The organism is Novosphingobium ginsenosidimutans (genome assembly GCF_007954425.1).
Lineage (GTDB): Bacteria > Pseudomonadota > Alphaproteobacteria > Sphingomonadales > Sphingomonadaceae > Novosphingobium > Novosphingobium ginsenosidimutans.
Genome location: NZ_CP042345.1, coordinates 2,535,351 through 2,648,518, shown reverse-complemented (window position 1 = coordinate 2,648,518; position 113,168 = coordinate 2,535,351). Strand labels below are relative to the sequence as shown.

General features: G+C 63.3%; 110 protein-coding genes and 2 tRNA genes (2 of these 112 cut by a window edge). 40 read left to right on the top strand and 72 right to left on the bottom strand.

Going from position 1 to position 113,168, the window contains the following annotated elements; all coding sequences use genetic code 11:
- On the top strand, positions 1–1,623 hold the 3' portion of the coding sequence (locus FRF71_RS13035) for an alkyl/aryl-sulfatase (protein ID WP_147091059.1). The gene continues 345 nt to the left of window position 1, outside the view; 1,623 of the gene's 1,968 nt are visible here — the last part of the coding sequence; its start codon lies beyond the left edge, outside the window; the stop codon is at positions 1,621–1,623.
- Between the two features lie 21 nt (positions 1,624–1,644).
- Here FRF71_RS13035 and mltG read toward each other — a convergent pair whose 3' ends face one another.
- From mltG to aspS, 4 genes are all read right to left on the bottom strand, one after another.
- On the bottom strand, positions 1,645–2,619 hold the full coding sequence (mltG, locus tag FRF71_RS13030; RefSeq protein WP_147091058.1) for an endolytic transglycosylase MltG: 975 nt from the start codon (positions 2,617–2,619) through the stop codon (positions 1,645–1,647).
- A complete protein-coding gene (fabF, locus tag FRF71_RS13025) occupies positions 2,619–3,881 on the bottom strand; it encodes a beta-ketoacyl-ACP synthase II (protein WP_147091057.1) in 1,263 nt (420 codons plus the stop codon). Before fabF ends, mltG begins: the two co-directional genes overlap by 1 nt.
- A gap of 124 nt (positions 3,882–4,005) precedes the next feature.
- Positions 4,006–4,242 (bottom strand): acyl carrier protein, encoded by a 237-nt coding sequence (locus tag FRF71_RS13020; protein WP_147091056.1) that lies wholly within the window; start codon positions 4,240–4,242, stop codon positions 4,006–4,008.
- 144 nt (positions 4,243–4,386) lie between these two features.
- The gene (gene aspS / locus FRF71_RS13015) at positions 4,387–6,168 is read right to left on the bottom strand and encodes an aspartate--tRNA ligase (protein ID WP_147091055.1); all 1,782 of its coding nucleotides are present in this window, start codon (positions 6,166–6,168) and stop codon (positions 4,387–4,389) included.
- 115 nt (positions 6,169–6,283) lie between these two features.
- Here aspS and rnd point away from each other — a divergent pair, with 115 nt between their 5' ends.
- Positions 6,284–7,489 carry a ribonuclease D gene (gene rnd / locus FRF71_RS13010; RefSeq protein WP_147091054.1) on the top strand — a complete coding sequence of 402 codons (1,206 nt, stop codon included), beginning with the start codon at positions 6,284–6,286 and terminating at the stop codon, positions 7,487–7,489.
- 6 nt (positions 7,490–7,495) lie between these two features.
- A complete protein-coding gene (locus FRF71_RS13005; RefSeq protein ID WP_147091053.1) occupies positions 7,496–8,392 on the top strand; it encodes a hydrogen peroxide-inducible genes activator in 897 nt (298 codons plus the stop codon).
- A 1-nt stretch (position 8,393) separates the two neighbouring features.
- On the opposite strand, the gene pgsA is transcribed toward FRF71_RS13005, so the two are convergent.
- The gene (gene pgsA, locus FRF71_RS13000) at positions 8,394–8,987 is read right to left on the bottom strand and encodes a CDP-diacylglycerol--glycerol-3-phosphate 3-phosphatidyltransferase (RefSeq protein ID WP_147091052.1); all 594 of its coding nucleotides are present in this window, start codon (positions 8,985–8,987) and stop codon (positions 8,394–8,396) included.
- 110 nt (positions 8,988–9,097) lie between these two features.
- Between pgsA and FRF71_RS12995 the strand changes: the two genes are divergently transcribed.
- On the top strand, positions 9,098–10,408 hold the full coding sequence (locus FRF71_RS12995; protein WP_147091051.1) for an MFS transporter: 1,311 nt from the start codon (positions 9,098–9,100) through the stop codon (positions 10,406–10,408).
- Here the strand turns inward: FRF71_RS12995 and FRF71_RS12990 are convergent.
- Positions 10,401–10,592, bottom strand: a complete 192-nt coding sequence (locus FRF71_RS12990; RefSeq protein ID WP_147091050.1) for a hypothetical protein — start codon at positions 10,590–10,592, stop codon at positions 10,401–10,403. The two genes, FRF71_RS12995 and FRF71_RS12990, sit on opposite strands and share 8 nt — an antisense overlap.
- 147 nt (positions 10,593–10,739) lie before the next feature.
- Here FRF71_RS12990 and FRF71_RS12985 point away from each other — a divergent pair, with 147 nt between their 5' ends.
- Positions 10,740–12,410 (top strand): thiamine pyrophosphate-binding protein, encoded by a 1,671-nt coding sequence (locus FRF71_RS12985; protein ID WP_147091049.1) that lies wholly within the window; start codon positions 10,740–10,742, stop codon positions 12,408–12,410.
- A gap of 243 nt (positions 12,411–12,653) precedes the next feature.
- Here the strand turns inward: FRF71_RS12985 and FRF71_RS12980 are convergent, their stop codons facing one another.
- Entirely contained in the window at positions 12,654–13,073 is a 420-nt protein-coding gene (locus tag FRF71_RS12980) for an EVE domain-containing protein (protein WP_147091048.1), read from the bottom strand.
- 65 nt (positions 13,074–13,138) lie between these two features.
- Here FRF71_RS12980 and FRF71_RS12975 point away from each other — a divergent pair, with 65 nt between their 5' ends.
- From FRF71_RS12975 to FRF71_RS12945, 7 genes are all read left to right on the top strand, one after another.
- Positions 13,139–14,077, top strand: coding sequence for an isopenicillin N synthase family dioxygenase (locus tag FRF71_RS12975; RefSeq protein ID WP_147091047.1), 939 nt, complete (start codon positions 13,139–13,141; stop codon positions 14,075–14,077).
- 148 nt (positions 14,078–14,225) lie between these two features.
- The gene (locus FRF71_RS12970) at positions 14,226–15,770 is read left to right on the top strand and encodes a putative bifunctional diguanylate cyclase/phosphodiesterase (RefSeq protein ID WP_238339554.1); all 1,545 of its coding nucleotides are present in this window, start codon (positions 14,226–14,228) and stop codon (positions 15,768–15,770) included.
- A gap of 38 nt (positions 15,771–15,808) precedes the next feature.
- Complete coding sequence (gene dapF / locus FRF71_RS12965) at positions 15,809–16,624, top strand: diaminopimelate epimerase (RefSeq protein WP_147091045.1); 816 nt, start codon at positions 15,809–15,811, stop codon at positions 16,622–16,624.
- Between the two features lies 1 nt (position 16,625).
- Complete coding sequence (locus FRF71_RS12960) at positions 16,626–17,795, top strand: MiaB/RimO family radical SAM methylthiotransferase (RefSeq protein WP_147091044.1); 1,170 nt, start codon at positions 16,626–16,628, stop codon at positions 17,793–17,795.
- Positions 17,792–18,718 carry a signal recognition particle-docking protein FtsY gene (gene ftsY / locus FRF71_RS12955; protein ID WP_147091043.1) on the top strand — a complete coding sequence of 309 codons (927 nt, stop codon included), beginning with the start codon at positions 17,792–17,794 and terminating at the stop codon, positions 18,716–18,718. Before FRF71_RS12960 ends, ftsY begins: the two co-directional genes overlap by 4 nt.
- Positions 18,718–19,359 (top strand): inner membrane-spanning protein YciB, encoded by a 642-nt coding sequence (locus tag FRF71_RS12950; protein ID WP_147091042.1) that lies wholly within the window; start codon positions 18,718–18,720, stop codon positions 19,357–19,359. The genes ftsY and FRF71_RS12950 overlap by 1 nt, the downstream gene beginning before the upstream one ends.
- A gap of 130 nt (positions 19,360–19,489) precedes the next feature.
- Positions 19,490–20,062 (top strand): urate hydroxylase PuuD, encoded by a 573-nt coding sequence (locus FRF71_RS12945; RefSeq protein ID WP_147091041.1) that lies wholly within the window; start codon positions 19,490–19,492, stop codon positions 20,060–20,062.
- Positions 20,063–20,129: 67 nt separating this feature from the next.
- Here FRF71_RS12945 and FRF71_RS12940 read toward each other — a convergent pair whose 3' ends face one another.
- The 23 genes from FRF71_RS12940 to FRF71_RS12830 form a co-directional block, all read right to left on the bottom strand.
- Complete coding sequence (locus FRF71_RS12940; RefSeq protein ID WP_147091040.1) at positions 20,130–20,426, bottom strand: DUF1467 family protein; 297 nt, start codon at positions 20,424–20,426, stop codon at positions 20,130–20,132.
- A 3-nt stretch (positions 20,427–20,429) separates the two neighbouring features.
- Positions 20,430–22,064: a ribonuclease J gene (locus FRF71_RS12935; RefSeq protein WP_147091039.1), complete on the bottom strand. Its 1,635-nt coding sequence runs from the start codon at positions 22,062–22,064 to the stop codon at positions 20,430–20,432.
- Complete coding sequence (locus FRF71_RS12930; protein WP_147091038.1) at positions 22,061–22,834, bottom strand: type III pantothenate kinase; 774 nt, start codon at positions 22,832–22,834, stop codon at positions 22,061–22,063. The genes FRF71_RS12935 and FRF71_RS12930 overlap by 4 nt, the downstream gene beginning before the upstream one ends.
- Positions 22,835–22,838: 4 nt before the next feature.
- Positions 22,839–23,555, bottom strand: coding sequence for a biotin--[acetyl-CoA-carboxylase] ligase (locus FRF71_RS12925; protein WP_147091037.1), 717 nt, complete (start codon positions 23,553–23,555; stop codon positions 22,839–22,841).
- 8 nt (positions 23,556–23,563) lie between these two features.
- Entirely contained in the window at positions 23,564–25,027 is a 1,464-nt protein-coding gene (gene nuoN / locus FRF71_RS12920; protein WP_147091036.1) for an NADH-quinone oxidoreductase subunit NuoN, read from the bottom strand.
- On the bottom strand, positions 25,027–26,565 hold the full coding sequence (locus FRF71_RS12915) for an NADH-quinone oxidoreductase subunit M (RefSeq protein WP_147091035.1): 1,539 nt from the start codon (positions 26,563–26,565) through the stop codon (positions 25,027–25,029). Before FRF71_RS12915 ends, nuoN begins: the two co-directional genes overlap by 1 nt.
- 1 nt (position 26,566) lies before the next feature.
- Positions 26,567–28,588 (bottom strand): NADH-quinone oxidoreductase subunit L, encoded by a 2,022-nt coding sequence (nuoL, locus tag FRF71_RS12910; protein WP_147091034.1) that lies wholly within the window; start codon positions 28,586–28,588, stop codon positions 26,567–26,569.
- Between the two features lie 6 nt (positions 28,589–28,594).
- The gene (nuoK, locus tag FRF71_RS12905) at positions 28,595–28,900 is read right to left on the bottom strand and encodes an NADH-quinone oxidoreductase subunit NuoK (RefSeq protein ID WP_147091033.1); all 306 of its coding nucleotides are present in this window, start codon (positions 28,898–28,900) and stop codon (positions 28,595–28,597) included.
- The gene (locus tag FRF71_RS12900; protein ID WP_147091032.1) at positions 28,897–29,514 is read right to left on the bottom strand and encodes an NADH-quinone oxidoreductase subunit J; all 618 of its coding nucleotides are present in this window, start codon (positions 29,512–29,514) and stop codon (positions 28,897–28,899) included. Before FRF71_RS12900 ends, nuoK begins: the two co-directional genes overlap by 4 nt.
- 12 nt (positions 29,515–29,526) lie before the next feature.
- Positions 29,527–30,012, bottom strand: a complete 486-nt coding sequence (gene nuoI, locus FRF71_RS12895) for an NADH-quinone oxidoreductase subunit NuoI (RefSeq protein ID WP_147091031.1) — start codon at positions 30,010–30,012, stop codon at positions 29,527–29,529.
- Positions 30,009–31,049 (bottom strand): NADH-quinone oxidoreductase subunit NuoH, encoded by a 1,041-nt coding sequence (nuoH, locus tag FRF71_RS12890; RefSeq protein ID WP_147091030.1) that lies wholly within the window; start codon positions 31,047–31,049, stop codon positions 30,009–30,011. Before nuoH ends, nuoI begins: the two co-directional genes overlap by 4 nt.
- Positions 31,046–33,052, bottom strand: coding sequence for an NADH-quinone oxidoreductase subunit NuoG (gene nuoG / locus FRF71_RS12885; protein ID WP_147091029.1), 2,007 nt, complete (start codon positions 33,050–33,052; stop codon positions 31,046–31,048). Before nuoG ends, nuoH begins: the two co-directional genes overlap by 4 nt.
- Positions 33,052–33,780: a hypothetical protein gene (locus tag FRF71_RS12880; protein WP_147091028.1), complete on the bottom strand. Its 729-nt coding sequence runs from the start codon at positions 33,778–33,780 to the stop codon at positions 33,052–33,054. The genes nuoG and FRF71_RS12880 overlap by 1 nt, the downstream gene beginning before the upstream one ends.
- The gene (nuoF, locus tag FRF71_RS12875; RefSeq protein ID WP_147091027.1) at positions 33,777–35,063 is read right to left on the bottom strand and encodes an NADH-quinone oxidoreductase subunit NuoF; all 1,287 of its coding nucleotides are present in this window, start codon (positions 35,061–35,063) and stop codon (positions 33,777–33,779) included. Before nuoF ends, FRF71_RS12880 begins: the two co-directional genes overlap by 4 nt.
- Before the next feature lie 3 nt (positions 35,064–35,066).
- Positions 35,067–35,735, bottom strand: a complete 669-nt coding sequence (locus tag FRF71_RS12870; protein WP_147091026.1) for a complex I 24 kDa subunit family protein — start codon at positions 35,733–35,735, stop codon at positions 35,067–35,069.
- Positions 35,728–35,925, bottom strand: a complete 198-nt coding sequence (locus tag FRF71_RS12865) for a hypothetical protein (protein WP_147091025.1) — start codon at positions 35,923–35,925, stop codon at positions 35,728–35,730. The genes FRF71_RS12870 and FRF71_RS12865 overlap by 8 nt, the downstream gene beginning before the upstream one ends.
- Positions 35,922–36,227, bottom strand: a complete 306-nt coding sequence (locus FRF71_RS12860; protein WP_147091659.1) for a nuclear transport factor 2 family protein — start codon at positions 36,225–36,227, stop codon at positions 35,922–35,924. Before FRF71_RS12860 ends, FRF71_RS12865 begins: the two co-directional genes overlap by 4 nt.
- A gap of 22 nt (positions 36,228–36,249) precedes the next feature.
- Complete coding sequence (locus FRF71_RS12855; RefSeq protein WP_147091024.1) at positions 36,250–36,435, bottom strand: hypothetical protein; 186 nt, start codon at positions 36,433–36,435, stop codon at positions 36,250–36,252.
- Positions 36,432–37,646, bottom strand: coding sequence for an NADH-quinone oxidoreductase subunit D (locus FRF71_RS12850; RefSeq protein WP_147091023.1), 1,215 nt, complete (start codon positions 37,644–37,646; stop codon positions 36,432–36,434). The genes FRF71_RS12855 and FRF71_RS12850 overlap by 4 nt, the downstream gene beginning before the upstream one ends.
- A 2-nt stretch (positions 37,647–37,648) precedes the next feature.
- Complete coding sequence (locus FRF71_RS12845) at positions 37,649–38,509, bottom strand: NADH-quinone oxidoreductase subunit C (RefSeq protein ID WP_147091022.1); 861 nt, start codon at positions 38,507–38,509, stop codon at positions 37,649–37,651.
- The gene (locus FRF71_RS12840) at positions 38,506–39,075 is read right to left on the bottom strand and encodes a NuoB/complex I 20 kDa subunit family protein (RefSeq protein WP_147091021.1); all 570 of its coding nucleotides are present in this window, start codon (positions 39,073–39,075) and stop codon (positions 38,506–38,508) included. The genes FRF71_RS12845 and FRF71_RS12840 overlap by 4 nt, the downstream gene beginning before the upstream one ends.
- Positions 39,072–39,446 carry an NADH-quinone oxidoreductase subunit A gene (ndhC, locus tag FRF71_RS12835; RefSeq protein WP_147091020.1) on the bottom strand — a complete coding sequence of 125 codons (375 nt, stop codon included), beginning with the start codon at positions 39,444–39,446 and terminating at the stop codon, positions 39,072–39,074. Before ndhC ends, FRF71_RS12840 begins: the two co-directional genes overlap by 4 nt.
- 137 nt (positions 39,447–39,583) lie before the next feature.
- Positions 39,584–40,990, bottom strand: coding sequence for a coniferyl aldehyde dehydrogenase (locus FRF71_RS12830; protein WP_238339551.1), 1,407 nt, complete (start codon positions 40,988–40,990; stop codon positions 39,584–39,586).
- Between FRF71_RS12830 and FRF71_RS15530 the strand changes: the two genes are divergently transcribed.
- From FRF71_RS15530 to FRF71_RS12815, 4 genes are all read left to right on the top strand, one after another.
- On the top strand, positions 40,980–41,123 hold the full coding sequence (locus FRF71_RS15530) for a hypothetical protein (RefSeq protein ID WP_192900068.1): 144 nt from the start codon (positions 40,980–40,982) through the stop codon (positions 41,121–41,123). The two genes, FRF71_RS12830 and FRF71_RS15530, sit on opposite strands and share 11 nt — an antisense overlap.
- A 35-nt stretch (positions 41,124–41,158) precedes the next feature.
- Entirely contained in the window at positions 41,159–42,355 is a 1,197-nt protein-coding gene (locus FRF71_RS12825; protein WP_147091018.1) for an acetyl-CoA C-acyltransferase, read from the top strand.
- A gap of 140 nt (positions 42,356–42,495) precedes the next feature.
- Positions 42,496–42,744 carry a hypothetical protein gene (locus FRF71_RS12820; RefSeq protein WP_147091017.1) on the top strand — a complete coding sequence of 83 codons (249 nt, stop codon included), beginning with the start codon at positions 42,496–42,498 and terminating at the stop codon, positions 42,742–42,744.
- 228 nt (positions 42,745–42,972) lie between these two features.
- On the top strand, positions 42,973–43,368 hold the full coding sequence (locus tag FRF71_RS12815; protein ID WP_147091016.1) for a hypothetical protein: 396 nt from the start codon (positions 42,973–42,975) through the stop codon (positions 43,366–43,368).
- A gap of 56 nt (positions 43,369–43,424) precedes the next feature.
- Here the strand turns inward: FRF71_RS12815 and FRF71_RS12810 are convergent, their stop codons facing one another.
- The gene (locus tag FRF71_RS12810; RefSeq protein ID WP_147091015.1) at positions 43,425–43,895 is read right to left on the bottom strand and encodes an SH3 domain-containing protein; all 471 of its coding nucleotides are present in this window, start codon (positions 43,893–43,895) and stop codon (positions 43,425–43,427) included.
- 77 nt (positions 43,896–43,972) lie between these two features.
- On the opposite strand from FRF71_RS12810, the gene FRF71_RS12805 reads away from it, so the two are divergent.
- The 3 genes from FRF71_RS12805 to FRF71_RS12795 all read left to right on the top strand — a co-directional run bounded on the left by FRF71_RS12805 (position 43,973) and on the right by FRF71_RS12795 (position 46,909).
- A complete protein-coding gene (locus FRF71_RS12805) occupies positions 43,973–44,992 on the top strand; it encodes a 2-hydroxyacid dehydrogenase (protein ID WP_147091658.1) in 1,020 nt (339 codons plus the stop codon).
- 107 nt (positions 44,993–45,099) lie between these two features.
- Positions 45,100–46,407 carry an ammonium transporter gene (locus tag FRF71_RS12800; protein ID WP_147091014.1) on the top strand — a complete coding sequence of 436 codons (1,308 nt, stop codon included), beginning with the start codon at positions 45,100–45,102 and terminating at the stop codon, positions 46,405–46,407.
- Positions 46,408–46,417: 10 nt separating this feature from the next.
- Complete coding sequence (locus FRF71_RS12795) at positions 46,418–46,909, top strand: DUF805 domain-containing protein (protein WP_147091013.1); 492 nt, start codon at positions 46,418–46,420, stop codon at positions 46,907–46,909.
- Here the strand turns inward: FRF71_RS12795 and FRF71_RS12790 are convergent.
- From FRF71_RS12790 to FRF71_RS12760, 7 genes are all read right to left on the bottom strand, one after another.
- On the bottom strand, positions 46,901–47,602 hold the full coding sequence (locus FRF71_RS12790; protein ID WP_147091012.1) for an alpha/beta hydrolase: 702 nt from the start codon (positions 47,600–47,602) through the stop codon (positions 46,901–46,903). The genes FRF71_RS12795 and FRF71_RS12790 overlap by 9 nt on opposite strands.
- A 9-nt stretch (positions 47,603–47,611) precedes the next feature.
- Positions 47,612–49,018, bottom strand: a complete 1,407-nt coding sequence (locus tag FRF71_RS12785; protein ID WP_147091011.1) for an NAD(P)H-dependent flavin oxidoreductase — start codon at positions 49,016–49,018, stop codon at positions 47,612–47,614.
- On the bottom strand, positions 49,018–49,743 hold the full coding sequence (locus tag FRF71_RS12780) for a class I SAM-dependent methyltransferase (protein WP_147091010.1): 726 nt from the start codon (positions 49,741–49,743) through the stop codon (positions 49,018–49,020). Before FRF71_RS12780 ends, FRF71_RS12785 begins: the two co-directional genes overlap by 1 nt.
- Entirely contained in the window at positions 49,740–50,867 is a 1,128-nt protein-coding gene (prfB, locus tag FRF71_RS12775) for a peptide chain release factor 2 (protein WP_147091009.1), read from the bottom strand. The genes FRF71_RS12780 and prfB overlap by 4 nt, the downstream gene beginning before the upstream one ends.
- An 84-nt stretch (positions 50,868–50,951) precedes the next feature.
- The gene (locus FRF71_RS12770; protein ID WP_147091008.1) at positions 50,952–51,497 is read right to left on the bottom strand and encodes a peroxiredoxin; all 546 of its coding nucleotides are present in this window, start codon (positions 51,495–51,497) and stop codon (positions 50,952–50,954) included.
- Positions 51,498–51,511: 14 nt separating this feature from the next.
- Positions 51,512–54,046, bottom strand: coding sequence for a penicillin-binding protein 1A (locus FRF71_RS12765; RefSeq protein WP_147091007.1), 2,535 nt, complete (start codon positions 54,044–54,046; stop codon positions 51,512–51,514).
- A 48-nt stretch (positions 54,047–54,094) separates the two neighbouring features.
- A complete protein-coding gene (locus FRF71_RS12760) occupies positions 54,095–54,979 on the bottom strand; it encodes an N-acetylmuramoyl-L-alanine amidase family protein (RefSeq protein ID WP_147091006.1) in 885 nt (294 codons plus the stop codon).
- Between the two features lie 501 nt (positions 54,980–55,480).
- On the opposite strand from FRF71_RS12760, the gene FRF71_RS12755 reads away from it, so the two are divergent.
- Complete coding sequence (locus tag FRF71_RS12755) at positions 55,481–58,126, top strand: Rne/Rng family ribonuclease (protein WP_147091005.1); 2,646 nt, start codon at positions 55,481–55,483, stop codon at positions 58,124–58,126.
- A 25-nt stretch (positions 58,127–58,151) separates the two neighbouring features.
- On the opposite strand, the gene FRF71_RS12750 is transcribed toward FRF71_RS12755, so the two are convergent.
- Positions 58,152–58,784 carry a class I SAM-dependent methyltransferase gene (locus tag FRF71_RS12750; protein ID WP_147091004.1) on the bottom strand — a complete coding sequence of 211 codons (633 nt, stop codon included), beginning with the start codon at positions 58,782–58,784 and terminating at the stop codon, positions 58,152–58,154.
- Positions 58,785–58,853: 69 nt separating this feature from the next.
- Here FRF71_RS12750 and FRF71_RS12745 point away from each other — a divergent pair, with 69 nt between their 5' ends.
- The 6 genes from FRF71_RS12745 to FRF71_RS12720 all read left to right on the top strand — a co-directional run bounded on the left by FRF71_RS12745 (position 58,854) and on the right by FRF71_RS12720 (position 63,602).
- The gene (locus tag FRF71_RS12745) at positions 58,854–59,741 is read left to right on the top strand and encodes a haloalkane dehalogenase (RefSeq protein ID WP_147091003.1); all 888 of its coding nucleotides are present in this window, start codon (positions 58,854–58,856) and stop codon (positions 59,739–59,741) included.
- Between the two features lie 87 nt (positions 59,742–59,828).
- Positions 59,829–60,368: a helix-turn-helix transcriptional regulator gene (locus tag FRF71_RS12740; protein WP_147091002.1), complete on the top strand. Its 540-nt coding sequence runs from the start codon at positions 59,829–59,831 to the stop codon at positions 60,366–60,368.
- A gap of 91 nt (positions 60,369–60,459) precedes the next feature.
- Positions 60,460–61,242 (top strand): succinate dehydrogenase iron-sulfur subunit, encoded by a 783-nt coding sequence (locus FRF71_RS12735; protein WP_147091657.1) that lies wholly within the window; start codon positions 60,460–60,462, stop codon positions 61,240–61,242.
- A gap of 16 nt (positions 61,243–61,258) precedes the next feature.
- Positions 61,259–61,723 carry a PaaI family thioesterase gene (locus FRF71_RS12730; RefSeq protein ID WP_238339233.1) on the top strand — a complete coding sequence of 155 codons (465 nt, stop codon included), beginning with the start codon at positions 61,259–61,261 and terminating at the stop codon, positions 61,721–61,723.
- Positions 61,720–62,835: a cell division protein ZapE gene (gene zapE / locus FRF71_RS12725; RefSeq protein ID WP_147091001.1), complete on the top strand. Its 1,116-nt coding sequence runs from the start codon at positions 61,720–61,722 to the stop codon at positions 62,833–62,835. Before FRF71_RS12730 ends, zapE begins: the two co-directional genes overlap by 4 nt.
- A 68-nt stretch (positions 62,836–62,903) precedes the next feature.
- Positions 62,904–63,602 (top strand): pirin family protein, encoded by a 699-nt coding sequence (locus FRF71_RS12720; protein ID WP_147091000.1) that lies wholly within the window; start codon positions 62,904–62,906, stop codon positions 63,600–63,602.
- Here the strand turns inward: FRF71_RS12720 and FRF71_RS12715 are convergent.
- From FRF71_RS12715 to FRF71_RS12635, 17 genes are all read right to left on the bottom strand, one after another.
- The gene (locus tag FRF71_RS12715; RefSeq protein ID WP_147090999.1) at positions 63,599–64,498 is read right to left on the bottom strand and encodes a crotonase/enoyl-CoA hydratase family protein; all 900 of its coding nucleotides are present in this window, start codon (positions 64,496–64,498) and stop codon (positions 63,599–63,601) included. The genes FRF71_RS12720 and FRF71_RS12715 overlap by 4 nt on opposite strands.
- A 199-nt stretch (positions 64,499–64,697) precedes the next feature.
- Positions 64,698–65,804 carry an ABC transporter permease gene (locus FRF71_RS12710; protein WP_147090998.1) on the bottom strand — a complete coding sequence of 369 codons (1,107 nt, stop codon included), beginning with the start codon at positions 65,802–65,804 and terminating at the stop codon, positions 64,698–64,700.
- Positions 65,801–66,934, bottom strand: coding sequence for an ABC transporter permease (locus tag FRF71_RS12705; protein ID WP_147090997.1), 1,134 nt, complete (start codon positions 66,932–66,934; stop codon positions 65,801–65,803). Before FRF71_RS12705 ends, FRF71_RS12710 begins: the two co-directional genes overlap by 4 nt.
- Positions 66,931–68,655, bottom strand: coding sequence for an ATP-binding cassette domain-containing protein (locus FRF71_RS12700; RefSeq protein WP_147090996.1), 1,725 nt, complete (start codon positions 68,653–68,655; stop codon positions 66,931–66,933). Before FRF71_RS12700 ends, FRF71_RS12705 begins: the two co-directional genes overlap by 4 nt.
- Positions 68,656–68,664: 9 nt before the next feature.
- Positions 68,665–69,690, bottom strand: a complete 1,026-nt coding sequence (locus FRF71_RS12695; protein WP_147090995.1) for an HlyD family secretion protein — start codon at positions 69,688–69,690, stop codon at positions 68,665–68,667.
- 71 nt (positions 69,691–69,761) lie between these two features.
- Positions 69,762–71,660 (bottom strand): XrtA/PEP-CTERM system amidotransferase, encoded by a 1,899-nt coding sequence (locus tag FRF71_RS12690; protein WP_147090994.1) that lies wholly within the window; start codon positions 71,658–71,660, stop codon positions 69,762–69,764.
- A 12-nt stretch (positions 71,661–71,672) separates the two neighbouring features.
- The gene (xrtA, locus tag FRF71_RS12685) at positions 71,673–73,220 is read right to left on the bottom strand and encodes an exosortase A (RefSeq protein WP_147090993.1); all 1,548 of its coding nucleotides are present in this window, start codon (positions 73,218–73,220) and stop codon (positions 71,673–71,675) included.
- A complete protein-coding gene (locus FRF71_RS12680; RefSeq protein ID WP_147090992.1) occupies positions 73,210–74,469 on the bottom strand; it encodes a TIGR03087 family PEP-CTERM/XrtA system glycosyltransferase in 1,260 nt (419 codons plus the stop codon). The genes xrtA and FRF71_RS12680 overlap by 11 nt, the downstream gene beginning before the upstream one ends.
- Complete coding sequence (locus FRF71_RS12675; RefSeq protein WP_147090991.1) at positions 74,445–75,518, bottom strand: FemAB family XrtA/PEP-CTERM system-associated protein; 1,074 nt, start codon at positions 75,516–75,518, stop codon at positions 74,445–74,447. The genes FRF71_RS12680 and FRF71_RS12675 overlap by 25 nt, the downstream gene beginning before the upstream one ends.
- A complete protein-coding gene (locus FRF71_RS12670) occupies positions 75,515–76,393 on the bottom strand; it encodes an XrtA system polysaccharide deacetylase (protein ID WP_147090990.1) in 879 nt (292 codons plus the stop codon). The genes FRF71_RS12675 and FRF71_RS12670 overlap by 4 nt, the downstream gene beginning before the upstream one ends.
- Positions 76,394–76,406: 13 nt before the next feature.
- Complete coding sequence (locus FRF71_RS12665) at positions 76,407–77,573, bottom strand: XrtA/PEP-CTERM system-associated ATPase (RefSeq protein ID WP_147090989.1); 1,167 nt, start codon at positions 77,571–77,573, stop codon at positions 76,407–76,409.
- 19 nt (positions 77,574–77,592) lie between these two features.
- Positions 77,593–79,344 carry a TonB-dependent receptor gene (locus FRF71_RS12660; RefSeq protein WP_147090988.1) on the bottom strand — a complete coding sequence of 584 codons (1,752 nt, stop codon included), beginning with the start codon at positions 79,342–79,344 and terminating at the stop codon, positions 77,593–77,595.
- Between the two features lie 2 nt (positions 79,345–79,346).
- The gene (locus FRF71_RS12655) at positions 79,347–80,420 is read right to left on the bottom strand and encodes an AAA family ATPase (protein WP_147090987.1); all 1,074 of its coding nucleotides are present in this window, start codon (positions 80,418–80,420) and stop codon (positions 79,347–79,349) included.
- A gap of 10 nt (positions 80,421–80,430) precedes the next feature.
- A complete protein-coding gene (locus tag FRF71_RS12650) occupies positions 80,431–81,951 on the bottom strand; it encodes an XrtA system polysaccharide chain length determinant (RefSeq protein ID WP_147090986.1) in 1,521 nt (506 codons plus the stop codon).
- Between the two features lie 25 nt (positions 81,952–81,976).
- A complete protein-coding gene (locus FRF71_RS12645) occupies positions 81,977–82,621 on the bottom strand; it encodes an XrtA/PEP-CTERM system exopolysaccharide export protein (protein ID WP_147090985.1) in 645 nt (214 codons plus the stop codon).
- 189 nt (positions 82,622–82,810) lie between these two features.
- Positions 82,811–84,037 (bottom strand): pyridoxal-dependent decarboxylase, exosortase A system-associated, encoded by a 1,227-nt coding sequence (locus FRF71_RS12640; RefSeq protein ID WP_147090984.1) that lies wholly within the window; start codon positions 84,035–84,037, stop codon positions 82,811–82,813.
- Positions 84,034–85,509 (bottom strand): acyl-CoA ligase (AMP-forming), exosortase A system-associated, encoded by a 1,476-nt coding sequence (locus tag FRF71_RS12635; protein WP_147091655.1) that lies wholly within the window; start codon positions 85,507–85,509, stop codon positions 84,034–84,036. Before FRF71_RS12635 ends, FRF71_RS12640 begins: the two co-directional genes overlap by 4 nt.
- 269 nt (positions 85,510–85,778) lie before the next feature.
- Between FRF71_RS12635 and FRF71_RS12630 the strand changes: the two genes are divergently transcribed.
- The 4 genes from FRF71_RS12630 to FRF71_RS12615 are packed head-to-tail and all read left to right on the top strand — an operon-like array spanning position 85,779 to position 88,393.
- Positions 85,779–86,606: a GNAT family N-acetyltransferase gene (locus tag FRF71_RS12630; RefSeq protein ID WP_238339231.1), complete on the top strand. Its 828-nt coding sequence runs from the start codon at positions 85,779–85,781 to the stop codon at positions 86,604–86,606.
- Between the two features lie 40 nt (positions 86,607–86,646).
- The gene (locus FRF71_RS12625; RefSeq protein ID WP_147090982.1) at positions 86,647–86,910 is read left to right on the top strand and encodes an acyl carrier protein; all 264 of its coding nucleotides are present in this window, start codon (positions 86,647–86,649) and stop codon (positions 86,908–86,910) included.
- Positions 86,907–87,581 (top strand): hypothetical protein, encoded by a 675-nt coding sequence (locus tag FRF71_RS12620; RefSeq protein ID WP_147090981.1) that lies wholly within the window; start codon positions 86,907–86,909, stop codon positions 87,579–87,581. Before FRF71_RS12625 ends, FRF71_RS12620 begins: the two co-directional genes overlap by 4 nt.
- Positions 87,578–88,393: a hydrolase 1, exosortase A system-associated gene (locus tag FRF71_RS12615; RefSeq protein ID WP_147090980.1), complete on the top strand. Its 816-nt coding sequence runs from the start codon at positions 87,578–87,580 to the stop codon at positions 88,391–88,393. Before FRF71_RS12620 ends, FRF71_RS12615 begins: the two co-directional genes overlap by 4 nt.
- On the opposite strand, the gene trxB is transcribed toward FRF71_RS12615, so the two are convergent.
- Positions 88,390–89,337, bottom strand: coding sequence for a thioredoxin-disulfide reductase (trxB, locus tag FRF71_RS12610; protein ID WP_192900012.1), 948 nt, complete (start codon positions 89,335–89,337; stop codon positions 88,390–88,392). The two genes, FRF71_RS12615 and trxB, sit on opposite strands and share 4 nt — an antisense overlap.
- 119 nt (positions 89,338–89,456) lie before the next feature.
- On the opposite strand from trxB, the gene FRF71_RS12605 reads away from it, so the two are divergent.
- Positions 89,457–90,329, top strand: coding sequence for an alpha/beta fold hydrolase (locus FRF71_RS12605; protein ID WP_147090978.1), 873 nt, complete (start codon positions 89,457–89,459; stop codon positions 90,327–90,329).
- On the opposite strand, the gene FRF71_RS12600 is transcribed toward FRF71_RS12605, so the two are convergent.
- The gene (locus FRF71_RS12600) at positions 90,326–91,105 is read right to left on the bottom strand and encodes a tyrosine-protein phosphatase (protein WP_147090977.1); all 780 of its coding nucleotides are present in this window, start codon (positions 91,103–91,105) and stop codon (positions 90,326–90,328) included. The two genes, FRF71_RS12605 and FRF71_RS12600, sit on opposite strands and share 4 nt — an antisense overlap.
- Positions 91,106–91,202: 97 nt before the next feature.
- On the opposite strand from FRF71_RS12600, the gene FRF71_RS12595 reads away from it, so the two are divergent.
- Both FRF71_RS12595 and FRF71_RS12590 read left to right on the top strand, forming a co-directional pair.
- Positions 91,203–92,225 carry an NAD(P)H-dependent glycerol-3-phosphate dehydrogenase gene (locus FRF71_RS12595; RefSeq protein WP_238339229.1) on the top strand — a complete coding sequence of 341 codons (1,023 nt, stop codon included), beginning with the start codon at positions 91,203–91,205 and terminating at the stop codon, positions 92,223–92,225.
- Position 92,226: 1 nt separating this feature from the next.
- On the top strand, positions 92,227–94,530 hold the full coding sequence (locus FRF71_RS12590) for a 1-acyl-sn-glycerol-3-phosphate acyltransferase (RefSeq protein ID WP_147090976.1): 2,304 nt from the start codon (positions 92,227–92,229) through the stop codon (positions 94,528–94,530).
- Here the strand turns inward: FRF71_RS12590 and FRF71_RS12585 are convergent.
- From FRF71_RS12585 to tkt, 6 genes are all read right to left on the bottom strand, one after another.
- Positions 94,527–95,360, bottom strand: coding sequence for an alpha/beta hydrolase (locus FRF71_RS12585; RefSeq protein WP_147090975.1), 834 nt, complete (start codon positions 95,358–95,360; stop codon positions 94,527–94,529). The two genes, FRF71_RS12590 and FRF71_RS12585, sit on opposite strands and share 4 nt — an antisense overlap.
- Positions 95,347–96,789 (bottom strand): HAD-IB family hydrolase, encoded by a 1,443-nt coding sequence (locus FRF71_RS12580; protein WP_161597965.1) that lies wholly within the window; start codon positions 96,787–96,789, stop codon positions 95,347–95,349. Before FRF71_RS12580 ends, FRF71_RS12585 begins: the two co-directional genes overlap by 14 nt.
- A 131-nt stretch (positions 96,790–96,920) precedes the next feature.
- A complete protein-coding gene (locus FRF71_RS12575; protein ID WP_147090973.1) occupies positions 96,921–97,808 on the bottom strand; it encodes a fructose bisphosphate aldolase in 888 nt (295 codons plus the stop codon).
- A gap of 89 nt (positions 97,809–97,897) precedes the next feature.
- Entirely contained in the window at positions 97,898–99,100 is a 1,203-nt protein-coding gene (locus FRF71_RS12570; protein WP_147090972.1) for a phosphoglycerate kinase, read from the bottom strand.
- Between the two features lie 12 nt (positions 99,101–99,112).
- Positions 99,113–100,120 (bottom strand): type I glyceraldehyde-3-phosphate dehydrogenase, encoded by a 1,008-nt coding sequence (gap, locus tag FRF71_RS12565; RefSeq protein ID WP_147090971.1) that lies wholly within the window; start codon positions 100,118–100,120, stop codon positions 99,113–99,115.
- A 14-nt stretch (positions 100,121–100,134) separates the two neighbouring features.
- Positions 100,135–102,108, bottom strand: a complete 1,974-nt coding sequence (gene tkt, locus FRF71_RS12560; RefSeq protein ID WP_147090970.1) for a transketolase — start codon at positions 102,106–102,108, stop codon at positions 100,135–100,137.
- 171 nt (positions 102,109–102,279) lie between these two features.
- Here tkt and FRF71_RS12555 point away from each other — a divergent pair, with 171 nt between their 5' ends.
- The 4 genes from FRF71_RS12555 to FRF71_RS12540 all read left to right on the top strand — a co-directional run bounded on the left by FRF71_RS12555 (position 102,280) and on the right by FRF71_RS12540 (position 103,779).
- Positions 102,280–102,483 carry a DUF2397 family protein gene (locus FRF71_RS12555; protein ID WP_147090969.1) on the top strand — a complete coding sequence of 68 codons (204 nt, stop codon included), beginning with the start codon at positions 102,280–102,282 and terminating at the stop codon, positions 102,481–102,483.
- Complete coding sequence (gene zapA, locus FRF71_RS12550; RefSeq protein ID WP_147090968.1) at positions 102,480–102,785, top strand: cell division protein ZapA; 306 nt, start codon at positions 102,480–102,482, stop codon at positions 102,783–102,785. The genes FRF71_RS12555 and zapA overlap by 4 nt, the downstream gene beginning before the upstream one ends.
- A 134-nt stretch (positions 102,786–102,919) precedes the next feature.
- Positions 102,920–103,564, top strand: a complete 645-nt coding sequence (locus FRF71_RS12545; RefSeq protein ID WP_337678488.1) for a 5-formyltetrahydrofolate cyclo-ligase — start codon at positions 102,920–102,922, stop codon at positions 103,562–103,564.
- Entirely contained in the window at positions 103,564–103,779 is a 216-nt protein-coding gene (locus FRF71_RS12540) for a DUF2842 domain-containing protein (protein ID WP_147090966.1), read from the top strand. The genes FRF71_RS12545 and FRF71_RS12540 overlap by 1 nt, the downstream gene beginning before the upstream one ends.
- Here the strand turns inward: FRF71_RS12540 and FRF71_RS12535 are convergent.
- Positions 103,736–104,224: a nucleotidyltransferase domain-containing protein gene (locus FRF71_RS12535; RefSeq protein ID WP_147090965.1), complete on the bottom strand. Its 489-nt coding sequence runs from the start codon at positions 104,222–104,224 to the stop codon at positions 103,736–103,738. The genes FRF71_RS12540 and FRF71_RS12535 overlap by 44 nt on opposite strands.
- A gap of 68 nt (positions 104,225–104,292) precedes the next feature.
- On the opposite strand from FRF71_RS12535, the gene FRF71_RS12530 reads away from it, so the two are divergent.
- Positions 104,293–105,375, top strand: a complete 1,083-nt coding sequence (locus tag FRF71_RS12530; protein WP_202878084.1) for an MBL fold metallo-hydrolase — start codon at positions 104,293–104,295, stop codon at positions 105,373–105,375.
- Between the two features lie 14 nt (positions 105,376–105,389).
- Here FRF71_RS12530 and FRF71_RS12525 read toward each other — a convergent pair.
- Positions 105,390–105,466, bottom strand: a tRNA-Asp gene (locus FRF71_RS12525).
- Positions 105,467–105,618: 152 nt separating this feature from the next.
- Here FRF71_RS12525 and FRF71_RS12520 point away from each other — a divergent pair.
- Positions 105,619–106,065: a hypothetical protein gene (locus FRF71_RS12520; RefSeq protein ID WP_147090964.1), complete on the top strand. Its 447-nt coding sequence runs from the start codon at positions 105,619–105,621 to the stop codon at positions 106,063–106,065.
- Positions 106,066–106,068: 3 nt separating this feature from the next.
- On the opposite strand, the gene FRF71_RS12515 is transcribed toward FRF71_RS12520, so the two are convergent.
- From FRF71_RS12515 to FRF71_RS12500, 4 genes are all read right to left on the bottom strand, one after another.
- Entirely contained in the window at positions 106,069–107,340 is a 1,272-nt protein-coding gene (locus FRF71_RS12515; RefSeq protein WP_147090963.1) for a dihydrolipoamide acetyltransferase family protein, read from the bottom strand.
- Between the two features lie 5 nt (positions 107,341–107,345).
- Positions 107,346–108,380 carry an alpha-ketoacid dehydrogenase subunit beta gene (locus tag FRF71_RS12510; RefSeq protein ID WP_272949943.1) on the bottom strand — a complete coding sequence of 345 codons (1,035 nt, stop codon included), beginning with the start codon at positions 108,378–108,380 and terminating at the stop codon, positions 107,346–107,348.
- Positions 108,377–109,678, bottom strand: a complete 1,302-nt coding sequence (locus FRF71_RS12505; RefSeq protein ID WP_147090961.1) for a 3-methyl-2-oxobutanoate dehydrogenase (2-methylpropanoyl-transferring) subunit alpha — start codon at positions 109,676–109,678, stop codon at positions 108,377–108,379. Before FRF71_RS12505 ends, FRF71_RS12510 begins: the two co-directional genes overlap by 4 nt.
- Positions 109,679–109,769: 91 nt before the next feature.
- A complete protein-coding gene (locus FRF71_RS12500) occupies positions 109,770–110,726 on the bottom strand; it encodes a thymidylate synthase (RefSeq protein ID WP_147090960.1) in 957 nt (318 codons plus the stop codon).
- 100 nt (positions 110,727–110,826) lie between these two features.
- On the opposite strand from FRF71_RS12500, the gene FRF71_RS12495 reads away from it, so the two are divergent.
- A tRNA-Pro gene (locus tag FRF71_RS12495) sits at positions 110,827–110,903 on the top strand.
- Positions 110,904–110,905: 2 nt separating this feature from the next.
- Here FRF71_RS12495 and FRF71_RS12490 read toward each other — a convergent pair.
- Both FRF71_RS12490 and recG read right to left on the bottom strand, forming a co-directional pair.
- A complete protein-coding gene (locus FRF71_RS12490; RefSeq protein ID WP_147090959.1) occupies positions 110,906–111,349 on the bottom strand; it encodes a DUF3429 domain-containing protein in 444 nt (147 codons plus the stop codon).
- A gap of 78 nt (positions 111,350–111,427) precedes the next feature.
- Positions 111,428–113,168, bottom strand: partial view of an ATP-dependent DNA helicase RecG gene (gene recG, locus FRF71_RS12485; RefSeq protein ID WP_147090958.1) — the 3' portion only. It continues 317 nt past the right edge of the window; 1,741 of the gene's 2,058 nt are visible here — the last part of the coding sequence; the start codon falls outside the window, past its right edge; it ends in the stop codon at positions 111,428–111,430.

Sequence of the window (113,168 nt, the reverse complement as noted above, 5' to 3'; positions counted from 1 at the left end):
CAAGTTGCCGATGGCGTCTGGCAAGTACGCGGCTTCGACATTTCGAACATGACGGTGGTGCGGGGGAACTCCGGCTGGATACTGATCGATCCACTGACGGGGCGCGAAACGGCCAGGGCGGCCCTCGATCTGGTCAATGAGAAGCTCGGCAAGCGGCCGGTCACCGCCGTGATCTATAGCCACAGTCATGGCGATCATTTCGGCGGCGTGCGCGGCGTGGTCGATGAAGCAGACGTCAAGGCTGGCAAGGTGGCAATCATCGCCCCTGCGCACTTCATGGCTGAGACCGTGTCTGAAAACATCATGGCCGGCGCCGCGATGGGTCGCCGGGTCAATTATCAGTTCGGGACGGGTCTTCAGCCAGGGCCGCAAGGGCAGATCAGTAGCGGTATCGGTTCAGCCGTATCCGGTGCGGAAATCACCCTCATCAGCCCCACCGATACGATCAACAAAACCGGAGAGAGCCGCGTGATTGATGGCGTCGCGCTGGAGTTCCAGATCGTTTCTGGAAGCGAGGCGCCATCGGAGCTCAACGTCTACATTGCGCCAAGCCGCACGTTCCTTTCGGCCGAGATGACCACCTGCTCGCTCCACAACATTCTGACGCCGCGCGGCGCGAAGGTGCGTGATGCGCGGATCTGGGCCAATTACATCGACGAGGCGCTGCAGACCTGGGGCAACCGCAGTGACAGCCTGATTTCAAGCCACTGCTGGCCGCGTTTCGGGACGGGAGAAGTGACCAGTGCCCTTGCCTCAAACCGCGACAACTACCGCTATCTCCACGACCAGACGGTGCGCCTAATGAATCAGGGCGAGACAATGCACGAGATCGCCGAGGCGTTGAAGCAGCCGCCGCAGATCGCCAAGGATTGGTTCAACCACGGCTACTACGGGACCTACAACCACAATTCCAAAGCGGTCTATCAGTTCTACCTGGGCTGGTACGATGGCAACCCCGCCAACCTTAACGCCTATCCGCCCGTTGAGCGGGCGAAACGCCTGATTGATGCGATTGGCGGTGCAAAGAAGGCTCTTGCCGCCGCGCGCAAGGCGTTCGCGGCCGGGGACTATCGCTGGTCCTCTGACCTGCTGAGCCAGATCGTCTTTGCCGATCCCGCCAACAAGCCGGCTCGCCTGCTCCTTGCAGACAGCCTGGAGCAGCAGGGTTATCAGGCTGAGAGCGCCATCTGGCGTAATCAGTTCCTGACCGGGGCCAAGGAGCTGCGCCAGGGTGTGCAATCACGGCCGTCTTCCGCCCAAAACGCTGACATGATTGCCGCCGTGCCAACGCAGGAACTGCTCGATTCGGTTTCAACCCGCTTCGACCCGGTAAAGCTTGGCGGCCGTACCATGGGCATCAATCTGGTCATGCCCGAACGGCAGGAATCCGCCGGGATCGAACTCACGCAGACCACCATGATTGGCCGAATGAAGCCGGTCGCGCAGCCGACGGTGACCATCACCGGCCCGCGCCGCGCCCTTCTTGGCCTGTTGTTCATGAAGATGCCGCTGGCACAGCTCGAAATGATGGGCGTGAAGGTTGAAGGTGATCGCGCCGCTGCGGAAGCATGGCTCAATGCGATTGATCCGATCCCAGGTGGGTTCAAGATCGTCGAACCCTGAATTGGCTCGACGGGGAACTGGTCAAAAGTCCCCGCGTGCCTTGCGGATCGCGAACCAGCGCTCGACGTTGGCATTGTGCTCGTCGAGCGTCTTGGCGAACAGGTGCCCGCCGGTCCCATCGGCAACCATGTAAAGCATGTCGGTTTGCGCCGGATTGAGCACGGCTTCGATCGAGGCGCGGCCCGGGTTGGTGATCGGCCCCTTGGGCAGGCCGATCATCGTATAGGTGTTGTAGTCATTGACCGCCTGAATCTCGCTTTGGCGGATGCGGCGTCCCAGCGGCTTGCCCTTGGTAATCGGATAGATGATCGTCGGATCGGCCTGGAGCATGATCCCCTGGCGCAGGCGGTTGGAATAAAGCCCGGCCACCGTGTGGCGCTCACTCGGCTTGCCGGTTTCTTTTTCGACGATTGCTGCCAGCGCCAGGGCAGCCTGAGGCGTTGCGACGGCCGTGTTGGCGCTTCGTTTGGCCCAAAGCTCGGCCAATGTCCGCTGCATCGCCGCTTGCATCCGCAGCAGCACAGCCTGGCGGCTTTCTCCGCGCTCAATTTCGTAGGTGTCCGGCAGAACCGAGCCTTCGGCGGGCACTTCGATCGTCCCGGTCAGCTGGTCGTTCGCCATCAACCGCTCATAGACCATGATCGAGGGCATCCCCTCAGGAATGGTCACAAAGCGCCGCAGCACCTCGTCGCCCTGGATGATCGACAAGATACGCGATGGACTTGCGCCCTTGGGGAACATGAATTCCCCGGCCTTGATCGGCGCGCCCGCCCCAAAGATCCGGGCGCGGATGCGGAAGGCCTCGGCGCTGTCGATGGCGCCTTCCTTCTCAAGCTTGGTGGCAACAATGGACAGGCTGGCCCCATCGGGGACCACAAAGGCCGTTTCCTGCTTAAGGGGCCCAGCGGTGAACCAGCCAGCTACCAGCCAGCCCAGCGCGGCAAGCGCCAACAAGACCGCTGCTAGCAGCGGCCAGCAGCCCCGCCTTCCGAGCATTAATCTTCGAGTGCCTTGACGATCACCGAAGCGTTGGTTCCGCCGAACCCGAAGCTGTTGTTGAGCGCGGCGCGGACTGTGCGCTTGCGGGCCACCTTGGGCACCAGGTCTACGCCTTCCGTACCCTCGTCAGGATTGTCGAGATTGAGCGTCGGTGGGACAATCTGATCTCGGATCGCAAGGATGCAGAAGATTGTCTCAACCGCGCCGGCACCGCCAAGGAGGTGGCCGATAGCCGATTTGGTGCTGCTCATCGATGCGCCAGAAAGGTCGTTGCCAAGCACTCGCTTTACGGCCGCCAGTTCAATGGTATCGGCCATCGTCGATGTGCCGTGGGCATTGACATAGTCGATGTCGCCGGGCTGGAGGCCGGCCTTGCGCATGGCCATCCGCATGGAAAGCTCAGCGCCCTTGCCTTCCGGGTGCGGCGCCGTGACATGGTAAGCATCCCCCGACAGGCCATAGCCTACCACTTCGGCATAGATCTTTGCGCCGCGCGCCTTGGCATGCTCGTACTCTTCCAGCACAACGATGCCGGCGCCCTCGCCCATCACGAAACCGTCGCGCTCCTTGTCATAAGGGCGGCTGGCCTGTTCGGGGCGATCATTGAAGCTGCAGTTGAGCGCGCGCGCCTGGGCAAAGCCCGCGATCCCGAGCGGATTGACGGTGCTTTCCGCCCCACCCGCCAACATGATATCGGCATCGCCGTCCTTGATCATCCGCGCAGCATCGCCAATGGAGTGAGCGCCGGTCGAGCAGGCGGTCACGACCGCATGGTTGGGACCCATCAGGCCATATTTGATCGAGACCTGGCCCGAGATCAGGTTGATGATTCGGCCATGGACAAAGTGCGGGCTCACGCGTGATGGGCCCTTCTCGTGCAGGACAATCGATTCCGATTCGATGCCCGGAAGGCCGCCAATCCCCGCGCCGATCGAACAGCCGGTCCGCATCTTTAAGTCTTCGTCCATTTCGGTCAGGCCGGCATCTTCAAGCGCCTGGCCCGCCGCGTCGAGGCCATAAATGATGAATGGATCGACCTGACGCTGGATCTTGTGATCGACGCGCTTGTTCGGATCGAAGCCCCACGGGTGGTCAGCAGGCTTAACTTCGCAAGCGATCTGGCACTTTTGGTCAGCCGGATCGAACCGCGTGATCGGACCCGCGCCGGACTTGCTGGCAAGCAGGTTCGCCCAAGTCGTTTCGACATCGCCCCCAAGCGGGGTAACCAGGCCCAGTCCCGTAACCACTACGCGGCGCATGCACTTCTCCGGATATGCGACAGGCCCAGACCCTTTGCGGGACTGGGCCTGTCAAATTTCATGTCTCGGCTTCCGCAGTTCAACCCCCAGACAGGCTTGGGGCCGGTGCGGAAAGCGGGCTGGATCAGCCCTTGTTCTCGTCGATGTACTTGATCGCGTCCGAAACGGTGCTGATCTTTTCAGCCGCATCGTCAGGGATTTCGACACCGAATTCTTCTTCGAAAGCCATGACAAGCTCGACGATGTCGAGGCTGTCAGCGCCCAGATCGTCAATGAAGCTCGCGTCCTCAGTCACCTTTTCGGCTTCGACGCCGAGGTGCTCGACGACAATCTTCTTAACCCGGTCGGCGGTGTCGCTCATGGATTTACCCCTTCGTGAACGGCAAATGAAACAGTGTTGATCCCCGCCCTAGAGAACGGCGGCGCGGCTGGCAAGGGGGTGCACCGCATCCACACATTCGCCTATGCGGCGATACGTATGCAGTTTGGCAAACCGTTGCGAAAATCAGCCCTTCGGTTGCTCGACAATCCGCAGGCCAAGCTCGCGCAGCTGCTTGGGTTCCGCCGGTGAAGGCGCGCCCATCAGCAGGTCCTCAGCGCGCTGGTTCATCGGGAACAGCGTGATTTCGCGCAGGTTCTGCACGCCGCACAGCAGCATGACCATGCGATCAACCCCGGCCGCCATCCCGCCATGTGGCGGGGCGCCATACTGGAACGCGCGGTACATCCCGCCAAAGCGCGCTTCGACATCGGCCTGGGTCAGGCCGGTCAGCTCGAACGCCTTGACCATCAGGTCCGGGTGCTGGTTGCGGATCGAGCCAGAAGCAAGCTCGTAGCCGTTGCAGACCATGTCGTACTGATACGCCTTGATGGTCAGCGGATCCTGCGTCTGCAAGGCTTCCAGCCCGCCCTGCGGCATCGAGAACGGGTTGTGCGCGAAGTCGAGCTTCTTCTCGTCCTCGTCCCATTCATAGAACGGGAAATCTATGATCCAGCAGAACCGGAACGAATCCTTGTCGGTCAGTTCCAGCTGTTCGCCGACGCGGGTGCGGGCGGCACCAGCCAGCTTGGCGGCCTGGTCTTCCTTGCCAGCGGCGAAGAAAGCACCATCGTTCGGGCCAAGACCAAGCGAATCCCACAGCGCGGCCATCTTGTCCTCGCCATGGTTCTTGGCGATCGGCCCCCCGAAAACACCATCCTTGCGGGTCGCATAGCCAAGGCCGGCATAGCCTTCGCTGCGGGCCCACTCGTTCATGTCGTCAAAGAACTTGCGGCTAAGACCTGCAGTCTCCGGCGCCGGAATCAGTCGCACGACGCCGCCGGTGCCGACGATCTTTTCGAACAGGCCAAAGCCGGACGACGTGAACTCGCTCGTCACGTCGCGGATGATCAGCGGGTTACGCAGGTCCGGCTTGTCGGTGCCAAAGTCGAGCATCGCCTTGGCATAGGGGATGCGCGGGAACTGTCCGGCCGGGGTTACTGGCTTACCGTTCGCAAAGGTCTCGAAGATGCCGGCCATGACCGGCTCCATCGTTTCCCAGACCTCTTCCTGGGTGACAAAGCTCATCTCAAGGTCGAGCTGGTAGAATTCGCCCGGCAAGCGGTCGGCGCGCGGGTCTTCATCGCGAAAGCAAGGTGCGATCTGGAAATAGCGGTCAAACCCGGCGACCATCAGGAGCTGCTTGTACTGCTGAGGTGCCTGGGGCAGCGCAAAGAACTTGCCGGTGTGAATGCGGCTCGGCACCAGGAAGTCGCGCGCGCCCTCGGGGCTGCTGGCGGTCAGGATCGGGGTCGAAAATTCCGTAAAGCCGATGTCTTCCATTCGCCGCCGGGTTTCGCGGATGATTGCAGTACGCGTCATGATGTTGGCGTGCAGCGTCTCGCGGCGCAGGTCGAGGAAGCGATAGCGCAGGCGAATATCTTCCGGATATTCCTGTTCACCTGCCACCGGAAGCGGCAGCTCTTCGGCGCGGCTCAGCACGGTTGCGGACCGCGCAAAGACTTCAATCTCGCCAGTCGGCAGGTTCGCGTTAACGGTGCCGGTGCTGCGAGCCTTCACCTCGCCATCGATCGTCACGACCGATTCCACGCGCAGGCTTTCAAGAATTGGCAGCGCCGGGCTGTCGGCATCGGCGACGATCTGAGTCATGCCGTAATGGTCGCGCAGGTCGACGAACAGCACGCCGCCGTGGTCACGCTTGCGGTGGACCCAGCCCGACAGGCGGATGGTTTGGCCTACATCGCTGGCGCGCAGCGCGCCGCAGGTGTGCGAACGATAAAGATGCATCGAAACTCTTTCCAATCGGCCTGCAATGATGCAGGGGCGAAGGCGCGGCTAACAGGCGATGGCCGCACATTTGTCAAGCCGGGGGCTCGCACGGGCCCAACTACAGAAAAGAAGCATGAAAATACACCCCCTCATCACTGAAAGCGCGGAACTGGCTGCGCTGTGCGAACGGCTCGCCAAGGCGGAATTTGTGTGCGTGGACACCGAATTCATGCGCGAGAACACCTATTGGCCCGAACTCTGCCTGATCCAGATCGCCGATACCGAGGAAGCTGCAGCGATCGATCCGCTCGCCAAGGGGCTCGATATGTCGCCCCTGCTCGATCTTCTGGTGGACAACGAAGACGTCCTCAAGGTGTTTCACGCCGGCGGTCAGGACGTTGAAATCATCTACAACCTGACCGGCAAGACGCCGCATCCGATCTTTGATACCCAAATCGCAATGATGGCTATCAGCCAGAGCGAGCAGATCGGCTATTCCAACTTGGTCGAAAGCTGGATCGGCCTTCAGATCGACAAGGGCGCGCGCTTTACCGACTGGTCGCGCCGCCCACTGACCGAGCGGCAGATCGAATATGCCATTGGCGACGTCACGCACCTCGCCAAGATTTTCCCCAAGATCCTGGCGCGTTTAATCAAGACCGGCCGCGGAGCCTGGCTCGATATCGAGATGGAAAAGCTGGCCGATCCGGCAAACTATCGCAACGATCCTTCGATCGCCTGGCACAGGATCAAGGCCGCGGGGCGCAATCCCGCGATGCTAGGCCGTCTGAAGGCTTTGGCCGCCTGGCGCGAGTACGAAGCCCAGGACAAGAACATCCCGCGCGGCCGGATCGCCCGCGACGAGACCCTGGCTGATATCGCCAGCCATCCACCCAAGACCCAGGCCGACCTTGCCAAGGTCCGCGGCCTTTCCGCCGGATGGAAGGACAATGAGATCGGCAAGCGAATGATGGCAACGCTCGAAGCGGCCAAACCCCTGACCGAAGACGAGCTTCCGCCACGCACGCCGCGCGGCGCTCCGCTCGGCAAGGAAGGGGCCTTGGTGGCCGACCTGCTCAAGTTGCTGCTCAAGATCCGCAGCCGCGAGATCGACGTTGCTGCCCGCTTGCTGGCGCGCAGCGAAGACCTTGAGCTGCTGGCTGCTGGCGTGCGCGAGTTGCCCCTGCTTGAGGGCTGGCGCTATGAGCAGTTCGGGCGTGATGCGCTGGAGCTTGTGGAAGGCCGCCTGGCTTTTGCAGTGGTCAAGGGCCGCCTCAAGATGGCCCACATCGACAAGATTGGCGACAGCAGCGAGACCAAGATCGCCGCAGCGGAGTAGGATGCCATGACCACCTACCTCCCCACGCTAAAGCAACTTCAATACCTCGTGGCGCTCCACGAACATGGCCACTTCGGCCGCGCTGCCGATGCCTGTTTTGTCTCGCAGTCGACGCTCTCGGCCGGTTTGCGTGACCTCGAAACTTTGCTTGACGTGGTGCTGGTTGAGCGGACCAAGCGCGCCGTGCGCTTTACCCCGCTGGGTAATGCCGTGGTCGCCAAGGCCCACCGCCTGCTCCGCGAGGCCGAGGAGCTTTCCGACATGGTCCAGAGCGCCGGGCAACCGCTGTCAGGCGAAGTGCGGATGAGTGTTATCCCGACTATCGCGCCGTTCCTGCTGCCCCGGATGCTCCCGCGCCTGCGCCGCGAACGGCCGCAATTGAAGCTCTACCTCCGCGAGGAAACGAGCCAGGCAGCAATCGAAAGTCTCCACCACGGCCGCAGCGATTGCGTATTGCTGGCCCTGCCCTTCCCGACTGGCGATGTCGAAAAGGAAACGATCGAGCTCGACGCGCTTTATGTGGCTTTCCCGAAGGACGACCCGCGCGATCCGCCCGAAGAAATCTCGCCCGACCTGATCGACGAGAACCGGCTGCTGCTGCTTGAAGATGGTCACTGCCTAAAGGAGCACGCCCTCGCTGCCTGCAACCGGCCTGAACTGCGGGCCAGCGCGACCATGATCGGCACTTCTCTGCATACGCTGGTGCAAATGGTCGACAACGGCCTTGGCCTCACCATGCTGCCCGAAATGGCGCTCGACGCCGGAATTCTGAATGGTACCCAGGTTGTCGCTCGTCCGCTGATTAGCGAATCCGCCAATCGCGAGATCGCCCTGATCTGGCGCAAGAACAGCCCGCGCGCCGAAGAGTTTCGCCTGCTCGCAGAAGAACTGCGCGCTGGTTAACTCAGTCCATGTGCTTGAGACCGACCCGCAGATAGTCCCAGCCCGTTATCACCGTCAGGGCAGCGGCTGCCCAAAGCGTGGTAAGTCCGACCGTGTGGGGGAAGTTGATCGTCAATCCGGCGAAGTTGACCGTCCACTCCGGCAGGGCCACGCCCAGGATCAGCGCACCAAGGCAGACCAGCTGGAAGGTCGTTTTCCATTTGGCGAGGCGGCTGACCGGGACCGAGACCTGCAAGCCGCCCAGAAACTCTCGCAGGCCCGAAACAGCAATCTCACGCACGAGGATGATCAGGCCGGCAATCACGTGCATATCGCCCACATAGGGCCCGCGAAGAATGCCCTGGGCTGTAAGGGTCAGGATCACGGTGGCGACCATGATCTTATCGGCAATCGGATCGAGGAAGATGCCCAGCTTCGAAACGGCGCCACTCGTCCGGGCGAGATAGCCGTCAAAGTAGTCGGTAATGCCCATCAGGCAGTAGAGCGCAAAGGCCAGGCCATAGCCGTATTGCCAGTTCGGCCACCACAACAGGAATGCCAGCAAGGGCAGGGCGACAATGCGCGAGAGCGTCAGGATGTTCGGCAAGGTCCACATCGCCTTGCTGACCTATCGCGGATCGACTTGGTGCAAAAGGGTCTAAGCAGGCTTGTCCGCAGCGTTTCTGTCGTTAGAGCCGGTGCCAAGGCAACTTCAGCAAGGGCCGCATGACCACCTCGACCCACCTGATCCGCAGCCGCCGCTTCCTGCCGCTGTTCGTCACCCAATTGCTCAATGCGTTCAACGACAACCTCTATCGCAATGCGATGGTCTTCTTCGTCGTCTACACGCTTTACAACTCGGAAGCGGCCGAAGGCCTGTTCAGCGCGGTCGCCTCAGCCTTGTTCATCGCACCGTTCTTCCTGCTTTCAGCCCTGGCTGGCCAATTGGCCGACATGCGCGACAAGGCAAGGATTATCCGGATCGTTAAGGCATCCGAAATCGCAATCATGTTGGTCGGCGGCCTCGGTTTGGTTCTTGCCTGGCAGGGTGTGATCAACCAGACTTTCACCGTTGGTTTGATGTTGCTGGCCCTCCTCGCGATGGGCGTTCATTCCACTTTCTTCGGCCCGATCAAGTACGCGATCCTGCCGCAGCACCTGCACGAGAACGAGGTCCTTGCCGGCACCGGACTGGTTGAAGCAGGTACCTATATCGCAATCCTCTCGGGCACGATCCTGGCGGGCTGGATCCCCGTTGAATGGGCCGCAGTTGGCGTCGTCATCACAGCCATCATCGGTTACGGCACGGCTCAGTTTGTGCCCCCAGCGCCGCCGCAGACTGCGAACGAGCCGCTCGATTTCCACGTCTGGCGTTCGTCCGTAACGCTGATCAGGCACACCATGAAGGACCGTCGTGTATTTCTGGCAATCATGGCGATCAGCTTCTTCTGGACGATCGGGGCGGTGCTCTTCATCCAGTTCCCGCCGCTGGCCAAGAATGTGCTTTCGGCCAGCAAGGAGGTCGCCAGCCTGTTCCTGGTGATTTTCTCGATCGGTGTCGCGATCGGTTCGGTGTCGGTCAACGCACTGCTCAAGGGCACCGTTTCGGCCCGCTATTCGCCGGTTTCAGTGATTGTCATGGCGGTATTTGTGGTCGCGTTTTGGTGGGTCTGCCATACCTGGCACGCACATCCGCAGGACGGCCTGCTCGATACAGCCGGCTTCCTCAACGAACCGTTGGCGATTCCCTTGCTGCTGAGCCTGCTGGGCATTGCAGTGGCTGGCGGTATGTTCGTCGTGCCGCTCTATGCCTTCTTGACCACTTTCGTGGACAAATCGGAGACAGCCCGGACGATCGCCGCCAACAATATCGTCAATTCGGGTGCGATGGTGCTCGGCTCAGTCATCGCTTTGGGGATGAGTGCGGCCGGCGTGCCGATGGTCGATCAGCTCCTGCTGGGAGCCGCCATGTGCCTGGTTTCAGCCTGGCTGGGCCGAAAACTGGTCGCGGCCGAAGAGGTGGCGCTGGTCAGATAAGGAAGGCGCTGACCGCGACGAAGCAGGCGCAGTAGGCCATCAGGAATTCTTTCACGTCCTGCATGGTGAAATGCTTCCGCACCGCCTTGCGGATTGGCCCGATTCCGCGGCGAACATGCGGGGGCAGGCTCGCCAGAAAAGGATGGCGGGCAGTCTCATCGGTGACAACCAGTGCACGTCTCATGGCTCAGGCTTAAGAAAGTGTTCACCATCCTGCCAGCCCGGTAACCTTGTGCTTTTTCGACCATCCCATCGCGGGACACTAACCACGATGGTCATAAAGGCCCCGCCCCTCGTTGCCGCAACGCGCACTGGTCGCTAAGACGCCGAAATGACTGAACAGACCAGCGTTACCGGCGGCCGGCTGCTTGTTGATTGCCTGATCGAGCAAGGCTGCGACCGAATCTTCACCGTCCCCGGCGAGAGCTTCCTTGCCGTCCTCGACGCCTTGCATGACAGCCCCGAGATTGAGACCGTGATCTGCCGCCAGGAAGGCGGGGCAGCCTTCATGGCCTGCGCCGATGGCACGATGACCGGCAAGCCTGGCGTCTGCTTCGTCACGCGCGGCCCGGGCGCGACCAATGCCAGCATCGGTGCCCATGTCGCCTTCCAGGATTCGCAGCCGATGCTGCTGTTCATCGGCGATGTCGATCGCGGGATGAAGGATCGCGAAGGCTTTCAGGAGGTCGATTTCGGTACGATGTTCGCGCCGCTGGCCAAGCTGGTGCTGCGGATTGATGACCCCCGCCGCATTCCCGAATACGTCGCCCGCGCCTGGGCCACGGCGCTGGCTGGCCGTCCTGGCCCGGTGGTGATTGCTCTGCCCGAAGACATGCTGCTTGAGGAGGTGAGCGGCACCGCACCGCGCCCCCCCATCACCCGTCCGGCCCAGGCGGTCTGCCCCGATGCGATGGTCACGCTGATGCGGATGCTAGAGGATGCCTGCGCTCCGGTGGCCATCATTGGCGGCGGCGGCTGGCACGCCAAAGCGCGCGAGCACTTCACCAGCTTTGCGGAACGAGTCGGCCTGCCCGTGGCCGGGGCTTTTCGCCGCCAGGATGCGGTGCCCAATTCCAGCCAGGTCTGGGCCGGCAATCTGGGCTATGGCCCCAACCCCAAGTTGGTCGAGCGGATCAAGCATGCCGACCTGGTGCTGGTGGTTGGCGCGCGGCTGGGTGAAGCAACGACCGACAGCTACACCCTGATCACACCCGAGCACCCTGGCCAGACCCTGGTCCACGTGCACCCTGATCCCGCTGAACTGGGCCGCGTTTACCGCGCCGACCTGGCGATCTGTGCCGATATGGCCGAATTCGCCGAGGCAGCGGATCTTTGGGACGATGACATTGTGCCATTTGACGCCGGTCCTGAAGCACACCAGCAGTGGCTCGAATGGTCAACGCCCCAGCCCAACGGCCACAAGCTCGACATGGGCCAGGTTGTCGCTCGGATGCGCAGCGAGCTGCCGGACGACGCGATCATCTGCAACGGCGCCGGCAACTTCTCCGGCTGGTGGCACCGCTTCTGGCACTACAACGGTTTCCCGACCCAGCTAGCCCCGACCGCCGGGGCAATGGGCTATGGTGTTCCCGCAGCCGTCGCGGCGGCCAAGCGCTTTCCCGATCGCACAGTCATTGCCCTGGCCGGTGACGGCGATTTCCTGATGAACGGGCAGGAACTGGCCACCGCCGTTCAGTATGGCTGCGATCTGCTGGTCGTACTGGTCGACAACGGCGCCTATGGCACGATCCGGATGCACCAGGAGCGCGAGTTTCCCGAGCGGGTATCGGGGACAACGCTCCACAACCCAGACTTCGCCGCCCTCGCCCGCGCCTATGGCGGGTGGGCCGAGCGGGTCGAGAGCAACGCCGAATTCGATGCCGCCCTAGCCGCAGCCAAGAGCCGCAAGGGCTTGCGGCTGCTGCACCTGGTGATCGACATCGAACAGCTCAGCGCCGGAGGCGCCAGCGTTTCAGGGCTCCGCGCCAAGGCCAGCAAATGACAGCAGCGTGACGTTGGAGTTGACACAGTTGACACTGAGTCCGCTTCTCCCAACAGGCGGAGACCGGCGGATTTGCAAGGTTTCTGGCAAAATTCGGCCGGTTTTGGATGTTGGGAAAAGAAAAACTGCCGGAGCGGCGCCGCTCCGCTCGGCGATCGGCACACAGTGGCAAGGTTCAACGATTGGAAAGAGCGGCGGCCAGCATAGCAAGCAGCCGGCGTGTAGGAAAATGGTCGGTCTGGCTTAACCGCCGGCCAACGCCAGCACATGGTTCCATTCCGCTTCGGTCACCTTGCTGACCGAGAGCCGGAACTTGGTCAGCAGTTCCATTTCGGCCAGCGCCGGATCAGCCTTGATTTCCTTCAGCGTCACCGGCCGCTTGAGCTTTCGGACCGGCTTGACCTTGACCGAGGTCCAGCGTCCGGTTTCGTCAGTAGGGTCCTGAAATCCTTCCTGCGAAATTACAGCGATTCCAACTATTTCAACGCCAATATTCGAGTGATAGAAGAATACTTCATCGCCCACCTGCATCGCCCGCAGGTTGAGCCGCGCGGTGTAGTTGCGCACACCATCCCAGGTCCCCTCACCCTCGGCCACCAGGTCATCCCAGCTGTAGACATCGGGTTCCGATTTCATCAGCCAGTAGGAATTGATTTTGGTCATGCCAGAACTCACGAAAGGGGTTATGGCGCGGCCCATTGCCCCAGAATCTCGAAAGCGTCCACTCCGTGTCTCTCACGTCACTCCCCGTCCTGTCGTTGACTATGCCCAAGGCTGAATTTGCCCAGGCAATTGGAGAGAGCTTCCGCACCTTCGGCTTTGCCATGGTCAAGGATTTCGCGATCGACCGCGACCTGATCGACCGCGCCTGGAAACTGTCGGAAGAATTTTTCGCGCTGCCTGAGGACGAAAAGCGCAGCTATCACAACCCCGCGATTGCCGGTGCGCGCGGCTATACGCCCTTTGGTGTCGAGATCGCCAAGGACGCCAAGCATCACGACCTGAAGGAATTCTGGCACGTTGGCCGCGATCTGCCAGAGGGCAGCCCGCTGGCCGATGCCTCGATGCCGCCAAACGTCTGGCCGGCGCGGCCCGCAGGCTTTCAGGATGTCTTCACCGAGCTCTACCGCCAGTTTGACGAGACCGGGGCAACGATCCTTTCCGCGATCGCGCTCTACCTGGGCCTTGACGAACACTGGTTTGACAAAGGCATCGAAGACGGCAACTCGGTTATGCGCCTGCTGCACTATCCGCCAATCCCGAACCTGTCAGGCGAAGCGATCCGCGCCGGAGCCCATGGCGACATCAACCTGATCACCCTGCTGCTGGGCGCCGAGGAAGCCGGGCTGGAACTGCTGTTCCAGGGCAAGGAATGGATCAGCGCCTCGCCGCCCGAGGGGGCAATGGTGATCAACGTTGGCGACATGCTTGAGCGGTTGACCAACCACTACCTGCCTTCAACGATCCACCGGGTCCGCAATCCTAATCCGGAACGCGCCAAGTTCAGCCGCTATTCGATGCCGTTCTTCCTGCATCTGCGCAGCGATTTTCCGATCAAGACCCTGCCGCAGTGCATTTCTGCCGATAATCCGGATCGCTATCCTGAACCCATTTCCGCCGATGAATTCCTGCAGCAGCGGCTGCGCGAGATCGGTCTGAAGAAGTAGCGGACGCACTTTAACGCAAATTTCAGCATGGTCTGTAATAGTTGCGGCTCAATCGGCTGCAAGGCGATCTATGCTGGGTATTGTGCCTAGAACTGGACAGACCAGGCGTGACCTGATCACATACGGCCTAGCTGCCGTAGCCGTGGTGATGTTTGTCGTCACCGGCGGACAGGTTCTGCCCAAGGTGCTTCGGGCGATCATGGGCCAGGGCGAGGGACCCAATCAGGTTTTGGCAACGGCCATGTTGCTGAATATCGCGCTGATCCTGCTTGGCTGGATGCGGTTTCGCGAACTGGCGCGCGAAGTGATCATCACGCGCGAGCAGGCAGCCGAAGCTCGTGGCCTGGCTGAAACCGATCCGCTGACCGGTTGCCTGAACCGCCGCAGCATCAACGATGCGGGTGCAGCCTTGCTGATGAGGGTCCGGCAGGAGCACGGTGCCCTGGCCGTCGCCATGCTCGATCTCGACAACTTCAAACACGTCAACGATCTTCATAGCCACCAGGCCGGCGATGCGATCCTGCGGACCGCGGCTGATCGGTTGCGGGGCATTCTGCCCCAAGGGGCCATCCTGGCCCGGATTGGCGGCGATGAATTTGCCTGCATCCTGCCGTTCGACCCGCGCCGACCGGACCCGATCGAACAGCTCTGCTCTGATATCGTCAACCGCGTGGCCGAATGCGTCGAATGGAACGGGATGGCGATTGAAGCCACGGTCTCGCTTGGACTGTCGCGCAGCGATGAGGATGCTAACGACGATCTGTCGACCCTGCTGCACAAAGCGGACATTGCCATGTTCCATGCCAAGCGCCAGGGCCGCAACCAGATTGCCTGGTTTACCCCGGCGATGGAGAGCGAGTTGCGCTTCCGCGGCGAACTGGAAGCCGGCATCCGCCGCGGTGTTTCGGCTGGCGAATTCGTACCTTACTACGAAAAGCAGATCGACCTCGCGACCGGCGAGCTGGTCGGGTTCGAAATGCTGGCGCGCTGGATGTCGCCAACGCTGGGCAAAGTCGGGCCGGATATCTTCATTCCAGTTGCCGAGGAAATCGGCGCGATTGCCGAGCTATCGGAATCGGTCATTCGCCAGGCACTGCGCGATGCCCGGGCCTGGGATCCGAAGCTGACCCTCGCGGTCAACATTTCGCCTGTGCAACTGCGCGATCCGTGGTTTGCGCAGAAGCTGCTCAAGCTGCTGGTTGAAGCGAACTTCCCGCCGCACCGGCTGGAAATCGAGATCACCGAAAGCAGCCTGCACGAGAATGTCGGCCTGGTCCGCTCAATGATCACCAGCCTCAAGAACCAGGGCATCCGCGTCAGTCTTGACGATTTCGGCACCGGCTACAGCTCGCTCGCCCAGCTGCGCAGCCTGCCATTCGATCGGATCAAGATCGATCGCAGCTTCATTTCCAGCATGCCCGAAAGCGAAGAGAACCGCACGATCGTCAAGTCGATCGTCGCGCTTGGCCAAGGTCTGGGAATGCCGGTAACGGCAGAGGGGGTCGAATCCGAAGAGGTGCTGGCGGCGCTCGGCGGCTATGATGGCCTCAAGGCGCAGGGCTATCTCTATGGCCATCCTCAGCCAGCAGATATCACGCTGGAAGGGCTGCGCCAGCTGCACATGACGCTAGAGCGCAAGGAACGGGCCGCAGCCGAGGCTCCAGCGAAACCGCAGCGCGCGCGCCGCGCCTGACACTGGACGCAGGCTTCCCCAGCGCATAGACGCGCGTCATGCGCGTTCCGTTCATCAAGATGCATGGCCTGGGCAACGACTTTGTCGTGCTCGATGCGCGTGATCGCGATGTGCCGATGATGACCAACCGGCTGGCGGCTGCGCTGGCCGATCGCAAGACCGGAATTGGCTGCGATCAACTGATCCTGCTTGAACCGTCGGACCGGGCCGACGTGCGGATGCGAATCTTCAACGCCGATGGCAGCGAAGTGGAAGCCTGTGGCAATGCCACCCGGGCAATAGGCTTGCTGCTGGGCAAGCCGGCTGCGATCGAGACTTTGGGCGGAATGCTGGCGACCAATCCGGTGGATGCTGGCGTGGCCGTCGACATGGGTGAACCCAGGTTCGACTGGGATTCCATCCCCCTCGCCTATCCGCTCGATACCCTGGCCATGCCGGTCGGCTGGGACGGGTTGGAAAGCCCCGGCGCGGTCAATGTCGGCAATCCGCATGTGGTGTTCTTTGTGCCGGATACCGCTGCGACAGCGCTGGAGCAGCTTGGCCCGTTGATCGAACATGACCCGCTCTTCCCGGCCCGGATCAATGTCAATGTCGCCACCATTGTCTCGCGCGATGAAATCCGCCTGCGGGTATGGGAGCGCGGCGTGGGTGAGACGCGCGCTTGCGGCACCGGGGCCTGTGCAACGGCCGTAGCGGCGATGCGCCGGGGTCTGGTTGATCGCGGCACGGTGACCGTACGCCTGCCGGGCGGCCCGCTGCAGATCGCTTGGGGTGCCGACAACCGCATCACCATGACCGGTCCGGCCACCGAGAGCTTCCGCGGCACCTTCGATCCTGCCGACTACGACGCCTGATATGGCCGAGGTGATTTCGCTGGGCTGTCGGCTCAACCTCTCGGAGAGCGAGGATCTGCGCGCCATGCTGGCGGCTGAGCCGAATCTGGTCGTCATCAACTCCTGCGCCGTCACGGCCGAGGCCGTGCGCCAGACCCGGCAGGCGATCCGCCGGGCGCGCCGCGCCCATCCCGACGCCCGCCTGATCGTAACTGGCTGTGCGGCCGAGGTGGAGCGCGCGGCGCTTTCGGCCTTGCCCGAAGTCGATGGACTGGTCGCCAACCAGGCCAAGCTCGACCCGCGCGCATGGAATGCCGCAACGAAGCAGGCAGCTCCCTACCCGACCCACACACGCGCCTTTATCGCCGTGCAGAACGGTTGCGACCATGCCTGCACCTTCTGCGTGATCCCGCAAGGCCGCGGCCCGAGCCGCTCGCTGCCAGTCAGCGCAGCCCTGCGCGAAGTCGATCGGCACCTTGCCGGTGGCGCACAGGAGGTCGTGCTGACCGGCGTCGACCTGACGTCCTGGGGGCACGACCTGACAGGAGCACCAGGCCTGGGTCACCTTGTCGCAGCCATTCTTGAGGCCTTTCCCGATCTGCCCCGGGTTCGTCTCTCCTCGCTCGACGGAATCGAGATCGACGCGTCGCTGTTCGATCTGCTCGCGCACGAACCTCGCGTGATGCCGCACGTCCACCTCTCGCTACAGCATGGCGACGATCTGATCCTCAAGCGGATGAAGCGCCGTCATCTCCGCGCCGATGCGGTGGATCTGGTCGCGCGGCTGAAGGCGTCCCGCCCCGAGATTGCTGTCGGTGCCGACCTGATCGCCGGTTTCCCGACTGAAGATGACGCCGCCCACGCCGCCAACCGCTCGATCATCCGTGAACTGGGCATCGTTCACGGCCATGTCTTTCCCTACTCGGCGCGCACCGGCACGCCCGCAGCACGGATGCCACCGGTTGCCGCAGCCACGATCAAGGCCCGCGCTGCCGAACTGCGCCGGGTGATCGCTGCCGAACGCGCGGCATGGCTGCATTCGCTGCTCGGCAGGCCGCAACAGGTGCTTGCCGAACGCGACGGGACAGGCCATGCGCCGAACTTCGCGCGGGTGCAGTTGGCGCCCGGAACACAGGCTGGAACTATCGTGACCGTTACCCCGACCCGGATCGTCGAAGGACTGCTGGCATGAGCGAAGGCACAAGCTGGACCGAGCGGGTCTTCGGCGGCCTGCGCAAGACCTCCGAGCGCCTTGGCGAGAACCTTTCCGGCATCGTCAGCAAAACCCGGCTGGACGACGCGCAACTCGACGAGATCGAGGATGCGCTGATCCTTTCCGACCTTGGCCCGCGCGCCGCCGCCCGGATCCGCGAGCGGCTTGCCAATGAGAAGTTCGAACGCGGGGCGGACGAGCAATCAATCAAGGAAGCCGTGGCCGAAGAGATCGCCAAGATCCTCCGCCCGGTCGCCAAGCCGATCGACATTGTCGCCTTCCCGCGCCCGCAGGTGATCCTTGTCATCGGCGTCAACGGCTCGGGCAAGACGACCACCATCGCCAAGCTGGCGCACTATTTCCAGGAACTGGATTACGGCGTGATGCTGGCCGCGGGCGATACGTTCCGTGCGGCCGCGATTGGCCAGCTTAAGGTCTGGGCCGACCGCGTCGGCGTGCCGATCGTGACGGGGCCGGAAGGCGGCGATCCGGCCTCGATCGTGTTCGATGCGGTCAAGACGGCGACCGACCAGGGGATCGATGCACTGATCGTCGATACCGCCGGACGCCTCCAGAACAAGCGCGAGCTGATGGACGAACTGGCCAAGATCCGCCGGGTTCTGGGCCGGCTCAACCCGGAAGCGCCGCATGACGTGGTGCTGGTGCTCGATGCCACCAATGGCCAGAACGCGCTCCAGCAGATCGAAACTTTCAAGGAGGTTGCCGGCGTGACCGGACTGATCATGACCAAGCTGGATGGCACGGCCCGCGGCGGCGTGCTGGTGGCTGCGGCCGAGCAGTATGGCCTGCCAATCCACGCCATCGGCGTGGGTGAGCGGCTGGATGACCTGCGTCCGTTCGATCCCGACCTTGTTGCCCGCGTGATTGCGGGGGTGGCGTGATGGCGGAGGCTGGCAAGCAGAAGTCAGGCTGGCTCAACCTGGCAGTCGATTACGGCCCGGTGATCGTGTTCTTCGCGATCTACAAGTACTACTCCCCGGCTGATCGCGAGAATAGCGTGGCCGAAGTGCTGGCCGTCATCAAGGGCACGGTCAGCTTCATGATCGCCGCAGTGATCGCGCTGCTGGTCTCCAAGTGGAAGCTTGGCAAGGTTTCGCCGATGCTGTGGCTGTCCACCTTGCTGATCGTCGGCTTTGGCGGCCTGACGGTGCTGCTCCACGATCCGATCTGGATCCAGGTCAAGCCAACCGCGATCTACCTGCTGTTCGGCGTAACGCTGCTGGTGGGCGTCTGGCGCGGCAAGGCGCTGCTCAAGATTCTGCTCGAGGCTGCCTTCGAAGGGTTGGACGATGCGGGCTGGATGAAGCTGTCGCGCAACTGGGGCTTGTTCTTTCTGGTCCTTGCGGCGGTCAACGAAGGCTTGCGTCACTCGCTTTCCTTCGGCGACTGGATCGCGGCCAAGCTGTGGGTCTTCCTGCCCGCCACCTTCCTGTTCACCTTTGCCCAGATCCCCATGCTGATGCGCCATGGGCTTGCAGCCGAGGAACAGGCCGAAGTGCTGGAAAATCCGCCGCACGAATGAGCGCACCTGTTCCAAAGGACAGGGGGAACCAGCCAAAAAGCCAGTGACTTTAATGGCTGGAGCGGCGATAACGCCAGTCTGCCCACATAGATCGTGGGCCAACCACAAGCTTCAATTTAGGGGGAAGCAAATGGCTAAGTTTTTTGGAAACCTGCACCTGGTGCTGGTTGTCGGGCTGATCGCGGCGGTGGCCGTGATGCTCCATTGGGCCGGTTCGGCCACGCTTGATGTCAATTCGGTGTTCCGCTGGCTGCACGTGTTCTTCGGCATCCTGTGGATCGGACTGCTCTATTACCTGAACTTCGTGCAGGTCCCGACCATGCCGACCGTCCCGGACGAGCTCAAAAAAGGCGTCACCGGTTATATCGCGCCCAAGGTGTTCTTCTTCTTCCGCTGGTCCGCTCTGCTCACGGTTGTGACTGGCCTCGTGATCGCCTTCGTCAATGGCTACGGCCACCAGGCGATGACCTTCTCGGGCGAAGGCAACGTCAACCTGATCGGCCTTGGCATGTGGCTGGCGCTGATCATGGCCTTCAACGTCTGGTTCATCATCTGGCCGGCGCAGAAGAAGATCCTGGGCATTGTCGAAGCCACGGCTGAGGAAAAGGCCAAGCTCGCCCCGCGCGCGCTGATGGCAAGCCGCACCAACCTGCTGCTTTCGCTGCCGATGCTTTACGCAATGGTCAGCGCGAACCTCGGCTGATCATTCAGTCAAAAGGCAAATCGAAAGGGCGCGGTACCACAGGGTGCCGCGCCCTTTTGCTTTGGGGTCAGTAACTCTTGGGCAGATCGGGCTTGTCGCTAATCACCTGGGTCAGGTCAAAGTCCTGCGGGCCAAGCCAGCCATTGACGTAATTGGCGTAGTACAGGCCAAACATCAGCGCCGAAAGGATCGTCGCCCGCCTGGCAATCTTGCGCGGCTGGAAATTGGCCGGGGCGCTGTTGGCCTGCCCCTTGATCGTAGCCTCGCCAGCCTCCTCGTGGGTGCGGATGCCGAAGGGCATGACCAGGAATGCCGCCAGCACCCAGAACATCGCGTAGATCGCGATAATCGATGTAATCTTCATGACTTATGGCTCCGGGAGGATCACGCGCACCTGGGGCTTCTTACCCGACCAGCGCTGCGCGGCACGGCGCGCCGCCAGACGCGCCGCTTCTGAAATTGCCTCGCGGTCATGCCGCGCCCCACCCTTGAGCTTGGTTAGCGCCACGGCCACGTCCTCGCGCGCCTCGGCGGTGAAATCGTCATAGTCCTCGTCCAGCGGCAGGCCGATGCCTTCGACATGGACCCGGCCCTTGCCATCGAGCACAACGATGACCAGGCCATTGGCGGCGAGCCGCCGGCGCATCACGATGGCTTCGCCATCGGCAGGCGTCAGGATATCGCCATCGAGCACAAGCCGTCCGGCCCGCACTTCCGAGATCTTGCCGGGCTTGCCCGGGGCCAGGCGGATCAGATCGCCATTCTGCTGCACCACAGCCTTGGGAATGCCCTTGGCCCGCCCAACCCGAGCCTGTTCGCGCATATGGCGCAGTTCGCCATGGACCGGCACCAGGATTTCCGGCCGCAGCCAGTCATACATGGCTTCCAGTTCAGGTCGCCCCGGGTGGCCCGACACGTGGATTTCGGCCTGACGGTCAGTCACCATCGTGATGTCGCGACCGGCTAGCCGGTTCTGGATCCGGCCAATCGCGATCTCGTTGCCGGGGATCTGCCGGCTGGAGAACAGCACGACATCGCCCGCCTCCAGCGCGATCTGGTGCGTATCCTCGGCGATGCGCGAGAGGGCGGCGCGTGGTTCACCCTGCCCGCCGGTCGCGAGGATCAGCACTTCGCCGCGCGGCAAGTTCATCGCCGTGTCAAAGTCGACCAGGTCCGGCAGGTTCTTCAAATAGCCGCTGGCCTGGGCGGTACGGATGATCCGGTCGAGCGAACGCCCCGCCACGCAGAGCCGCCGCTTGGTCGCCACGGCCACCTCGCCCAGCGTCTGGAGCCGGGCAACGTTGGACGCGAAGGTGGTGACCAGCACGCGCTTGCCGTGATGCCGGCCAACCTCATCCAGCAAGGCTGCCCGCACCGCACCTTCCGACCCCGATGACTTGGGATTGAACACGTTGGTCGAATCGCAAACCAGCGCAAGCACGCCCTGGTCGCCGATTGCCGTCAACTCTGCGGCGGTCGCAGGTACGCCGACCAGCGGATCGTCATCCAGCTTCCAGTCACCGGTGTGGAACACCCGGCCGTAGGGCGTCTCGATCACCAGCGCGTTACCCTCGGCAATCGAGTGGGCCAGCGGCAGATATCGCATCGAAAACGGACCCAGCTGGAACGGCTCCAGATGGTCGATCACCTTGAGCTGGACCTCCTTGAGCAGGCCCGCTTCCTGCAGCTTGTCAGCCACAAGCCGCGCAGTGAAGGGCGTGGCATAAAGCGGCACGCCCAGTTCCTGCGCGAAATAGGGCACGGCGCCAATATGATCCTCGTGCGCGTGGGTCAGCACCACGCCGACCAGATCCTTCTTGCGCTCTTCGATGAATTCCAGATCGGCAAAAACCAGTTCGGTGCCAGGATATTCGTTGGCGCCAAAGGTCATGCCTAGATCGACCATCAGCCATTTGCCGTCAGCCCCATAGAGGTTGACGTTCATCCCGATCTCGCCCGATCCCCCGAGCGCGCAGAACAGCAGTTCCTTGCCGGGCTTCACTTGGCTTTCTCGGCCAGGATGGCCATGCCTTCGAGAGTCAGATCAGCATCGACCGCATTGAAGATGTCAGTGTGCTGGTCAAACAGGATGGCCAGGCCGCCCGTCGCGATGACCCGTGCGGGGCGTCCGATTTCACTGCGCATCCGGGCAATCAGTCCTTCCATCATGGCGACATAACCCCAGAACACGCCGATCAGCATCTGATCCTCGGTATTCCGGCCTATCACGCTGTTCGTATCCGGGCTGCGGATCGCGATCCGCGGTAACTTGGCCGTGTTGCCGACCAGGGCATCGAGCGACAGGTTGAGGCCCGGCGCGATGATCCCGCCTTTGTAGGCCCCGTTGAAGTCGATCGCGTCAAAGGTCGTGGCCGTGCCAAAATCGACCACGATCAGGTCCCCCTGATACTTGGCGTGCGCGGCGATGGCATTGACCGCGCGGTCCGCCCCGAGCGAGCGCGGCTCATCAACGTCGATCTCCATGCCGTAATCGACCGGCGGTACGCCAGCGACCAGGGCCTTCACACCGAAGTACTTGTCGGCCAGTACTTCCAGGTTGTGGAGCGCGCGCGGCACGACGGTGGAGACGATGATCTTCTTGATGACCGAGCGATCAATCCCCTCGATCGTCAGCAGCTGCATCAGCCAGACGGCATATTCATCGCCGGTCCGGCGCGGATCGGTGGCGATGCGCCAGCGTGTCTTGATCGTGCGGCCTTCGAACAGCGCGAAGACCACGTTGGTGTTGCCGACATCGATCGCGAGCAGCATTGGCCTAGCTCCGGTTGGACAGGTTGATTTCGCCGGCGTGAATGGCACGCAGCGAGCCATCCGCCAAGCGAAGTTGCAGCGCCCCATCAGGTCCGAGGCCGGCAAAGGTGCCTTCGATGGTCTCTGCCCCCTCGCCCGCCCGCAGCGGGGTGCCGACGGGATGAGCCGCCGCGACCCAGCGCCGGATTAGCGGTTCCAGGCCAAAGGTGCGCCAGCGCTCAACTTCCTGGCCGACCGCTAGGGCAAGGTCGTTTGCGAAGGCATCGCGATCTATCCGGGCACCAAGCTTAGCGAGCGCGATCGTCGGGCGGTCGGGCAGTTCCGGCGCCACTGCCAGGTTCACGCCGATGCCGACCACCACCCCGCCGCGCGCGCCTTCCAGCAGGATGCCGGATAGCTTGGCGCCATCGACCAACAGGTCATTGGGCCATTTCAACAGAGCTTCGCGGCCGGTGGGCACATGCTTGAGCACCGCTTCACGCACCGCCAGTCCGACAGCCAGTGCCAGTGTCCCAAGCGGCGGATCGCCGGCGTGGCTGGCCACAAAGGTCGATCCCATGAAATTGCCGTGCCCATCGAACCAGGTCCGCCCTTGCCGGCCGCGCCCGTTGGTCTGGCGGTCGGCAACGATCCAGGTGCCCTCAGCAACCGCCTCGCCGCCAGCAAGACGCTCAAGCAGCGTCCCGCTGGTCGAGGCGAGCTGCGCAAAGACTTCGATCAAGGACTGGCTCAGGGCGCGATCAACGATGTTGCGGCGGAAAGCGACAGGCCAGCAAGACACTTGGTCAGCAGGTATCCGGCCGGCGAAATTGCCAGGGCGCAGATCGCCAGCAGGGCCTGGTGCATCCAGTCGCTCTGCCCGGTGGCCTTCATCGCCGGCTCGTCGAAGTACATCACCTTGACGACCTTGAGGTAGTAGAAGGCGCCGATTACGCTGGCGGCGATCCCGATCGCAGCGAGCGGTACCATCCCGGCCTCGACCGCCGCCTGGAACACCACGAACTTGCCCCAGAACCCGAACAGCGGTGGAATACCGGCCAGGCTGAACATGACCATCGCGAAGCAGGCCGCCAGCACCTTTCGGTGACGCGAGAGGCCAGCGATGTCGCTGAGGTCCTCGACTGGTTCACCGTCAGCATCCTTAAACATCAGCAGAGCGACGAAGCCGCCGATCGTCATGGCCACATAGACCGCGAGGTAGACCAGCATGGCCGCCACGCCCTTGGGCGTCGCGGTGGCAAGGCCAATCAGCAGGAAGCCAACGTTATTGATCGACGAATAGGCCAGCAGCCGCTTGAGATTGGTCTGCCCGATGGCACCCAGTGCACCGACCACGATCGAAGCCAGCGCGGCGAAGATCACGATCGGCTGCCAGGCCGCGACCTGGTTGCCAAAGGCCGTCATCGCGACGATCACCGTCAGCGCCAGCGCCGCCACCTTGGGCGCCGAGGCGAAGAAGGTGGTGACCGGCGTGGGCGCGCCTTCGTAAACGTCCGGCGTCCACATGTGGAATGGCACGGCGCTGATCTTGAAGGCCAGACCCGCGAAGACGAAGACCAGGCCAAAGATCGCGCCGGTCGAGATCTTGCCGTTAAGCGCGGCGGCAATCCCTGCAAAGTCGATCGTGCCGGCAAAGCCGTAGGTCAGGCTGGTGCCGAACAGCAGGATGCCCGAAGCGAGCGAGCCGAGCACGAAGTACTTGAGGCCGGCTTCGGCCGAACGGTCATCATTGCGCAGGAAAGCCGCCAGCACATAGGCTGCCAGCGAATTCAGCTCGAGCCCGATGTACAGCGTCAGCAGGTTGGTGGCCGAGACCATCAGGCACATGCCGAGCACGGCAAACAGCACCAGCACCGGATATTCCGGGCGATAGGCACCCACGCGCTGGAAGAAGGCCGGAGCAACCACCAGCGAAGCACCCGCCGCTGCAAAGATCAGCAACTTGGCAAAGGCGGCAAAGGCCGTCGCGGCGAACAGGCCCGAAAAGGCCAGCGTTTCAGGACCTTTCGCACCGCTCAGCAGCGCAGGCGCTGTCAAGACTGCGGCAACAGAAAGGACGACGACTGCAAGCCAGGTGATAACGCGCGCACCGGCATCGCTGCGCGACCAGGCCGCGCCGAGCAGTAGCACGAGGCCAGAGAGGCTGAAGAGAACCTCAGGCGCGGTCAGGCGGAAAGACTGGACGAAATCCATCAGTGCGCCCCCCCGTGCGCGGCATGTTCATCGGTTGCAGTAGCGGCCTTGGCCTTGGGCGAGGTCAGGTGCGCATCGCCTTCCGGCTTGGCGCGGGCGACGCGGGCATCGAGCGCGGCAATATCGGCGCGCATCGGCGCCAGGAAGCTTTCGGGATAGACCCCCATCCACAGCACCACGGCGGCGATCGGCGCCAGCAGGAACCACTCGCGCTTGTTCAGATCGGCCATGGCGGCCGCATCGGCGTTCTTCTGCTCGCCAAAGGCCACCCGGCGGTAGAGGTAGAGCATGTAGGCCGCGCCCAGGATAATCCCGGTGGTGCAGACAAATGCCACCCAGCTTGAGACCTGATAGATGCCCGCCAGGCTGAGGAACTCACCCACGAAGCCGCTGGTCCCAGGCAGGCCGATCGAGGCCATGGTGAACAGCAGGAAGAACAGCGCGTAATAGGGCATGTTGATCGAGAGGCCGCCGTAACGCTCAATCTCGCGGGTGTGCAGCCGGTCGTAGATCACGCCAACGCAGAGAAACAGCGCGCCCGAAACGAGGCCGTGGCTGAGCATGACGATCATCGAGCCTTCGAGACCCTGAGGGTTGAAGGCGAACAGGCCGATGGTGACGATCGCCATGTGCGCGACTGATGAATAGGCGATCAGCTTCTTCATGTCGTGCTGCACCAGCGCGATCAGCGAGGTTACAACCACCGCAATCGTCGACAGGGCAAAGATCAGCGGCGCGAATTGTGCCGAAGCCTCGGGGAACATCGGCAGCGAGAAGCGGATGAAGCCATAGCCGCCCATCTTCAGCAGCACCCCGGCCAGGATCACCGAACCGGCAGTCGGTGCCTGGACGTGGGCATCGGGCAGCCAGGTGTGGACCGGCCACATTGGCATCTTCACCGCAAAGCTGGCGAAGAATGCCAGCCACAGCCAGGTCTGGACCGTGGGATCGAAATCATAGGCCATCAGCGTCGGGATGTTGGTCGTCCCGGCTTCATTCACCATCCACAGCATCGCGATCAGCATCAGGACCGACCCGAGCAGCGTGTAGAGGAAAAATTTGTAGCTGGCGTAGATCCGGTCCTGCCCGCCCCAGATCCCGATGATCAGATACATCGGGATCAGGCCGGCTTCGAACATGATGTAGAACAGGTACAAGTCCTGCGCGGCGAAAACGCCGATCATCAGCGCTTCCATCAGCAGGAAAGCGGCCATGTATTCGCCCACGCGCTTCTCGATCGAGGCGCTGGCAAGGATACAGATCGGCATCAGGAAGACCGAGAGCATGATCAGCATCAAGGCGATGCCGTCGATCCCCAGCGCCCAGGAGAAGCCAGCGAACAGCGGCACATTCTCAACGAACTGCCACTGCGCCCCACCGATGTCGTAATTGGCCCAGAGGACCACGCCGAGCGCAAAGTCGACCAGGGTGGCGACCAGCGCGATCGTCCGCGCTGCCTTGGCCTCAACCAGAAGACAGGCCACTGCCGCCAGCAGCGGCACCAGCAGCATCACCGAGAGAATGGGGAAACCGGCCATCTTAGCGCACCATCATCCAGGTGACTGCCGCGGTCAGGCCCAGCAGCATCACGAGAGCATAGGAATAGAGGTAACCCGACTGGACCTTCTGCGCGAAGCGCGTGCCCTGCTGCACGGTCCAGGCGGCACCGTTAGGACCGAAGCGGTCAATGAAGCCGATATCACCCAGCTTCCAGAACTTGTCGCCAAGCCAGAAGGCCGGACGGACAAACAGGAAGTTGTAGAGCTCGTCGAAGTACCACTTGTTGTAGACGAAGCGGTAAAGGACATCGATCTGACCCACGACCTTGGCCGGGAACTCCGGGTTGCGGATATAGGCATACCAGGCGCCCGACAGGCCGAGCAGCATGACCACAGTGGCTGACAGCTTCACCCACAGCGGCACTTCATGCATCGCGTGCATTAGGTGCTCGTTGTAGAACAGCGAACCGTTCCAGAACTCGGCGCTTTCGAGGAAGCCGTGGCTGAACACCCAGCCCGCAAACACCGCACCCAGCGTCAGCACGCCGAGCGGGATCAGCATCGAAAGCGGACTTTCGTGCGGGTGATAGCCTGCGGTACCGTCATCGTGATGCGCATGGCCGCGGGCATGATCGTCATGCCCGTGGTGATCATCGTGCACCGCGTGCTGGATATGCTCAGAGCCCGCCCAGCGCGGCTTGCCGAAGAAGGTCAGGAAGATCAGACGCCAGGAATAGAAGCTGGTCATCAGCGCGGCGGTCACACCGACCCAGAAGGCGAACTGGCCGGCTTCCTTGCCACTGGCGAAGGCCGCTTCAAGGATCGCATCCTTTGAATGGAAGCCGGCGAACCCGGCATGGAGCCAGTAGACGCCAACCCCGGTGATCGCCAGCGTGCCGGCCATCATTGCCCAGAAGGTCAGCGGGATTTGCTTACGCAGGCCGCCATAGAACCGCATGTCCTGCTCATGGTGCATCGCATGGATGACCGAGCCGGCCCCCAGGAACAGCAGCGCCTTGAAGAAAGCGTGGGTGAACAGGTGGAACATCGCGGCATTATAGGCGCCCACGCCCGCTGCGAAGAACATGTAGCCAAGCTGCGAGCAGGTCGAATAGGCGATCACCCGCTTGATATCCCACTGCGTCAGGCCGACGGTCGCGGCGAAGAAGCAGGTCGCCGCACCAACATAGGTCACCACGTCGAGGGCAATCGGGCTGGCTTCGAACATTGGCGACAGGCGGCAGACCATGAAGACGCCGGCCGTGACCATGGTCGCCGCGTGGATCAGCGCTGAAACCGGGGTCGGGCCTTCCATCGCGTCGGGCAGCCAGGTGTGCAGGCCCAGCTGCGCTGACTTACCCATCGCGCCGATGAACAGCAGGATGCATAGGATCGTCATCGTATCCCAGCGATAGCCCAGGAAACCGATGGTCGAACCGGCCATGCCCGGTGCGCGGACCAGGATTTCCGGGATCGAGACCGTGTTGAACACCAGGAAGGTGCCGAAAATCCCCAGCATGAAGCCAAGGTCGCCGACGCGGTTGACCACGAAGGCCTTGATCGCGGCCGCGCTGGCGCTGGGCTTGCGGAACCAGAAACCGATCAGGAGGTACGAGGCGAGGCCCACCCCTTCCCAGCCAAAGAACATCTGGACCAGGTTGTTGGCCGTCACCAGCATCAGCATGGCGAAGGTGAACAGGCTGAGATAGGCGAAGAACCGCGGCTGATCCGGGTCCTCGTCCATGTAGCCCCACGAATAGAGGTGGACGAGCGCCGAGACGGTGGTGATCACCACCAACATCACGGCAGTCAGCGCGTCAACGCGCAGCGCCCAATCAAAGGTCAGGCTGCCCGACTGCACCCAGTGCAGCACCGGCACAACGTGGGCCTCGGCATTGCCGCCCAAGAAGGCGATGAAGATCGGCCAGGACAGCGCGCACGAAATGAACAGACCGGCCGTGGTCACCAGCTTGGCGCGAACATTGCCGATCAAGCGGTTGCCCAGCCCCGCGATCAGCGCGGCCAGCAATGGCAAGAAAACGATGAAGAGGATCGGATCCACGGATGCTTACCCCTTCATCCGGTTGACGTCGTCGACAGCGATGGTGCCGCGGCGGCGGAAGTAGATCACCAGGATCGCCAAGCCGATCGCCGCTTCGCCCGCAGCCACGGTCAACACGAACATGGCGAAGATCTGGCCGGTCAGGTCACCCAGAAAGCTGCTGAAGGCCACCAGATTGAGGTTCACCGACAGCAGGATCAGTTCGATCGCCATCAGGATGATGATCACGTTCTTGCGGTTGAGGAATATCCCCAGGACGCCCAGCACGAACAGGATCGAGCTGACGACTACATAATGCTCAACGCCGATCACAGCTTTACCCCCTGCCCGACTTCCGGCTGCATGTTGATCACCGCCTCATCCGGACGGCGCGCGACCTGATTGGCAATGGTCTGGCCGCGCACGCCGCCGCGCTGGCGATGGGTCAGCACGATCGCGCCAACCATGGCGACCAGCAGGATGATGCCGGCCGCTTCGAACAGGAACAGGTACTTGCCGTAAAGCAGCGCACCGATCGACTTGATGTTCGAGGCGTGGGCCACGGCTGCGGCCGTGCCATCGGGCGTACCCAGCTTAAGCGAGCCGGCTTGATAGGCGCCCATGCCCAGCACGATTTCGGCCAGCAGGACGATGGCGACCGCAATGCCAAGCGGGAAGTTCTTGATGAACCCGGCGCGCAGTTCGGCGAAATCGATGTCGAGCATCATCACGACGAACAGGAACAGCACCGCGACCGCGCCGACGTAGACGATCACCAGCAGCATGGCGATGAACTCAGCCCCGGCCAGCACCATCAGGCCTGCGGCATTGAAGAAAGCCACGATTAGCCACAGTACCGAATGGACCGGGTTGCGGGCGAGGATCGTGAAGGCCCCCGCCGCCAGCATGATACCTGCGAACAGGTAGAAGGTTAGCACCTGGATCATTGCCGCGGCCCCCTACCGGTACGGCGCATCGGCTTCAAGGTTAGCGGCAATCGCCCGCTCCCACTTGTCCCCGTTCGCCAGCAGTTTTGCCTTGTCGTAAAGCAGCTCTTCGCGCGTTTCGGTCGCGTATTCGAAGTTCGGCCCCTCGACGATCGCATCGACCGGGCAGGCTTCCTGGCAGAAGCCGCAGTAGATGCACTTGGTCATGTCGATGTCATACCGGGTCGTGCGGCGGCTGCCGTCGTCGCGCGGTTCGGCCTCGATCGTGATCGCCTGCGCCGGGCAGACCGCTTCGCACAGCTTGCAGGCGATGCAGCGCTCTTCCCCGTTCGGATAGCGCCGCAGCGCATGCTCACCACGGAAGCGCGGGCTCAGCGGGTTCTTCTCGAAGGGATAGTTGATGGTCGCCTTGGGCCTGAAGAGGTACTTCAGGGTCAGCCAGTGCGCCTTCAGGAATTCCCAAAGGGTGAAGCTCTTGATGAGCTGAGCGACACTCATGCGCCGTACCTCGTAAGCATCAGATAGCCGCTCACCAGGACAACAAAGCCCAGCGAGACCGGCAGGAACACCTTCCACCCCAGGCGCATCAGCTGGTCATAGCGGTAGCGCGGAACCGTGGCTTTGACCCAGGAGAAGATGAAGAAGAAGAAAAAGATCTTGGCGAAGAGCCACAGCCAACCCGGCACCAGGTAGAGCACCGGAAGGTCCAGCGGCGGCAGGTAGCCACCCCAGAACAGCACGGCATTGAGCGCGCACATCAAGAGGACGTTGGCGTACTCACCCAGCCAGTAGAGCGCGAAGCTCATCGACGAGTATTCGGTCTGGTAACCGGCGACGAGCTCGCTCTCGGCCTCGGTAAGGTCGAACGGCGCGCGGGCGGTTTCGGCCATGCCCGAGATCAGGAACATCACCCACATTGGGAACAGCAGCGGATTGGCCACAAAGCCGTTAATCACGCCGACGTGGCTGCGCTGCGCCTCGACAATCTCGCGCAGGTTGAAGCTGCCGGCCCAGAGGACCACGCAGATCAGGATGAAGCCGATCGAGACTTCATAGGAAATCATCTGCGCCGAGGCGCGCATGGCCGAGAAGAAGGGATACTTCGAGTTCGACGACCAGCCCGCGATCACCACGCCGTAGACCCCCAGCGACGAGATCGCGAGGACATAGAGCAGGCCGACGTTGATATCGGCGAGGACTGCGCCCGAATTGAACGGGATCACCGCCCAGGCCAGCAGTGCGACCGTAAAGGTGATGATCGGCGCGATCAGGAACAGGCCCTTGTTCGCGGCTGAAGGAATAATCGTTTCCTGCAGGAAGACCTTCAAACCGTCGGCGAAGGACTGGAGTAGGCCCCAGGGACCGACCACGTTCGGCCCGCGGCGCAGCGCCATTGCCGCCCAGACCTTACGGTCAACGTAGATGATCATGGCCACTGCCAGCATCAAGGGGAAGGCAATGAGCAGGATCCCGCACACCGTCGCCAGCAGCCAGGCGGCTTCGTAGGACATCCACTGTTGGAAGAACTGGGTCATTCCGCGGCCTCCGCGAAGTGCTCACCGTGGAGCAGTTCGGCCGAGCAGCGCTGCATGGTTTCGCTGGCCCGGGCGATCGGGTTGGTCAGGTAGAAGTCCTTGATCGGATAGGCTTCGATCGTGCCGCTGGCCTTGGCCTTTTCCGCCTTGGGCAGCGCGCCATAAGCGGCAAGGCCCTCACTGCCGAGCGCCGGCGCCGCCTTGATCATGGCGCCGCGCAGTTCGGCAAAGCTGTCAAACCCGACATTGACGCCCAGCGCATCGGCCAGCGCGCGCAGGATCGTCCAGTCCTCGCGGGCATCGCCCGGCGCGAAGACGGCCTGCTCGGCATACTGCACCCGGCCCTCGGTGTTGACGTAGGTTCCGGCCTTCTCGCTGAAGGCGGCGGCGGGCAGGATGATGTCGGCAGCATGTGCGCCCTTGTCGCCGTGGTGGCCGATGTAAACGACGATGCTTTCGGCGAACTTGGTATAGTCCACTTCATCCGCACCGAGCGAAATCAACAGCTTGGGCTTGGCCTTGACCAGATCGGCAATCCCGCCCTTCTGGGCATAGCCCAGCATCAATCCGCCCATCCGCGCAGCCGCCATGTGCAGCACGTTGAAGCCGTTCCAGTCATCACGAACCAGCTTGTACTTCTCGGCCAGGCTCAGCGCCGGAGCGAGTGCACCCTTGCCCAGCGCCGCACCGCCAAGGATGATGGCCGGTCGCTGCGCGTTCTTCAGCGCATCGGCCGCGTCCTTGGGCAGCTTGTCGAGCACTGCCAGGTCGCTGCCCAGGTTGGTGACCGGGTAGGTCGCATCCCATTCCGGACCGACCACGAAGACCTTCGCCCCGCGCTTCGCCGCCTTGCGCAGGCGGGTGTTGACCAGCGGCGCTTCCCAGCGGACGTGGCTACCAACGATCAGCACAGCATCGGCGTCTTCGATCCCGGCGATAGTCGAGTTGAAGTTTACCGCAGCGAGGTTTGAGCAGTCATAGTCGAGCCCGGTCTGGCGGCCTTCGAGCAGCTTGCTGCCCAGCGCGCCGGCCAGCGCCTTGGCGGCGAACATGGTTTCGCAATCGACCATATCGCCAGCGACCACCGCCACGGATTTGCCAGGATTGACCTTGGCGACGGCGGCAAAAGCTTCTTCCCAGCTCGCCGCAGCCAGCTTGCCATCGCGGCGAATCCACGGGCGGTCGAGCCGGCGGCGAGTCAGGCCATCGACCTGATAGCGGCCCTTGTCCGACAGCCATTCCTCGTTCACGTCATCATTGATGCGCGGCAGGATCCGCAGCACTTCGCGGCCGCGGCTGTCGAGCCGGATGTTCGAGCCGACCGCGTCCGAAACGTCGATCGACAGGGTCTTCTTCAGCTCCCACGGCCGCGCCTCGAAGGCATAAGGCCGCGAGGTGAGCGCGCCAACCGGGCAAAGATCGATCACATTGGCCGAAAGCTCGTGCGCTGCGGCCTTTTCCAGATAGGTCGTGATCTGCATGGATTCGCCGCGATAGAGCGCGCCAATCTCGTCCACCCCGGCGATCTCTTCCGAGAAGCGCACGCAGCGGGTGCAGTGAATGCAGCGGGTCATCACCGTCTTGATCAGCGGACCCATGTACTTTTCGGTAACGGCGCGCTTGTTCTCGTCATAGCGCGAGGCGCCGCGGCCATAGGCAACCGATTGGTCCTGCAGGTCGCATTCGCCGCCCTGGTCGCAGATCGGACAATCGAGTGGGTGGTTGATCAGGAGGAATTCCATCACCCCTTCGCGCGCCTTCTTGACCATCGGGCTGTCGGTGCGGATTTCCTGGCCCTCAGCGGCCGGCAGCGCGCAGGAAGCCTGCGGCTTCGGCGGCCCGGGCTTCACTTCGACCAGGCACATGCGGCAGTTGCCGGCGATGGAGAGGCGCTCGTGATAGCAGAAGCGCGGGATTTCCTTGCCGGCCATTTCGCAGGCCTGCAGGACCGTGGCCCCTGCCGGGACCTCAAGTTCTACGCCGTCGACGGTTACCTTGGGCATTACTGGATCGCTCCGGAAGGCTTGGCCTGGGAAAGGCGGTAATAGGCAATGGCCAGTGCGCCACGGACACTGACGCGATCAAGCGAGACGGTCTCGCCGGCCTTGATGCATTGGCCCAGCGTCGGCCCCAGCGCATTGAGCGTCTGGAGTTCAGCCGGGGTATCGATGGCGGTCGCCATGACTGCGCGCGACTGCGCGGGCGCGGCGCGGACAACGCATTCACCCAGCTTACCCATCAGCATCGCCTGGGTCTTGCGGGCAATCGCCGCCCGTTGACGGACCAGGCCCTCTTCGGGGATGGGCTTGCCTTCGCGGTCGGTCGTGCGCAACGGGCGCGGCTCTTCGTAGGTCAGCACCGGGATGGTCGGCAGCTTCGCCAAATCGACCACTGCGCCCTGCTTCGAAATCAGCGCCTCGGCAATTACACCGCGATAGGTATCTTCATCGAAGCGCATCCGCAGCCGGCCAGCAAACCCATCGGCCTGATTGCGCAGCAGTTCCGGGTCCATGCACTCACGCTGCATCAGGCGCTTGCCCTCAGCGCTGTCGCGGCTGAAGCTGGCACCGCTCAGCACCGACTTCTGCGCCAGGTCCGGCTCGCGCTTGGCAACGCATTCGCCATACTGGTTCAGGAAGGCGCGGATCTGTTGCGGGCTCGGCGGTTCAGCGGCCGAAGCCGGTGCGCCAACCAGCGCGATCAGCGAAAGCAGGCGAAGAGCACGCTTCACTCAGCCGCCTCCCGCACATTTTCGGCAATCCGGCGCTCGATTTCCGGACGGAAGTGGCGGATCAGGCCCTGTATCGGCCAGGCCGCTGCATCGCCCAGCGCGCAGATGGTGTGGCCTTCAACCTGCTTGGTCACGTCCCACAGCATGTCGATTTCGGACACGTCGGCATCGCCGGTGCGCAGGCGTTCCATCACGCGCCACATCCAGCCCGTGCCTTCACGGCAAGGTGTGCACTGGCCGCAGCTTTCGTGCTTGTAGAAGTAGGACAGGCGGCTGATGGCGCGGACGATGTCGGTCGACTTGTCCATGACAATGACCGCCGCAGTGCCCAGGCCCGAGCCCAGTTCGCGCAGGCCGTCAAAGTCCATCGGCGCATCCATGATCTGCGCCGCCGGGACCAGCGGAACCGACGAACCGCCGGGGATGACTGCCAGCAGGTTGTCCCACCCACCGGTAATGCCATCGCAGTGTTTCTCGATCAGCTCGCGGAACGAGATGCTCATTGCTTCTTCGACCACGCAGGGCTTGTTCACGTGCCCGCTGATCTGGAACAGCTTGGTGCCCTTGTTGTTCTCACGCCCGAAACTGGAGAACCAGCTCGCGCCGCGGCGCATGATGGTGGGCGCAACGGCAATCGATTCGACGTTGTTGACGGTGGTTGGGCAGCCATAGAGGCCCGCCCCGGCAGGGAACGGCGGCTTGAGGCGCGGCTGGCCCTTTTTGCCTTCGATCGATTCGATCATCGCGGTCTCTTCACCGCAGATGTAGGCGCCGGCCCCGCGGTGGACGAAGACGTCGAAATCGTAGCCAGACTTGCAGGCATTCTTGCCGATCAGGCCGGCGTCATAGGCCTCCTGCACGGCGGCAAAGAGCACTTCGGCCTCACGGATGTATTCGCCGCGAATGTAGATGTAGGCCGCGCGCGCGCCCATCGCGAAGCCGGCAACCAGCGCACCTTCGATCAGCTTATGCGGATCGTGGCGGATGATCTCGCGGTCCTTGCACGAACCGGGTTCGGATTCGTCGGCGTTGATGACCAGGAAGCTGGGGCGGCCGTCCTTTGATTCCTTTGGCATGAACGACCACTTGAGGCCGGTCGGAAAGCCAGCGCCGCCGCGACCGCGCAGGCCCGAGGCCTTGATCTCTTCGATGATCGCGTCCTTGCCTTTGGCGAGAATCTTCTTGGTATTGTCCCAATCCCCGCGCGCCTGGGCAGCCTTCAGGTTCCACGGCTGGAAGCCGTAGAGATTGGTGAAGATGCGGTCCTTGTCAGCCAGTGACATGGCTTACCACTCCTTCCGGTAATCGTGATTGGCCTTGACCATTTGGTTGAGCGTGGTCGGCCCGCCGAGCGGTTCAACGGTGTGGCGGCCCGGCTCCTGCGTCCCGGCCTTGGGCGTCTTGCCTGCGGCCAGCGCATCGAGCACCGCATCAAGCCGCTCTGGCGTCAGGTCTTCATAGTTGTCGTCGTTGATCTGGACCATCGGCGCAGAGGCGCAGTTGCCCATGCATTCGACCTCGGTCAGCGTCCAGAGGCCATCGTCGGTGGTGTGGCCCTTGGCCATGCCGCGCGCCTTGCAGGCGGCCATGATCGCGTCCGAACCGCGCAGCATGCACGGCGTGGTGCCGCAGACCTGAACGTGGAAACGGCCAACCGGCACGAGGTTGTACATGGTGTAGAAGGTTGCAACTTCGACCACGCGGATGATCGGCATGTCGAGCTGGGCGGCGACATATTCCATCACCGGGATCGGCAACCAACCCTGAGTATTGGTCTCTGCTCCAACCTGGCGCTGGGCAAGATCGAGCAGCGGCATCACTGCCGAACGCTGCCGCCCGTCTGGATAGCGGGCGATGATTTCCTTGGCCTTGGCCGCGTTTTCCTTGGTCCAGGCAAAGCTCCCCCAGCGCGCGCGTAGTTCCGGGGTGTCGGGTTCGAGATGCCGATCAGCCATGTTCACGCCCCCGCAGCAGATAGTCCTGGCCCACCAGGAACAGCTCGAAACCGCCGATGCCGGCGACCAGCATGGTCACCATCTGGCTTGGTTCGTGCCCAAGGATCGTGACCAGAAAATAGACGGCGGCGAGGACCAGGCCCGTCAGGGCCGCCCAGGCGCGCACCATGTCGAAAGTGCTCAGCTTCACCGGACAAACTCCACGCGAGAGCACTTGTCGCCCTCGAACGAGTAAATGGACATGACTTCGAACGGCTCGGCCTCGGCCGAGCGGTAAACTTTTTCGTGCAGCACGGCGGTATCGCCCAGCTGCCAGCCCTGGATGATCTCGGCCCGGTTCTGCGGGAATTCGGCGAACATTGCCTTCAGGCCTGCGCGAACGCCCTCCTTGCCATCGCGCAGCACGGCACCGCGATAGCCCGCTTCGCAAGCATCGTCGGTCATCAGCGCGACATAGGCGTCTGCATCCTGCGCGTTGTAATGCGCGATCATCTGCTCGGCCACGGTCAGGCGATCAGCCACGGGCCATCCTCCGCTCGATCCAGCGGCCAACGAACACGCCGACCATGCCGGCGAAGGCCGTGCTCAGCACTTCCTTGAGCGAGGCCGTGGCCGGATGGAACACGAACAGATAGGCCGCCACCGCCGAGGCAAAGGCCGAAAAGGCCAGCACGGCAATGAACAGCTCGCGCAGGATCACCGGTCGCACTCCCCGAACACCACGTCGATCGCGCCGATGATAGCGGTCACGTCGGGCAGCATGTGGCCCTTGCACATGAAGTCCATCGCCTGGAGGTGGCTGAAGGCGGTCGGGCGGATCTTGCAGCGATAGGGCTTATTGCTGCCATCGCTGACCAGGTAGACGCCGAATTCGCCCTTGGGACTCTCGGTCGCCACATAAACTTCGCCGGCTGGCACGTGGAAGCCTTCGGTGTAGAGCTTGAAGTGGTGGATCAGCGCTTCCATCGACGCCTTCATCTCGGCCCGCTTGGGCGGCGAGACCTTGCGATCGTTGGAGGCAACCGGGCCGGACGGCATCTGCGTCAGGCACTGCTTCATGATCCGGGCCGACTGGCGCACTTCCTCGACGCGGACCATGAACCGGTCATAGCAATCGCCCCGGGTGCCGACGGGAACGTCGAACTCCATCCGGTCATAGACGTCGTAAGGCTGCGCCTTGCGGATATCCCAGGCGATGCCCGAGCCGCGGATCATCGGGCCCGAGAAGCCCCACTTCACCGCATCTTCCTTGCTGACCGTGGCAATATCGACGTTGCGCTGCTTGAAGATGCGGTTGTCGACCACCAGGCTCATCGCGTCTTCAAACAGTTCGGGCAGGCGCGTGTCGATCCACTGGCCGATATCAACCAGCAGCTTTTCCGGCACATCCTGGTGCACCCCGCCGGGGCGGAACCATGCGGCGTGCATCCGGGCGCCCGAGGCGCGTTCGAAGAAGTTGAGGCAATCCTCGCGGATTTCGAACATCCACAGGTTCGGCGTCATCGCACCGACGTCCATGACGTGCGAACCGAGGTTCAGCATGTGATTGCAGATGCGGGTCAGCTCGGCAAACAGCACGCGCAGGTACTGGGCCCGCTCCGGCACCTCAACGTTCAGCAGCTTTTCGACCGCCAGGACGTAGGAATGCTCCATCCCCAGCGGTGAGCAGTAATCAAGCCGGTCGAAATAGGGCAGCGCCTGCAGATAGGTCTTGTGCTCGATCAGCTTCTCGGTGCCGCGGTGCAGCAGACCGACATGGGGATCGACGCGTTCGATCACTTCGCCGTCCAGCTCCATCACCATGCGCAGCACGCCATGTGCCGCCGGGTGCTGGGGCCCGAAGTTGATCGTGTAGTTGGTGATGACATCGTCACCCGTGGTGGGCGACTGTTCGAGGCTAAGTCCGCTCATGATCAGCTACCCTCAGGCGCGGTCGATGGTTTGGCATCCGCCGACTTCTTGCGCGGCTTGCGGGCCGGACGCGAGGACGTGGGCTCGGGTGCGCCGGGCTCCTTGGCCTTGGTGACTTTTGGAGCAGCTGGCTTGGCAACCTTCTTTGCCGCAGCCTGGTTGGCTTCCTTGCCGGCACCGGTATCGGCCGGCTTGTCAGTTGTTTTTGGTACGGCCGGCGCTGCAGCGGGCGGCGGCGGGGTCTGCACCGCCTTCTCGTCGCCTGGCAGGACATAGTCCGCGCCTTCCCACGGACTCATGAAGTCAAAACTGCGCAGGTCCTGGGCCAGCTTGACCGGTTCATAGACGACGCGCTTGTCTTCTTCGGAATAGCGCAGTTCGACATAGCCGGTCAGCGGAAAGTCCTTGCGGAACGGATGGCCTTCGAAGCCATAGTCGGTCAGGATCCGGCGCAGGTCAGTATTGCCTTCGAAGATTACACCGTAAAGGTCGAACACTTCGCGCTCAAGCCAGCCGGCGACCGGCCAGAGGTGCGTCACGGTCGGCACCGGCGTGTCCTCGGCGGCATTGACCTTGACCAGAACACGGTGATTCCGGGTCAGCGAGAGCAGCATGTAGACCACCTCGAACCGCTGCGCGCGGTCTGGGTAGTCAACCCCGGCGATCTCCATCAGCTGCTGGTATTCGTGATTGTCGCGCAGCAGTTGCAGCGCCTCGGCTATGGCCGGACGGTCAACGGTCAGCACGACTTCACCATGCTCTTCGCGGGCCGCAATCAAGCGGCTGCCCAGCGTGGCGCTCAGGGCATCGATCACGCCTGCGCTGCTGGCGAAGCGCGGGGCGGAGTGCAGGACCACGCTCATCGTTCGATCGTCCCCACCCGGCGGATCTTACGCTGGAGCTGCATCACGCCATAAAGCAACGCTTCGGCGGTCGGCGGGCAGCCGGGGATGTAGATGTCGACCGGAACGATCCGGTCACAGCCGCGCACGACCGAATAGGAATAGTGGTAATAGCCGCCGCCATTTGCGCACGAACCCATCGAGATGACGTACTTCGGGTCCGACATCTGGTCATAGACCTTGCGCAGCGCCGGGGCCATCTTGTTGCACAGCGTGCCGGCCACGATCATCACGTCCGACTGGCGCGGGCTGGCGCGCGGAGCGACGCCGAAGCGCTCCATATCATAGCGCGGCATGTTGACGTGGATCATCTCGACCGCGCAGCAGGCGAGGCCAAAAGTCATCCACCACAGCGAGCCGGTGCGGGCCCACTGGAACAGGTCCTCGGTGCTGGTGACGAGGAAGCCCTTGTCATTCACCTCGGCGTTGAGATCGTTGAAAAAGGCCTGGTCCGGCGGCGTCACCGCCGTCGAACCTGCCTCAGCCGCACCAAGCGGCAGACCCTGGGCATTCACGAGCGTGCTCATTCCCAATCCAAAGCCCCCATTTTCCAGGCATAGGCCAGGCCGATCGCCAGTTCGCCCAGGAAGACCATCATCGTGATCCAGCCCGGCCAGCCAGTCAGATCAAGGCTGACCGCCCACGGGAACAGGAAGGCCGCTTCGAGGTCGAAGATGATGAACAGGATTGCGATGAGGTAGAAGCGCACGTCGAACTGGCTGCGCGGATCCTCGAACGCCGGGAAGCCGCACTCATATTCGCTGAGCTTTTCCGCGTTCGGGTTGTGCGCACCGGTCAGGCGGGCCACCCCCATCGGCAGGAATACGAATGCGGCCGAGAGGGCCAGAGCGATCCCGAGAAAGATCAGGATCGGCAGGTATTGCGAGAGGTCTACCAAGGGACTGACTCAGCGTTACGGATGAATGCCCGCGCCCTAGTCCCGCCATCCGCCCCGCGCAAGTGGGGGAAGCCCCCAATTTGCCGGAAAATGCCGCCGCCGCGCCATTTCGGCGCTGACGGCGGCGCTTGATCGGTTCAACCCAGTTCGCGGGCCAGCGTCTTGCGCGTGGTATCGCCATAGGGCGGCTTGAGCCCCGCCAGCTTGGCCAGATCGAACTTGGGCTGGGTATAGACCGAGCGGGCGTGGCTGAAGGTCTTGAAACCTTCCGGCCCATGGTAAGAGCCCATACCCGAAGGCCCGACGCCCCCGAACGGCAGGTCATCGATCGAGACGTGCATGACCACGTCATTGACCGTCACCCCGCCCGAGATGGTCCGGGTCAGTACCCGTTCGCGCTCCCTGGCATCTTCACCGAAGTAATAGAGTCCCAGCGGCCGATCGTGGGCGTTGATATAGTCGATCGCCTCATCAATCGCCTTGTAGGTCTTGATCGGTAGGACCGGGCCGAAAATCTCGTCCTGCATCACCTTCATGTCATCATCGACATTGCGCAGAATGGTCAACGGCATCTTGTGACCGTTCGAGGCTGAGAAGTCCTCGTTGCCCGGGTTGATCTCGATCGCTTCTGCCCCCTTGGCCTTGGCATCGTCTATCAGCCCCTGGATCCGGTCGCGGTGCCGGGCGTTGACGACTGAGGTATAGTCTTCGTTATTGAGCAGCGTCGGGTACATCGCACTGACCGCGTTGCTGACTGCACCGATGGCCCGCTCCTCAAGCTCCTGCGGCACGATCATGTAGTCGGGCGCGAGGCAGATCTGGCCGGCGTTGAGCATCTTGCCCATGGCAATCCGCTCACCTGCACGCTCGATATTGGCGCTGCGGCCAAGGATGGTCGGCGATTTGCCGCCCAGTTCCAGCGTCACCGGCACCAGGTTGTCCGCCGCAGCGCGCAGCACATGCTTGCCAACCGCAGTCGCCCCGGTGAACAGCAGGTGATCGAACGGCAGGCCGCAAAACGCCTGGCCCACATCCGGACCGCCGGTAAAAACCGCCAATTCCTCTTCGGCGAAGTAGCGAGCGAAGACCTCTTTCATCATCTCAGAGGTGTCTTCGGTGAACTCGCTCGGCTTGATCATTACCCGGTTGCCCGCAGCAAAGGCCTGAGCGACCGGGCCGATCGTCAGGCCGACCGGGAAGTTCCAGGGGCTGACCACACCGACCACGCCCTTGGGCTCATAGCGCAGCTCTGCCTTTGCACCGAACAGGCCGAGCGGGAAGTTGGGCTTGCGCCTTTCTGTCTTGGCCCAGGCATCCATGTGCTTGAGGCAATACTTGGCCGCCGTGACCGAGGGCATGATGTCGGTCATCAGGCTCTGTTCGTGGCTGCGGTGGCCGAAATCGCGGCTGATCGCGCGGGCGAATTCCTCGCCCGTCTCCTTCATCATCGCGATGACCCGCTTCAGCCGATCCTTGCGGACCGACATCGGCTCGGGACGAGCAGCGGTAAAAGCATCGCGCTGGCGCTGCAGCGTGGCCATCATGGCGGCGGTGTTGGCGGACATTGGCTCTCTCCAGTTTCTGTTTGCCACGCTTTTCCAGCAAGAATGGCCGCTTGGCAAGCGCGGCGGCTTTTCGATCCTTGCCGCAATTGCCAATGATGCAGTGCAGCATTAAGGAGCACCTTTCCCTTCCAGCGAAAGGCCCATGCCATGCCGCAGATCTCCCCCGCCGATCCGATCGTCATTCTGTCCTATGCCCGTACTCCGATGGGAGGGATGCAGGGCGCTCTCGCCGATGTCTCGGCGACTGACCTTGGCGCGACGGCGATCAAGGCCGCGGTTGAGCGCGCCGGGGTAAATGGCGGAGAGATCGAACGCGTCTATATGGGCTGCGTGCTGCCGGCCGGTCTGGGCCAGGCCCCGGCCCGCCAGGCAACGATCAAGGCCGGCCTGCCCAAATCGGTCCAGGCGACCACGGTCAACAAGGTCTGCGGATCGGGCATGCAGACCCTGATCATGGGCGCCGAGGCGCTGGCCGCTGGCACCATTGATCTGGTCGTGGCGGGCGGCATGGAATCGATGACCAACGCCCCTTACATCCTCAAGAAGCACCGCTCAGGCGCGCGGATCGGCCATGACACGGCCTATGACCACATGTTCCTGGATGGGCTGGAGGATGCCTACGAGCCCGGCCGCGCGATGGGCACATTCGCGCAGGATACCGCCAACGCCTATCAACTGACCCGCGAGGCGCAGGACGCCTATTCGATCGAATCGCTGCGCCGCGCCCAGGCTGCGATTGCTGACGGGGCCTTCGCCGATGAAATCGCCCCGGTCACGGTCGTCAGCCGCGCTGGCGAAACCGTGGTCGATACCGACGAGCAGCCCGGCAAGGGCCGCCCGGACAAGATCCCGACCCTGAAGCCCGCCTTCGCCAAGGACGGCACGATCACCGCCGCCACCTCAAGTTCGATCTCCGATGGCGCGGCCGCGCTTGTCCTGACGCGCGAAAGCGTTGCCGCTGCCAAGGGCGTGAAGCCGGTCGCCAAGGTGGTGGCCATTGCCGCCCATGCGCAAGAGCCCAAGGACTTCACCACGGCCCCCGTCGGCGCGATCAACAAGGTGCTTGAGCGCGCCGGCTGGTCGCTCGCCGATGTCGATCTGTTCGAAGTGAACGAAGCCTTCGCCTGCGTCGCCATGTTCGCGATGCATGACCTTGGCATCCCGCACGAGAAGATCAACGTCCACGGCGGCGCCACCGCGCTCGGCCATCCGATCGGCGCTTCGGGCGCGCGCATCGTCACCACGCTGATCGCCGCGCTCAAGCGCCACGGCAAGACCAAGGGCGTAGCCAGCCTGTGCATCGGCGGCGGGGAAGCGACCGCCGTGGCGATCGAACTGGCCTGATCCTGCGACAGGCTGCGACAAAGCCTTACACTTATGAGCGAAATCTGACTGCGCCGTTCCGGCGTCTGTCAGGTTTGCACGCCTAGCTTGCGCAAGTCCCGGAAATCGCTCCGGGACTTGTCCAGCATGGGAGAACGCTCATGAAGACTTTGCTGATCGCCGCTGCCGTTACCCTGGGCCTTGCCGCCCCGGTCGCCGCCGAAGCCAAGGTAACCCGTCACGAACTGCGCCACGACCTCCGCGACGTTCACCAGGAGCGCCACGATGTGAAGCGGGCGCTGCACTCCGGCAATCCGGCCCGCATCAAGGCCGAGAAGCGCGAGCTGCGCGGGGCCAAGCAGGAACTGCGCGAGGATAGCCGCGAAGCCATCCGCCAGCATCGCCACTGATCGGTTTTGCGGCACCGCCAACCAGGGCGGTGCCGCAACCGTGGTTGCCGGATGCCACCAGCCATGCAACTTTGTCAGCAAACGACTCGACTCACAGGGTGGTCGCCTGAAGGGTTGCGAAAACTGCTCACAGACCTCGTCCGCGCTGTAATTGCGGTGTTTTATACCAATAGGTCAGTCGACCGTATCGTGTTAGCCTCCACTAATTGAAACCGAGGGGGAATTAACATGCGTATAATTCTTGCGATTGCCGCCGTCGCCGCATTGGGCGCTTGCTCCAAACCAGCTGAAGAAGCTGCAGCCCCGGCAACAACCGCTGCCGCTGCAGAAGCCGCTCCGGCCGCTGCTGCGATCATTCAGGCCGGCGAATATACTTTTGTCGACAAGGACAAGAAGCAGGGCACGCTTTCGATCGCGGCCGACAATACTTATTCGGTGACCTGGCCCGATGGGACCACACAGAAGGGCACTGCTTCCGAAAAGGATGGCAAGGGCTGCTACGATCCCGAAGGGGACAAAGACGCAACTCTGTGCTGGAAGAATGACCCGCCCGCCGCTGATGGTACGTGGACCGCCACCAGCGATGATGGACAGGTTGTCACGGTAACTCGCGTTTCGACCTGATTTTGAACCGCAGTCCGTAATCGATCGGGCAGTCCGCAAGGGCTGCCCGTTCCGATTCAGGGCTCCCCTGCACCCCAGAGCCGGGCCTGCTCAACGTAGCCCTTGCGCTTGCCAAGCTCGAACTGACACCAGCCTGCATCGCAATCGCCGAGCAGACCGACATTGCCGGGGGCGATGCGCCACAACAGCTTCGCACCAGCTTCGCCCGCCTGGCGCATGTCGGCAGGTTCCTTACCCACGACATAGCCTGTCCGTTGCCGCGTCAGGAAACGCTGGTTCATCCAGCCTTTGGCTCCGTCAGGATCCTGGACCAGGCGCCAGCCATCCTTCATTCTTAGCACCTTCAAAGGCAGCTGCGGGCGGCGATAGACCCAGGCGATCTGGTATTCCTCGGCCGGGCCAACCCGCATGTTGACCTCTTCGGAGCGGATCGATGCCCAATAGGGCACTTTGGTCTCCTGCGCAGCGGCCGGCGCAGCAAGGCTCAACAAGGTCAGCGCGGTCAGCAGATGGACTCGGGTAAACATGATTCGCTGATAGCGATGAGGAGCCGCAAGGTTCAAGCCGCTTGACCCCTACCCCCGCCCCGGCTTAGCGCATGGCCATGCCGATTGTCTCCGACACGCCTCTCGCTCGCCGCGTCGCCGGGAAACCCCGGGTCTACGTAACCCGCCATCTGGTGCCAGCTGTCGAAGCCCGCATGGCCGAGCTGTTCGATGTGGTGCCCAACACCTTTGACGCTCCGCTCAGCCGCGACCAGCTGGTCGCAGCCATGCGCGACGCCGATGTGCTGGTGCCGACCGTGACCGATCGGATCGATGCAACCATGCTTGAGGAGGCGGGCGATCGGATTGGCCTGATTGCCAACTTCGGGGCCGGGATCGAGCATATCGACCTGGCATCTGCACGGGCCAGGAAGGTCATTGTCACCAACACGCCTGGCGTCTTCACCGACGATACCGCCGACCTCACCATGATGCTGATTCTGTCGGTACCGCGCCGGCTGGGCGAAGGCAGCCGCCTGGTCCGCGATGGTGCCTGGACTGGCTGGGCCCCAACCCAGCTCCTCGGCCGCTCGGTTGGTGGCAAACGTTTGGCGATTGTCGGCATGGGCCGGATCGGACAGGCCGTGGCGCACCGTGCCCGCGCTTTTGGCATGGAGGTGACCTACCACAACCGCCGCCCACTGCCCGGCGCGATCGAGAACATGCTGGGCGCGCGCTATGAAGCCGATCTCGACAAGCTGCTGGCCGAGGCGGACATCATCACCTTGCATTGCCCGGCAAGCGCCGAGACGCATCACCTGCTCGATGCCCGGCGGATCGGACTGCTCAAGCCGGATGCGTTTGTGATCAACACGGCGCGCGGCGACTTGATCGACGAGGATGCCCTGATCGCGGCGTTGCAGGCTGGCAAGCTGGGTGGCGCGGGTCTGGATGTCTATGCGCGTGAACCGGCGGTTGACCCGCGGCTGATCGCCCTGCCCAATGTCATCACCTTGCCGCACCTGGGTAGCGCCACGGTCGAGGGGCGGTCGCTCGCTGGCGAGAAGGTGATCGCCAACATCCGCTTCTGGGCCGACGGGCACCGTCCGCCTGACCAGGTGCTGCAAGGCTGGGCATAACCACAGCCACTGCGCAACAAATTGGTAGCGCAATTGCTTGCGGAGGCCCTGTTTGTTGCTCTAACCGTCCCGCTGAATCACGCTAAAGGCGGCAGGGGAGAACGGGGATGCGCAAACAACTGAGCCTGGCAGCTGCCGGGGCATTTCTCGCAGGCAGCGCACCCGCCCTTGCGCAGACCGTCACCGAAGCGACCGTCGATACCGGCGATACCGCCTGGATCCTAACCTCTTCCGCCCTGGTCCTGCTGATGACGATGCCGGGCCTGGCGCTGTTTTATGGCGGCCTGGTCCGCGCCAAGAACTTTCTTTCGGTTCTGGTGCAGGTGGGCGCAATTGCGGCGATCGCTTCGACCTTGTGGATCATGGCCGGCTACACCCTGGCCTTTGGCGAGGTCACCAATGGCTGGCTGGGTGCAGGCAATGCCTGGATGCTGATCGGCACCGAAGGGCTGATGCGCGGCGATCTGACGATTTCCGAACGCACTTTCGCGCTGTTCCAGTTGACCTTTGCCGCGATCACGCCGGCGCTGATGGCCGGTGCCTGGGTTGATCGCGCCCGGTTCGGTTGGGTGATCGGCTTCTGCGCGCTGTGGAGCCTGGTGGTCTATGCGCCCGTTGCGCACTGGGTCTGGGGCAACGGCTGGCTGGCCAGCTCAATTGGCACGCTGGATTTTGCTGGCGGGATTGTGGTCCACACAACGGCCGGGGTTTCGGCGCTGGTCGCGGCGCTGCTGCTGGGGCGCCGCCAGGGCTTCCCCAAAACGCTGATGCTGCCGCACAGCCCTTCGTTGACGATGGCGGGCGCAGCGCTGCTGTGGGTTGGCTGGTTCGGCTTCAACGGCGGCTCTGCTCTCGCCGCCAGCGACGATGCCGCCAGTGCGATCCTCAACACCCATATTGCCGCAAGCGTCGCTTCGCTGGTCTGGCTGCTGATCGAACGGTACACGGTCGGCAAGCCAACCTCGGTCGGCTTTGCTACCGGTGCCGTGGCCGGCCTGGCCACCGTGACGCCGGCTGCGGGCTTTATCTCGCCGGGCTCGGCAATGGTGTTCGGGGCCATCGCGGCTGGAGTCTGCTATCCAATGATCCAGCTTGTGAAGCAGAAGCTGAAGATCGACGATTCGCTCGATGTCTTCGCCGTCCACGGCGTTGGGGGCATGGCCGGGTCGCTGTTGCTGGCGGTGTTCATGTCTCCGTCGCTGGGCGGTTCGGGCTATGCCGAGGGAGTGAGCATGGTCAACCAGCTCGCCGCTCAGGCGGTGGGCGTCGGCGTGGTGGCGCTCTATTCAGCCATTGCCAGCGCGGTTATCGCGGTGCTGGTCAGCCTGGCCTTCCCGATGCGGGTGAGCGAGGATACCGAGCGCGAGGGGCTGGACATTACCAGCCATGGCGAGCGTGCCTGGGAACTTGACTAAGGCCTAGGCTGTGAGCAGCACGCCCTCCGCCCTGCCCCCACCAACTTCGGCGCGGCGCACCATTGCGCTAACCTTCACGTTGCAGGGGCGGGCTACTCGCACCGAGCTGGCGAGCTATATCCTCAGCGCAGTGCTGATCACGCTCGCGCTGTCCTTCGCGACTGCGCTGTTTGCCCCCTATGCGGTGCGGGCAATGGTCAGCGACGGTCTGACCGTGCTGCTTGCCATTCCAGTTCCGGCACTGCTGGTCAGGCGGCTGCATGACCAGGGGCGAAGCGGGAAACTGGTCTGGCTGGCGGTCTTTTCTTTCGCGGTCTGGCTGGTCCGCGCAATCGTTTCCTACGCCACCGCGATGGACTTTCGGATCGGGCTGGATCGGATGATCTGGCCAGTCGACTGGCTGGTTATCCTCGCCAATCTGGCCGCCGTGATCCTCGCGATCCTGCCCGGGACTCCCGGCGCCAACCAGTATGGTCCAGACCCGCGCCAGCGCTCAGGCTGAGCACTGGAGCCAACGGGCCAGCGCTGCGCCGATCGCCTGAATGCCTGATCGCGCTGCGGCGAAACCCAGGTGGCGACATTCAACTTCGATTGCTTCGTCCCGTTCCCCGAGCAGCCCCGATGCGCAGGCTGGCGGGATGATCCCGTCCCGTCTGGACCACAACGCCAAAGTTGGCACCGGTGGTTTGACCGCCAGTTCGACGTCGACTGGCGGCGCATGAACCGGGTGGTCATTGACCAACTCGTACAAGCGCCAGGCATTGTTGGCGCGCGGATCGCCGGAAAACGGACTTCCCAGTGTGATGACGAGCCGGACATCGTGCGGAATTAGCTTGGCAACCTCGCGGGCGAACACGCCGCCCAGGCTCCAGCCTACCAAGGTCACCGGCTGCCCGCTGCTTACTGCGAAGGCTGTTATCCGCATCGCCAGTCGATCCAACAGATCGGCCCGTGCGCCCAGATTCAAGCCAAGCCCCCAGCCCTGGACACTATAGCCCGCAGCCCACAACGAGCGGCGCAGGCGGATCGTCGTGACATCGTGGGCCAGAAAGCCGGGCAAGACCATAATCGGCTGCCCTTGACCCGGCATGATTTCAACCGGGCCCAACAAGGGCGCGGCCATCAACCGTGGCAGTTCCAGCAACTCCGCAGCAAACAAACGCGGCGATGGCGCCTTGGCAGGCAATGTCGCCATCGCCCGCGATCAATCGCCCGTCAGGATGCGGTCAACCAGTTGCTTCACCGTGGGGGTGAAGTTGTTGGAATAGAACGGGTCCTGCTTGAACCGGTAGGCCGCGTGGCCTGCGAACATGAGGTTCTCATCAATCGGACCGCCATGGGCGATGTCCTGCAGGGTCTTCTGGATGCAGAAGCTGCGCGGATCGGCGAGGCGGCCCGTGGTGTAATCGTCATGGTCCTTCCACGACGAGAAGCCGCAATGGCTGAGGCAGCCCATGCAGTCCTTCTGGTCCTGCTGGATTTCGGCCCGCTCGCCGGGGGCGACGAACACGATCGTGTCGTCTGGCGTGCGCAGGCCATCGGTATAACCGGCGGCAACCCAGGCGCGCGCCCGCTCCAGATCGCGCGGGGCGACCCAGAAATTCTTGCCGCGGACACCTACATCAAGCTGAACGGTATGCTCGCCCGCCTGGACCTTGGAATAGGGGATCTGGCGTTCGCTGCGCGCTTCGAGCTTGCGCAGGAACGGATTCTTGACCGCCGAGGAATAGAAGCCCGTCGGAGAGAAGCGGTGCAGCAGCACGTCACCCGGTTCAAGCGTGCGGAGGTGATCCTTCCATGCCTGCGGGATCGGGCTTTCCTCGGTCAGCAGCGGCCGCGTGCCAAACTGGAAGGCAATGCTGCCCAGTTCGGGATTGTCGATCCAGTTGTCCCACTCCCGCAGGAACCAGACCCCGCCGGCCATGACGATCGGCACCGAATCCGGCACGCCTTCGGCGCGCATGGTCTCGCGCAGCGCCTTGACGCGGGGATAGGGATCCTCGGGCTTCAGCGGATCTTCGGCATTGGAGAGGCCATTGTGCCCGCCGGCCAGCCACGGGTCTTCATAGACCACCGCCGCCATCAGATCGGCGACCTTGTGATAGGCCCGCTTCCACAGCGCCCGGAAGGCGCGGGCAGAGCTGATGATCGGCAGATAGTTGACGTTGAACCGCGCGGCGATTTCAGAAAGCTTGTAGGGCATCCCCGCGCCGCAGGTGACACCCGTCACCATGCCGCGGGTCTTTTCCAGCACGCCTTCCAGGATCTGCTGGGCGCCGCCCATTTCCCACAGGACGTTGATATTGATCGCGCCCTTGCCGTTCGAGATTTCGTAAGCCCGGCGGACCTGCTCGACAGCGCCGGCGATGCCGTACTGGATCAGTTCCTCGTGACGTTCCTTGCGTGTCAGCGCGTTATAGATCTGCGGGATGATCTTGCCTTCGGCGTCATAGCTATCAGCATTGACCGCGCTGACAGTTCCGATTCCACCGGCTGCGGCCCAGGCACCCGAACTCGCATGGTTCGTTGCCGCCACACCCTTGCCGCCTTCAACCAGCGGCCAGACTTCGCGACCACCATAAAGAATCGGCTTCAAACCCTTGAACGACATTAGCTCCCAGTCTTTCCCTGTGCCGTGTTGCACGGCTTGATTGCCCCGGGTTCGGGACGCGGCCCAACCGCTTCAAACTGCGCGTAGTAACCGTTGAGTTCCGGTCTACGCACAAATTCAACCAGACGAAAGCCCACGGCCTGAAATTCGCAGAACAGCAGGCTGGGCGGAATACCGTGGCGATCGGTCGGCCGATCAACATCGACAACAATCACCTGACCGCCCTGGCGTAGCGCCGGCCGCAGCTGCCACAGGAAGGCATAGGGCTCGGTCACTTCGTGGTACATGTGGACCAGAAAAACCCGGTCAAAGCTGCCCGCCGGCAGGCGCGGATCGTCGGCCGCGCCGGTCTTGATCGAAACATTGTCGAGCCGCTCGCGCTCGACCCGCTGGCCAAGCCGCTGGATCGCGCCGGGATCGATGTCCTGCGCCAGCACGCGGCCCTTGGCCCCGACCCGCTCGGCCAGGCGCACAGTGTAGTACCCCTCGCCCGCACCGATATCGGCGACGGTGGTGCCGGCTTTGATCGCGGCCAGGTCCATGACAACCTCAGCCTCGCCCAGGTTATCGCGCTGGTCCTCATTGCCGAATTCGGTGCCGGAAAGGTCGGATACAGGACGCCAGGCGCGGGGAAAATCCCGCGAGGTTTCGGGCCGGTCCGCGTCCTTCTCAGCACTGCAGGCCGTCAGCAGGACCAACGCCGCAAGGCTTGCCGCCAGCCTCAATCCTCGTCCTCCACGACCACCTTCTCGCCCGTCACACGCTGCGCGAGTGCGGCAGCCATGAACGGGTCCAGATCACCGTCGAGCACGTCAGACGGGGTCGGGCTGGTCACGCCGGTGCGCAGGTCCTTAACCATCTGGTACGGCTGGAGGACGTAGGAGCGGATCTGGTGGCCCCAGCCAATATCGCTCTTGGCTGAGTGCTCTGCCGAGGCGGCATCTTCGCGCCGGCGCATTTCCTCTTCGTAGAGCCGCGATTTCAGCATGCCCATGCAGATTTCGCGGTTCTTGTGCTGGCTGCGGTCCTGCTGACTGGCAACGATGATCCCGCTCGGCACGTGGGTGATGCGCACGGCTGAGTCCGTCGTGTTGACGTGCTGCCCGCCCGCACCCGAAGCACGGTAGGTATCGATCTTGAGGTCGGCCGGATTGATATCGATGCTGAAGTTGTCATCGATCACCGGGAAGACCCAGACCGAGCTGAAGCTGGTGTGGCGCCGAGCCGAACTGTCGTAAGGCGAAATCCGGACCAGGCGGTGCACGCCGCTTTCGGTCTTGGCATAGCCATAGGCATTCTCGCCCTTGACCAGGATCGTCGCGCTCTTGATTCCGGCCTGTTCGCCGGCCTGATATTCGATCGTCTCAACCTTGAAGCCGCGCTTTTCCGCCCACCGCGTGTACATCCGGAAGAGCATTTCGGCCCAATCCTGGCTTTCGGTACCGCCCGCCCCAGCGTGGATTTCGATATAGGTGTCGTTGCCGTCAGCCTCGCCCGCCAACAAGGCCTGGACCTTGTCCTGGTCGGCGCGGTCGGCCAGCTTGGCCAGCGCTTCGAGACCTTCCTCGACCGTCGCCTCGTCGTTCTCCATCTCGCCCAGTTCGATGAACTCGATCGCGTCGGCCTTCTGCGCCGAGATATCCTTGACCGTGCCGATCGCCGCCTCAAGCCGGCGGCGCTCCTTCATTACCGCTTCGGCTTCCTTGGGATTGTCCCACAGCTTCGGGTCCTCGACGCGCGCGTTAAGCTCATCGAGCCGGCGCAGCGCACGGTCCCAGTCAAGGAACTTGCGGACGAGCGCCAGGGCGGCGTCGATCCGGTCGATATGGGCCTGCCCTTCGGCACGCATGATACTTCAACTCCGTGTTATCGGGCACGCGGGCCCGGTTGCGGCCCGATTAGCGCAAGGCCCCCGATTGTAAAGCGGTGGCGCTCAGCGCTTGGCCTTGCGCAGGGCCTGCACCGCTTCGAGCGTCAGGCGGACATGGTCCTTGTAGTCCATGTTCGAATGGACGAACCGGACCTTGCCATCCTGGCCGATGACATAGCTGGTGCGGGTGGTCAGGCCGGTCGAGACGCCCTCACGCTGCAGGTCGACATTATAAGCCTTGATGATCGCCGGGGTGGCGATGGCGACGGCAAATTTGTCGCGGCAGGCTTCGGTCGAGAACTTCTGCAGGGTCGGCAGGTCGTCGGCCGACATACCGACGACCGTGGCGCCAGCGGCCGCGAACTGCGGGCTGGCATCGGCAAAGGCCTTGGCCTCCAGGGTGCAGCCCTGGGTGAAGGCCTTGGGATAGAAATAGAGCACCAGCGGCCCTTTGCGCAGCGCGGTGCGCAGGTTGATCGCAAAGGGCTTGCCCGCCTTGGCACCCTGGGTGGCGAAAATGGGCGCCGTGGCACCAACCGGCAGGTTGGCCTGGGCGGGGGCAGTCACAGCAAGGGCGGCGACGGCAACGAACAAGGGACGAAGGTTCATGGGATGCTCCGGGGTTACTGGATGGCAACGGCATTATCGGCCGCGACCTGGGGGTCTGCCGTGTCTTCGGCTGTGGCTTCGCTGGACTGGGCTTGCGAACTGCGCCGGATCGCCGCGATCAGCGCGTCACGCTGCTTGGCTAGATCATCCTGGCGTGTGGTCCGCGCGACTTCGCTGTCAGCCTTGAAGGCTTCCCAAATGATCGGGGACTTGGGATCGTCGGTCGGGTTACCGGCGAAGACCTTGCTGCCCGAAACCCGGTCGATCTTGACCCAATGGATGTTGGCCGGTGCCACAAAGGGCCGGTCATACCAGCGGTTGCGACTTTCCTGGATGAACTGCTTGAACATCGGCGCGGCAATCGAGCCGCCCTGAGCATAGCCACCCAGCGAACGCGGCTGGTCATAGCCAAGATAGACCGCTCCGACGATGTCCTGCGATCCGCCGGCGAACCACACGTTGGTCGGGCCGGTGGTTGTCCCGGTTTTGCCGAACAGCGAGAGATTGAGATCGCGCAGCACGGTCGCCGTACCACGCGTCACCACGCCTTCCAGCATGTGGATCACCTGGAAGGCCGTGCGCGGGTCCATGACCTGCTTGCCGCGCTTGGCCAGCCGGGGCATCGGCTTGCCGTCCCAATTGGCCATGTTGCACTTTTCGCAGCGGCGATTGTCCGCCCGCCAGATCACCTTCCCGTTGCGATCCTGGACGAAGTCGATCAGCGTCGGGGAATACTGCACACCGTTGTTCGCCAGAGCGGCATAGGCATTGGCCATCCTGAGGACCGTCGTTTCGCCCGCACCCAGGGCGAAAGAGAGATAGGGTGGATACTTGCCGATCCCAACCCGGTCGATCTGGCGTGAGACGTTGTCCATCCCGGCATCGTTGGCGATCCGAACCGTCATCAGGTTGCGCGACTGTTCAAGCCCCCAGCGCATGGTGTGGGTGCCGCCGGCGCCGCGCATATCAAAATTACGGAAGCACTTCTGCCCCAGCTGCGCGCCCTGATAGACGCAGAACTGACCGTCAAGCACCTCGCTGGCGGGGGTCATGCCGTTGTCGAGGCCGGTCGCATAGACAAAGGGTTTGATTGTCGAACCCGGTTGGCGCTGGGCCTGGGTGGCGCGGTTGAAGCTGCCCAGGCCAGCATCAAAACCGCCCTGCACTGCCAGAACACGCCCGGAATTGGGATCGATCGCCACGAACCCGCCCGAAACGGCAGGAACATTCTTTACCGCCCAGGCATTGCCGCTCGGAGCCGCAGCAATGACATCACCCGCCCGCAACGAATCCGGCAAAGCAATCAAGGGCGCTTTACGGCCGTCGGTAAAGCCGATCGTCGCCTGATTGCCTGAGCGTGAGAGCACCACCCCGACGCGCCAGTTCTGGTAGGTAATGGACTTGCCGGCCGCGATCAGCTCGGTCTGCCAGCCATCCGGATCGACCTTGATCTTGGCAATCGGACCGCCCCAGCCCCGGCCGGCCTGATAGCGTAGCAGGCCGGTACGCAGCGCATCCTGCGCCGCCTTCTGGAGTTGCGGATCAAGCGAGGTGCGGACCCATAGGCCACCACCGTAAATGCTGTTCGGTCCGTCTTCGGCCTGCTCGCCATATTTATCGATCAGCTCGCGCCGCACGTCCTCGACGAAATAGCCGACTGAGGGGTCATAGCTTTCCGACCGGCGCGGTATCAGGCCGAGCGGCTGGGCCTTAGCCTCGGCCGCCTGAGCGGGCGTGGCCCAGCCATTGTCGACCATCTGGTCAAGCACATAGTTCCGGCGGTTGATCGCCAGCTGCTGGTTCTTCTCGCGGCCATAGCGTTCGGGCGCCTTGGGCAGGATCGCCAGGAAGGCTGCCTCGTGCAGTTTGAGGTCGCCCACATCCTTGCCGAAATAGGCCCGGGCCGCCGCCTGGACGCCAAAGGCCTGCCGGCCCAGCGGGATTTCGTTGAGATAGAGCTCAAGGATCTGCTCTTTCTCGAGCGCCCCTTCGATGCGGCGCGCCAGGATCATTTCCTTGATCTTGCGAGTGACGGAGTACTCATCCCCGATCAAGATGTTCTTGGCCACCTGCTGGGTGATCGTCGAGCCGCCGACTGCGCGTTTGGTGCGCAGCGGATTGGCATAGTCGAGCACCGCACCCAGCGTGCCGGTGATGTCGACCCCGCCGTGGCTCCAGAAGGTCTTGTCTTCGGCCGAAAGGTAAGCGTCGATCAGTGGCTTGGGCAAATCGACAAAGCGCAACTGCACCCGCCGCTCGCGCGCATAACTGTAGACGATCTCGCCATTCACGCCGCGCACCATCGTCGGCAGTGGCGGCTGATAGCTGAGCAGACGATCAGCTGAGGGGAGCGTGCGCAGCACAGTGACCCACAGCAGCAAGTAGAACAGGATCAGACCGCCCAGCGCATAACCGGCAATCCGGAAGCGCTTGCTGGTCTGCCAGTTGGCGGTAAACCAATGCCCGGCGGGGTGTTCTTGCAGCCTGGTGAGCAGCCCCCCGGCTTCGCGCCGGATGCGCAGGCGAATGGATTCGGATTGCTCGCTCATCTTGCGCGCGGCTCTAGCATGGGGAAACGGCGATAGGCCAGCGGCAAGCTATGGCTGCAGCGCCGGCAGCGCCGCCTCGCGGGCAAAGTGCACGCGGATCGCGCTGGCCAGCGTCTGGGCAAAGGCCTGTTGCCCTTCGGCCGAGGCTAGGCGGGCAAGATCATCCTCATTGTTGATATAGCCGCTCTCGAACAGCACCGAGGGCACATCGGGTGCCTTGAGCACGGCAAAGGCAGCAGACTGGACCTTATCGTCACGGAACGGCAGCCGCCCGCGCCCTTCGCGCAGGATAAGGTTGCCAAAACTTTCCGCCTTGGCCTGCATCTCGCGTTGCGAAAGGTCGACCAGGATTGCGCCGACATTGTCATCCTGGTCGGTGATGCGGATCCCGTTGACCTCGTCCACCGCATTTTCGCGAGCGGCAATCCGTTCGGCGGCTTCGTTGCTGCCCTTGTCCGACAGGACATATACCGTCGCCCCGCGTGCTCCAGTGCCTGTTTCAGTGCTATCGGCATGGATCGAAATGAACAGGTCTGCCTGCAGCCGCCGCGCGATATCCGGCCGAACCGGCAGCAGCAGGTAACGATCGTTTTCGCGGGTCAGGGCGACCCTGACCGCGCCCTGGCGCAACAGCTCGTCACGCAGAGCCAGGGCCAGTCGCAGCACCAGATCCTTTTCCTTGAGCGGCCCCAGCCCTGCCCCAGGATCCTTGCCGCCGTGTCCGGCATCAATCACCACCAGCGGCCGGCTGGCGTCCTGCGGCCCCATCACCGGTGGCAGGCCCTGCCGGGCGTCCTCATCAGGCAGACTGACCTGCACGACATAACCAAAGCCGCGACCCGGCCCGCCAAAGGTTCGGTCTGCTGCCACCATTGCCGCAAAAACCGCCAGAGGCGCAGCAAAGAGACCAAGGATCACGGCCGGACGACGCATTACCGAGGTGTGCTAGACAAGGTAAATTGCGAGGGCAATGGGGCCAATGGCGCTATGTGTCTTCGCCCGCGCCCTTGCCGCCCGCCAACCATGATGCTACGCATGACTTGCGCGAGACCCGCAGGGTACATTCGTAAGGCCTAAGGCATTACTTATTAATCCAAGTTGGGGCAGTTCTCGCCAGGAATCCCGGGCCGCGCCCGGATGCACAGGTTGATGCCGTAATGATGAGTGGTTCGTTGCCTGCCAAGACCCTGCCCTTCCGGGCTGTGGCTGTGGCAGTGCAGCAACCGGCGCATGAAATGTCACTGCGCCTGATCCTTACCGCAGACACACAACACGCCGCCGGGCGCGCAACAGCCCCCGGCTATCCTCATGCAGTCGTTCGCCTAGGCGGGATTAGATCCCGGGCGCGCGGCCGTTTCGCACAAGAACGCGCCACTCAAACCGGCCAGGACCTTCGCAGGTCCGGCCAGGCCTGGCGCGCACGGAGAGTTATAAATGACAATGCGCATGCTGATCGATGCGCGCCACCAGGAAGAAACCCGGGTGGCGGTGCTCAAGGGCAACCGGATTGAGGAATTCGACTTTGAATCTGCCGAACACAAGCAGATCAAGGGTAACATCTATCTAGCCAAGGTAACCCGGGTCGAACCGTCGCTGCAGGCGGCGTTCGTAGACTTCGGCGGCAATCGCCACGGCTTCCTGGCCTTCAGCGAAATCCATCCTGACTACTATCAGATCCCCAAAGAGGACCGCGAGGCCCTGCTGGCTGAAGAAGCCGCCCACGCCGAGGAAGAGGCCGCACTGCGCGCCATTGCCGAAGGTGAGGAAGACTTTGTCGGTGATGACGAACTGGGCGAAACCCTGGCCGACGATCTGGCCGGAACCTCGCACGAAAGCTTCCACGAAGACGATCACGGCCTGACCGAGGTCGACACCGCCGAGAAGGACGAAGTCGCGACCATCGAAGATGGCCAGATCGACAATGCCTTTGATCACGAGGGTGAGGAAGCCGCCGAGGCTGAAGAAGGTGATGGCCGTCGGCGTGGTCGCGGCCGCCGTCGTCAGGGCCAGGGTCGTGGCAAGGCCAAGGAAGCTGACGAGCTGCGGGCCAAACGGATGGCGCTGCGCCGTCGCTACAAGATCCAGGACGTGATCCAGCGCCGGCAGGTCCTGCTGGTGCAGGTCGTCAAGGAAGAACGTGGCAACAAGGGCGCTGCCCTCACCACCTATCTCAGCCTGGCTGGCCGCTATTGCGTGCTGATGCCCAATTCGAGCCACGGTGGCGGCATCAGCCGCAAGATCAGCTCGGCCGCTGACCGCAAGCGCCTGAAGTCAATCATCGCCGAGCTTGAGCTGCCCAAGGCGATGGGCTGCATCGTCCGCACCGCTGGGCTGCAGCGCACAAAGACCGAGATCAAGCGCGATTTCGACTATCTCGCCCGCCTGTGGGACGATATCCGCGAGACCACGCTGAAAAGCACGGCGCCCGCGCTGATCCATTCGGACAGCGACCTGATCAAGCGCGCGATCCGCGACATCTACAATCGCGAGATCGAGGACGTGATCGTCGAGGGCGAACAGGGTTACCGCCTGGCCCGTGATTTCATGAAGATGCTGATGCCCAGCCACGCCAAGCGGGTGAAGCAGTATGCCGATCCGGTGCCCTTGTTCCAGCGCTATGGCGCCGAAGACCAGCTCACCGCGATGTACGATCCGGTCGTCCAGCTGAAGAGCGGCGGCTACATCGTCATCAACCCGACCGAGGCGCTGGTGTCGATCGACATCAACTCGGGCCGCTCGACCAAGGAGCACGGGATCGAGGCGACGGCGCTCAACACCAACCTTGAAGCCGCTCGCGAAATTGCCCGCCAGTTGCGCCTGCGCGACATGGCCGGCCTGGTCGTGATCGACTTCATCGACATGGAATATGGCTCGAACGTCCGCAAGGTCGAGAAGGCCATGAAGGACGCGCTCAAGAACGACCGCGCCCGCATCCAGGTTGGTCGGATTTCAAGCTTCGGCCTGATGGAAATGAGCCGCCAGCGCTTGCGCACCGGTGTGCTTGAAGCGACCACGCGCCAGTGTCCGCACTGCGACGGTACTGGGCTGGTCCGCACCGCTTCAAGCGCTGGCCTCTCGGCACTGCGCCTGATCGAAGACGAAGCCGCCAAGGGCCGCGGTTCGATCATCTCGCTGTTCGCCAGCACCGAGGCGGCTGTGTACCTGCTCAACGCCAAGCGCGCCGATCTGGCTGAGATCGAGGCCCGTTACGGCGTTCGCGTCGAAGTTCTGCCGGAAGGCGAGAACGAAGGCGCAAAGATGCGCGTTGCCTCCTCCGGCCCACGGCCGGAGTTCGTCCCGAAGTTCGAGCCCATCGCGCTGGAAGACGATGACGACATCGCCGACATCATCGACGAAGATGATGAGGACGAAGGCGACGAGGATGACGTCCGTACCCGTGACGGTCGCCGTGACGAAGGTGATGGGGAAGGCCGCGGCAAGCGTCGCCGCCGCCGCCGCCGCCGGGGTGGCCGTGACCGCGAAGAAGGCGAAGCCGGTGAGGCCGGCGAAGCTGGTGAAGGCGAAGACGCCAGCGCCAGCGACGACCAGGAGCATGAGGAAAGTCCGGCCGGCGAAACTGACGAGCAACGCAAGCGTCGCCGTCGTCGTCGGCGGGGTGGTCGCGGCCGCAACGGCAACCGCGAAGACGGCGATGTGGCAGCCAGCGAGGGTGGTGAAGTTGCCTCTCAGGCCGAGGCCGAACCTGCCGCTGCCGAACCCGAAGTGGCAGAAGAGGCACCTGCGAAGCCCAAGCGCAACCGCAAGAAGGCTGCGCCCGCCGAGCCGGAGCCCGAAGCTGTCGTAGCAGCTCCGGTCGAAGCCGAAGCCGCCGTTGAAGAGCCGGCGACCAAGCCAAAGCGCACCCGCAAGAAGAAGGCTGACGAAGCTCCGGCAGAAGCCGAAGCTCAGTCCGCAGAGCCTGAAGCTGCTGCCGAGGAAGCACCGGCCAAGCCCAAGCGTACCCGCAAGAAGGCGGTTGCCTCCGAAGCCGAAACCCAGACCGATGACTCGGTCTCGGCCGAGGCAGAAGGTGACGGCACGCCGCGTCGCGGCTGGTGGCAGCGGACGTTCGGAAACTAAGTGATTGTGGCCGGGTGGCGTTGCGCTACCCGGCCTTCACTCCCACGCCCCATTCCATCCAGCCGGCGAAGCGCGGCACTTTGGGCGCATATTGCGCGCCCAGCGGCTCCAGCGCGAAGCCGCATTGATCGATCGACGAGCCGACCGGACGCGTCAGATGACAGCCGCCGGCGATCCGCCTCCAGACCGGTTCGATCCGCGCCTGCCACTTGGCAACCCCGGCATCGGGTGCCGCGCCGTGCTCCGCGAACAGCAACTGACCGCCGGGCTTCAGCACGCGCCGCATCTCCTTCAGGGTCTGTGCCGGGTCCTGCACCGAGCAAAGCGTGAAGGTGCAAACCACAGAATCGAAGCTTTCGTCGGCGAAGGGAATTGCCTCACCTGTTCCGGCCCGGATGTCATGGGCCCAACCTTTTCGCTGCGCTTCGGCGCGCGTGAATTCCAGACCCTTGGCAGAAGGATCGACCCCGGCATACGAACTGATCCGCGCGGGGTCATAGAAGCGCTGATTCAAGCCGCCACCGCAGCCCAGCTCGAACACCGCGCCGGAAGCGAGCGGCACCACTTTCTCACGCAGTTTCATGATCGCCGGACCAGAGCAGGCGCAGCGGATCAACCGCGGAACAACATGCTCATCGTACCAATTCGCGAAACCCATCGCCGCCCCTCTTCCCATGCCCATGTCGTCACGCCATGATGCCAGAATTGAACTGGGGGGAAAGTGCCAATGCAGGTCTATCGCACGCCTGACGAGCGGTTTGGGTATCTACCGGAATTTCCCTTCGTGCCGCGCTACCATACGCTCGGGTCCGGCCTGCGCCTCCACTATGTCGATGAAGGCCCGCGTGATGGGCGACCGGTTCTGTTGCTGCATGGCGAGCCGACCTGGTGCTATCTGTGGCGGCACATGATCCCGTTGCTGACAGCTGAGGGCTTCCGGGTCCTGGCTCCGGACCTGATCGGCTTCGGGCGGTCGGACAAGGTTCTGGGGCAATCCAGTTATTCCTATGCCGGTCAAGTTGCCTGGATTCGGGAGTGGGTCGAAGCGCTCGATCTGGAGGATGTCACGCTAGGCTGCCAGGACTGGGGTTCGTTGATCGGCCTGCGCGTGGTGGCGGAAATGCCGGACCGGTTTGCCGCCGTCGCTTTGTCAAATGGCGGGCTTCCGGACGGGCAGGACGCACCCCGGGCCTTCGCGATCTGGCGCGCCTTTGCCAAGTACAGCCCGATTTTTCCGATCGGCGGAATCGTCAAGCGCGGCACCAGGCGTCCGCTGACCGAAGCTGAAGTGGCCGCCTATGACGCGCCCTTCCCAACCAAAGCCAGCAAGGCGGCGGCCCGGGCCTATCCACCGCTGGTTCCCTTCAAGGGCAATCCGGCGGTACCTGACCAACTGCGGGCCTGGGAAGTGTTTCGCCAATGGCACAAGCCATTCCTGTGCTGCTTTTCCGATGGTGATCCGATCACCCGCGGCGGCGATGCAGTCTGGCTGGAACGCGTCCCCGGAACCAAGGGGATGCCGCACAGTACCTTGCACGGCGGGCACTTCATCCAGGAAGACGATCCCCAGGGATTTGCGGCCGCAGTCGCGGCTGCAGCCCGCGCTGGCCGGTGATACGGCTGCAGCCTGCTGGGGATTTGCGGCGCTGCAATCCATTGTAGCGATTGCCGCTGGAAACCAAGGTGCTAAGCTTTGCAGCATATGGAACCGCAAATTCGGCCAATGCCTGAACCCGTGGTGCTGCCCCAGCTGACCTCCAAGCAGCGGGAGGTGATGGCACTGGTCGCAGACAATCGCACCAGCAAGGAGATCGCCGGCCTGCTAGGCATTTCCGAGTCCGCGGTGAACCAGCGGATCGAGTTGATCCGCGGACGCCTCGGTGGAATTCCACGCGGGGAAATGGCGCGGCTCTACCGCCAGGAGTTCGCCCGCGAGCAAACGATTGCTGCCACCTTTCCGCCAACATGGAATAAAATTCAGGTTCAATCCGGCACATCGACCGGTCAGAGCAACGGCGTGGAGGGTCCATCCAGCAGTCCGGCTGCGCAAAAGCAGCCGCGGCTCCCTGGATCAGGGTCGCAGCCTTCCCATTCGCTCCTCCCGGACGGGTTAGCCTGGCTCGACCGGGAGGAGCCTTCGGCTGCCATTCTCCGCTCCTTATTGATGGCAATCCTGGTGGTTGCCGGAATGGCCGCTGCAGCGACAGTGACCGGGCTGCTTGGCTTTATGTCCGGCGGCTGAAAATCCTGCATAGAGATGCTTGCTCCGCCGCGCTGAATCGCTAGATGGGGACGCAATGCGGCCATACCGCCGCGCAGCGACAGGGATCGACATGGCTACTTTCACGCTTCCTGCTAACAGCAAGATCACGGGCAAGGCCCGGCACCACCAGGCTGATGGCGCTGCCCGCGTGAAAAAGTTTACTGTCTATCGCTACGATCCCGACAGCGGCGAAAATCCGCGGTATGACACGTTCGAGATCGATCTCGACAGTTGTGGGCCGATGGTGCTCGACGCGCTGATCAAGATGAAGTCCGAACAGGACCCCAGCCTGACCTTCCGCCGTTCCTGCCGTGAAGGCATCTGCGGTTCCTGTGCGATGAATATCAACGGCCGCAATGGTCTTGCCTGCACCACCGCGATTGAGGATCTGAACGGCGATATCCGCATCACCCCGCTTCCGCACATGGAAGTGATCAAGGACCTGGTGCCGGACTTTACCCATTTCTACGCCCAGTACGCATCGATCCGGCCTTGGCTGCAAACGGTCAGCACCACGCCCTCAGGCAAGGAGCGCCTGCAATCGCCGGAACAGCGTGAAAAGCTGGATGGACTTTATGAGTGCATCCTGTGCGCCTGCTGCTCGACGTCCTGCCCCAGCTACTGGTGGAACAGCGACAAGTTCCTGGGTCCGGCTATCCTGCTCCAGGCCTATCGCTGGCTGGCCGACAGCCGCGATGAGATGACCGGTGAGCGACTGGACGAGTTGGAGGATCCCTTCCGGCTCTATCGCTGCCATACGATCATGAACTGCGCCAATGTGTGCCCCAAGGGCCTGTCCCCGGCGCGGGCGATTGCCGAAATCAAGAAGATGCAGGCTACCAGGCATGCTTGACAGGCTGCACGTCTAAGTGGTCGATCAGCGCGGCTTCATTTACGAGCCCGACCCAGAGAATCCAGGCTGGCATCGCTGGGAATTGGCGGACGATACCCGGTTCAACGCCCAGACCATGGGGCGGATGCTGGTCCGGGCCGAAAGTGATCGGACCTGCCGGGTACGGATGTTCCCCGAACGTAAGCATTCGAACCTGCTCGACATGGTGCATGGTGCGGTTACCCTGGCGCTGATCGACATCGCCCTGTTCGCGGCAATGCGCACCCTCCTCAACGGCAATGCGGGCGGGTCGGTTACGCTGGAGCTGTCGAGCCAGTTCATTGGCGCCGGCGCACTAAGCAAACCGCTCGACGCGGTGGTTGAAGTCATGCGTGAGACCAAGCGCCTCGTATTCATGCGCGGCACGGTGGTCCAGGGCGAAGGCGACGAACACCTGGTCGCAAGCTTTTCAGGCATCGTTCGGAAACCTTCGGCCAAATGAGCGCGCTGCTCGCGCGTTACGAAGCGCTCGTTTCAGCAGGGGAGCTGCGGCCCGACCCCGAACAGCGCGCTGCCGCCGTGCGACTGGCGCAATTGCAGCAGGAACTTGAAGCACCGCAAGCAAGCGGCCTGCTCGGCAAGCTGTTCAGCAGGAAAGCACCGGCGCCACGCGGCCTCTATCTGTGGGGCGGCGTAGGCCGCGGCAAATCGATGCTGATGGACCTGTTCCACGACAGCCTGGCCATTCCCGACAAGCGACGCGTCCACTTCCATGCCTTCATGCAGGAAGTCCATGCTCGCCTGCGCGATGCTCGAAAGAGCGAGAGCGGCGATCCGATCCCGCCGGTCGCCGCTGCCATCGCCGAGGGCCTGCGCGTGCTCGCCTTCGACGAGATGGTGGTGAACAATTCAGCCGATGCGATGATCATGAGCCGGCTGTTCACCGCGCTGATCACGCAGCACGGGCTGGTCATTGTCACCACCAGCAACCGGGCACCAAACGAACTCTACAAGGACGGCCTCAACCGTGAGCACTTTCTGCCATTCATCGCCCTGATCGAGCGCGAGCTTGACGTGATGGCGCTGAACGGACCGGTTGATTACAGGCTGGAGCGCCTTGGCGGCATGGCGACCTGGCATACCCCGCTGGGCGATGCCGCCACGGCCCAGGTGCGCGAAGCCTTCTTTCGCCTGACCGATTACCCGCCCGAGGATGCCGATCATGTGCCCTCGGCCGATCTTGACGTCGGCGGCGGACGGATCCTGCATGTCCCCAAGAGCCTTAAGGGCGTGGCCGTGTTCAGCTTCAAGCGGCTCTGCGCAGAAGCCCGCGGCGCGCCCGATTACCTTGCGATTGCGCAGACCTATCACACTGTGATTCTGGTCGGCATTCCCAAGATGGGGCCGGAGAACCGCAACGAGGCGGCCCGCTTCGTTACCTTGATCGACGCGCTATACGAGCAGAAGGTCAAGCTGCTCGCCACTGCCGATGCCGCGCCGGAAGAGCTCTATGCCACAGGCGACGGCCGGTTCGAATTCGAACGGACGGTCAGCCGACTGATGGAAATGCAGAGCGCCGACTACCTGGCCCTCGGCCACGGCGAGCAGGGTTGAAATAGTCCGCCCTACCCCCATCTACCGAGCATTCCGGCGGCAACACCCCGCCGAGGTGGATAGCAGACATGATCGAAGTAAGACCCTTTGCTGGCCTGGGCCATGCGAACCACGGCTGGCTGGACGCCCGCCATCACTTCAGCTTCGCTTCCTATTACGATCCCGCCCGGATGGGTTGGGGCGCGATCCGCGTGTGGAACGACGATACGATCGCCGCGCGGAGCGGTTTTCCGCCGCACCCACACAACGACATGGAGATCGTCACCTTCGTTCGCTCCGGCGCGATCACGCATCAGGACAGCCTTGGCAACAAGGGCCGGACTGGTGCCGGCGATGTGCAGGTGATGAGCGCAGGTACCGGGATCGTCCACGCCGAATACAACCTTGAAGACGAGACGACGACCCTGTTCCAGATCTGGATCCTACCCGATCGAAATGGCGAAGCACCCAGTTGGGGCCAACGCGAGTTTCCACGTGGCGAGCGCGCGGGACGCTGGGAGGTTGTGGCCAGCGGCACTCCCGAGGCCGATCAGGCGCTGTCGATCCGGGCCGATGCCAAGATAGCAGCCGCCACGCTCGCCCCTGGCGAGATCGCAACCTGGTCAACTGACGCGCAGCGGCACGTGTACCTGGTGGCCCCCACTGGCACGATCCGTGTGAACGGCATCCAAGCGCAGCAGCGTGATGGCGTGGCGGTGACAGGTGAGACTAGCATAACCGTCGAAGCGGTGAGTGATTGCGAAGTGGTCCTGGTGGACTCGCGCTAGGCCGCAGCTCGCGGCAATCGGGCCTGAGCTCCGGCGAGGCGCTGCATCAGCTTGAGATCCTGCTCACGCAGCTGCAGCGCCGCAGCGGCCCAATAGTCGACGATATCACGCAGTTCGGAGAGCGATACATCGTTGGCCCGCCGGCTCGCGCGACGTGCGCCAACCAGGCCGGCATGACGGCGGCTCGATTTGGCGATGAAGTCGCGTACTGCCGCTTCGCCCTCACCAGGTTCGGCGAGGTGGTGGACAATGCCAAGCTCGTACATCGCTTCGGCCGAATAGGTTTCATTGCCCATAATGATCCGATCAGCCATGGCCTGGCCAAGGCGGCGCGAGAGGATCGCGTGGGCACCCATGCCAGGGAACAGGCCAAACATTACTTCGGGCAGGGCAAACGATGAGCCACGCTCGGCAATGATGTAGTCGAACGACAGCAGCGCCTCAAAACCGCCCCCCAGGGCCTGACCCTGGACCATGCCAATGGTCAGGATCGGCAGATCGAGCGCATGAATGTTCCGATGCAGAATTTCCACGCAGCGATAGCCATAGGCCGCGAGGGCGTCGCGATTGCCCTCACGGATCAGCCCAGCAAAAAGTTCCAGATCGCCGCCGAAGCAGAACACGCCAGGAGCGCGGCTGCCGAGCACGAGGTACTTCAGCGGCACCCGGTCCGGGCCGAAATGCGCTGCGATCAGGCGCTGCCAGCTGCTGAAATCAGCCAGCATCGGCGGCGTAAAGCTGGGTCGTCCGGCGGGCCGCATATAGGTCCACAGGGTTTCTTCACGCTCGCTGTAAAGCACATCGAGTTCATTCAGTGCGAATAGCTCATCGGGAATCGATAAACGCATCCGCGCCTGCTGGAGCAGGGCCGCAGCATGGCTATTGCCGTCTGACATGGCCCCCTCCGCTTCTTCGAGAGGCGTTTCAGAACCTGAAAGATCGCCTGAAAGTCGATCCATAACTGCCTCGCGCGTAACCCGTTTTAGCTAAGTGAGTAAAACCACTTACCCCCCATTTCGACGAATTTAACCGAGGGCGGAGTCGCTTGGCAAAGGATTTCTTTCCGGCATGCGGTGAGCCGAGTCCAATTTCTGATCAGTTGCTGCGTCCACGCAACAGGGTGTGACCCACACCGAAGGCGATGATTGAGACCAGAATCATCGGCCAGATATGGTCCATGATCATCGCCGAAGGCATATTCTTGAGGAAGACGCCGTGGCATACTGCCAGCAAGTGACTGAGCGGATCGACGGCTGCGATTGGCTGAAGCCAAGCCGGCATTCCATCAATCGGACTTGCATAGCCCGAAAGGAGGATCATCGGGACGATCACCAGGAAGCCGCCCAAAAATGCTTGCTGCTGGTTGGCTGCAACGCTGGATATTGCCAATCCGATCGAGCTAACGGCCAGGCTGAATGCAGCGATAGCCAATACAATCAAGGCATAAGAACCCAGAAACGGGACATCCGACAGCCAGGCAACCATCGTCACGTAAAACGAACCATTGAACAGCCCGACCAGAAAGGCGGGAACCGCCTTGCCCAGCAGGATCTCCCAGTGCCGCATCGGCAGGGCCATCAACTGGTCGTATGTTCCAAACTCACGCTCCCGAGCGACGGCCTGGACTGAGACCGACAGGACCAGAACCGTTGTGATCACAGCTATCATCCCCGGAAGGGTGAACCAGCTGTAGTCAAGGTTCGGGTTGTACCAATTGCGCACTGCCAGGTCAGGACCACTCGCGCCGGGCTGAAGGGCCAAGCCGGTTGTTGCAGCGATCTCTGAAAGATAAGCTGTAACTATCTGAGCTGCATTCACTCTGCGGCCATCAAGCAGCAGGCCGATCTCTCCGCCCTCACCGCGCGCAACCCGGGCCGAAAGGTCCGGCGGCAGGATCAGCCCGCCCAGCACTTCTCGCTGCTCGATCGCTTCGCCGAGCGCCTTTTCATTGGGATAAACGATAACTTCCCCGACATTGCGGGTCGCGCCGACTGCTGCCAGGAACTGCTCGGAAGCGATGCCGGTGTCGCGATTGACCAGGCCAAGCGAGACGTTCTTCACCTCAAGTGTTGTGGCCAGGCCAAACAGCACCAACTGGATCACCGGGCTGGCGACCAGCGTGGTGAGGACGCGCCGATCGCGCAGCACCACGGCAAGCTCCTTGAGCGCCATGGCCATAATCCGGACCAGGGCCCCGCTCATGCGATCTGCCGCTTGATTGCGCGCGTCACGCGCAGGAAGAAGAACGCCCCGAACCCCAACAGAGCCAGGATATTGGGCAGAAACATCGACCAGATATCGCCTACTAGGAACACGCTTTGCAGTGGCGGAATCAGATAGCGGGCCGGCACGATATAGGTCAGCCACTGGATGGCGATTGGCATGGAATCGATCTCGAACAGAAAGCCCGATAGCAGCAGTGAGGGCAGGAAGCCCGAAAGCAGCGCGAACTGCGTCGAAACGAACTGGTTCTTGGTCCCGGCAGAGATCAGCAGCCCCTGCCCCAGCACGGCCGCCAGGAAGGCGGAGGAGACCAGGAACAATGCCAGGAACGAACCGCGGAACGGCAAGCCATAGCCGACCACAGCAACGGCAACGCAAATCGCTGTCGAAGCGAGGCCCAGCACGTAATAGGGGAGGAGCTTGCTGAGCACGAGACCGGGGATTGAGATCGGGGTCGAAAGCAGGCCCTCCATGGTCCCGCGCTCATACTCCCGAGCCATAATCAGGGCAGTGAGCAGGCTGCCGATCATTGCCATGACGATACCGATCGCGCCGGGCACCAGCATGTACCGGCTCTCAAGCTCAGGATTGTAGGTATAACGTGCAATGAGGCTTAGCGGGGGCCGGAACGACTGATCCTGCTCACGCGCCTTGGCCTGGCTCCAGGCGCGCAGGGTACCGCGCAGGTTACTGGCCAGCAGGGTTGCCGTATTGACCTGCGAGCCATCGGTAACCAGTTGGACGATCGGCGCCTGCCCGCTGGACAGATCGCGTTCAAACCCGTCCGGAATCACCACGAAGCCCCGTAAAGCGCCACTGCGCAGCGCCGGTTCGGCCGCAGCTACGCTGTCCTTTTCGGCAATCCGGAAATAGGAATTGTTCGATAACGTGGCCGCAAGATCGCGTGAGGCGCTGGTCCGATCCAGGTCGATCAGCCCGGTCCTTGTGCCGTGGACGTCAAGAGTAACCGCGCTGCCAAACAGGAACATCAGGATCAGCGGCATCAGCACGACCAGCCCGAAGGTGGAGGGATCGAGCCAGATTTGCGCCCATTCCTTGGCCCGGATCGCGGCGGCCCGGCGCCAGAACAGCGGATCGCGACCGCTCATGCCGCAACCTCCGCCAGGGCCCGGCGCTGCGTATCGATCAGACTGAAGAATGCCGCTTCAAGCGAGGATGCAGCCTCGCCGCCCAGGATGGATCGCCGCAGTTCGTCGGGCGTACCCTGTGCAATCGTCTGCGAACGATTGATCACCAGCACCCGATCGCAATTTTCGGCCTCGTCCATGAAGTGCGTGGTCACCAGCACCGCTGTGCCGCGCGCGGCAATAGCGTTGATGTGGTGCCAGAATTCGCGCCGAACCAAAGGATCGACGCCAGAGGTCGGCTCATCAAGGAAGAGCACAGGCGGCGTGTGCAGCACCGCCGCACCCAGCGCCAGCCGTTGCTTTACGCCCAACGGAAGCAGGCCAGAGGCAGAGTCGAGATAGGGTTCCAATCCGAGCGCAGAGACAACCCGCTCGATTGCAGAGGCCTGCGCACTGCCGGTCAGGCCATAAGCTCCGGCCACGAACTTGAGATTGGCAGCAACAGTCAGATCGCCGTAGAGTGAAAACTTCTGCGGCATATAGCCCAGCGCCTGCCGCGCTTCGGCACTCGCCACGGACAAGTCGCGGCCGGCCACGGTGCCTCGCCCTGCACTCGGTGTCGCGAGACCGCAGAGCATCCGGAAAGTGGTCGATTTCCCGGCACCGTTTGGTCCAAGCAGGCCGAAAATCTCGCCTGGCCTGACCGAGAAGGAAATGTCCTGCGCCGCGACAAAATCTCCGTACCGCCGGGTAAGCCCGATCGCCGCGATAGCGGGCTGATCGGGCTGATCAAGCCGCAGCGGAAAGGCCTCGGCCAGGGCGCTTGGCTGCAGCGGCACACCATCGTCAAGCATGGCGGCAAAGCCTTCATCGGGGCGAGCAGCCACCGCTTTCCAACCGCCACCTGCTGGTGCCGCGGCATGCCGGGTCAGCGCATGCAGCTCGCCGCCTTCGATCCGACCCGAAACGACCGCAGGATCAAGCAGCAGATCCTGCAACGCCTGGCGGCGTACACCGTCCGGCAGATGCCGCGAATAGCAGCGCCCCCTGGCGCCTTCAGCCAGACCATCGGGCGGCCCGTGATAGCGGATCTCGCCTTCGTGCAGCAGGACGATTTCATCGCACCGGGCTGCGTCTTCAAGGATGTTGGTGGTCCAGACCAGGCTGGTGCCAGGACCAGACAGGTCCATCGCCAGTTGCCAGATCTCTTGCCGCGAAACGGGATCGACCCCGACCGATGGCTCATCCAGCAACATCAGCCGTGGTGCGGCGACCACTGCGCAGGCCATCGCCAGTTTCTGCCGCATGCCACCAGAGAGCTTGCCAGCAGGGCGATCCTGGAACTGCGCCAGACCGGTCAGCCGATAGAGGTGCTCCATCCGCTCGGGGCTGTCTTGTGGCTCCACACCGCGCAGCCGGGCATAGAGTTCAAGATTTTGACGCACGGTCAATTCGGCATAAAGCGCCCCGCCTTGCGGCATATAGCCCACCTGGCTCCGATCAAGCTGGTCGGGCGGGCCACCAAGCAGTTCGACCGTGCCGCCATCGGCAGTCACCAATCCGGCGAAGATACGCATCAGCGTGGTCTTGCCGCCGGCATCCGGCCCGACCAAACCGAGCCGCCGTCCGGGTGCCAAGCACAGCGATACGCCGCGCAGAGCTTCGACCGGCGGCGCACCGCGGCGCGCACCCTTGAAGCGCTTGGTTACGCCTTCAAGCCGGAGGAGCGGCGCCTCCGCCATGACGCGCCGTCAACGCTTTCCGTCGGCGGGAATGGAAACAGTGACCGGTTGCCCCTGGCGCAATTCACCCCGGGGATCATCAACCGTGAGCCGCAGGCGATAGACCAGGTCGGCCCGCAACTGTTCGGTCTGCACGGTCTTGGGAGTGAACTCTGCAACTGGCGCGATGTAGCCGATTCTGGCCGGCCAGCGCTTGTCACTGCCGTCAACGCTGACCGTCACCGCCATACCGGGACGGATCTTGGGAAGGTCGGGCTCGGCAACATAGGCACGGACGCGGACCGGCTGGGTCAGGGCTACGGTCAGAACAGTCTGGCCGGGCTGGACGATTGCACCCAATTCCCTCGCCCGGGTCAGGACCTGGCCTTGTTCCGCAGCGATGATCCGGGCGTCCGAAAGGTCTGTCTGCACGGATCGGCGCTCGGCAAAGGCGGCATTGCGTGAAGCCTCGCTCGCCGCGCGATCCTCGGCACGGACACCTTCCTCAGCCAGCGACAGCGAATTGCGGGCTGCAGACAGGCTGGCTTCGGCGGCGGCAACGCCAGCTTCGGCGGTCTGGACATCGGCCTTGCTGATAAAGCCCTTGTCGACCAGCGCCTGGCGGCGTTCGAACTGGCGGCGCGCCTCGATCAGCCGCGCTTCGGCAGCAGCAACGGCGGCGCGCGCCTCACCCACTTCTTGCGGGCGAGAACCATTGGCATCGCGTTGCGCCGCTGCGCTGGCGGCATCAAGCCGCGCTGCCGCTCCTGCCAGACGGTCATCAAGCGGGCGGGTATCGAGTTCAGCCAGGACCTGGCCAGGGACAACCCGGTCACCTTCGTCGACATAAAGCTTGCTGATCCGCCCGCCAACACGGAAGCCAAGCTGGACTTCGCGAATCTCGACGTTGCCGTAAAGCTTGAGCTGGCCATCGTCGGCGCCGCCCCATAGGCCGGCCCAGCGACCGCCCAGAAAGATCAAACCGGCAAGGATAATCAGCAGGATCGCCTGCTTCAGCCGGCCTGATTTCGCGCTCCCCGCGGGCGTTTCGCCCATTATTAGCCTCCCCTGGAATCTCGAAGATTCACAAGCGGAAGCTACCCGAAGCTAGAACGCGGTCAAGGCCGTCAGGCGATGATCCCCAATCGCGCGAGCGATCTATCGAGCATGAGCAACTGCCACAGCAGACGGCCATGATCGCTGCCGCCAGAGATGTGCTCTTCGGCAATCCGGCCGAGCGCGGCGCCATCGAACCACCCGGTTCGGGCAAGCGGGGCGCTACTGCCGATTGCTCGGGCTGCGCCTGCCAGCGGCCCGCGCAGCCACTGACTGATCGGCGTAACGAAGCCTTGCTTGGGCCGGAACAGCACTTCATCGGGGAGATAGCGGCGCATGGCCTGCTTCATCAACCATTTGCCCTGTCCGCCCCGCAGCCGGAGCCCTTCCGGGAGCGCCGCAGCGAATTCTATCAGGCGATGATCAAGCAGCGGCTCGCGCGCCTCAAGGCTGACGGCCATCGAGGTGCGATCGACCTTGGTCAGGATGTCACCCGGCAGCCAGAACTTCAGATCGGCGTATTGCGCCCGGTCCAGTCCGGAGCGCGCCGGAGCCCGCCGCATTAGGTCCACAAAGACCTGCTCAGCCCGATAATCCCCACGCTCGCGCAGGAAATCAGACGAATAAAGCCGCTCGCGCAGTTCTGGCGGTGCAAACCCTACCGCCCGGGCGTAACCTTCTGCGCCGTCCAGAGCGAGCGACTGGAATGTCGCCTTTGCGCGCAGCGAGCGCGGGGCCCAATCTGCCTTTGGATAGAGCGCCCCCAGTGCGCCGAACAGAGGTTTACGCAAGGCGCCAGGAAGCACGCCTCTGACGCGCTCTTCAGCATGATGAAACCGATGGCGACGATAGCCGGCAAGCGCTTCGTCCGCCCCATCTCCAGACAGGGCGACCGTCACCGTTTCGCGCGCTAATTGGCTGACACGCCAGGTCGGCAGCGCCGAGGCATCAGCGAAGGGTTCGTCGAACATCGCGACCAGTGTGCCGACCTGTTCGAAGTCGTCACTGCCAACCACGCGGGCGCGGTGGTTGCTGCCGAAGCGTTCGGCGACAAGCCGGGCATAGGCGGTCTCGTCGAGCGAGGCCTCATCGAAGCCGATGCTGCACGTATTGACCGGGCTGCGGCTAGCCTCTGCCATCAACGCGACAACGCTGGAGCTGTCTACCCCGCCTGACAGGAAGGCACCAAGCGGGACGTCCGATACCATCCGCGAAGTCACGGCCTGGCGCAGCAGGTGCAGCAGTTCGGCCTCAAGGTCCGCTGCCCGCCCTTGGCGGCGCTGGGCAAAGCTGACATCCCACCACTGCGCTGGCTGCGGCAGCGCAGTGCCGTGTTTCAGCAGCAGCGAGTGCCCTGCGGGAAGCTTATGCACGCCAGCCAGGATCGAACGGTGATCGGGGACGTAACCCCAAGCCAGATAATCCTCGATCGCGAGCGGATCGACTTCGCGGCGAAGCAGGGGGTGGGCAGCCAGACCCTTGAGCTCGGAGGCGAAGGCCAGGCTGCCATCGCTGAGCGGAGCATAGAACAGCGGCTTCACGCCAAGCCGGTCACGAGCAAGGAATAAAGTGCGGCCCTCAAGGTCGTAGATCGCAAAGGCGAACATCCCGTGCAGACGCGGCAAGCAGGCCGGCCCCCACTTCTGCCAGGCAGCAAGGATCACCTCGCTATCGCCATCGGTGCGGAAGATCGCCCCGCTGGCGCGCAGTTCCTCGCGCAGCTCGCGATAGTTGTAGATCTCTCCGTTGAACACCAACATGGCACGACCGTCGCTGGAGGCCATCGGCTGCGGCGATCCGGCGAGGTCGATGATTGACAGCCGCAAGTGGCCCAGGCCCACTCCGGGAGCGGTCCAGACGCCCTGCCCATCGGGCCCGCGATGCGCCATCGCTGTGCACATCCGCTCGACCCTGGCGGGGTCGACCGGCTTCGGCGTGGTCAGGTGGAAGATCCCGGCAATTCCGCACATAGGTGTTGTCGCCTAGCGGAGCGCTACGATGCGGTCCATCCATGGCCCGACTGGGCCCGTCGCCTGCCGAAACCGGTCCAGCGTGGTGCCTGGGTCTTCCGCACCGCTTGCCTCGACCGAAAGGATCAGCATCACGGTCGGATTTCGCCGCAGCAGCAGGCGATCCTCAATCGTCGCCAGCTTGAGCTTGAGTGCGCTTCCAGTCAGCAGATCGCCGTTGCGGTAATAGGTCTGGGCTAGGCGTTCCACGCTGCCCCGGGCCCGCAGCAGATCTGATTTGGCGTCACGGGTGTGTGGTCCGGCGCTGTTCCATGACCACTCGCTGTCCTCTCGCAGAGCACCCTCGCCGAAGCCGGTTGCCTCGCGGCCCTCGGTTTGTGCCGGATAGAGCGCAAGGAACACATCGACCTTGCGTCCGCTGGCATCGGCATAGCGCCCAAGCAGGCGATGCTCGGCCCCGGCCGCGCGCGGCTCCCACGGTACGACAGGCGCGTAGTCAACCCGCTGCCAACCCGGCACTGCGGGGAGGAATATCTGCTGCGGCATCGGTGCGAGCAACGCTTCGGCCTTGCGGGCCCAGGCCTGGCCACTGAGCACCAGGCCACCGCAGAGCAGGATCGCAAGCGGAGCGGCAATCGCGCTGCGATCAAACAGTGCCGGCAGCTTCATCGCTGCAAGTGCTTCCCCATCGATGATCGGATCATCCACCGCCCGGTCGAAATGGCGCCACGACAGGCCGAGCACCGCCGCAATCACCAGTGCAAAGAAGAACCAGCCATAGACTATATGATCGAACCCGCCGGCCTTCTCGGCACCGACATACTGGGCCGCAAGGATCGTTCCCCAGGCGCGCACGCCATTGGCCAGGATCGGGGCGACGATGCACAGCGCCATGAACAACAGGCGGCGCTTCCAGCTACGGAAGCAGACGTTCGCGACCAGCGCCCCAAGCGCGATCATCGCAATCAGGAACTTCACGCCCGAGCAAGCCTCCGCCACTTCGAACAGGCCTGCCGGCGTATCGATGAACACGCCATCGATAACCGCCGGAATGCCGCTCAGCTTCACCAGGCCGATCGTCAGCGCAGCCGTTATCATCTGGAGCTGCGGCACCACTTCATCGCCAAAAGGCACCAGGAAGGCCATGTAGCCCAGCGGAAACATCAGTCCCAACCCCACACGCGGGCCCAAGAGGGTCAGCAGGCTGCCGGGCAGGACCAGTACCGCGCCAGCCTGCTGAACCAGGCTGAACCCGGCGAATCTTCCCAACACCCAGAGCAGCACGCCGCTGGCCACGAACAACAATCCGGGAGCCCAGGTCACCGGCACGAGCTTGCGCAGTTCATCGACCCGGAGCGATACAAGCCAGACCAGGATCGGGGGGATCAGCAGGATATGGTTATAGGTCGAACTGTCCCACCAGTGCTGTGCCATCATCAGCCAGTCGCCAGCGAACGCAAGGATTAGCCCCGCCCATACCAAGCCAAGCCACACCAACGCATTGCGCCATGGGCTCGTACCGGCATGGGCCGAGGTTAGCTGTAGGCTCTCAGGCGGCATTGCGCTTGCGCGCCTCGCCAATGCCGAGCATTTCGGGCAGCAGCGCGAGGCTGGCTTGCCAGCTGAGGTTGTCGACCACGTGGCGGCGCGCAGCTTTCCCGATCGTCGCGCCAAGACGGGAATGGGACAGGAAGGCGGAGATCCGATCAACCAGCGCGTCGTCGCTGTCCGCCACGGCAAAATGCTTGCCATCGGCGCCGCCGATCCCAGCGGCTGCGGCGCTGGTCAAGACGACCGGCAAGGCCATGGCCATGGCCTCGAGCACCTTGTTCTGGACCCCGCGAGCAATCTCCAGCGGTACCACCGCCATATCCGCGGCGGCCAGCCAAGTGCGAATATCGTCGACCCCGCCCCAGACATGAATGCCGTCCTGACCGTCGAAGCGGGTCAGTTCGTCAGGCGGGTTGCGTCCGACAACATGAAAGGTGGCGTCGGGCCGATGTGCGCGGATCCACGGCATCAGTCGCTCGATCATCCGCAGCGCGGCCTCGATGTTGGGCGCGTAGTCCATCTGACCTGTGAAGATCAGCTTCGGTCCAGCGTGCTCCATCATCCTGGCCGCCGGACGCACCGTCGCCGGATCGAAGAACTTGCTGTCAATTCCGTTGCGCAGGGCACGGACATCGCACGTCGCCGCAGCTTCGGGTGAAAGCCGCAAGCGAAACAACGCAGCTTCCTCGGCAGAAACCAATAGGCTTATGGCGGCGCGCCGGGCCTGGCGCTCTTCTTCCGCCCGTAACAGGCGCGCCTCGCGCGCGTTGATCCAGCGCCGCAGCCCCGTGTCGCGATCGGCATAGGCCTCGAACTTGGCGGAATCGACATCGACGAAATCGAAAACCACCCGTCCATTGAACCATGCCGGAATGTATTGCCCCATCTGCCCCGAAAAGACGAAGATCGTGCCGATTTGACGCTCGCGCAGAACCTGTTCGATATAACTCGCCAATTCGGCATTGGCGAAGGCCGGCAAGCTGACCGGGACCCGCTGTACCAGTGATTGCATGCCCGCAACGATCAGCGGCTTTACCCTGCGAACCAGCCGATAGCTGCGGGCAATTGCCGCCAGCTCCACCTCTTCGGCCAGATCGCGCTCGTCATCGGCAAAGGTCGCGACATGGACCGGAGCCAGCGCCGCCAAGCGCTTCAGAATATGGTGCGAACGAATTTTGTCCCCGCGATCGGGGGGAAATGGCATCCGGTGCGAGATGAACAGGATCTCGTTGTTCATGCCAGCCCCCGGGCGATCCATGGGCCGACCAGATTGGCCACCGGCAAGGGCAGCTTCTTCCATAGTGCGATGCGATTGGCATGGCGATCGCTGGTCGGATCGGCATCGCGCGCTTCGGCTCCTGGCGCGGTCCAGCTGGCATAGCCGAGCGGTTCAGCTTCGAACCCCCAGTTCTTCTTGAACTCGCCCGCCCCCGAATTGACCTTGGAGCGGCCGAAATCGAACCGCGCGCAGCCGCGCCTGCGGGCGTTGAGCATCAATTCAAAATACATTCGGTCATTGGCGCGCAGCTTGCGCGCCGCATGGGTGCCGCCACCCCAGTAAGGCATGACAGCGCCGCGATGATACAGCGAGAGGACGCTGGCCACCGGCTGGCCCTGGTGTGAGACGGTCAGGATATCGGCGTCCTCGCCAAAGGCATCGAGCACTTCGGCAAAGAGGCGCTTCGGAAAAACCGGGGTGCCAAGATTGCGGACGCTTTCGGCATAGACCGCGTAGTGCGCGTCGCGATCGGCCTGGGCGCTGCCGACCGACACTATCAGGTCGGCGGCCAGACCTTTGCGTACTTCCGCGCGCTGCTTGCGAGGAACCCACAGCAATTGCGCCTCATCGTCGGTCGCAAGGTCAGCGACATAGCCGCAATGAGAATCGTGGCGAACGTGCCAGCCCGCGCGATCCCGCGGCAAAGGGCCGCCGCGCAATTCGATCGTTGGACAGGAGCGCCGCAGCGCCTGGTCTTCGGCGAACGCGAGCAAGGCGTCAGCCTGCCCCCGCCCCGTCGCCAGGATACCGCCACCAACACCGAAACCGCTGGAGACAAGCACCCGGCCAAACAGCGGCGAATGCACCTCCAACAAAGGCAATACCGCCGTCAGGTCCGGCCCGTGCTCCAGCCCCAGCACCAGCGCCTTGTTGCCTGAGCCGCGCGCCACGGCGGTCAGCCAGGCCGGGCGATGGAAGGGCGTTGCATCCGGATGACCCGCGACAAAGGCGTCAATCCGCGCGAAAGTGTCGCGCTCGGCCGGGTCGAGCACGACCGGTGTCGCGGCATGGCGGAACGGCGCGTTCACGCGGCCAGATCCACGGCTGTTTGCGCCTCATGATGGGCAAGCCGGTCCATGCGGCCCCAAGCGAATTCGCGGATCAGCTGCTCCAGCTTTTCCGCCATAACGTCGAGGTTGGTATAGTGCCGCAGTTTCGAACGCAGCGGCGCTCCGGCCACGCGTGGCTGGGCCGGGTCAATCTCCCACGGATGGAAATAGAACACTGCCGGGCGCCGGTCCTGCGTGTTCACCTGGCGGATCGCCCAGCGCGAAAAGGCATAAGGTAGGACGCGGAAGAACCCCCCGCCGCCGGCCGCCAGCCGCTTGCCGGCAAACTGCGCCGTCGTAACCGGAATTTCGACCAGCGAGGACGAAGGCAATGGCCGGAAGGCAAAGCGCGGCGCATCGCGCCAGCCATAGTGATCATGGGTGATCGGCGCGACGCTCGAGCTATAGGCATAGCCCTGTTCGGCGAGCACTTCGTAGGCCCAGGGCGTGCGCTGATCAATCGAGAAACTGGGAGCGCGGTAGCCGGTGATCGCAACGCCGGCGGCATCTTCCAGCACCTTGCGGGCGCGCTCGACATCGCGGGCAAAGGCGTCACGTCCCAGCGTGAAGACGCGCGCATGGTCCCAGCCATGGCTGGCCAATTCGTGCCCGGCTTCGACGATCCGCCGCATCAGCGGACCATGGCGCGCTGCCACCCAGCCTAGCGTGAAGAAGGTGCCGTGGACCTCGCAGGATGCAAACAGCTCAAGGATCCGCTCGACATTGCGTTCCACCCGGTCGGACAGCGATTCCCAGCTCCGCCGATCGATCACGTTCTCGAACGCGCCGACCTGGAACCAGTCTTCGACATCGACGGACAAGCCATTGACCAGGCGAGGGATGGAAGCGCTCACGCAATTGCCCCAATCAGGCAGCCGCGCGGCTGGTGTCGTCGGCCTCGATCCACTCGATCAGCATGGTCAGGGTGTCGCGGATGGTCTGCTCTTGCTCCACCATTTTGACCTCCAGACCAGCATACCTCGCTTCGAGCGCGGCCAAGCGCTCTTCATTCAAGGCAGGGTGGACCAAATCAGCATCGCGTTCATTGGCCAGCTCCATCACGGCCTGCTGCAGCTCGGCAATCTGTGCATCGCGTTCCGCCAGCAAGCTTTGGAGTTGAGCGATGGCTGCAGCATCCATGGCGACCGGCTGCGCAGCAGGCGCGGGCTGCGGCGCCGCTTCGATGACCGGCTGCGGAGCGATCTTCTTGAGCTGCATTGTGCCATCAAGCTCAAGCTCGTCGAGCACCTGGCCCAGCATCGCCCGGTCAATCCGGCCGCGCTGCTCAACTGCGCCCAGCAGCATCAACCGGTTGCAGATCTGGTTGATCCGGCGCGGCACACCGCCCGAGGCTTCGTAAAGCTCGGTATATACGCCTTGGTCGAACTGCGGATTACCCACCCAACCGACGCACTTCAGGCGGTGCTCGATGTAGGTCTGGACTTCGCCCGGCTCCATTGCTTCAAGGTGATGGGCGGCGATTACGCGCTGGCGCAGCTGTTCAAGCTGTGGGTGATCCTGAATCGTGTCGCGGAATTCCGGCTGGCCGAGCAACAGCATCTGGAGCAGCGGATGCGCGCCAAGCTGGAAGTTGGAGAGCATGCGCAGCTCTTCCAGCGCTTCAAGTTCAAGGTTCTGGCTCTCGTCCACCACCAGCAGGCAGCGGCGGCCGGCGCGGGCCTCGTCGTGCAGGAAGGCTTCGATCGCGCCGAGCGCCGAAGCCTTGTCATGACCGTCGACAATCAGGCCGAGCGCCTGGGCCACGACATGGACCAGCTCTTCGCCATCGAGCTTACTGGTGACAATCTGGGCGGCAGTCAGCCGCGCCGGATCAATCGTTGCCATCAGATGGGCAACCAAGGTCGACTTACCGGCCCCGACCTCGCCAGTGATCACCACAAAGCCCTCGCCCTGGGCCAGGCCGTAGGAGAGATAGGACAGCGCCTTGCGGTGCGTCAGGCTCTCGAAATAGAAGGTCGGATCCGGGGTGAGTTGGAAAGGCCGCCCGCTGAGCCCGTAGAAATCGTTGAACATCTGCATCACTCCATCAGGCTCAGAACGAATAGCGTAGGCCGACCATGGCCTGGCCGGACCAGATATCGACCAGGTTCTCACGCTTGACCCCGTCGATGCCAACGGCGGCAGTGGCGGTCAGCTTGCTGGTCAGCTGACGGTAATAGGCGGCGGTCGCGCCGATTGCCGTGATGTCGCCAGACAAGGCGTCTCCGCTTTCGTACAAGCTTCCGTAGACGCTGGTTGAGAAGCTCGAACTCCGATCAATCCGGCCGTTGAGATAGGCCGCAACCCAGAGATTTTCGTCAATCACCCCATTCGCAGCTGCCAAGACCGTGCCCGGCGCGGCAATGAACCTACGGCGGTCATAACCGGCGCCAATTCCCGTCTGAAAGCGGTTGCCGTTGACGGTGTAGCTCGCCATCACGCCGCGCGACCGGAACACCGAGCTGCGGACTGAGCCAAGCGCGGTCGCGAGGCACGGGCTCTGACCCGCAGCAACTGAGCCACTGGTTGCGACACAGCCGGACAGGGAACCGTTGAAGGGGTTGCGCACCGCTTCGAACTCGGTCGGCAGGCTCGACAGCGCATTGTTGAGCTGGCCACCGAACCCGTTGATCGCATCATAGACCGAAACGTTGAAGCTGCTGCGCGAATTAGGCGCATAGGCGAAGCTGCCGTAATAGCTGGTTGAGCCATAGCGCTTACCGATATGAGCCTCGAGCGCAGTCCGGCGGCTGGGTCGCCACATAACCCCGGCATCCCAGATCAGACCATCAGCGTTGTAAGCAATCGCGCGCGGCACACTCTTGTCGGTAACAAAGCGGCCATCTGAACCCAGCACCGGCGCACCGGTGATCGGATCGCGCACGGCATCGCGACTGGAAACGCGCACCTTCTCGTAGCCAAGGCCGCCGACTACCTGGAGATCAGGCGTAATTGGCACAGTAACGTCGCCACGTACCCAGCGGTCTTCGATGCGTTGATCTAGATTGGAAACGTCTTCGCGGTTGTATCCCGCGCCGACGCCCAGTCCGACTGGCAGGACATCGCCCGGCTTCACGCCGGCGCGGACCGCTGCGTTGTGAGTAATCGAATCGTCGAACACATCGATCGGTGCCTGGCCCGGCGCAATTTGGACAGCGTCCGGCGATTCGACGCGGGTGTACCCCAACCGGTAAGAACCAGTCAGAGCAACGTCATCAACATGGGTAGCAAGCTGCGGGCCAGCATAGATCGCGTAGATCTGGGTGACGCTATCGCCGAACTCCAGCCCGCTGGTCACGGCAGCGCCATTGTTTTCGACGCTGGTGCGGGCGGCGAGAGCGCCGGCTTCGAACTTCAGCGTCTGCGGTACGACCGAAAGTGATGCCCGCGCCACGCCGCTGATCGCATCGCTGTCGGTCGCGTCACCCCAGCCAAAGCGGCGCTCATAACGGACCGAGACCGAGGCCTGATTGTTGCGCCCGGCAATCGCGGCATCAACCCCGGCGGCAAGCACGGAATAGGTCAGCACATCATTACCCGGCTTCAGCTCGGCGAAAACCACCTGCTGCGCCTCGATGTAAGGCGTGACCCTGACCTTCTTGCCACCACTGCGGCGCGATGAACGGACATCGTTCTTGCTATCGTCATTGCCTTCGGCAGCATCGCTTCCAAGATCTGACGAGGCCTGCGCGCCCGAACCGGACACGTCGCCATAAGCGATCGTCTGGGCATGGGCGGCCAGCGGCAGGCTCAGCGCAGTCCCGGCGCAGAGCACGACAACCAGCCGTTTGAAGTCAGAGGTCACGATTACCCCCCGTAGCCATAGTAGGACCCGAAGCGACGGCCACTCGGGCTGAAATGTACGGCGTTCAGAAGCAGTTGAATGTTCGGACATCCTGACAGGAGGCGGATTGCGTCCTCCAGCGAGCCTTGCCCGGTCCGGTCAGCGCGGGCGACAACAACAGCCTGCCCGACATACTTGGCCAGTTCAGCCGCGGGTGAGGCAGCCAGCGCCGGCGGCGAATCGAAGATGACGAAGCGGTGGGGTGCCCCCTCAACCAAGCGATCGAGCACCTGGCGGGTACGCGAACTGGAAAGGTATTCAGTGTCGGAGGTCGTGGCGTTACCCGCCGGGAGCACCCACAGGCCCGAGACATCGGTACCCTGCACGCAATCGGCGACATCTATTGACGGATCCGAGAGTGCGTCCATCAGCCCCTTGCCGCCTGGCAGGCCAAGCGAGGACAGCACCGAAGGCTTGGCGAAGTCGGCATCGACCAGCAGCACTTCGGTTTCCTTTTCGGCAGCGATCGCCAGCGCCAGATTGACCGCAGTAAAGGTCTTGCCCTCACCCGGATGGGGCGAGCAGATCAACACACGCTGCGCGGCATAGCCCATACCCTGCTGCTGCAGATGCCCGGCGTTGAGCAGCAGCTGCCGCTTCACGATCCGGAACTCTTCAAGCAGCGCGGTGACCGAACCTTCCGGAACAATCAGACCCTGGTCGCGCAGGTTCTGGCGGTTGACCGGATTGACCGCACCTTTGAACTGCACCGGCGCAACAGACTGGACCAGTTCAGTCGGCGGTGCGGCCGCGGCGGGCACGATGACCTCGGGCTCCACCACTTCGGGACGGGCCCTTGGGGCTGCTGCCGGCTCGGGCGCCGGCGCCGCCACGGGAGCGACTTCCTCAACCTCGGCCACTTCGTCGACGCGGCGATAGCGTCGACGCTTGGCCGCGGGCGGGATCAGCTCTTCCGGGATCGGCGCGGGGGCCAGCTTCACCAGATCGTAATTGCGCACCACACGCTCGATCAGCGAGCCTTTCACTTCGGCCGGCTCATCCTGCGGCGGAACGGGGATCTTGCTCTGTTCGGTCATTTCAAGCCTCTCACGCCACCATGCTGACCTGGATCATCTCGGCCACCAGCAGCAGCACAAAGATCCCGCCCAGCGCAGCGCTGGCCATGTAGAATTGCTTCATCCGGCGCTTGCGCAGCGCGCGGGCGCTGTCGGTCAGCGTTTGGCTGATGGCGCCAAGCACCGGCAGACCAGTGACCCGCTCGAGCTTTGCCGTGGTGGCAAAAGTCGAACGCAGCTGGCCGATCGCGAAGGCAGCGGCAACACCGGCACCAACGCCCAACACCAGCACGGCCACCAGCAGCAGCGGCCGGTTCGGCGCGACCGGGGCGCGCGGTGTCGTCGGCGGATCGATCACTTCGAACTTCACCGCATTGTGCTCGGTCTCGACCTGGCCGCGCAGGCGCAGCTCTTCACGGTCTTGCAGCAGCTTGTCATACTGCTGCTTCAGCACGTCATAATCGCGGTTGATCCGCTGCTGTTCGCCTGCCAGCTCCGGGTTGTTGACCTGCATACCGGTGACCCGGCTGATGTCCGATTGGATCGCGGCACGGCGCGCCATCAGCGACTGGACATTGGCCTGCCGCTCGGCCTTGATCGACTGCAGCGAGCTGTAGGCCGGGTTTGGAATGCCGTCCGCGCCGCCTTCTGAGCCTGCCGCCGCCTTCAGGGCGTTGACCTGGTTGCGCGCGGCAATCACGTCAGGATGGTTCTCGGTGAGGCCTCGCGAGCGCAGACCTGAAAGCATGGCTTGTGCCTCGGCCAAAGCGCCACGGGCGCCGCCTTGCGGACCGATGCCCGGCAGGGTCTGCGGCGTGCCGGCAAGCTGGCCATTGATTGCCGCTAGTGCCGACTGCGCGGCGGCAAGGTCTGCATCTATTCCGCGCAGTTCCGAACGGCTGGCTTCAAGCCGCTGGAGCGCGCTCGCCCCGCCCTGGATCAGTTCCGGATGCGAAGCTTCAAAGGCCAGGCGCTTCTGCTCGGCTGCTTCAAGCTCTTTCTGGCGATCGGCCAACTGCTGGTTCATGAAGTCAAGCGACTGAGTCATCTCGCCGCGGTTGCCGGCCAGGTTCTCTTCGCGGAAAATGTCGATGAGCTTCTGGGTGATGTCCTGGGCAATTTTCGCGTTTTCGGCATCCGAGCGCGAGCCATCCCCGAACTGGGCCTTAATCTCGAACAGGTTGTCCTTGACGTTCTCGACCTTGATCTTCTTCGCAAGGCCCAGGACCGCCGCTTCCATCTGCTTGGGCGAAGTGATCTCCTCGCCGACTGCAGTGGAGCGAATGACCTTTTCGAGATTGACCGCGCTGGTCAGGGTCTGCTGGACCCGGTCGATATCGCGTTTGCGATTGCCGACGCCAACTCCGGTCACTTCCGACAGAGCATCGTCGAGCTGCACATAGAGCCGCGCGTTCGATTCATAGGTGTTGGGCACCATGGCCACTACCAGCCAGCCGAGCAGGCAGACCGCCCAGGCAACGGCGAGCGCCAACCACCGGCGATGCCAGATCGAATGGAGCGCTGCGCGCAGTTCGTCGTAAATGTTGTTCATCGCCCGCCCTTCGCGCGCCCCTTCCTCAGAACGTGCTTTCAGGGATGATGATGACGTCGCCTGGCATCAGCATGACGTTGGCCTTGCTGTCGCCTTTGCGCAGCAAGTCACCCAGCTTGATCGCATACTCCTTCTGCGTGCCGCTTCCCTTGTCAAAGCGGATCAGGCGGGCCTTGTTGCCTGCGGCATATTCGCTGAGCCCCCCAACTGCGATCATTGCGTCCAGCAACGTCATGTTGGCACGATAGGGGATTGAGGCCGGCTTGGTGGTGGCCCCCACCACGCGAACCTGCTGGCTGAAGGTGCCGGCAAACTTGTTGACGATGACCGAGACCAGCGGTTCCTGGATGTACTGCGAAAGCTGCAGGGTGATGTCGTCCGCAAGCATTTTCGGCGTCTTGCCCACGGCCGGCATGTCGGTGATCAGCGGCGTGGTGATGCGACCGTCCGGGCGGACCTGGACCTGCGCGCCAAGTTCCGGATTCCGCCAGACGAAGATCGTCAACTCGTCGAGCGCACCGATCACGTATTCCTCACCCGGACCTTCCTGCATCGAGACGAAGGCTGCCGGCGGCAATTGCTGGCCGCCCCCGCCACTGGCGCAGCCTGACAGCGCCAGACTGGCCATGGCGCTACCGGCCAGCAGGCGCGTGAAACAGTCGATCGGCATCGGGCATATCCTCAAATCGGAGCGCCGTGCCGTTGATCGGGCTATGCCCTTCCCGCTCGCAGACCCGGCAGTTCAGCCTGCGGTATCGGCAAAAAGGGTGAATATTGCGTTAGTCTTACTCGTTGAGACGCGCGCGAAGCCGTTGTTTTCAGGCCCCGTACCGTTCGCCAATGCAGAGACGGCAAAAGGTTAAACCAGAAGTTCCGCCGCTGGCCCCTGGCCAAGGAACATCGCCGGGCTGGCACTTGCCCCATAGGCACCGGCGCAGAACACGGCGACGAGGTCGCCTACCTCGGCCCGCGGGAAGCCGCCCTTGTCCGCCAGACGATCAAGCGGCGTGCAAAGGCAGCCCACCACAGTCGCTTCCTCATCGACCGGCGCGTCAAAGCGGTTGGCAATAGCCACTGGATAGTTGCGACGGACCACCGTGCCAAAGTTACCCGAGGCGGCCAGCTGGTGATGAAGGCCGCCGTCTGTGACGAGGTAGACCTCTCCGTGGCTTAACTTACGGTCGACAACCCGCGTCAGGTAAACTCCTGCTTCACCGACCAAATATCGACCAAGTTCAATACAGAACCCGGTTCCGGCAAGCTCGGTCGGAAGCCTTTGGAACTGCGCACCCAGCGCCTCTCCCACAGCGGAGAGGTCCAAAGGTAGATCGCCAGGAAAGTATGGAATACCAAACCCGCCACCGAGGTTGACTTTGGGCGGCTGAGCTCCGGCCTCATCCGCCAAACGCGCCGCGAGGGCAATCGTCTCGGCCTGGGTCTCGGCAATCGCAGCCGCATCAAGTGCCTGGCTGCCTGCAAAGATATGGAAACCGCGCCAGTCCGCTCCGGCAGCCAGCAACCGTTTTACCAGAGTGGGCACCCGCTCGGCATCGATGCCAAAAGGCTTGGCCCCGCCGCCCATCTTCATCCCGGACCCTTTGAGGTCAAAATCTGGGTTCACCCGGACTGCAAGGCGCGGCGAAACGTCCAAACGTCCGGCAATAGTCAGCGCTCGGTCAGCTTCACCTTCGGATTCGAGATTGAGCGTGACGCCAGCCGAAATGGCCGCTTCCAGCTCAGAATCGCGCTTGCCAGGACCGGCAAAGCTGACCCGCGCCGGATCGATGCCAGCCGCCGTGACCATTGCCAGTTCGCCGCCAGAGGCGATGTCAAAGCCGTCGACAAGCCCCGCCATCGCCTGCAGCAGGGGACCGAAGGGGTTGGCCTTGACCGCATAGTTCAGCGCCACCTGGGCCGGTAACGCAGCGCGAAGTTCGGCCACGCGGCCCGCGATCCGATCGCGCGAATAGATAAACAGCGGCGTTCGCCCGGCCTGGACAACAAGGTCGCTGACCTTGTGACCGCCGATTGCAAGCTCGCCGTCAATCGCGACGAAGCCAGCCGGGATTGGGCCAAGCGGCTTCACGCCGTCAGCTCCGCGTAGAGCCCGGTCCGGTCGATCTTGCCGTTGGGGGAGATAGGCAGGGCGTGGCGCCAATGGATCTGCTTAGGCTGCATAAAATTGGGCAATTCTTGCATGAGTTTGCGAGGCAATTCTTCGATAGCATCTGAAGCGCCGGGAGCAGCCCGGACGACCAGATGCACGGCATGGCCCAGCCGATCATCAGGAATGCCCAGCGCCACTGCTTCGGCCACCAGACCTGTGCTGATCGCAGCGTCCTCGATTTCCTGCGGGCTGATGCGGTTGCCCGCGCTCTTGATCATGGCGTCACGCCGCCCGACGAAGTAGAGCAGTCCATCCGCTTCACGGCGAACCCGGTCGCCCGACCACACCGCCACGCCGCCATAGCGTGACGCCGCCGGAGCCGGCTTGTAGCGCTCTGCCGTCCGCTCTGGGTCCTGCCAGTACCCCTGGGCGACCAACGGGCCGCAATGGACCAGCTCGCCCTCTTCACCGTCATCTGTCACCGCGCCATCATCCCCGATCACCAGTATCTCGGCATGGGGAATAGCCGTGCCCATTGATGTAGGGTGGCTGTCAACCAAACTAGGATCGAGGAAGGTCGAACGGAACGCCTCGGTCAAACCGTACATGGGAAACAGTCGGGCTTGCGGGAACAGCGCTCGCAGGCGGCGAACGAGGTCAACCGTCAGCGCGCCGCCGCTATTGGTCAGGCGCTTCAGGCGGGCCGATGTCTCCTTCGGCCAGTCCAGTTCCGCAAGTTGCACCCACAACGGCGGCACTGCCGCCAGCGTCGTGACGTCATGCTTTTCGACCGCCTTTACGACATCGCGCGGGGTCAGGTAATCGAGCGGCACCACACAGCCGCCTGCAAACCAGGTCGAAAGCAGCTGGCTTTGCCCATAGTCAAACGACAGCGGCAGGACCGCCAGAGTGACGTCCTGCGACGTCAGGGCGAGGTAAGACGCCACGCTTTCAGCACCCAGCCACATGTTCGCGTGGCTCAGCATCACCCCTTTCGGCCGGCCCGTTGAGCCAGAGGTATAGAGGATCGCCGCAAGCTCTTGAGGATCAGCTTCTGATTCCGGTAAACCAGAACACTTCCCATATTCTACAATGGTTTCTGATTCAGACTTCACAATACACTGTAAGGGAATATCCCCCTCCTCGAGTGTCGCCAGTCGAGCTGGGGTGCCGACCAGCAGCCGCGATCCGCTATCGGACAGGATATAGGCGACCTGCGCACGCTTGAGCAGCGGATTGATCGGCACATGCACCAGCCCGGCGCGCGCCGCTGCGAGCGGCAACAGGCAGGTCAGTTCGCCCTTGGCCGCCCAGCTGGCGATCCGCGCACCTGGTTCCGGTACCTGCTGGGTCAACCAGGCCGCCAGTCGTCCGACACTTTCCCTTAAGTCATTGTGACTAAGGGTACGGTCGCGCAGCACGAGCGCCGGAGCCGCTCCCTCGCCCATCATGGCCAGGTGATCGAGCGGTTTCGGATCGATCGGCAGGCTGGCAGACACGGGGATGGGGCTCCGGGTGGTGGGGGATTGGGCGTGTGATTTCGGTCGAATATCACGATGATCTTAAGGAAGTGCAAGGTGATGCCGCCCTTGCTGCACTGCTGCATGCGCCCGCCGCCCGCGCGCCATTTGATCGGCTCGAATGGTGGCAGGGTCTCTCCGACTGCTGCAATTTGCTGCCTCTTATCGTTGTCGTTCGCGATGGTCGACACCGTGCCGTCATGCCCCTGCTCCGCCGCGGGCGTCAGGTCCATTGCCTGGCCAATTGGTACGCCTTCCGGGTAGCGCCGCTATTCACGCCCGGTGCCGATCGGGCATGGCTGCTATCCGAACTGGCCAAGGACCTCGCCGGACAGACACCACACCTGGTGCTTTCCCCGCTTCCAGACGAGCATGGCGAGACAAGTATGTTGGTCGAGGCCTTGCGTCAGGCCGGCTGGGTCACTTTTGTCGAGCGGTGCGACGTCAACCACGTGCTTACGGTCAATGGTCGCAGCTATGCCGCGTACCTGGCCGAACGAGCTGGCCCTTTGCGCACCACGCTAAAGCGCAAGGCTGACAAGGTCGAAGTAAGCATCGAAACGGCATTCAACCCGGACAGCTGGGACGCATACGAAGCGATCTACGCGCAGAGCTGGAAAGGTGAGGAAGGCTGCCCAGGCTTTCTGCGCCGCTTCGCCGAGCAGGAGGGGGCTGCAGGCCGTCTTCGTCTTGCCATCGCCCGGGCTGACGGGCGTCCGGTCGCCGCACAATTCTGGACGGTCGAGGCCGGAACCGCCTACATTCACAAGCTGGCCCATGTGGAAGACGCCAAGACGTTATCGCCCGGGACCACGCTGACTGCGGCCCTGCTGGAACGGGTAATCGATATCGACAAAGTTGATCTTGTCGATTTTGGCACCGGCAACGATGCCTATAAGCGCGACTGGATGGAGCTGGTCCGCCCGCGCTACCGGATCGAGGCCTTTCGCGCCAAATGGCCCGGAACATGGCCGGCAATCGCCCGCAAGCTACTGCGCAGGGTTGCAGCAGGCCAGTCCGATGGCTAGAGGCGCGGCCGTAGAGGAAACCACGCGGCACGGGGGAACGATGCGCAGCAATACCGATCAGCTTCTGCGGCGTATCTTGACCGACGTGCTCGGGCTGAAGGCAGGTCAGGCCGACGCCTTCGATGCCGACACGGGACTGTTTGGCCATCTGCCCGAACTCGATTCTATGGCGGTTGCCGGACTGCTTACCGAAATGGAAGACCGTCTCGATATCGTCATCGAGGATGACGAGGTCGACGGCGAACTGCTCGAGACCTTTGGGAACCTGCTTGCCTTTGCCGAGGCCAAGCGCGAAGCGGCGTGAACCTCACCAGCTATCCCTGCCCCCTACCCGATGGATCGCGCGCCGCCGAGTATGCGCTAGCTTTTGATAGCGGCGCGGCGCAGCGGCTGCTCATCATCCCCGCTTTGTTCGATGAGGGCCATCGGCTGCGGCGACTGTGCGTTGATGTGATGCGGCGGCTTACCGGCACCGGAATCGATAGCGTTCTGCCGGACCTTCCTGGAACCAATGAGAGCCTGGTCGACCTGCAGACCTTGGCGCTGACCGACTGGACGGCCGCCATCAGAGCCGCCGCCAGCAACTTTGACGCAACCCATGTACTCGCCATCCGCGGCGGTGGACTGTTGGCGCCGCAAGCCCTGCCCGGTTGGTGCTATGCCCCGGTAAAGGGTGCCAGCCAGCTGCGCACCCTGATCCGCGCGCGGGTCCTGTCGAGCCGAGAGGCAGGCCGCGAAGAGAACGGCGAAGGTCTGCTGATCGAGGCGCAAGAGCATGGAATCGAACTGGCAGGCTATCGCCTGGCGGCCGCAATGGTCCAGCAATTGCAGGCAGCGCAGCCAAATCCGGACCTCGCCGAGATTGAGCAAGACCTGCTTGGCGGCAGCCCCCTGTGGCTGCGTGCCGAACCTGATGCCGATATGGGTCAGGCCGATGGCCTGGCGGCATACCTGACGATGGCGATGCGCGGATGACGCGGCGCCCCGTGGCATTTGCTTGCGATGGCAGCGAGATGGTCGGCACGCTAGACCTTGCTGCGGGCCGCACCGGCCTGCTGATTGTGACCGGCGGCAACGAGTTGCGCGCCGGTCCTTGGGGCAGCCAGGCCCAAATTGCCGAGAAGGTGGCCACCGCCGGATTCCCGACTTTCCGCTTTGATCGCCGCGGCGTCGGTGACAGTGCAGGCGACAATGCTGGATTTGCGCGCTCCGCTGCCGATATTGCGGCCGCAGTTGCAGCTTTCCGCGCCCAGGTGCCGACGCTTGAGCGGATCGTTGCTTTCGGAAATTGTGACGCTGCCAGCGCGCTAATGCTGGCGGGCGGTGCGGGGCTTGATGCCCTGGCTCTTGCCAATCCATGGACTTTCGAGCCGGAGCCGGGAGCCGCGCCGGAAGTCGCGAAAGCGCCTGCGCAGCAGACTATGCCGCCATCAGTTCTGCGCCGTCACTACCTCAGGCGACTAACCGATCCCCGCGCCATCTGGCGGCTGCTAACGGGCCAGGTTGAACTGAGCAAGATGGCGTCATCCCTAACCGAAGCGGCCAAAAGCGATGGCGCGCCCACCCCCTTGGCCAAGCAGTTGGCCGATGGTCTTGCCCGCTTCACTGGGCCGGTCACCATCCTGCTGGCTGAGAATGACCGCACCGCTCAGGCCTTCCTGGCGAACTGGGACAAGGCTGATCCGCACCTGCACATGTGTCCGGGCGCAAGCCACAGCTTCATTGAACCGCAGGCCCGGCTCTGGCTCCTTGGCCAGATCCTCGCCATGCTGCGCAGCTTCAATTAGCCGCGCGCGGCGAATTCCTTCGTCGCGAGGTACCGTTCGGCATCAAGCGCGGCCATGCAGCCCGTCCCAGCCGCAGTCACGGCTTGGCGATAGGTATGGTCCATCACATCGCCGCAGGCGAACACGCCGGGAATGGCGGTCTTGGGGGTTCCCGGTTCGACGATGATGTAGCCGCTGCTGTCGAGCTCCAACTTGCCCCTGAAGAGCTCAGTCGCCGGCGCATGGCCGATCGCGACGAAAGCACCGTCGGCCGGTTCGACCATGGTTTCGCCGGTTACGGTGTCCTTGAGCTCGACCCCGGTCAGACCGCCCTCACCCACGAAGCGCTCAACCGCCTTGTTCCACAGCACCTTGATGTTGGGATGGGCGAACAGCCGATCCTGCAGGATCTTTTCGGCTCGCAGCGAATCCCGGCGGTGGATCAGGGTTACGTCCTGCGAGTGGTTGGTGAGGTAGAGTGCTTCCTCGACAGCGGTGTTGCCGCCGCCGATCACCACGACCTTCTTGCCGCGATAGAAGAACCCGTCGCAGGTGGCGCAGGCCGAAACGCCCTTGCCCGAGAATTCCTGCTCGCCCGATGCGCCAAGCCACTTGGCCTGGGCCCCCGTCGCAATCACCAGCGTATCGCCTTCGTAGATGTCCCCGCCGTCGCCGATCGCCCGGAACGGCGAGCCCGACATGTCGACCGAAACGATTGTGTCCCACAGCATGCGCGTGCCGACGTGTTCGGCCTGGGCCTGCATTTCCTGCATCAGCCAAGGGCCCTGGATCACATCGCGGAATCCAGGGTAATTCTCGACGTCGGTGGTAATGGTCAGCTGGCCGCCCGGTTGCAGCCCCTGGACCACAATCGGCTGCATCCCGGCGCGCGCGCCATAGATCGCCGCCGAAAGCCCGGCGGGGCCGGAACCGATTATCAGCATCTTGGTGGTATGGGTGGCCATGACAGTTCCCTGTTGATCTTTGGCCCCATCTAGGGAGCGCATGCCCGCTGCGCAAACCCGCTGGCGGGGCTTTCCCCACAGATTGACGGCCCGCGATGAAGCGAGCAAAGGCTTGGTCCATGACGATCCACGGCCCCACTTCCAACAGCTTCATCTCGCAGCGCCTGCGGCTCCACTATGTCGATTGGGGCAATCCGGAGGCTCCGCCACTGATCCTGCAGCACGGCGGGCGCGACCACTGCCGTTCGTGGGACTGGGTGGCGGAGGAGCTGGCCAAAGACTGGCATGTGATTGCCCCGGACCTGCGCGGCCATGGCGACAGTGCCTGGGCGCCTGACGGCAATTACGAGATGAACGCCTTCGTCTATGACTTTGCCCAGCTGGTCCATACCCTGGGCCATGATGAAGTGACGATCGTGGCCCATTCGCTGGGCGGCAATATCGCCTCGCACTTCACCGGGCTTTATCCGGAGAAAGTCCGCCGCTTCGTCAATATCGAAGGGCTGGGCCTGTCCCCCAAGACCCGCGCCGAGCGCGAAGCGGCCGGTTACGCCAACCGCTTCCGGGAATGGATCGAGAAGCGCCGCGCCGCAGCTGGGCGGATTCCGCGCCGCTATCCCAGCATCGAAGCGGCCTATGCCCGCATGAAGGAGGAAAACTCCTTCCTGACCGACGAGCAGGCCCGCCACCTGACGATCCACGGCGCTAGTCGCAACGAGGACGGCACCTGGAGCTGGAAATTCGACCCCTATCTCAATGTCTGGCCGTTCGAGGATGTGCCGGAATTCCGTACCGAAGAGCTTTGGGGGGCGATCACCTGCCCGATGCTGCTGCTCTACGGCGCCAATTCATGGGCTTCGAACCCTGAGAAGGACGGGCGGCTAGAGGCGTTCAACAACGATCCCAAGGTGATCGAGTTCGAAAACGCCGGCCACTGGCTGCACCATGACCAGTTCGACCGGTTCATGGCTGAAGTCCGGGCTTTCCTTTAGCCTTCGAGGTAATGCGCCCGCAGCGCCTCGCGCTTGGCGGCATCTATGCCCAGGACCTGCTCGAGATAGGTGTCGAGATCGCCGTGGCGATGCTCGGTTACCTTGAGCGCAGTCGCGATATAGTCTTCCTCCACACCCCACAGCGCGCGGACCGTTTCGGCATCCATCGACGCGTAACGCGGTAGATCCTTGAACGCTTCAGCGGCAATCCGCTCTTCCAACCGGCTGGCGTCATTGGTCAGCATGTAATCGGCGATGATCGCCTCACGCGGAACGCCGAGCGCGTGCTGGGCCATCGCAACCGCCCAACCGGTGCGATCCTTGCCGGCGACGCAGTGGACCAGACTCGGCCCTTCGGCGCGCAGCAGCAGTTCGAAATAGAGCCGCAGCATCGGCGTCAGGTTTTCGCGAAAGGCGATCCCCTCATAGAGTCTGACCATGGCGGCGCGGGCTTCGGCGGCCGTCAGCACGCCATCGGCAGCTTCGGTGTGAAGCGCAAGGCCGGCCGTCTCCTCTGGATAGGTCCAGACCTGGCCGGCAAAGTCATCATGCCGACGGCATGGCTTCATCTCGCGCTCGCTTGGTCCGCGCAGGTCAATCACATGGGCGATCCCCAGACTACTGACAGCTGCCAGGTCGACATCGCTTGCATCGCCATGCTGGGCAGAACGCCATAGCAGCCCGGTGCGCACCTTGCGTCCGTCTAGGCCTTCATAACCTCCATAATCGCGAAAGTTGTTGATGCCTTCGAGCGGGAGGATGCGAGCCTGGGTCATGCTTCGCGCTTGGCAGCAAGCGTCAACCGAGGCAAGCCGCTTGCGCAAAGGCCAATCCTGCATCAAGCTGGCAAAAAAGAACGATGAGAGGGGCTAAGTGGCAAAAAGGGTCCTGGCGCGGGAACTTAAAGTCGGGCTGCTGGGGGGCGGCTCGTGGGGTACGACCGTTGCTTCGCTGGTCGCGCGCAATGCCCCAACCACGCTCTGGGCCCGGAGCGAGGATACGGTGGCGGAAATCAACTGCGATCACACCAACCGCCGCTACCTGCCCGATGCCCGGCTGACCGCAAGCCTGCGCGCCACGACCGAACTGGCCGAGGCGGTTGGCGGAGCGGACGTCATCGTGTTTGGCGTACCCTCGCAGGTTACCCGCGCCACGGCAGCGGCGATCCGCCCTTTCATCCGCCCCTGGGTGCCGATCATCAGCCTGGCTAAAGGCTTCGAGCTATCGACCGGCAAACGCATGACTGAAGTGATCGGTGAGGAACTGCCCGGCCACCCGCTTGGAGTGCTGACCGGTCCGAACCTGGCCAAGGAAATCATGTCAGGCCTGGCCGCCGCCGCCGTTCTGGCCATGGACGACGACGTGATCGTGCGCGAATTGCAGGACCTGTTCCGCACCGGCCTGTTCCGCGTTTACACCAACGACGACCCGGTCGGCGCTGAGCTGGGCGGCGCGCTCAAGAACATCTTCGCTATCGCGACAGGCATGGGCGACGCGCTGGGCGCAGGTGTAAATACCCGCTCTGCGCTGCTGACCCGTAGCCAGGCCGAGATGATGCGGCTCGGTGTCGCGCTAGGCGCACGGGCCGAGACACTGATGGGCCTCGCCGGTATGGGTGACCTCCTTGCCACCTGCACCAGCCCGCAGAGCCGCAATCGGACCGTGGGGCTTGAACTCGGCTCGGGCAAAACGATCGAGCAGGTTCTCGCCAGTATGAGCCAGGTGGCCGAGGGCGTGAAGAGCGTGGGTCCCGTCTGGGAAATGGCCTGTGCGCGCGGGATTGAGCTGCCGATCGTGCGCGAGGTCTATGCTGTGGTCCACGAAGGTGCCCCCGCCACCAGCGCTTTCCGCGGCCTGCTGAGCACGGCGGCCGGCTCCGAGGCGGAGCCGGGCTGACATGGCTACCGCCGTCTCCCCACCCGAAAGCGAACCGCAGATTGGACGGATCTTCCTGGCGCTCTATCGCGGCGCGACTGAGCGGGAATTGCTGGAACGACACACGGCGAGACTGACCGGACGGCTTGTCGTGATTGAACGCAGCGAAGCGCCTTTCTCCACTGAGGTAGCACGGCTGGTCGCTTCGCTGGATGACGATGCCGTCGAACTCGCCCCGCTCCGCGTGGCCTGGTTGCCGCGCAAGGGCGAAGGCAGCGGCTGGCGCGCCCTGCTGGGCCTTGGCGATCCGCGCGAACCATCCGAGAGCATCAAGCGCCGCGAGAAAGACGCCGCCGATCCGCGCTGGCGCATCGTCGTGGCTGAGCCGGCCGCACTGGGCTTGCTCCGCGCGCGCTGGAAGCAGCGGACCGGCGGGCGTGGCACCGACTTTGCCGATTTCGTCGCGCGGCAGGCTGAGTTATCGCTCGAGCGGGCGGAGTATCCGCTTTACGGCGCGCGCTACAAGATGCCCCGGGTCGAGCCGGCCGACCTGATCGCGGCGCCGGGGTTCACCGCTGGCCTTGCCCGCCTCGCCGAAGAAACCGGCCGCCGCGAGAGCGAGCTGCTGGCCGAAGCGCGCGGCTATCTGGAAGAGCTGCGCACCGGCCACAATCCCTTCGCGATCGAAGGCATGCTGCGCTTTTTCCGGGCGGCTTACGAGAAGGCTTATGGCACTGTCGACGTTGTGCCAAACGAGTTGGCCAAGCTCCACGATGTCTTTGCCCGCTACCCGGCGCTGATCCTTCCGGCGCACAAGGCCAATGTCGATGCCCCGGTGGTCAACACCGTGCTGGCCGATCATGGCCTGCCGCTGCCCAGCCTGTTTGCCGGAATCAACATGTCGTTCTGGCCGATGGGCCCGATCATGCGCCGCGCCGGCTATATCTTCCTGCGTAGGGATATCCGCGAAAATGCGACCTATCGCTTCGTCCTGCGCGAATACCTCGCTTACTTGATCGAACGGCGGTTCAATCTTTCGTGGTTCCCGGAAGGCACCCGTTCCCGCACCGGCAAGCTGCTGCCGCCCAAGCTGGGCCTCCTAACCTATGTGGTCGATGCCTATCGCCAGGGCAGGATCGAGGACATCATGCTGGTTCCGGTCGCCCTGGCCTATGACCAGGTCTACGAGACCAAGGACTTTGCCAACGAGGCCAAGGGCGGCAAGAAGAAGCCGGAAAACCTGGGCTGGATGCTGCGTTACCTGCGCAGCCTGCGCACGTCTTATGGCAAGGCCTATCTCCGGGTGGCCGAACCGCTCTCCATGCGCGAGGCGCTGGGTCCGCCCGATCCGGATGGTAACTACAAGACGCCTGAAGCCCAACTAGCCCTGCAGAAGCTGTCGCTGGCGGTATCCTGGCGGATCAACCAGGCGACGCCGATTACCGGGATCGCCCTGGTAACATTCGCTCTGCTGGCCACCGGCGGCCGTTCGATCCCGCGCGAGCGGCTGGCCAAGTTTGTCGCCATGCTGGTCGAACATGCCCGCAAACGCGCTCAGCCCCTGGCCGACAGTGCGGTGCTGCACGATTCCGAGCGGCTTGGCGCTGTGCTCGATACGCTGATGGCATCCGGCGTCGTCACCCGCTTCGAAGGGGGTCCGACCCCGGTCTACGGCATCGCAGAGGGGCAACACATCGGTGCCGCCTTCTATCGGAATTCGATGCTCCACTTCGTCCTTGAGCGGGCAATCTGTGAAGTCGCTGCGCTGGGCGCGATGGCCTCCAGCCCGGCCAAACGGGAGGACAAGTTCTTCGAGACCGCCGTGGCCCTGCGCGAATCGCTGAAGTTCGAGTTCTTCTTCCGCGAGCGTCCGGCTTTCGAAGAGGGCCTGGCAGCCGAAATGGACCTGATCGACCGCGACTGGCGCCACAAGCTGGCCGAGGCCAATTCCGGCCGCGAAGTGCTGGATACGATCTTCGGCGTCGGCCTCGCCCATGCCGCGCTGCGGCCGTTCCTGGAGGCCTATCGCATCGTCCTTGACGTGCTGCTTACCCTGCCGGTCGATGTTGCGGCGCAGGAGAAGGATGTGCTTACCGCTGCGGACGGCCTTGGCCGGCAATACCTGCTGGAAAAAACCATCCGCAATCCAGAAGCGGTCTCCCGACAGCTCTTCGCCACGGCCTGGCAAGTGGCGAGCAATGTCCGGCTGGTCGAACCGGGGCCGGACCTTGCCGCGCGGCGCGAAGGCCGCTCCCGGGTGCTGCGCGCCACGCTGGCCGCGCTCGATGCGATCGAAGTGCAGTGCCGCGAGGCGCTGGGCGGTTAAACCGGCGCCCGCGCGCCAAGCCAATCCTTCACAATCCCCAGCACTTCAAGCCGCTCCGGCTCGTTGAATATCTCGTGATAGAGGCCATCGAAGATCCGCACGGTCTTGTCCGGGCTGGCAATCGCATCGAAAACCGGCTGGGCATCTTCGGCGCGCACCAGCGTATCCGCGCTGCCGTGCATCAGCAGGCAAGGGAGCTGCATCACCCCCACGCGCGGCGGATAGGTAGTGACGGCATGCATCATCTCCCGCGCGGTCCGGGCCGGGACCTTGCCGTGGAAGACCAGCGGATCGGCCTTGTAAGCAGCGACCACCTGCGGATCGCGGCTGACGGCATCGGCATCAAGCTGGATCATCCCCAATGCGGGCGCGATGCGCGAAATCAGCGCCAGCAGCAGGTTCTGGATCTTTGGCAGGCCGCCGCCAATCGCCGGGCCGCTCAAGACCAGGCCCGAAAGCTTTTCGGGATGGTTCAGCGCATAGTTGAGCGCCAGCGATCCGCCCATCGAATGACCCACCAGCTTGATCCGCTGGAGGCCGCTATCGGCACGAACTTTGTCCACCAGCTGGTCGATATCGGCATCGGCATTGGCGAAACTGTCGATCACCGCCCGCGTCCCGCCCGACTTGCCGTGGCCGCGGTGGTCGAGCGCGTGGACCGCATAGCCCGCTGCGGTGAAGAATTCGGCCACGGCGCGGTAGCGGCCAAGGTGTTCGGCATAGCCGTGGGCCAGCACCAGTTGGTCACGCGGGGCGCCGCCTGGGAGCCATGACGTGGCGAAGATCTGCACGCCGCCGGCGCCAACGAAGGTGAACTCAGTCGTCTGCATCGGGCCAGTTCTCCAGCGTATCGATAAACATCTGCCGCACTTCCTCGGCCTTCTGCCCGGTGTTCTTCTCGGTCCAGCCCTTGGTCTCAACCGGCGGCAGGACTGCAATGTCGACCGTGCCCGAGCGTAGCATCACCGCGTCGCGCCCAGCGACATCCAGCGCGTTGCGGATCACGATCGGGATCACGGGAATCCCCAGCGTTCTTGCCATATGGAACGCACCCTTCTTGAAGGACCCGATATCCACCGTCATGTCGCGCACCCGCGTCCCTTCCGGCGCGATCATGATCGAGCAGCCTTCGCGCACCATCTTGGCGACCGGCTCCAGCGCCTTGGCCGCTTCCTCCGGAGAACCCCCGCTGCGCTCGACAAAGGCCACCGGCACCAGCCGGCTGAGCATCGCGCTGATCGGGTTCTTCTTGAGCTCCGCCTTGCCGACCCAGGCAAGATCGGTCCGCACCAGCGCGCCGACAAAGAAGGCGTCGAAATTGTTGCGGTGGTTGAACAAGAACACCGCTGGCCGGTGCGAGGTCAGGTGCTCGCGCCCTGTCACCCGCAGTTTGACGCCGGATGCCAGCATCACGCTGTCTGCCCACAGCGGCAGGGTCAGGTTGGCGGCATTGCGCTTGTTGCGGGTCAGCAGGCCCACACCGATTCCGGTGTAGAGCAGCGGGAACAGGCTCATCAGTCCCGTCGCGGTCCGGGTCAGCAGTTCGGGCGTGGTCGAACCGCGGCTCGAATGACGAAGAATGTCCCAGCCTTCCGCGCGGGCCGTCGCTTGCAGTTCCTTGCCTGGGTTGGTCGGCACGGGATGGCCGACGGCTTTCATCAGCCCGATTTCTTCGTCGCCATCGGCATAGAACCACGTGTCCGCCAGCTTGGCCTTGTGCGCCTTGACGAAGGCCTTGACCGCGTCGGCCTTGCCCTTGCCCCACATCTGCGGCTCCAGCATCTTGCCGGTCAGCACCCCGCGCTTGACCTCAACTGTCGAGGTCATGACATGCTCGATCCCCAGGAACCGCGCCGTCGGCTCAACCTGAAAACGTGTGGCGGAGCTGGCGATGGCGATGGTGTGGCCGGCGCGGCGGTGGGCCAGAAGCAGCGTGACCATTTCCGGGTAGACCTTGTCCGACAGGGTCTTGTCGAAGATCTTCTCACCCAGCGCGACCAGTTCGGCTTCCTTCTTGCCCTTCCACTTGGCGATCGCCTTGTTGAGCAGGTCCTGCATCTCGATCGCCTTGGCGACCGACTGCCAGATCGCTACCCCGGCCTCGGCCAGGTCAAAGGCGTTGTAATCACCTTTGCGCAGGTGGGCCTGGAAGAAGGCACTGGCGGAGTAGCCCGCGATCAGCGTGCCGTCGAAATCGAAGATGACAATGTTCTTGGGCCCCTGCGGCCCGGCCTCGATCCGCTTGACCAAATCGGCCACCGATACCGGACCATGTCTGCTTCCCGAACGCGCTGTGCCGGCCATGGGCCCTCCCCTGACCGGTACGTCACAGCGCGCCGGCTCACCGCAGAGGGTAAGCCGAGCGGCGCCGACAATTCAAGCGGGTAGCGTCAGATCTTCTGCGTAGAGCCGCGATGGATCGCGTCGATCGCCTCGCCCAGCGCCGCATCGAACTCGGCCTGGCTCATCTGGTGGCGCAGGTCTTCCAGCAGCGCACGGCTGAAGCTGGCGATGATCCCGCGGTTCTTTGAAAGCTCGACGCAGGCTTCCGGACGCTTGTAGCCGCCTGAAAGCGCGACGACGCGCAGCACCTTGGGATGATCGACTAGCGCATCAAACTTGCCCGGATGAACCGGCAGCGAGAGCTTGAGCATGACCTGCTGGTCCATGCCTTCCAGGTTCTTGAGCATTTCCTCAAGCAGGATGGCATCGCACTCGGCACGGGTTTCGCTCTTGATGTTCACCTCGGGCTCGAGGATCGGCATCATGCCGTGCGCCAGGACCTGGCGGCCCACTTCGAACTGCTGCGCCACGGCGGCAGCGATCCCGGCGGCATTGGCCGAGTTGATCACCGAGCGCTCCTTGGTGCCATAAACGCCAAGTGCTTTCGAACGGGCCAGCAGCGCATCCAGCTCGGGCATCGGCTTCATCAGCTGGACGCCGTTTTCCTCAGCCTCCAGCCCCTTGTCGATCTTGATGAAGGGTACCACGCCCTTTTCGATCAGCGCGGCGGGAACCGGCTTGCCTCCAGCTGTGCCGTCCATGGTCCGCTCGAACAGGATCGCACCGATCACCTTGTCACCAGTGAAGACCGGCGAGGTGATGATCCGCTCGCGCATCGAGTGGATCAGGTCGAACATCTCGGCTTCGGACGACCAGGCATCTTCGCCCACGCCATAACCGGCCAGCGCCTTCGGCGTAGAACCGCCCGACTGGTCGAGAGCGGCGATGAAGCCGTCACCGGCGGCCATCTTGGCGGTCATTTCAGCGAAGTTCATGCGTGCGGTTCCTGTGCTGTGCATACGTATGCTGCGGCGGCCCATAGCGAGCCTGCGGCGGACCCGCAAGCACGCTAACTCCCTTGTTGTCAGGCTATTTCGAGCGCTTTAACGCCGGGCAGTTCCTTGCCTTCCATCCATTCCAGGAAGGCACCGCCGGCAGTCGAAATGTACGTGAAATCATTAGCCACGCCGGCGTGATTGAGCGCGGCGACGGTATCCCCACCGCCCGCGACCGACGTGAGCACACCTTCCTTGCTCAACGCAGCAGCGCTGCGGGCCAGGGCCACGGTAGCGGCATCGAACGGCTCGATCTCAAAGGCACCAAGCGGCCCGTTCCAGACCAAGGTGCGGCAGGTCTTGAGCACGTCGGCCAAGGCTTCGACCGCCTGCGGTCCGACATCGAGGATCATCTCGTCGGCCGCAACCTCGTGGACGTTGCAGGTGCGCAGGGATGCCGGGTTAGCGGCAAACTCCTTGGCCACGACCACATCGTAGGGCAGGTGAACCGTGCAGCCGGACTTGTCGGCCGCATCTAGGATTTGCTCGCAGGTTGCGGCCAGCTCATGCTCGCACAGCGACTTGCCGACATTGACTCCGCGCGCCGCGAGGAAGGTGTTGGCCATGCCGCCGCCGATGATCAGGTGATCGACCTGGGTCACCAGGTGAGTCAGCACATCCAGCTTCGAAGATACCTTAGCCCCGCCGACCACAGCCGCGACAGGACGCTCTGGCGTACCGAGCGCCGCGTCCAGCGCCTTGAGTTCGGCTTCCATCGACCGGCCGGCATAGGCTGGCAGCAAGTGCGCCAGGCCTTCGGTGCTGGCATGGGCGCGGTGCGAGGCCGAAAACGCATCGTTGACATAGATATCGCCATTGGCGGCCATCGCCTTGGCGAGTTCGGGATCGTTCTTTTCCTCACCCTTCCAGAACCGGGTGTTTTCCAGCAGGGCAATATCGCCCGGACGTAGGATGCCGACTGACTGCGCGACCACCGGCCCGGCAATCTCGGGCACGAACATCACTTCCTTGCCCAGCACGGCCTGGACCGCATCAAGCGTCATCGAGACCGACATGGTCGAAACCCGCTCACCCTTGGGGCGGCCAAAGTGCGCCAGGAGCAGGACCTTGGCGCCCTTGGCCGCCAGCTCCAGGATCGTTGGGGCCGCGGCCCGCACGCGCGTATCGTCGGTGACCGAGCCGTCCTGCATTGGCAGGTTGAGGTCGACGCGCACCAGCGCGACCTTGCCGGTCAAGTCTCCCAGATCGTCGAGCGTGCGGAACCTGGCCATTTTCATCAACCCTTAGAGCAGCTTGCCCATCGCACCGGCCGTATCGACCATGCGGTTGGAGAAGCCCCATTCGTTGTCGTACCAGCTCAGCACGCGGACCAGCTTGCCATCGATCACGGCCGTTTCCAGGCTGTCGATGGTGCTGCTGTTCGGGCAATGGTTGTAATCGATCGAGACCAGCGGCTCGTCCGAATAGCCCAGCACGCCCTTCAGCGGACCTTCCGCCGCAGCCTTGAGCAGGGCGTTGACTTCATCCTTGGTGGTGTCGCGCTTGGGCTGGAAGGTTAGGTCGACGACCGAGACGTTCGGGGTCGGCACGCGGATCGCCGAACCATCAAGCTTGCCCTTCAGTTCGGGCAGCACTTCACCCACGGCGCGGGCGGCACCGGTGGTGGTCGGGATCATCGACATGGCGGCAGCGCGGGCGCGGCGCGGGTCTTCGTGGATCTGATCGAGGATCTTCTGGTCGTTGGTATAGGCGTGAACCGTGGTCATCAGGCCGCGCTCGATCCCGATCGCATCGTTCAGCACCTTGGCGAACGGCGCCAGGCAGTTGGTGGTGCACGAAGCGTTGGAAACGATGGTGTGGGCGGCTTCCAACTTGTCATGGTTGACGCCGAAGACGACGGTCAGGTCGACATTCTTGCCGGGCGCCGAGATCAGGACCTTCTTGGCGCCAGCAGCCAGGTGCTTTTCGCACGAGGCGCGGTCGGTGAAGAAGCCGGTGCACTCCAGCACGATATCAATCCCCTGCGCGCCGTGCGGCAAGTTGGCCGGATCGCGCTCGGCGGTCACGTGGATGCGCTTGCCATTGATCACCAGATCATTGCCATCGACCTCGACCGTGCCCGGGAAGGCACCGTGCACCGAGTCACGCTGGAACAGCATGGCATTGGCCTTTGGCGAGGCGAGATCGTTGATCGAGACCAGCTCGAGATCGTGATCGGCCCGCTCGATGATTGCGCGGGCCACATTGCGCCCGATGCGCCCGAAACCGTTGATCGCAACCTTGATCGCCATGTGAAGAACTCCTTCTAAGCAGCCAGTCTGGCTTCAATTTTCGGAACAATGGCTTCCACTGAGAAGCCAAAATGCTTGAACAGTTGATCGGCCGGCCCGGAGGCGCCGAAGGTGTCAATGCCAATGGTCAGGCCATCGCCGACATACTTCTGCCAGCCGAGCGTTACCCCGGCCTCGATCGAGACTTTGAGCGTGCCCGCAGGCAGGAGGTCAGCGCGATAGGCGGTGTCCTGCTCGTCAAACAGCTCCGCACAGGGCATCGAGACGACATCGGCCCCGATCCCCTTGCCTTCGAGCGCTGCGGCAACATCCATCGCCAACGAAACTTCAGACCCGGTCGCCACCAGCACAACCTTGCGCGCGGCGTCCGCCGGCTTGAGCCGGTATGCTCCCCGCGCCGACTTCATTTCGGCATCCGCGCGCAGCGGTGGCAGATTCTGGCGAGTCAGCGCCAGAACCGAGGGGCGCGCACTTTCCTTAAGCGCCAGCGCCCAAGCCTCGGCAGTTTCGATCGCATCGGCCGGGCGGAAGACCAGCAGATTTGGAATCGCGCGCAGGCTCATCACATGCTCGATCGGCTGGTGAGTCGGCCCATCCTCACCCACCCCGAGACTGTCATGCGTCATGACATAGACGACGCGAGCATGCTGGATTGCCGAGAGACGGATCGCATTGCGGCAATAGTCGGAGAAGACCAGGAAAGTGCCGCCATAAGGGATGACGCCGCCATGCAGCGCCATCCCGTTCATTGCAGCCGCCATGCCGAATTCACGGATGCCAAAATAGACATAGCGTCCGCCGTAATTGGCCGGAGTGAGTGGATCGGTCGACTTGGTCTTGGTCAGGTTCGAGCCGGTCAGGTCAGCTGAACCGCCCACCAATTCGGGGATCGCCGCAGTCAAGGCCTCAAGCGCCATTTCGCTGGACTTGCGCGTCGCAACCTTGGGCGGCTCGGCGACCAGCGAGGCCATATAATCACGCGCCGCGCCCTTGTCCGCCGGCAGTTCACCCGCCATCCGGCGCATGAACTCGGCACCCTGGGCATCGGCGACCAGCCGCGCTTCCCATGCCGCCCGGGTCGCAGCGCCCTTGGCGCCAAGCGAGCGCCAATCGGCCAGGATTTCCGCCGGAACTTCGAATGGCGCAGCGGTCCAGCCAAGGTATTCCCGAGCAGCCGCGATTTCATCCGCGCCAAGCGGCGCGCCGTGGACATTGTGGCCGCCCTGCTTGTTGGGCGCGCCCTTCCCAATCACGGTCCGGCAGGCAACCAGCGACGGCTTGTCGGCAGCTTCGGCCTCAGCCAGGGCGCGCGCAATGTCGGCAAAGTCATGGCCATCGCACGAAGTGACGTGCCAACCTGCTGACTTGAACCGCGCGGCGATATCCTCGCTGGTCGAAAGGTCGGTATCGCCATCAATTGTGATCCGGTTATCGTCCCACAGCACCTTGAGCCGATCGAGCTTGAGATGGCCGGCAAGACCAATCGCCTCGTGATTGATCCCTTCCATCAGGCAGCCATCGCCAGCGACGACCCAGGTCTTGTGATCGACCAGGCTATCACCGAACTGGGCGTTGAGGTGACGCTCGGCCAGCGCCATCCCAACGGCCATGGCGAGACCCTGACCCAACGGCCCAGTAGTGCACTCCACCCCCGGCAACTCGAAGTTCTCAGGATGCCCGGCGCAGGGGCTGCCCAGCTGCCGGAAATTGCGGATGTCATCCATCGTCGGCGCGGCATAACCGGTCAGGTGCAGCAGCGAATAGATCAGCATCGAACCATGCCCGGCCGAGAGCACAAAGCGGTCGCGGTCCGGCCATTTCGGCGCGGCGGGGTCGAACTTCAGGAACTGCGAAAAGAGCACTGTCGCGACATCGGCCATGCCCATCGGCATACCAGGGTGGCCGGAGTTGGCCGCCTGGACCGCGTCCATCGAAAGCGCACGGATGGCATTTGCCATGGGTGCGAGGCGGGACGGGTCGAGTGTCATGCTAGGGCTCTCCCGGAAAAGGGCAGGATTGGGCCACCGATTCGATGTCCGGCTTCCTTTGCGGAGGCACCCCGCCCCGTCAAGCGCGGGCCACCCCTTGCCCATTGCAAATCGTGGGAAAGCCAGCCCTGTGCCCTTTGCGATGTCCAGCAATTGCGCTAGCCCTTAACCATGAGCGGGGAACGCAGCAGCCGCGCGCTGGCGCGGATCGAAGCGGCGCTTGAGCGGATTGAGGCCGCCACGCGCCGGGGGGCACAGGCGGGGGCAAGTTCAGAAGAACTGGCCGACCTGCGGACACGCCATGAAAAGTTGCGCGCCGCAGTGACGGATTCCCTGGCCGAGCTCGACCAGTTGATCGAGGGGGCCCAAGGATGAGCAACATCACGCTCTCGATCGGTGGCCGCAACTATACTGTAGCCTGCGCTGCGGGTGAGGAAGGCCATGTCATGGGATTGGGCCAGGCGATCGACGCCAAGATTCAATCGATGGGCGCGGCGGGTACCAACGAAACCCGGCAATTGCTGTTCGCCGCCCTGTTGCTGGCGGATGAGGTGCACGAGTCAAAATCAGCGAAACGTTCGTCTGCCCCGGCTCCGGCGCTTGATGACAGTCAGGCCGAACGTCTTGAGGCCATTGCTGCAAAGCTCGAAGCCTGCGCGCTAGCCCTTGAGGGTTGACCCCACATTCCCTATCTAGGGCAGCGACGGGTACTGCCCGGTGCGAGCCTTCGAAAATCCCTGAGGCTATAAGCAAATCCATGGGGGCTGTCCCTGGTCGGACCCTGGTCTGGCACATATGGTCCCCACCTGACGTGAACGCGTCAGAGGATTTCCCGGCAACGGCCCATGGTGGTCCCGTCACCCACCCCTTCGCGGAGCCACGCGTGATCGACAAGCAGGTGCTGCGCACCGAACTGAAGAGGCGCCGCCGCGAACATGTCGCCGCCATTCCGCAAATGCAACTGGGCCTGCTGTTCCGCCGCCCGCCCGAGGCGGTCGTCCGCCTGATCCCGGAAGGCGCAGTAATCGGACTCTATCACGAGATGCCGGCCGAAGCCCCGGCCAGCCATTACGCCCGCTGGTTTTTCGAACGCGGCCACCGCATCGCCCTGCCCTGGTTCGCGGACCGGAACGCCCCGATGGAATTTCGCGAGTGGACCAACCCGTTCGTGGATGACCTGCTGGAACCTGATCCCTTCAAGTCGCACCAGCCAGCGGGCGATCGCCCTGCCCTGATTCCCGACATTCTGTTCTGCCCGCTCGTCGGTTTTTCAGACCGTGGCGGCCGGCTCGGGCTGGGTGCCGGGCATTATGATCGCTGGCTGGCTCAGCATCCTCCGCAGCTGGCGATTGGTCTGGCCTGGGACTGCCAGCTGGTTGATGAACTACCGACCGAACCGCACGACCGTCAGCTCGATGCGATCATCACCCCGACCCGCCTTTACGGACCCTTCTGATGCGCACTGAACCGACCTGGCGAATTCCCGTAGGCGTACTTGGCTTGCTGACTGTGCTGATCGTCTATGGCCTGCTGATCGCGCGCTATATCGCCCCGCTGATAACCGAATGGCATGCGCTGCTGCAGACGCCGATCTACATCCTGCTCGGCGTTGTCTGGCTGTTGCCGCTCAGGCGCTTCCTGGTCTGGATGGAAACTGGCCGCTGGGGCTGAGTGCCGCAATCCTCAGCAAATCCTTTGGCCGCCCAAAGCGCTGCAGCATGGCAATCAATTCATCGCGCTCCGGAATGTAAACGGTAACCGCGCCGGCCTGCACGGGCATGCGGCTCTGCGGCAGCAGTTCGTGCCACACCCCTTGCTCGCACAGCTTGAAGCCTGCAAACATCTCGACCGGCAGGCTGGCCTGATCCCAACGCTGGAAGACCTCTGAGCGGAACTGGCCATCGCCCTGTCCGGACTGGACCGCAATGCCCAGGCGCGCAAACACCGCCGGGCAATCGTGCGGATCGAGCAAGACATCAACATCCCTGATCTCGTGCAACTCGGCACCGTGCAGCGCCACTGCCACGCTGCCCAGGATCCACCAGCGCTGCTGTGCAGCGGCCAGGGCCGGCTGGATCGCCGCCAGTGTCGCTTCCAGGGCAAGCCGGGTGGTCACAATTGCCACTTGCCGTAACCCAACCCTTTCGGCAACCTTTGCCGTGGTCGTAGCGGGGAGAGAACAGGGTGAGCACCAAGCGCAAGATCGGCCTCGGCATTGCCGGGCTGTTGGTGATTGTTGGGCTGATCCTGCTGGCATTGCGCGATCGCCTGGCGCAGCGGGCCTTCGATACAGCGATTGAACAGAATGTCGGCGTTGATCGCTCGGCCGCTCTCCCCGATGGAATACATGTCTATGTCTGCGGCTCAGGCTCTCCCATGCCCGATGCGGATCGCGCCGGGCCGTGCCTGGCCGTGCTGGCTGGCCGCCAGGGCTTCATCTTTGATGCCGGCGCGGGATCGATCCGCAAGCTCGGCCGGATGGGCTTCCCGATGGACCGCCTCCGGGGCGCCTACCTGACGCACCTTCATTCCGATCACATCGATGGCCTGGGTGAGCTCCTGCTCCAGGCCTGGATCGCCGGATCGCGCGGCACACCGCTGCCGGTCAGCGGGCCGGCCGGCACCGATCAGGTGATTGGCGGCCTGATCCAGGCCTACAAGCTCGACAGTGGCTACCGCATTGCTCACCACGGCCCCGCCGTCGCGCGGCCGGGCGGCTTTGGCGGCACGGCGCAGATCATTGACCTGCCGGAGGGTCAACCAAGCAAGGTGGTCTACGACCAGAACGGCGTGAAGATTACCGTGATCCGGGTGATCCACGATCCGGTGAAGCCCGCCTTCGGTTACCGGCTGGACTACAAGGGCCGCTCGGTGGCGATCAGCGGCGATACGATCTACGCGCCGGACTTCGTGAACGCGGCGAGGGGCGCGGATGTGATGTTCCATGAAGCCCTCAACCCCAAAATGATCGGCGCAATGCAAGCCCAGCTCGCCAAGCGCGGCCGGGCTGATTCAGCCAAGATAATGGGCGACATTCCGGGCTATCATGCCAGCCCGGAAGACGCGGCGCGTGCGGCCATGGAGGCCGGCGCAAAGGCGCTGGTGTTGTACCATATGGTCCCGGCCCCGCCGGCCAAGCTGATCGAACGGCTGTTTGTGGGCGATGCGCCAAAGATCTATTCGGGCGACCTGCGCCTGGCTCACGATGGCATGATCGTCAGCCTGCCAGCGGGCAGCCAGTCCGTGGACTATTCCGAAGCTTTCTAGAAAAACGTCCCAAGTGGCGCGAGTGACGGGGCTCGAACCCGCGACCTCCGGCGTGACAGGCCGGCACTCTAACCAACTGAGCTACACCCGCGCAGCCACTTGGGAGCCGCGCCACTACGGTCTGATGCCGGGGCTGTCAACAGCCTTCGCGACAGGACCACGCACGAGTTATGGCTAAGGCCGCGTTAACCATTCCTTTGCCCCTTGCTGCGACAAACCTGGTCACGAACCAGGGGGCTTTTTGTGACCAATCGGACCGTTCTTGCCGGGCTTGCCGGCCTTGTGCTGACCACTCTTTCGAGCGCGGCATTCGCCAGTCCCGCCGTAACCTTGGACAGTGCCGTCTTCGTTGAGCGCATCACGCCGCAGTCCGGCCGGATGCTTGAACCAGCGAACGATCTCAGCCGCGGCGACCGCGTGGTCTATGTAGTCCGCTGGTACAAGCTGGGCGGCGACGGCGGATTTGTCGTAACCAACCCCCTGCCCCGTTCGGTCTATTACCAGGGCAGCGCCAACGGCGACGAGGAAGTCTCGATCGACGGTGGCCGCACCTGGGGCAAGCTTGGCCTGATTCGGATCGGCGACCGGGTTGCAACGCCCGAGGACGTCACCCACGTTCGCTGGCGAGTCGATCCCCGCACAGCGTCGCGTGGCCAAGGCCGGATCGCCTATAGCGCAATCGTGCGCTGATCCTCAGTCCGCCAGCAACAGTACCGGGCTTTCGATCAGGCGCTTGATCGCCTGGACAAAGCTGGCCGCATCCCAGCCATCGACCACGCGGTGATCGCAGCTGATCGACAGGTTCATCAGCTTGCGCTTTTCGATGCGTTCCCCGCCCATGCCGTCGGGTACGAACATCGGCCGCTCGATGATCCGGTTCGGGCCGATGATCGCCACTTCGGGACGATTGATCACCGGCGTATGCGCGACACCGCCGAGTGGGCCAAGCGAAGTGAGCGTGATGGTCGAACCGGACAGTTCCTCGCTCTTGGCCGTACCATTGCGTGCGGCTTCGGCCAGGCGCGCAATCTCGGCTGCAAGCTGCCACAGGTTCATGTCCTGCGCATCGCGGATCACCGGGACCATCAGCCCGCCATCGGTCTGGGTCGCCATCCCAAGATGCACCGAACCGAAGCGGGTGACGACACCAGCCTCATCATCGAAGCGGGCATTGAGCATCGGGAAATCAGGCAGCGCGCGGCAGAGCGCAGTGATCAGCAGCGGCAGCAGGGTTAGCTTGGGCCGGTTGCCACGTGCCAAGTTCAGCTGGGCGCGCATTTCTTCCAGTGCGGTCGCATCGCATTCCTCAACATAGGAGAAGTGCGGAATGTTGCGCTTTGACGCTGCCATGTTCTCGGAAATGCGGCGGCGCAGGCCGATCACCTTGACCTGCTGGTCGGCGCGCTTGGCACCGGCCGCACGAAAACCGCCGGCCGCATTGTAGGCCAGGAATGCGTCGAGATCGGAGTGGCGAATGCGGCCGTCCTCAGCTGGCTTCACCTGGGCCAAATCGATCCCCAGATTGGCGGCACGGGCGCGGACGGCCGGGCTGGCGAGGACCTTTGCGGCATGCGCCGCAGGCTGCTCCACAACAGGCGCTGGTGCTGGCGCTGGTGGCGGCGGCGGAACCAGCGAGGCTTCGACAACTGGCGCTTGAACGGCAGCTGCAACGGGCGCGGCCTCTGCCTTGGCCGCAGGAGCAGGCTCATCGGCCTCCCCTTCACCATCGGTTTCGATCACCACCAGCGGCGAGCCGATCGCGATCATGTCACCCTCGGCCCCGGCCACTTCCAGAACCACGCCTGAGACCGGGCTTTCCATCTCGACCGTGGCCTTGTCGGTCATGACGTCAGCGATCTTGCCGTCTTCCTCGATCCGGTCACCCACCTTGACGTGCCAGGTGACGATCTCGGCCTCGGCTATGCCTTCGCCAATGTCGGGGAGGCGGAACGTGAACTTGCCCATGGTCGTTACGCTTTCATCAGCCGGTCAACCGCCTCGCCGATGCGGACGGGACCGGGGAAATAGGCCCACTCGAGGCTGTGCGGATAGGGAGTGTCGAAGCCGGTCACGCGTTCGATCGGAGCTTCGAGGTGGTAGAAGCAGCGTTCCTGGACCAGCGCCGAAAGCTCACCGCCGAAGCCGCCGGTGCGGGTCGCTTCGTGAATGATGAGGCATTTGCCGGTTTTCTTCACAGACTTTTCCACAGTCTCGATATCAAGCGGGACCAGGGTGCGCAGATCGATGATCTCGGCGTCGATCCCCTTCTCGCGGCAGACGGCCTGGGCCACGTGGATCATGGTGCCATAGGCGATCACGCTCATCGCCTCGCCTTCCTGCACGATCCGCGCCTTGCCGAGCGGGACGGTGTAGTAGCCCTCGGGAACCTCGCTACCTTCATGCTTGGCCCAGGGCTCGACCGGCTTGTCGTAGTAGCCGGAGAACGGGCCGTTGTAGATCCGCTTGGGCTCGAAGAAGATGACCGGATCGTCATCCTCGATCGCGCTGATGAGCAGACCCTTGGCGTCGTATGGTGTGCAGGGGATGACCGTCTTGAGACCCGCCACATGGGTAAACAGCGCCTCGGGCGACTGACTGTGGGTCTGCCCACCGAAAATGCCCCCGCCAAAGGGCGAGCGGACGGTCAGCGGCGCAATGAATTCACCCGCCGAGCGATAGCGCAGCCGCGCTGCTTCGGAGATCAGCTGATCAAGGCCCGGGTAGATGTAGTCCGCGAACTGGATTTCCGGAACGGGCCGCAGGCCATAGGCCCCCATCCCCACCGCAGCGCCGATGATCCCGCATTCGTTGATCGGGGTATCGAACACCCGGTGCTTGCCGAACGCCTTCTGCAAGCCGGCGGTCGCGCGGAACACACCGCCGAAATATCCGACATCCTCGCCAAACACGACGACATTGCAGTCGCGCTCCATCATGACGTGGAGCGCTTCGTTGATCGCCTCGATCATGTTGAGGCGGCGCACGGTTGTGACGGCCTCGGTCATTCCGGCTTCCATTCGGGCCACTTGGTCTGGCGTTCGCGGATTGCCTGCTCGGCCTGTTCCTCAAGGTGCCAGGGCAGCTCCTTGTAGACGTCCTCGAACATGGTGTGGAACGGGTGGTGCAGGCCGTGGCCCAGGATGCCGTTCTTCTCGGCCTCCTTGGTCGCGGCCTTGACCAGATCGACCAGCTCGGCGTCCATCGCTTCCTGCTGTTCCAGCGACCATTCACCCAGTTCGATCAAGTGGCGCTTCAGCCGCATGATCGGATCGCCAAGCGGCCATTCCTCGCGCTCGTGGGCCGAGCGGTAGGCGCTGGGATCGTCCGAGGTCGAGTGACCTTCGGCGCGGTAAGTGAAGTGCTCGATCAGCGTTGGCCCGCCATTGGCACGAGCGCGGTTGGCGGCCCAGCGCGTTGCGGCATAGACGGCCAGGGCATCGTTGCCATCGACCCGGATGCCGGCGATGCCATAGCCGACTGCGCGGTTGGCAAAGGTGCTGCGCTCCGCCCCGGCAAAGCCCGAAAAGCTGGAAATCGCCCACTGGTTGTTGACCACGTTGAGCACGACCGGGGCGTTGTAGACAGCGGCAAAGGTCATCGCGGCGTGGAAATCACCCTCGGCACTGGAACCCTCGCCGACCCAGGCAGTCGCAATCCGGCTGTCACCCTTGATCGCAGAGGCCATGGCCCAGCCCACCGCCTGCGGATACTGCGTCGCCAGGTTGCCGCTGATCGTGAAGAAGTTGTGCTCGCGGCATGAGTACATGATTGGCAGCTGCCGGCCCTTCAGCTTGTCCGCCTTGTTCGAGTAGATCTGGTTGATCATCTCGGTCAGCGGATAGCCGCGCGCAATCAGGATGCCCTGCTGGCGATAGGACGGAAACACCATGTCATCCGCCGCGAGGGCAAAGGTTGAGGCGACCGAAGTGGCCTCTTCCCCGGTGCACTTCATGTAGAAGCTGGTCTTGCCCTGCCGCTGGCCGCGATACATCCGGTCATCGAAGGCGCGGGTCAGCGCCATCGCGCGCAACATCCGCCGCAACGTTTCGGGATCGAGCTTGGGATCCCACGGGCCCACAGCCCGGTGATCGTTACCCAGCACGCGAACCATGCCGGAGCAGAGCGGCGTCGTTTCCGTTGCCGGGCAAGTCTCATCCGGGCGCGGCAGCAGGCCGGGAGGCGGGATGTCGAGGAACGAATAGTCGACCGGGTCTCCGGGCCGGAAATTCGGCTCAGGCACGTGCAGCGACAACGGCGGCAGATTGCCGCGCGCGGTCTTTGCAGGATCAGGTCCGGTGGCCATCCTTCGCGCTCTCCCGCTTCCAGAAGGGTGGAAGCAATATTCTACGTGAGCGTTATTTTATTTCAAAGTGGTTACAGCGTCAACTATCTGCCTAGACCGCCACGGGCGCGGAAATGTGCGCCTGCGGTGCGTAGTCGAGGACCGCGAAATCATCGATGGTATAGCCAAAGATCGAATCAGGTCGGCGCGCAATCGACATGACCGGCTGGCCTGCCGGAACCCGCGCCAACTGCGCCTCCACCAGCTCGGCATGGTTCAGGTAAAGGTGCGTATCGCCGCCCATCCACACCAGCTCGCCCGGCTCAAGATCACACTGCTGTGCCAGCATCCGCGTGAATAGAGCGGCGCCAAACAGGTTGAACGGCAGCCCCAGCGCAACATCGCAGCTGCGCTGGTAGAGCGCGCAATTCAGCCGGCCGTTCCCGACATGGAACTGGTACGTCTTGTGGCATGGCGGCAACGACATCTGGTCAAGCTCGGCCACGTTCCAGCCTTCGACGATGTGGCGGCGGCTGCCCGGATTGTGGCGCAGGCTATCCACCACCCGAGCCACCTGGTTGATACCCGTGTCGCGTTTGTACAAGCCCCCGCCGACTGGAACATAGACCGGCCAGTCGACCCACTGCTTGCCATAGACCGGCCCCAGATCGCCCCATTGCGCTGCAAAGTCGGTATCTTCAGCGATCCGTTCGGCAAAAACCTCAACCGAAATCGCATCGCCAGTGGCCTTCACGTAATTGGCGTGTGGCCACTCATTCCAGATCTTCACACCCTGAAGCACCAGTGGGCGAATGTTGGTTTCACCGGTCAGGAACCACAGAAACTCACGCGCGGCAGTCTTCCAGTAGATCCGCTTGGTCGTGACCAGCGGCATTGCGCCGCCCGCCAGGTCAAAGCGTATCTGCGTTCCGAAGACTGAGCGCGTGCCAACGCCCGTCCGGTCGACCCGCTCGTCCCCATGCTCCCAGATCTGGCGCATCAGATCGAGATATTGCCATTCCCAGTGCGGCTGGCGGGAGGCGGCGGAGAGATTCGGGGCTGTGGCCATGGCCTGACGATAAACATGCGATTGCCCGCTTGCCACCCCGCACTTGCCTGACTATAGGCCCGCTCCTGCCTTGCCCCTGCATGCAGGGGCGATGATCGGTCGGGGAATAGCTCAGCCTGGTAGAGCACTGTCTTCGGGAGGCAGGGGCCGGAGGTTCGAATCCTCTTTCCCCGACCAAATCATCCTAATAACGCGAATATCCCGATAAGGGTGGTAAGGCCGCCAAGCCCAATTGACAGCTGCAGGCGCAATGACAGCCAATTCCACGGCATACCGCCAATCAGCCCGTCAACCAGCGGCGACAGGGTCAGCAACACTCCGACCGCGATCAGCGAGGGGCCTGGCCATTCCCAGCCGATGATCCACGGTGCATAAGCGGCCAAGGCAAGCAGGCTGGGCATGACCGCACATCCGAATATCCAGCGCGGTGCATCCTCACGGATCAGGCCGATGCCCCACCAGACCCCGCCCAGGAAACTGAAAATCAGCGCAGCATAGCCAAAGGCGATCGCCTGGGCCGTCCACTGCCATTTGCCGCCATCGATCACATAAACAGCGCAGAGAGCCTGGGGCAATAAGCCGGCATAGCCCAGCTGACGGGCGGCGCGGGGCAAGGTAGTCATCAGCAAATTCCGTTGTGGGGCGACTTGAGGCCATCCTCACCTCCCGAACCAGGATCGGGAAGATGGACCTAGGACCGCCTAGCCCCCACGAAGCAGCTGGACGCCCCAATCGCGCTCGAACAGATAAAGCAGCAGCCGTGCGGCCTCGCCCCGCTCGCCCGTCAGGCCGCCATCGCGCTCCATCAGCAGGCGGGCATCGTCGTGGGCCAGCGGCAGAAGTTTCTGGATTTGCTCAAGACTGGCAACACGGAACGGCGTATCGCCGGATTGACGCGTGCCAAGCAGTTCCCCGCCCCCACGCAGTTGCAGATCTTCCTCTGCGAGTCGGAAACCATCCTGCGTCTCGCGCATCAAGGCCAGCCGCTGCCGGGCAGTCTCCGACAAGCTCGCCCCCCGAAGCAACAGACAGGTGCTCTTGCCGCTCCCACGCCCGACCCGGCCGCGCAGCTGGTGGAGTTGAGCCAGGCCAAATCGCTCCGCCTGCTCGATTACCATCAGCGTGGCGTTGGGCACGTCAACGCCGACCTCGATCACGGTCGTGGCCACCAGGAGCTTCGCTTCGCCGCGGGCAAAGCGCTCCATCGCCGCGTCCTTGATCTCTGGCCGAAGCTGGCCGTGGACCAGCACGACGGCATCGCCGAAGCGCATCTGCAATTCCGCATGGCGCGCCTCGGCTGCGGCAAGGTCTTCGTTCTCCTGCTCGCGCACCATCGGGCAGACCCAATAGGCCTGCTGCCCGCTTTCCAGATGGCGGCCAATCGCTGCAATCACGTCCTCCTGCCGCTCGACCGCGACGACGCGCGTATCGATCGGCTGGCGGCCGGGCGGCATCTCATCCAGCTTGCTGACGTCCATCTCGCCATATTGCGCCAGAGTCAGCGTGCGCGGGATCGGCGTGGCGGTCATGGCCAGGCAATGCGGCGTGCGGCGCCCCTTCTGCGCCAGCATAAGCCGCTGGCCCACGCCAAAGCGGTGCTGCTCGTCGATCACCACCAGGGCCAGGTTCTTGTAAGTCACGGCATCCTGAAAGATCGCATGGGTGCCAACGACCATGTCGATCGAGCCGTCGAGCAGCCCCATCAGAATCGCTTCGCGCGCCCGGCCCTTGTCACGCCCCGTCAGCAGGGCGATTTCCACGCCAGTGCCTGCGGCCAACCGCTTGAGCGTTTCGTGGTGCTGGCGGGCAAGAATCTCAGTCGGAGCCAGCAGGGCTGCCTGGGCCCCGCCCTCGACCGCAATCAGCATGGCCGACAATGCCACCACCGTCTTGCCCGAGCCGACATCGCCCTGAAGCAGGCGCAGCATCGGCGCAGACTGCGCCATGTCGCCCTCAATCTCGGCAATCGCGCGCTTCTGAGCGCCAGTAAGCGGGAACGGCAGATTGAGGCGGGCGCGCCGCGAGCCATCGCCGTTCAGCGGGGTTCCGCTCTGCTTGCGGTTGGACTGACGCACCAGCATCAGCGCCAGGCTGTTGGCGAGCAGTTCGTCATAAGCGAGGCGGTCCCGTGCGGCGGCGTGCAGGCCGCGGTGGCCCAGCGCCAGCGCGTCCCGCCAGGTCGGCCATTGCATCTTGGCAAGCAGACCGGGCTCGATCCATTCCGGCAATTCTGGCATCGCCGCCAGCGCCTGCTCGATCAGCGTGCCAAGGCGACCTTGGGTCAGTCCTTCGGAGAGTGGATAGACCGGCTCGACGAGCTGCCCAAGCAGTCCGGCGCTGTCGGCCTCGACGTGATCGGGGTGTACCATCTGGAGCATCTGGCCGTACTGCTCTAGCCGTCCTGCCACCCAGCGCGGCTCACCCACCGGCAGCAATTTCTTG

Bases quoted from the DNA above. Each gene is read 5' to 3' on its own strand.
- FRF71_RS12860 (WP_147091659.1), bottom strand. From the start codon at position 36,227: ATGATCGCGCATTACAACGCGCAGGATGCAGACGCCTATGTCGCGCTG.
- FRF71_RS12815 (WP_147091016.1), top strand. From the start codon at position 42,973: ATGCGTATAATTCTTGCGATTGCCGCCGTCGCCGCATTGGGCGCTTGC.
- FRF71_RS12600 (WP_147090977.1), bottom strand. From the start codon at position 91,105: ATGACCCAGGCTCGCATCCTCCCGCTCGAAGGCATCAACAACTTTCGC.
- FRF71_RS12630 (WP_238339231.1), top strand. From the start codon at position 85,779: ATGCCCCTGCTCCGCCGCGGGCGTCAGGTCCATTGCCTGGCCAATTGG.
- FRF71_RS12980 (WP_147091048.1), bottom strand. From the start codon at position 13,073: ATGACCAAAATCAATTCCTACTGGCTGATGAAATCGGAACCCGATGTC.
- FRF71_RS12840 (WP_147091021.1), bottom strand. From the start codon at position 39,075: ATGAGCACGCTCGTGAATGCCCAGGGTCTGCCGCTTGGTGCGGCTGAG.
- FRF71_RS12765 (WP_147091007.1), bottom strand. From the start codon at position 54,046: ATGAGCGAGCAATCCGAATCCATTCGCCTGCGCATCCGGCGCGAAGCC.
- FRF71_RS12900 (WP_147091032.1), bottom strand. From the start codon at position 29,514: ATGATCCAGGTGCTAACCTTCTACCTGTTCGCAGGTATCATGCTGGCG.
- xrtA (WP_147090993.1), bottom strand. From the start codon at position 73,220: ATGCCGCCTGAGAGCCTACAGCTAACCTCGGCCCATGCCGGTACGAGC.
- FRF71_RS12960 (WP_147091044.1), top strand. From the start codon at position 16,626: ATGGCCGAGGTGATTTCGCTGGGCTGTCGGCTCAACCTCTCGGAGAGC.
- nuoN (WP_147091036.1), bottom strand. From the start codon at position 25,027: ATGGATTTCGTCCAGTCTTTCCGCCTGACCGCGCCTGAGGTTCTCTTC.
- FRF71_RS12800 (WP_147091014.1), top strand. From the start codon at position 45,100: ATGCGCAAACAACTGAGCCTGGCAGCTGCCGGGGCATTTCTCGCAGGC.
- FRF71_RS12745 (WP_147091003.1), top strand. From the start codon at position 58,854: ATGCAGGTCTATCGCACGCCTGACGAGCGGTTTGGGTATCTACCGGAA.
- prfB (WP_147091009.1), bottom strand. From the start codon at position 50,867: ATGCGTGCCGAAGGGCAGGCCCATATCGACCGGATCGACGCCGCCCTG.
- FRF71_RS12870 (WP_147091026.1), bottom strand. From the start codon at position 35,735: ATGGCTGATCGGCATCTCGAACCCGACACCCCGGAACTACGCGCGCGC.
- tkt (WP_147090970.1), bottom strand. From the start codon at position 102,108: ATGACACTCGACCCGTCCCGCCTCGCACCCATGGCAAATGCCATCCGT.
- FRF71_RS12615 (WP_147090980.1), top strand. From the start codon at position 87,578: ATGACGCGGCGCCCCGTGGCATTTGCTTGCGATGGCAGCGAGATGGTC.
- FRF71_RS12970 (WP_238339554.1), top strand. From the start codon at position 14,226: ATGTTTGTCGTCACCGGCGGACAGGTTCTGCCCAAGGTGCTTCGGGCG.
- FRF71_RS12605 (WP_147090978.1), top strand. From the start codon at position 89,457: ATGACGATCCACGGCCCCACTTCCAACAGCTTCATCTCGCAGCGCCTG.
- FRF71_RS12945 (WP_147091041.1), top strand. From the start codon at position 19,490: ATGGCTAAGTTTTTTGGAAACCTGCACCTGGTGCTGGTTGTCGGGCTG.
- trxB (WP_192900012.1), bottom strand. From the start codon at position 89,337: ATGGCCACCCATACCACCAAGATGCTGATAATCGGTTCCGGCCCCGCC.
- FRF71_RS12810 (WP_147091015.1), bottom strand. From the start codon at position 43,895: ATGTTTACCCGAGTCCATCTGCTGACCGCGCTGACCTTGTTGAGCCTT.
- pgsA (WP_147091052.1), bottom strand. From the start codon at position 8,987: ATGTGGACCTTGCCGAACATCCTGACGCTCTCGCGCATTGTCGCCCTG.
- FRF71_RS12940 (WP_147091040.1), bottom strand. From the start codon at position 20,426: ATGAAGATTACATCGATTATCGCGATCTACGCGATGTTCTGGGTGCTG.
- FRF71_RS12845 (WP_147091022.1), bottom strand. From the start codon at position 38,509: ATGAGCGTGGTCCTGCACTCCGCCCCGCGCTTCGCCAGCAGCGCAGGC.
- FRF71_RS12755 (WP_147091005.1), top strand. From the start codon at position 55,481: ATGACAATGCGCATGCTGATCGATGCGCGCCACCAGGAAGAAACCCGG.
- nuoG (WP_147091029.1), bottom strand. From the start codon at position 33,052: ATGCCCAAGGTAACCGTCGACGGCGTAGAACTTGAGGTCCCGGCAGGG.
- FRF71_RS12515 (WP_147090963.1), bottom strand. From the start codon at position 107,340: ATGGGCAAGTTCACGTTCCGCCTCCCCGACATTGGCGAAGGCATAGCC.
- FRF71_RS12830 (WP_238339551.1), bottom strand. From the start codon at position 40,990: ATGATGGCCACGCTGCAGCGCCAGCGCGATGCTTTTACCGCTGCTCGT.
- FRF71_RS12510 (WP_272949943.1), bottom strand. From the start codon at position 108,380: ATGACCGAGGCCGTCACAACCGTGCGCCGCCTCAACATGATCGAGGCG.
- FRF71_RS12540 (WP_147090966.1), top strand. From the start codon at position 103,564: ATGCGCACTGAACCGACCTGGCGAATTCCCGTAGGCGTACTTGGCTTG.
- FRF71_RS12850 (WP_147091023.1), bottom strand. From the start codon at position 37,646: ATGAGCGGACTTAGCCTCGAACAGTCGCCCACCACGGGTGACGATGTC.
- ftsY (WP_147091043.1), top strand. From the start codon at position 17,792: ATGAGCGAAGGCACAAGCTGGACCGAGCGGGTCTTCGGCGGCCTGCGC.
- FRF71_RS12750 (WP_147091004.1), bottom strand. From the start codon at position 58,784: ATGGGTTTCGCGAATTGGTACGATGAGCATGTTGTTCCGCGGTTGATC.
- FRF71_RS12930 (WP_147091038.1), bottom strand. From the start codon at position 22,834: ATGCTGCTCGCGATCGATGTCGGCAACACCAACGTGGTCTTCGCGCTG.
- FRF71_RS13005 (WP_147091053.1), top strand. From the start codon at position 7,496: ATGACCACCTACCTCCCCACGCTAAAGCAACTTCAATACCTCGTGGCG.
- FRF71_RS12705 (WP_147090997.1), bottom strand. From the start codon at position 66,934: ATGAGCGGTCGCGATCCGCTGTTCTGGCGCCGGGCCGCCGCGATCCGG.
- nuoI (WP_147091031.1), bottom strand. From the start codon at position 30,012: ATGAGTGTCGCTCAGCTCATCAAGAGCTTCACCCTTTGGGAATTCCTG.
- FRF71_RS12555 (WP_147090969.1), top strand. From the start codon at position 102,280: ATGAGCGGGGAACGCAGCAGCCGCGCGCTGGCGCGGATCGAAGCGGCG.
- FRF71_RS12785 (WP_147091011.1), bottom strand. From the start codon at position 49,018: ATGTCGTTCAAGGGTTTGAAGCCGATTCTTTATGGTGGTCGCGAAGTC.
- FRF71_RS12995 (WP_147091051.1), top strand. From the start codon at position 9,098: ATGACCACCTCGACCCACCTGATCCGCAGCCGCCGCTTCCTGCCGCTG.
- FRF71_RS12585 (WP_147090975.1), bottom strand. From the start codon at position 95,360: ATGCAGACGACTGAGTTCACCTTCGTTGGCGCCGGCGGCGTGCAGATC.
- zapA (WP_147090968.1), top strand. From the start codon at position 102,480: ATGAGCAACATCACGCTCTCGATCGGTGGCCGCAACTATACTGTAGCC.
- fabF (WP_147091057.1), bottom strand. From the start codon at position 3,881: ATGCGCCGCGTAGTGGTTACGGGACTGGGCCTGGTTACCCCGCTTGGG.
- FRF71_RS12825 (WP_147091018.1), top strand. From the start codon at position 41,159: ATGCCGCAGATCTCCCCCGCCGATCCGATCGTCATTCTGTCCTATGCC.
- FRF71_RS12760 (WP_147091006.1), bottom strand. From the start codon at position 54,979: ATGCGTCGTCCGGCCGTGATCCTTGGTCTCTTTGCTGCGCCTCTGGCG.
- FRF71_RS12505 (WP_147090961.1), bottom strand. From the start codon at position 109,678: ATGGCCACCGGACCTGATCCTGCAAAGACCGCGCGCGGCAATCTGCCG.
- FRF71_RS12735 (WP_147091657.1), top strand. From the start codon at position 60,460: ATGGCTACTTTCACGCTTCCTGCTAACAGCAAGATCACGGGCAAGGCC.
- FRF71_RS12770 (WP_147091008.1), bottom strand. From the start codon at position 51,497: ATGAACCTTCGTCCCTTGTTCGTTGCCGTCGCCGCCCTTGCTGTGACT.
- dapF (WP_147091045.1), top strand. From the start codon at position 15,809: ATGCGCGTTCCGTTCATCAAGATGCATGGCCTGGGCAACGACTTTGTC.
- aspS (WP_147091055.1), bottom strand. From the start codon at position 6,168: ATGCATCTTTATCGTTCGCACACCTGCGGCGCGCTGCGCGCCAGCGAT.
- FRF71_RS12715 (WP_147090999.1), bottom strand. From the start codon at position 64,498: ATGTCAGACGGCAATAGCCATGCTGCGGCCCTGCTCCAGCAGGCGCGG.
- FRF71_RS12805 (WP_147091658.1), top strand. From the start codon at position 43,973: ATGCCGATTGTCTCCGACACGCCTCTCGCTCGCCGCGTCGCCGGGAAA.
- FRF71_RS12490 (WP_147090959.1), bottom strand. From the start codon at position 111,349: ATGACTACCTTGCCCCGCGCCGCCCGTCAGCTGGGCTATGCCGGCTTA.
- FRF71_RS12915 (WP_147091035.1), bottom strand. From the start codon at position 26,565: ATGGCCGGTTTCCCCATTCTCTCGGTGATGCTGCTGGTGCCGCTGCTG.
- FRF71_RS12650 (WP_147090986.1), bottom strand. From the start codon at position 81,951: ATGAACAACATTTACGACGAACTGCGCGCAGCGCTCCATTCGATCTGG.
- FRF71_RS12645 (WP_147090985.1), bottom strand. From the start codon at position 82,621: ATGCCGATCGACTGTTTCACGCGCCTGCTGGCCGGTAGCGCCATGGCC.
- FRF71_RS12500 (WP_147090960.1), bottom strand. From the start codon at position 110,726: ATGGCCACAGCCCCGAATCTCTCCGCCGCCTCCCGCCAGCCGCACTGG.
- FRF71_RS12720 (WP_147091000.1), top strand. From the start codon at position 62,904: ATGATCGAAGTAAGACCCTTTGCTGGCCTGGGCCATGCGAACCACGGC.
- FRF71_RS12985 (WP_147091049.1), top strand. From the start codon at position 10,740: ATGACTGAACAGACCAGCGTTACCGGCGGCCGGCTGCTTGTTGATTGC.
- FRF71_RS12695 (WP_147090995.1), bottom strand. From the start codon at position 69,690: ATGGGCGAAACGCCCGCGGGGAGCGCGAAATCAGGCCGGCTGAAGCAG.
- FRF71_RS12950 (WP_147091042.1), top strand. From the start codon at position 18,718: ATGGCGGAGGCTGGCAAGCAGAAGTCAGGCTGGCTCAACCTGGCAGTC.
- rnd (WP_147091054.1), top strand. From the start codon at position 6,284: ATGAAAATACACCCCCTCATCACTGAAAGCGCGGAACTGGCTGCGCTG.
- FRF71_RS12740 (WP_147091002.1), top strand. From the start codon at position 59,829: ATGGAACCGCAAATTCGGCCAATGCCTGAACCCGTGGTGCTGCCCCAG.
- FRF71_RS12690 (WP_147090994.1), bottom strand. From the start codon at position 71,660: ATGTGCGGAATTGCCGGGATCTTCCACCTGACCACGCCGAAGCCGGTC.
- FRF71_RS12665 (WP_147090989.1), bottom strand. From the start codon at position 77,573: ATGTTCAACGATTTCTACGGGCTCAGCGGGCGGCCTTTCCAACTCACC.
- FRF71_RS12700 (WP_147090996.1), bottom strand. From the start codon at position 68,655: ATGGCGGAGGCGCCGCTCCTCCGGCTTGAAGGCGTAACCAAGCGCTTC.
- FRF71_RS12710 (WP_147090998.1), bottom strand. From the start codon at position 65,804: ATGAGCGGGGCCCTGGTCCGGATTATGGCCATGGCGCTCAAGGAGCTT.
- nuoF (WP_147091027.1), bottom strand. From the start codon at position 35,063: ATGTCACTGGCTGACAAGGACCGCATCTTCACCAATCTCTACGGCTTC.
- FRF71_RS12625 (WP_147090982.1), top strand. From the start codon at position 86,647: ATGCGCAGCAATACCGATCAGCTTCTGCGGCGTATCTTGACCGACGTG.
- zapE (WP_147091001.1), top strand. From the start codon at position 61,720: ATGAGCGCGCTGCTCGCGCGTTACGAAGCGCTCGTTTCAGCAGGGGAG.
- FRF71_RS12990 (WP_147091050.1), bottom strand. From the start codon at position 10,592: ATGAGACGTGCACTGGTTGTCACCGATGAGACTGCCCGCCATCCTTTT.
- FRF71_RS13020 (WP_147091056.1), bottom strand. From the start codon at position 4,242: ATGAGCGACACCGCCGACCGGGTTAAGAAGATTGTCGTCGAGCACCTC.
- FRF71_RS12570 (WP_147090972.1), bottom strand. From the start codon at position 99,100: ATGGCCAGGTTCCGCACGCTCGACGATCTGGGAGACTTGACCGGCAAG.
- FRF71_RS12655 (WP_147090987.1), bottom strand. From the start codon at position 80,420: ATGACCGAACAGAGCAAGATCCCCGTTCCGCCGCAGGATGAGCCGGCC.
- FRF71_RS12575 (WP_147090973.1), bottom strand. From the start codon at position 97,808: ATGAACTTCGCTGAAATGACCGCCAAGATGGCCGCCGGTGACGGCTTC.
- FRF71_RS12680 (WP_147090992.1), bottom strand. From the start codon at position 74,469: ATGGATCGCCCGGGGGCTGGCATGAACAACGAGATCCTGTTCATCTCG.
- nuoH (WP_147091030.1), bottom strand. From the start codon at position 31,049: ATGACCCAGTTCTTCCAACAGTGGATGTCCTACGAAGCCGCCTGGCTG.
- FRF71_RS12790 (WP_147091012.1), bottom strand. From the start codon at position 47,602: ATGGCGACATTGCCTGCCAAGGCGCCATCGCCGCGTTTGTTTGCTGCG.
- FRF71_RS12635 (WP_147091655.1), bottom strand. From the start codon at position 85,509: ATGATGGGCGAGGGAGCGGCTCCGGCGCTCGTGCTGCGCGACCGTACC.
- gap (WP_147090971.1), bottom strand. From the start codon at position 100,120: ATGGCGATCAAGGTTGCGATCAACGGTTTCGGGCGCATCGGGCGCAAT.
- mltG (WP_147091058.1), bottom strand. From the start codon at position 2,619: ATGCTCGGAAGGCGGGGCTGCTGGCCGCTGCTAGCAGCGGTCTTGTTG.
- FRF71_RS12820 (WP_147091017.1), top strand. From the start codon at position 42,496: ATGAAGACTTTGCTGATCGCCGCTGCCGTTACCCTGGGCCTTGCCGCC.
- FRF71_RS12590 (WP_147090976.1), top strand. From the start codon at position 92,227: ATGGCTACCGCCGTCTCCCCACCCGAAAGCGAACCGCAGATTGGACGG.